This window comes from Streptomyces sp. XY006 (assembly GCF_002237655.1).
GTDB classification, from domain to species: domain Bacteria; phylum Actinomycetota; class Actinomycetes; order Streptomycetales; family Streptomycetaceae; genus Streptomyces; species Streptomyces levis.
Genome location: NZ_NOKT01000016.1, coordinates 55,407 through 167,579, shown reverse-complemented (window position 1 = coordinate 167,579; position 112,173 = coordinate 55,407). Strand labels below are relative to the sequence as shown.

Genomic DNA, 112,173 nt, shown 5'->3' with positions numbered 1-112,173 from the left:
TCGATCTTCAAAGAAACGGGTTCGGCAGTGGTCGTCGCGTCGATGCCCAGCAACGGGACGCTGGCCGTCACCGACACGGGCTTGAACTTCGCAGCATCAAGCCAGGCCCAGGTCGGCAGATTCACCTTCGTGGCTGCCTGGGGTGCGAGTTCGATCGTGGTCGAAGGCACACGGATCTCGGCATAGGCGAGCTGGGCGAGTATTTCGGGCGTGATTGCTTGCGGGATGTCCGCGGGAGGCGGGGCACCGTCGTCCACCCAGAAGATCGGCTTGGTGCAGTCGAGTGATCCGGGCGCACCGATCTGACTTTCCGGCACGTAGGCGTCCCACCAATAGCCCTCCCCCGCCTTGTCCTTGTTGAAGTCCTTGTAGGGGTGCCCGTTGACGTAACGGTCGCGCTGCTGGGCGTCCCACTGATAGCCCGTGGACTCGGACTCCCAGATGGGTTCCAGGGATTTCTGCAGTTGCTCGGGGGTGTACTTGGGGGCGTAGTAGCAGGGAGGCGGAGTCCACGAGCTGGTGGACGTCACACCCCCGGCGGACCGGCCCGACCCGTTCTTCGAACGATCGAAGACGATCACGCCACTGGCGGACGACGCGAGCGTGTCCCCGTTCACCGACCCTGACGATTCCGTCGGAGGCGTATCGCTCTCGGTGGTGCCGTCGGGAGTCACCTTGGCCCAAGCGCTCGGCGTGCCCACGGTCACCAGCGCTACCGCGAGGGCGATGCCCCCGAGCACCCGCCGTTTCACTTCAGGCACTGCTTTGCTCCTGCCGTCGACACGATGCGAGTGGTCTGCCAGACCCCGGCCTTGTTCTTCTCGAGCCGGGTGTTGTAGAGGATGAAATCCTCATCGGAGGGCGTGGTGACCTTGGGCTTGTCGGTCTTGAGGTCCTTGGCATAGCCCTTGCTCTCGTCGGCGCAGAACACGACCGACGCGGCCTTGTCTCCGTCCAGCGTCACGGTCCGGTCGTAGTACCGGATGGTGCCCGTGATGCCGAGGTTGGCCTTCTTGAACTTGTCGACCCACACGGCGGCTGCCTCCAGCGCCCTGCCGGTGTTGTAGAAGTTCATCCCCACCGCTTCGGGGTCCGTGCCCGCGATCGCCGCGTTGACGGAACGCATGCGTTCGGCGTTGTCCGCGAGCACGGCGTCCTTGACGGCGTCTCCCGTCTTGCCGCCTTCGAAAGTCATGGTCAGATCCGACGGCAGCTTGACCTTCGGCCGCCCGGCGTCCGACGAGGCGGACTCGGTGGGAGAAGCGGAAGCGGCACTGCCCGCGTCGGCTCCTGCGATCTTGTCGTTGGCCTTGGCCTTGGAGCTGTCATCGCTCCCGCACGCGGACAGCGTCAAGGCCGCAGCGGCGGTCAGCGTGAGCGCTGCGAGGAGGGTGGGGCGGCGGTTCACGGTCGGCTCCCGGTCAGAGGCGAGACTTCTCTTGAGCGAACCCAAGCTATCCAGCGGTGTGGGGCCGCACCAGCGTGAAGCTTGTGAACGTGCGGGGTGTATGGGGAGGAATCGGTGACGGGCCGACAGGTTCGAGCCGTAACGGTTACATAACACGCCACTCCGTTTTCAGGAGCACACGCGTCCCGTTCTGTCGGATGGACCACGGCGGCGTGTCTTCGGCGGTGGAGGGGGCCCGGGTGGGGCGCAAGTGGCGGGACGGGCACGGGGAGTTGGTCGTGCGGGGAACGGACAGGGATGTCCGTGTGCCGTTGGAGATCGCCGTTTCCTACCGGGCCCGGACCAAGGGGCTGTTGGGACGGGATGCCGTCGACGGGGCGATGCTGCTCTCCCCCGCCAGCAGCGTGCACACCTTCCGGATGCGCATGCCGATCGATGTCGCCTATCTCGACCGTGACCTGCGGGTCGTCGCCGTGCGCACCATGCGGCCCGGCCGGCTGGGAATGCCGCGCCTGCGGGCACGTCACGTGGTGGAGGCGGCGGCCGGGGCGATGCGCGAGTGGGGCGTGCGGGAGGGGACCCGGGTGGAGGTCGTCGTCGCAGCGGCTGCCGAGGAGTAGGCGTCCTGGCTTCCGGACGCTACGGCCCCAAGAGGTTCGAAGGTTCCGTGCCCGGCGCGTAACCGCCGTGACGCGTCGTCACCAGGGCGTCCGGCGAGGGGTCCGGTGCCACCACCAGCCTCCCGCTCCCCCGGCTCCCTCGGCTGCGGCCGGCCCGCGGTCCGTGTGCTCGGTGTAGACCTCGTCCAGCCGGGTCACGACCTGCCGCAGGGCGTCGGCGTACGTCTCCCCCACCTCCCCCACCTCCCCGACAAGACGCTCCAGCGCGTCACGGGCCTTCAGATCACGGCGGAACAGGTCCTCCCTGTACCTCCCCGACGGGGCCCAGCCCGCTTCGAGCCGGCGGATCAGGCGTTCCCACACGCGCAGGTCGTGGTGGACGTGGCCTTCGGTACTTCCTGCCGTGCCCTTGGGGAAGGTGGCGAGGAAGGCGTCCGAGAGGGGGTGTCGACCGTCTGCCGGTCGAGGACCTCCGGCAGGACCTCCACCCTGGCCCGCGGGAGGTCGGGGATCTCCTCCTCCGCCGCGTCCACCCGGTAGGCCGTGTCGTCGGCGACGTCGATCGCCTCCAGGCGGCACCTGACGGAGCGTCCGTCCGGCACGGCGACCCAGTACGCGCTCGGCAGGTCCAGGTCCGAGGGATACAGCACGGAGCCGGCCGTCCCGGCCGCCAGGCCCAGTGCCAGGTCCTTCTCCGTGACGCCCGCGGCGGTGGCGTCCTGCACGGTGATGTCCAGTTCGAGTGCGAGGTCGCCGGGCGGCAGGCGGCGCCAGGTGCACAGCACGGGGGCGTCCCAGTGCCGTCCTTCCTGGTCGCCGTCGGCGTCGGCCACATCGACGGCGCCGGGCGGGACGGCCAGCAGGTCGGCCAGGGCTTGCCTCAGGCTCGCCGGGGGCGGTTGCGCGACGGTGAAGAGGTTGGCGGTCGGAGTCGGTGGCATCCTGGGGGATCCGCCTTGTGATCAGGGGCCTGTTGCGTCGCTGTCCAGATCGAAGAGGATGCTCTGGGCCGCTTCCGCGTTCTGCCAGGTCGCCGGGCCGTTCGGTTTCGCCGAGAGGCGCTGCAAGGCCGCCCTGGCCTTGGAAGTGCGCATCGCGCCGAGGAGTTCGAGGGCGGAGTCGGCGCCGATGTCCTCCGTCACGCAGCGCTCGGCGAGCTCCACCGCCCACTCCGCGAAACGGCCGGGGTCGGGGTCGAGGGCCAGCCAGCGGAACACCGAGTCGGCGATGTCGTCGCGCAGGGTCGGGATCAGGGCCAGCATGGCCGCTTCGACGTGACGTACGACGTGCCGTTGCAGCGGGTACAGCTGCGGCCGGTCCTGCCAGGCACGGACCAGCTCGTCCACGCCGGACCAGGTCACGTCGCTCGTGCGGGGCATGCTCTCCCCCACGGCCCGGTGGAATTCCTCCCAGGCGTGCCACAGCAGGCCGGGCGCCGGCGGACGGGGAACGTGGGGCGACAGCGCCGGGTCCTCCAGCAGGACGGTCACCACCCGCCGGGCCTCCGCCAGGCGCTCCTCGGTGCGGGGCAGTTCCGCGATCCGGTTCCAGTCGCCCGCGTCCCACGGCTGCGGCAGGGTGCGCAGTGTGCGGGGCAGGACGTAGTCACCCTCCGGGTCGTGCCAACGCGCGACACGCGGGTCCCAGGTCTCCTCGCTTCCCGGCTCGCTCATCACCGAAGTCCCGCCACGATCGTGCCTCCGTCGTCGCCCGCTCAGCTGATCCCCAGATACGCCTTGGCGCTCTCCGGGTCCTTCATCTTGGACCAGTCCATCGTGCCGTTGGCGGTCCGCTCGTCGATGGCGCGCTGCATCCTGCCGAGCTGGTCCGCGGACAGGTTCTGCCCGGCCACCCGCACGTCGACGTCGTTCTTGGCCATCTCTCCGGCCGCCGTCCTGGTGTCGCTCGCCGGTTTGCCGTTCCGGGCGGGCTTGAACTCGCTGAAGATCGACGTCCAGCGGGCCGTCGTCTCGATCTCCACGGTGGCCTTGCGGCCGGGTTCCTTGCCCGCCCACTTCTTCAGCCGTTCGACCTGGTTGGCGAAGTCCGCCTTGCGCGTGGCCGAGCCGGCGTTCTTGACCTCCTTGACGTGGACGGTGCCGTTCCTGTCCTTGTAGACCACATCGGCGTCGGGGATCTCGTCGAGGTTCACCTTTTCCCCGTTGCCCAGGTCGGCCTCCTGCCGGTTCATCTTGCCGCCGACACCGGCGTCCACCCGGGTGCCGGGGGCCGCGTCGTCGGCGGCGCGGCGCACCGCGTTGACCTCCGCGCGGGCTTCCGCCAGCTTGTTGGCGTCCGGGGCGTTCACGACCTTGCCCTGCAGAGCCGCGGCGGCGTCGGGGTTGACGTTGCCGCGACGGGCCAGGTCGGTGATCTCGTCGAGCGCGGCGGCCGCGTCCTGCGTGCCGATCTCGGCCTTCGCCGGATCCGGGGCGTCCTTGGCCCGGTCGACGAGCCCGTCGATCTGGTCGTCCGGGACGGAGGAACCCTGCTCCCGCAGTGCGGCCTTCGCGGCCTCGGCCCGGGCTTCGAGCGTCTGCCGCTCCGCCTCGTCGGCCTTCTTCCGGGCTTCCTCGGCCTGCTGCCTGGCCTCCTCGTCGCAGCCTTCCTCGGCCCGTGCGACGACCTGTGCGGCGGAGCGGCCGGCCGCCAGGACCGTGGTGCCGGTGCCGGAGGAGCCGGTGAGGGGGGCCGGTGGGTGCCCGGTTCCGCCGTAGGGCGTCCTGCGGGGCGGGGCGGCGATGGTGCAGCCGGATTCGCGGGCCTTCTTCTCGGCCTCGTCCGCGGCCTCGTCGGCCTCCTTCGCGGCCTTCTCGGCGCCCTTGACGTCACCCGCTCTGGCGGCCTTCCCCGCGTCCTCCGCCGCGCCGGCCGCCTTCTCTGTGAGCTTGCCCAGGTCGCCGAGCTTCCCGAGTTTGCCCAGCTTGCCGAGCTTTCCGGCGAGCTTGGCCTCGCCGTAGCCGGGGATGAAGAGGGACCCGACGTTCCAGACGACCGTGGTGACCGCGCGAGTCTCGTTGCCCTGGTTCCACTGGTCGCGGACGTCCTCGCCGATGAACATGTCGTCGAGGACCTTGCCGCCGGAGTTCACCGTCGCGCCGCCCCAGTCGGTGAGCGCGTCCCAGTAGTCGCCCTTGGCCCACTTGTCGCCCGCGTCCTTGGCGTCCTGCGACCACTGGTCGGCGATGACACCGCCGTAGTCCTTCAGGCCGTCCAGGGTGTCGAGGGGGTTGGTGACGGTGTCCCAGATGCCCTTCAGATCACCGCCGATGCCGTCGACGACGAGGCCTTCACCGACCTGCTTCAGCTGATCGCCGGCACAGCCGAAGAAGGCCCCTACGCCGGAGAAACAGCCGTCGTCGTCTTCGCCTTTGTCGTCTTCGCCTTTGTCGTCTTCGCGTTCGTCGTCTTCGCCCTCTCGGTCTTCGGTCTTGCCGTCCTCGCCCTTGGCGTCCTGGTCGTCTTTCTCGTCCCCGGTTTCGGCCTGGCCTCCGTTGTCCTCGGGGCGCCCGCCCTCACCGGCCTCCGGCCTGGTTCCCGGGTCGCCCGCCGGGTCCGGGCGGGTGGCCGTCACGCCCGTGCCGTCGTCGGTGGCCGGGGACGGGCAGGCCGTGCCGGTGACCTTGCAGACCGCCGCCTGCAGACCGCTCTGGATCTGCGTGCCCAGGCCGCTGACCAGCAGGGCGGCGATGATGGCCACGACGATCGCGATCAGCCCCGCGTACTCCACCGCCGTCTGGCCCTCGTCGCGCCGCCAGCGGATCATCCGGGGCAGGGAGAAGGGGCGGCGCTCGGCGCGGTCCCCGGCCGGGAGGCGGTACCAGGCGCGGCTGTCCTCGCGGGTGAGGAAGTAGAGGACGAGGAGGGGGAGGAAGAGCTGGCTGAAGCCGCGGGGCGATCCGTCGGCGATGTTGGATACCGAGCCGGCGATCAGCCATGCCTGTACGGCGATGAGGCCGGCCAGGACTCTGGTGCCGCCCTGCCAGGTGCGCCGGGCCAGCCACCAGCCGAGGATGCCCGGGGCGGCGGCGTAGGCGGTGAGCGCGAGGACACCGCCGTCGACGGCGTCGTACGAGGACGCGGTGAGCAGGACGCCGAGTCCGCCGAGAACGGTGATCGCGAAGAGGACGTGGGTCAGGACCAGCGCGGTGGCGAGCGAGCCGGGCAGAGGCCGGCGCTCTCCGTACGCCGTCGGCCGACCGGGCCCGACCGACCCCGGCACTCCCCCGATCGAGGCCATGCCCCCACCTCCGCCCTCGGTCTACGACACGGCCCGAGGGTAGGGAGGGACGCGCGGGACGGGATGGGCCCGTGGCCCCAAAACGGGGCCCAACGTGCCGGAGCTGCCCGGGCGCTTGCTCCATGCGGAGAGGAGCGCCCGGCGCGTTCGTGGTGCACGCGCCGCACGCTCCTCGTCCCTTCGGTCCGGGTTCTTCGCCCCTCAGCTCTCCGAGCGGGGGAAGGAGACCTCGACCCGGCGGTTCTTCTTGCGGCCGGATTCCGTGGAGTTGTCGGCGATCGGGTACTGCTCGCCGTAGCCGCGGACCTCGTACGTGACGTTGGAGTCGGTCAGTTCCTGGTCCAGGACGTTCTGTACGGCGTCGGCCCGCTGCCGGGACAGGACGTCGCCGTGGGCGGAGGAACCGAGGTTGTCCGTGAAGCCGAAGACGCGGATCTTCGTCGCGTTCTGGGTCTTGATCTCCGCGGCGATCGCGGAGATGCGGGCCTTCGCCTGGGCGCTGAGTTTCGCGCTGTCCTTGCCGAAGAGGACCTCGGCCTGGAGGGCGAACTTGACGTCGGCGTTGGTGTCTTCGCGGCGCTCGTCACCGCTCTGGTCTTCGACGACCTGTTTGATGTCGAGGACCTTCGGCTCGGCGAGGGTGGCGCCTTCGGGGAGCTTCAGATCGGGGTCGTTGGGGTCGACCTCGACGGGGGCGGAGGCGGACGCCTCGGTGCCCGGCGGAACACCGGGGCTCTCGTCGGCGTGGGCCGACACGGCGCCGTAGATGTTCGTCGCCACCATGAGGCCTGCGGCGGTGAGGGCCAGGGCGAGCCGTGGAGCCGCCGTTCGCTGCTGCGTGCGGATCATGACCGGCCTCACCCGGAGATCTTGATGGTGCCGCTGGAGAAGGTGGGCACCTGGAGGCCGACCTCGGTCGTGCTCGCGGGAGGTGCCGGGAACTGCATGAAAACCGGGAGAGTCTGTCCCGCCTCAAGGTTCCCCAGACCAGTCGTCGTCAGCGGTCGGCCTTCGGTATCACGAAGTGTGTAGTAACGCTTCTTGCCCTTGGCGTCCACGATGGTGGCACCGCCGAGAGACGGACCGTGTTTGATCACTTCGGTCTCGTCACCGCTTGTCTGCGGTGGCACCACCACGGACTTGTCGCCGTCGTTCTTCACGGTGCCGTTCACGGTGAGGAAGCCGCCCGCGTCCCGGGTGGCAGAGGTGATCTGCAGGAGCAGCCCGTCCGTGCCCTTCAGCTCGGCCAGCGGCGTCTCCGACTGCCCCTCCTGAGCACTCGGCTTCGATCCCCTGTCCTTGGAGGCGGAGGCCGGCGGGCTCGACTTGTCATCGTTGTCTCCACCGCCGCCGCAGCCGGCCACACCGAGGGCCAGTCCGGCCGCAATGGTCAACGCGACCATCCCCCTGCGGGCCTTCGCTGTGAACCGAATGCTCATCTCTCTGCTTCCTTCATCACTCGTCGTTCGCTTGTGAGTCGGCCAGGTGGACATCGAAGAGGTCTTCAGGTTTGGGTAGGACATCGAGGTCGTCCGGCTTCAGCTCCCATTCGACCCCGCCATCGCAGACGAGCTTCGGCAGCACGTCGGGGCCGGCATCGTCGCCGAGAGGATCGAAATCGCAGCGGGGCTCGATCACGGCTGCGGCGGTCGCGTTGGCCTGCTGCTTCTCCGTGCCGGGAACGATCGACTCCCCTACAGGCTTGTTGCTCTCGACCTCGACCTTGAAGCCCAGGAGGCCGTCCGGAATGCACTCGATACCCGCCAAATGAGCATCGTTCCGGCCGGCCAGTTCCTGCGCACGCCAGCACGAAGGAGCAAGTCCGTCTGCGTTCCCTTCGAAGATCTGCCGCCACTTGGTCGGATCGAGCACGCTCTCGACCCATGCGCCTGCGAGTTGCTCCCGCCTGTCCTGCGCCGCCGCGAGAGCCGCCGCGTCCGCGGCTGTCTGCGCGCCGTTCCTGTTCGCTGCGGCCTGGCCGACCGCGAAGTAGGCGAACGCGAGAAAGAGCAGGCCCCCCACCACCGTGATGTAGATGGGGAAGGCCTGCCCTGCGTCACCGTAACGGCGGGGTCGGATCAAGGAGCGACCTTGGCGATCTGTGCCTGGATCTTGCCGAGAATGGTCTGCCCGATGTTCGTGCCGGTGATCGCCAGCACGATCGCCACCACGACCGCGATGATGCCCAGGTACTCGACCGCCGTCTGCCCCTTGTCGCCGGCGCGGCGCTGCATCGCCTGCACGGTCGTGTTCTTCCAGCCGTTCACGCGGACCTTGGTCGCGACGGCGGTCTTCAGCATCAGGTCGCTCATGGTGTTCCCCTCCGGGTTCGGCTGTGTCGCTTTCGACACGAGGACCGTACGGCGCGACGGGCCGTACGCCAGAGGGCCCGTGGGCCCAATCCCGGGCCCAATCGCACGGGCCCAACCGGTTCTCCCCCCATACCGTCACCGGACGTCACCCCAGCCCTCGGTGTGAGTCCGGTGCCGTGCCGATCCACTTCGCGGCGGCCTCGGAGCGGCTGGTGCTGTGGAGCTTGGCGAAGATGCGGTTGATGTGGTTCTTGACGGTCTTCTCGCTGATGAAGCACGTGGCGGCGATCTGCTGGTTGTTCATGCCCGACGCGATGAGGTCCATGATTTCCGCCTCCCTCGTACTCAGATGGAACCGCGACCTGTCGGGAGCGGCCGGCCGGCCACTCGTCCACTCAGACGAAGACTGTGCCATACCCGGTTGCATTCGCGAAAGGTTTTCTGAAGAAGTAGGAGGAGGTGACACCGGGCGTGACTGCAAATTTCCTGGCCATACCGGCTCTTGCGGATGAGTATGCGAGTTCACGGCCTCCGAAATTTCGTATGCAGTCGCACTCACCGACCGCCCAAGCCCTTCCGGCAGAGACACCTCCCCCGGTGCCTGGCTCTGGCGGAGTTGGGTCAGGAGGGCGCCCGCCGCCGTGGGGGTGAAGTGGGCCCGGCCCTCCTTGATGTCCCGTACGGCGTCGACCAGCTGGTCGGCCGTGAACTCGCCGTGGACCAGGTAGCCGCCCGCCCCTCGGCGCAGGGCCTCCTGGACGATCTCCGATTCCCTGCTGTACGTCAGCATCACCACCGGCGCGATGCGCACGAGGTAGGGGAGGGCCGAGATGCCGTCCACGCCGGGCATGCGGACGTCGAGCAGGACGACGTCGGGGCGGTGCTGGTGGGCGGCCTCGTAGGCCTGGCGGCCGTCGGCCGCCTCGGCCACGACCTCGATGTCCGCACGGCCCGAGAGCAGGGCGGTGAGACCGGCGCGGACCACCGGGTTGTCGTCCGCCACGACGACCCGGAGGCGCTGGGTCGGTGGTGCCGCGAAGGGGTTCTGTGGGGGCGGCGGCTGGGTCGCGCCGGGGTGTGGGGTGGTGGGGTCCGGCATCGGGGCCTCCTCTCGGGTCGTGGGGGTCAGGCGGTGGGTGTCGTCAGGGCTGCCAGAGGAAGTTCCAGGCGGACCTCCGTCCCCTGGGGATGGCTGCCGCGGCCGATACGGATGCGGGCGCCCACCGAGGCGGCGCGTTCCACCATGCCGACGAGGCCGAAGTGGCCCGCTCGGCGCAGTTGTTCGAGGGTGGTGCCGGGGGGCAGGCCGCGGCCGTCGTCGTGGACGCTGATGCGGAGCAGGCCGCCGTGGACGCCCGCGCGGACGTCCACGCGGGTCGGTTCGGCGTGGCGGTGGGCGTTCTCCATGGCTTCCGAGGCGATGGTGAGCAACTGTCGGGCCACCGCGGGCGGGACGGGCGGTACAGCGTGATCGCCGGTGGGGTGGTAGACGGCGGGCAGACCCGTGCGGGCGCTGAAGTCGCGGGTTCGGGCCGCCAGTTCGACCAGGACGTCGGTGCCCTGGTCGGGGTCCGACTCGCGGCGCAGGTCGGCCAGGAGTTCGCGTGATTCGGCGGCGGCGCGCCGGGCCGATCGGGCGACCAGGGCGGCCTGTTGCCGGATCAGGGCCGGGTCCATGCGCTCGGCGCCGGCCGTGCCGGTCAGACCGTCGGCGGCCAGGGCCACGCCGTGCAGCGTCTTGGCGACCGAGTCGTGCATCTCCCGGGCCAGGCGGGCGCGTTCGGCACTGACCGCCTCCGTGACGGCGAGGCGGGCCTGGACGGTGGTGAGGGCCTGGGTGGCCGCGCCGAAGCGGAGCATCAGGTTGCGCAGGCTGGAGCCGACGGCGCCGGCGATGACGCAGAGGCCGGGCAGGAGGGTCGACTCGGCGATGCCGGGGGCCGGGTCCTCCTGGGCCGCGTGGATGAGGAGGAGCAGCAGGGCCTGGAGGGAGGCGAAGACGGCGGCGCCCCGCCAGCCGTAGACGAGGCCGGCGAGCAGGGGGGTGCACACGCTGACGTAGGCGAGGGTGCTGTCGGGGCCCGCGGCGATGAGGAGCAGGGCGCCGAAGAGGGTGTCGGCGGCGAGGAGGACGGGGTGGCGGAGGAGGAGGCGGCCGAAGCGTTCCCAGTCCCGGAAGAGGACGTAGGAGGTCATGAAGGTGACGACCACGGCCGCGCCGACCAGGCGGGTGGGAAGGCCCTCGTTGGCGTTCACGAGCGCGGTGGGTGTCGCCAGGGCGATCATGGCCAGGCGGAAGCCGAACACCTGGCGGCACATGGCCTGGAGGGCGTTGACCTGGATGTCCAGGGCGGGATGGGTGGGCGGGGTGCCGTCGCCGGTGGGCGGGGTGCCGTCGCCGCCCTCCTTTGGGAGAGGGTGGGCGGTCGTGTCCGGCGTGCGGCTCTCGCCGTCGAAGGGGAGTGGCGGCTCCTGTGGGGGTGCGGTGCCGTCTACGGCCGGACGGCCGTTCGCCCGTGCTTCCGGTCCCTGCGCAGGCGCGGGCGCGTCTCCGTCCCGCCCCTGCGCCGGAGCCGCCACCGGCGTCACCCGGGGGGCCCGGCGCCCGCCGCCCTTGATCCGCAGCGTCGGCTCGCCCCCGAGGCCGCCGCCCTCCGGCTCCCACCCCGGAGGCAGCGCGGGGGTCACGGACGTGACCGGGACGTCCGGCGCGCCCGTGCGGACATGGACGGGGAGGACCGTGCCCGCCGGGGGCGTCGTGATCTCCGGGGTCCGGTCCGCACGGCGGCGACGGCCCAGCAGTCCGCTGCGTTCCCCTGTCATCGGCATCGTGGCGCCCCCCCTACTTCCCCGTCACCGAGCCGAAGTCCGTGCCCGAGCCGAGGATCAGGCCGGCGCCGAGGAGGAGCATCGTGGCCGGGACCATGAAGGTCGTGATCATCATGGTGGCCTTGGGGACCGCCCGGGCCGCCTTCCGCCTCGCGTTCTGGGCGTCCGTGCGCCGCATGTCCTTGGCGAGGGACACCAGCGTGTCGACGATCGGGGCGCCCAGTTCCTCGCCCTGCTGCAGCGCCGTCACGAACATGGCGACCTGCTCGGAGTCGTTGCGGCGGCGCAGTTCCGCGAAGGCGTCGCGGCGGCTCATGCCGAGGTCCATCTGGCGCAGGGTGATGCGCAGTTCGTCGGCCCAGGGGCCCTCGTACTTGGACGCCACCCGGTCCAGGGCCTGGCGGAAACCGAGGCCGGCGCTGACCACGACCGCGAGGACGTCCAGGAAGTCCGGCAGGGTCCGTTCGATGACGTCCTTGCGGATGCGGATGGCCGACCAGATGCCGACCTCCGTCCAGAACGCCCCGAAGGCCAGCAGGAGCAGGGCCACGAACAGCTGTCCGCGCATGAGGAAGACCAGGAAGCCGACTCCGCCCAGGGCGCCGTAGACCGCGCGCCGCGCGGCGTAGCGGTCGATCGTCAGACCCCCCGGATTGCCCGCGAGGTCGATCTTGCGGCGGTACTTGGCCACCTGCTTGGGGCCCATCAGCCGCAGTACGGCGGGCGCGTAGCGCATGCCCATGCGGTCGACGAGCGAGTCGACCGCGCCGGTGCGCGTGGAGCCGACCTCCAGGGCGAGGGCGAGGTCGCCGGGGAGTTTCGCCTCGGCGCGGTACATGCGGATGCCGGCGAAGACGCCCCAGACGCCGATGCCCATCAGCAGGGCGAGAAGCAGTCCCATGGTGTGCCTCCGGGCTTCTCAGATGTCGATGCGGGACAGGCGGCGGATGAGGACGAAGCCGACGGCGTAGAGCGAGAAGGCGATGATGACCGCCGCCTGGCCGAAGGGGGAGCCGGTCATGCGTTCCAGGGCGCCGTCCTTCACGCCGTCCATGAGGAAGAGCGAACCGACGCCCAGGACCGGGACCGCGTACGACGTCATGTTGACCTGGGAGAGCTGGGTGCGGACCTCACGCCGGGTCTCCTTGCGCTCCTCCAGGGTCTCGGTCAGGTTGCGCAGGGCGCTGACCACCTGGCCGCCGGCCCGGTTCGACAGCACCAGGGTGGTCACGAGGACGACGAGTTCGCGGGAGGGGAGGCGGTCCGCCAGTTCGCCGAGCGCCTCGTCCATCGACGCGCCGACGGCCAGCTGGGCGGAGACCTTGCCGAGTTCCTCGCCCGCGGGTGCCTCCATCTCCTCGGCCGCCATCCCGATCGCCGTGCGCAAGGCCAGCCCCGCCTGGGTCGCGTTGGCGAGGATGCGGGACATTTCCGGGAGCTGGTTGATGAATTTCTCGATGCGCTTCTGGCGTTGCCAGTTGAGGAACTGGATCGCCACCCACACGCCCAGCAATCCCGCCAGCGGTCCGAAGAACGGGGCCAGGGCCGCCTGGCCGATCAGCCACAGGCCCGCCACCGTCGCCAGCATGTAGACGAAGAACTCACCCGGCGTGATGTCCAGGCCCGTCGCCGCCAGGCGGAGTTCCAGTTTCCTGCCGAGCCGGGTGCGCCGCAGGCGGCGGTCGATGCCGCGGAAGTGGCGGCGGCGGCCGGCGACCGGGATCTGGCCGGTCGCGGACAGCCGGTCGACGAGCGCCTGGCGCTGGGCCTTGCCCATGGCGTAGGAGTGCAGGCCGATGACCGCGAGGACGCAGGTCAGCAGGGTGATGCCGGTGGTGAGCGTGATGAGCTGGTGCAGTTCCATCGGTCGGTCCTACCTGGCTTCTCGGGTGGCTAGCTGGTCCGCGGTCCGGGCGATGCCGAAGGCCTGCGGGATGGGCTGGCTCGCCATGTAGAGGCGGTCGGCGGTGCGGCGTGGCAGCGGGTAGTACTCGAACGTGCCGTGGATACGGCCGTCGGCGGCCATCGGCTGCGCGTGGAAACGGGCCACCGTCACCAGCCGGTACGGGTCGCTGCCGTGACTGTCCATCAGCGCGATCTCGGTGATGCGGCGCGCGCCGTCCGCGAACCGGGTCAGCTGCACGATGACGTCCACCGCGCTGTTGATCTGGTCGTGCAGGGCGACGAAGGGGATCTCCACGTCCGACATGGACGCGAGGGTCTGCAGCCGCATCAGCGCGTCCTCCGCGCTGTTGGCGTGGACGGTCGCCAGCGAGCCGTCGTGGCCCGTCGACATCGCCTGGAGCATGTCGAGGGACTCGCCGCCGCGGACCTCACCGACGACGATGCGGTCAGGGCGCATGCGCAGGGAGTTGCGCACCAGGTCGCGGATGGTGACCTGGCCCTTGCCCTCGACGTTCGGCGGGCGCGACTCCAGGCGGATCACGTGCGGCTGCTGGAGCTGGAGTTCGGCCGAGTCCTCGATGGTGATGATGCGTTCGCCCTCGGGGATGAGGCCGGACAGGGCGTTGAGGAGGGTCGTCTTGCCGGTGCCCGTCGCGCCCGAGACGATGATGTTGAACTTCGCCTGCACCAGGCCCGCCAGCAGGTACAGCATCGACTCGTCGAGGGAGCCGAGGCCGATCAGTTCCTGCAGCGTGAAGGAGCGCGGGAAGCGGCGGATGGTGAGGGTCGCGCCGGTGAGGGACAGCGGCGGGATGATGACGTTGACGCGCTCGCCGGAGGGCAGCCGGGCGTCGACCATGGGGTTCGACTCGTCGACGCGGCGGTTGACCGTGGAGACGATCCGCTCGATCGTCTGCATGAGCTGGTCGTTGGAGGCGAAGCGCAGGGGCAGTTGCTCCACGCGGCCGCCGCGCTCGACGAAGATCGCGTCCGGGCCGTTGACCATGATCTCGGTGATGGAGGCGTCCTCCAGGAGCGGTTCGAGGATGCCCAGGCCGAGGGCCTCGTCGACGACCCGGCGGATCAGCTGCGAGCGCTCCACGGTCGACAGGACCGGACCCTCGCGGCTGATGATGTGCCCGAGCACGCGCTCCAGCCGGGCCCTGCGCTCGGCGGCGGCCAGCGAACTCATCTCCGCGAGGTCGATCTCCTCCAGGAGCTTGGCCCGGTAGGAGGCGACCATGTGGCCGTCCTCACCCCGGTTGCCGTTCTCCTCGGGGGTGTTGATGCGTGCTCGCAGGCTCATGAGTCCGGTGCTCCTCGCTCGTTGCTCAGTGGTCGCGCGGCATCGTGGCGGTCTTGACGGCGGGGCCGAAGTCCCAGCCCGGCACGAGGGACGGGATCTGCACGCTGGCCGTGACCGTCACCTCGTCCCCGCCGATCGACGCCGGGCAACTGGTGCCGTCCGCCAGCCAGCTGCTCACCGCGGCCCGGCAGTCCGCCTCGTGCGGGCCGGCCAGTGACGCGCTGCGCGCCCCGGCCCGGGCCGCCGTGCCGGCCTGCTGGGCGGTGTAGGCGATCAGGCCGAGCTGCACGGCCGCCAGCGCGACGAGCAGCAGGATCGGCAGGAAACCGATGTACTCGATGGCGACCTGCCCGCGGTCCCAGACCTTGCGCATCCGGGCCGTACCGACCCGGGCCGTGCCGATCCCTGCCGTACCGACCCGTACCCTGCCCGTCCGGCCTGTCGGCCGCGCCGCCGTGGCTCCGGCCGCCCGGCCGTCGCCGCCGTCGCCCTTGCGGATGCGTGCCATGTCAGTCCGTCTCCTCCTCGACCGCTCCGGCGTGGCCCTTGACGGCGTACGGGAAGGACAGCGTGCCCGGGAAGAGGATCGGGACCTCCAGGCGTACGTCCGCCGTCACATAGCCGGAGCCCCCGCAGGTCACCGTGGCGCCGGAGCGCCACGCCTCCGACAGGTGCTTCAGGCCGGCCTCCTGGCACGCGCCCTGCCGTGCGCCCGGCCCCACCGCCGTGCCCGCCCGCACCGCCTCGTCCGCGGCGTTGCCCGCGAGGACGAAGGTGTATCCGACGAGGACGACCTGCCACAGGGCGATCAGCGTCACGAGGATCGTCGGCGTCATGCCGAGGAACTCGATGGTCACCTGGCCCCGGTCCCGCTCTCTCCCGCGCATCCTCACCCCTCCCTCCTCCGCCGCAGGCTCACCGACCCCCGGTCGCCGCCCCGGAACCGGCCCGCCTTCTGGGCGCCCTCGGGGGCCTTGACCAGGCCCAGTTCGGCCGCCAGGCCCCACAGGGCCTGCTTCACCGCGCTCTTGTTCTCCAGTTCGTGGATGCGGCCCGCGTCCACGACGCTCTGCAGTTCCTTGAAGTTGGCGGGGACGGCCGTGGCCGCGACGGCCGTGCCGGTGATCTTCTGGATCAGGGGCGGCTGGATCTCCGTGCCGCGGGAGTGCCGGTTGACGACGACGGTCGTCTCCTCGGCCTTGCGGATCTGCAGCCGGTCCCACATCCGCACCGCCCGCTTGGCCCCCCGTACGGCGACCACGTCCGGGGTGGTGACCAGCAGGGCCCGGTCGGCCATCTCCACGGCCGCCGCTCCCGCGCCGCCGATCTGGGCGCCGCAGTCGATGACGACGACCTCGTAGCGCGAGCGCAGGGCGCTGACGATCTGGCGGGCGGCGCGGTCGGTGACGTCCTCGCCGCGTTCGCCCTCCGCGGGGGCGAGCAGCAGGGCGAGGCCGGTGTCGTGGCGGAAGACGGCGTCGGCCAAGACGCGCGGGGAGATGTCGGTGATGGCGGCCAGGTCGACCACGGACCGGCGGAACTGGACGTCCAGGTACGAGGCGACGTCGCCGGTCTGGAGGTCCATGTCGACCAGGGCGGTGCTGCGGCCGGAGGCCTGGGCGGCCAGGGCCAGCTGGATCGCGGTGAGGGTGGCGCCGACCCCGCCCTTGGCGCCGCTGACCGTGACGACGGTGCCGCCGACGCCGGTGAAGACGTCGCCGCCGGCGCCCAGGTGCCGCCGTACGCCGACGGACCACTGGGCCACCGCCTGGACGCGGCTGGCGAGTTCCTCGTAGCTGAGCGGGAGGGCGACCAGGCCGCGGGCGCCGTAGTCCATGGCGGCCTGGAAGAGGCCGGGGCTCGCGTCGGAGGTGACGAGGATGACGCCGACGGCCGGGAAGCGCAGGGCCACTTCGCGGATCAGTTCCAGCGCGGGGACCGGGCCGATCCGCTCGTGGACGATCACGACCTCGGGCAGCTCGTCGACCGATTCGGCGGCCAGGCGGGCGAGGGTGTCGATGAGCTGGGTGGAGTCGACCACCGGGGCGACCGGTTCGGCGTCCGGGAGCTGGCTGAGCAGCGTCGTGACGGACCGGACCGCGTCCGCGTCACCGACGGCCGGGAGGATCCTCGTGGGCATGCGCTCTCACTTGTCCTTCGCGAGTTCGTACGTCCGCTCCCGCTCGGGGACGGTGGTGTCGCTGCCGGGCGCGACCAGGGCGAGCCGGACGCGCTTGGCGAACGACTCGGCGTAGGTGACGCGCTGGGCGTCCAGGGCGGACAGCGCGAAGGTGATCGGGACGGCGTCGGTGGGCTGCTGGGTGCGGTTGCTCTCGTCGGGGTTGAGCGCGGTCAGTTCGCCGACGTCGAGGACCTTGGCGTTGGTCACGATGATCTTCGACTGGTCGGGGTCGCCCTCGCGCGCGCCCTCGAAGGTGGCGTAGACGTTGACCGCGGCGCCCGGGGTGATCTTGCCCGCCACGCCGGTGGCCGCGTCGATCATGATGGCGACCTCCTGCTGGCCCGGCTGGAGGGCCGGCTGGCGGACGATCATGTCCGACTGGAGCAGGGAGCCCGCCTTGAGGGTCGTGACGGCGATCTTGCCCTGGATCTCGCGCAGGTCGGTGACCGCGTTGTCCGACAGCCACCGCTCGGGCATCTCGATCTTCTCGAACTGGCCCGTGCTGAGGGCGGTGTAGGGCGGTACGTCGGACTTGAGCCGGTAGGCGGTGACCTCGGGGCCGACCTTGGACTCCACGTCGCTGATGACGGACAGCACGCCGGCGAAGGCGCCGAGGGCGCAGACGACCGACAGGAGCAGGAGAATCACGCCGCGGCGCTGACGGGAATTCATGAACCGTACAACCTCGTTGGGGATATCGGTCGAGCGGGACGGGAGCGGTGCCGGAGGGCGGTACGCGGGCTCACCCGGCGGCCGTCCGGTTCTCGAGCTGCTTCGGGGGCGGACTGTCGTGGCCGGGAGGCGTCGCGGAGCAGAAGACGCAGCGGTCGCCGATGACGTCGATGCCGCACCAGTGGCAGCGGCTGCGCCGTACGGAGGTGACCAGCTGGTAGAGGACGGACAGGTCGGGCAGGTAGCTGCAGAACTCGATGAGCTTGCCGGTGCCCCACCAGGCCGGTGACTCGGCCGGAAGCCGCGTCTCGCGCAGGCCCTGCACGTTCCAGGCCGGGGCGAGGGTGGCGCTGACCCAGTCGGACTGCAGCTGCCCCTTGGCGACCAGCATCCAGGTGCCGAACTCGGGCCCGGGCAGCAGGGCTTCGGGGGTGATCTTCACCAGCCGCGGCTCGGGGTGGGCGAGCACGCCGAACTGGCTGCCGGGCACCCAGGACTTGGCGTGCGACTTCAGGCCGACGGGGACGTGGTCGAGCCGGGCGACGGAGTTGAGCAGCGCTCCGGCGTGGATGTAGTGGACGAGCAGCCGGCCGGCCGAGGCGAGCACGCCGGGGCTGATGTCGCAGGAGGCCAGCTGGCGCAACTGACGGGCCAGCACGGCCAGTCCGAGGGGCGGCAGGTCCGGCCGGAACAGGGCGACGCGGTCGGTCTCCATGAGGGAGCGCAGGGTGTGCAGGCGGCGCTGCAGTGCGGTGGGCGCGGCCGGTGAGCAGACCACGATCACGTGCCCGTGGTGTTCGACCAGGGCCTGGAGGTCGGCGAGCGCCTGTTCCAGGGGGCGCTCGGCGAGGTCCCGGAGCACGGCGGCGGGCAGGGTGCGTTCGTCCTGTGGCGGCAGCGCCATGTCGGCACTGGTCACGGCAATGGCAGTTGGCACGCGCAGCTCCCCGTTTTCCCCATGCCCGTCGGAACGCCGGGTGTCACTCCGGCGCACCGTGTCGACTTCACTGCGTGACTACCTCAGCACTGTATCCACGGCTCTGTGACCGGAGAACAGCGTTTGTGTAGCTGGTGAGCAACTGCCGTTGCACAAGATGCGTCAAAACGGGGCACGTTGAGCATCTTGCCGGTCACCGGAGCGGCTCGGGCGGGCCCGGGTGGTGGGCCCAGGGGGCCCAGAGCTGACGGTGGGCCTTCGTTTGGGCCCTGAGGCCCACGCCCCGGGCGGCGGCGCGTACCTACGCTCGCCGTCCACGCAGAGGCGGTTCGGGCAAGGAGGGGTGCCGTATGGCTGGCGGGGGCGGCATACGGGCGTTCGGGCACAGACGGGTCTTCGACGACCGCGGCGCGACCGGCACCGAGTACCTCGGCATGGTCGTCGTCAGCGCCGCGATCGTCCTCGCCCTGTCGGCGACCGGGGTCGGGCAGCTGATCTACGACAGGCTGGCCGCGCAGGTCTGCCGGGTCGCGGGCGGCGGCGACTGCGGGACGGGGACGCCGGGCCCGGGCAAGCCGCTCACCGACGCCGACTTCGAGCCGGCCCTGTGCCAGGTCTCCTCCGTCACCGACAAGGCCGGCTCCAAGGCGAAGATCTTCTTCTGGGAGATCGGCAAGGAGTACGGCTTCCAGGAGCAGCACCTGAAGGCGAAGACGGACGTCAACGGGGACGGCAAGGTCGACGACAGCGACCAGCTGGTCTATCTGACCTTCACGGACGCCGCCTCGGTGGCCGCGAAGAAGGACTTCAAGCCGGGCATGAAGGTCGGCAGGTTCGGCGCGGACAAGGTGGAGCTGGGGCTCGGCATCAAGGTCACCAACGGCGACACCTGGGTCTTCGAGAGCCCCGAGGAGGCCCAGCGCTTCCGGGACGACGTGGAGAAGCTCCAGATGTACGAGATGCGCCGCACCATGCCGGGCGGCGCGGAGGCGAGCCTCGGCGACAGCATCCTGTACCTCTTCGGCACGGGCCCCCTCAAGGACGAGGAGGACACCGAGAACCGGATCAAGGAGCACCTCGGCGACAACCGGAAGATCACCTACGGCAAGGTCGGCCTGGAGGCATCGGCGTCGGCGGGCCTGAAGATCTCCGCGGGTGACGAGAAGAAGCTGAGCGCCGCGCTCGGCGGCACCTTCAAGTACTCCCCCGAGGTCACCTGGACCGACAACGCCTACAAGAACACCAAGTCGTACACGTACTCCTCGTCCATCGAGTACGGCTCCAAGGTGGGCTACGAGGCGGGCCCGCTCAGCGGCGAGTACACGGCCAACACCGTGCAGACGGGCACCATCACGGTCACCTACGACAAGAAGACCGGCAAGCTCGTCCGCGTCGACATGACCCGCACGGTGGAGAAGGGCGGCCAGAAGGACGGCGCCAAGGCGGGCGGCGACAACGGCGGGAAGGACGACGACAAGCGGGGCGGGAACGCCGGGGTGAAGGGCACCGACTCGCAGACCGGCATCGAGATCGTCACCAACACCCTCACCTTCGACCCGGGTCCGGCCGGCGATCGGGACCGCGCGATCGCCGAGCAGTGGCTGGACAGCAGCAACGAGCAGATCGCCACGCCGTTCCAGTACATGTTCTCCGACCACGCGCCCACGTCCCGCCCGGGCGCCGACGACCCCTTCGGGCAGCTGATGTTCGACCAGGGGAAGTCGAGCCGGATGACGTACACGGGCGACGTGAACGCGGCCGAGTACGGCTTCGAGTTGAATCTCGGGCTCAGTCTGGGCATGACGATCAGCACGGAGAAGAAGTCGGAGACCCTGACCGGCGCCCAGTTCCTGGGCGCGCCCCGCGGGGACGGTCGCTCCTATCTTCCCTACAGCTACTGTGCGAACTGACGAAACGGGAGCCCGAACCGATGAAGACCCGCCGTGCCTGCCTGGCCGCCGCCCTGCTGACGACCGCCGTGGCCCTGACCGGTTGCGGGAGCTCCGGCTCCGGCGCGGCCTCGGTGCCCGACGGCTGGGGGACGCTGAAGACGAAGGGCGTCGACGTGTCGTACCCGGAGGGGTACGCGGAGCAGAGCGCCGCCGAGCGGGGCAAGCACAACGCCGCGGCCGCGGTGCGCACCGAGGACGGCCGGAAGGTCTCGGTGATCACCGTGCAGCTCGGCTTCACGGAGGCGAACTCGGCCGAGCAGGCGGCGATCGCGGCCGAGGCCGGCATCCAGCTGGGCGCGAAGGTCGAGGGCCAGAAGGACGTGGAGCTGGCCGGCACCGACGAGGCGAAGCGGATCGACTTCTCCTTCGAGGCGACCGGCGAGGACGGCGGCCCGGCCAAGGGCACCCCGGTGCGGGGAGTGATCCTGACGGGCCTCGACTCCTCGGACACGACGTTCGCGATCCGCATCGACGCCGCCCGGGGCACCCTGCCGGACGGGGACCTGGACCGGATCATCGACTCGGTCGAGGTGCGCTAGCCGTGGAGGTGCCGGGCGCCGGATACGTCGTACTCGCCCTGCTGGTGGCCCTGTTCGGGACGCTGGCCGGGCGGTACGCGCGGCGGCTGGTGACCGTCGCGCGGGTGCTGCGGCGCGGGGTCCGGGCCGGGGGCGAGTGCGTCCGGGTGGAGACCGAGCCCTACGGCCGCTCCGACGCCCGGCGGCACTTCTTCGCCTTCCGTACGGCCGACGGCACGCGGGTCGAGTTCGAGGACCTGGCCGGCGCCTCGACCACCAGGGGCACGCCGGTCACCGTCACCTACGACCCGCGCGACCCTGAGGGCACGGCGACGGTGGCGGGCCGGGGCAGCTGGTCCCCGGTGCTCCAGTCGGCGGCCCTGGTGGCGGGCTGCGGCATGGCCGCGCTGGGCTTCGCCGTGCTGTTGTACTTCGAGATCTCCGGAGGGAAGTGATGGCACTCGTCCGCTCCTGGGCCGTCGGCATCGTGGTGCTCGTCGTCGCCGAGTACCTCCAGATGACGCTGGTGTACGGCCCGCTGGCCGGCCCCGAGGGCGTCGGCTCGTTCGGGGCCGCGCTGGCGCTGGTGCACCTGCCGAACCTGGTGTGCGTGGTGCTCGCGACCTGGGCGGCGGCGCGGGTGCATCCCGAGCCGTGGCGGGAGATGCCGGCGCGGCACCTGGCGGCGGCCTGCACCGTACCGGCGGCGGCGCAGGTGCTGCTGCTGGCGCTGCGGCCGGACGTGCTGGACCTGGCGGGCCCGGCGTTCTGGATGTCGACCGGGGTGCTGCTGGCGGGATGCGCGGCGGGCCTGCTGCTGGACCGGTTGGTCTGGACCTCTTGACAGTTGCTTTGGTCTGGACCACCTTCTTGTCATGTCCAGACACAGACGATCCCTGCGGCTGTGGTCGGGCGCCCTCACGGCTGCCCTGGCCCTCTCTGTCACGACCGTCGGCCAGGCCTCCGCCGCCGACGTCAACAACGTCCGGAACGCGGGCTTCGAGTCGGGCCTGAGCGACTGGACCTGCTCGGCGGGCAGCGGCACGACGGTCTCCTCCCCGGTGCGCAGCGGCACGTCCGCGCTGCAGGCGACCCCCGCCGGCCAGGACAACGCCCGCTGTACCCAGACCGTGCGGGTGAAGCCCAACTCGACCTACAGCCTGGGCGCCTGGGTGCGCGGCGGATACGCCTACCTGGGCGTGACCGGCACCGGCACGACGGACGTGTCCACCTGGACCCCCGACTCCAGCTCCTGGAAGCAGCTGTCGACGACCTTCACCACGGGCGCGTCGACGACCTCGGTGACGGTGTACACGCACGGCTGGTACGGGCAGGCCGCCTACTACGCCGACGACGTGTCGGTGTTCGGCCCCGACGGGGGCGGCGGCACCGACCCGGGCCCCACGGTCCCGGCCGCGCCGAGCGGACTGCGCGTCTCCGGCACCACGTCCTCGTCGGTGTCGCTCGCCTGGAACACGGTCTCCGGCGCCACGGGCTACACCGTCTACCGCGACGGCACCAAGGTCACGGCGGTCTCCGGCACCTCGGCCACGGTGACCGGGCTGGCCGCCTCGACGTCGTACTCCTTCCAGGTCACGGCGACGAACGCGGCCGGTGAGTCGCCGAAGTCGGCGGCGGTCACGGGAACCACGAACAACACCTCCGGCCCCGGCCCCGCGCTGCCCAAGCACGCCGTCACCGGCTACTGGCAGAACTTCAACAACGGCGCCGCGGTCCAGCGGATCTCGGACGTGCCGGCCCACTACGACATCATCGCGGTGGCCTTCGCGGACGCCACGGGCACGCCGGGCGCGGTGTCCTTCACCCTCGACTCGGCCGGGCTCAACGGCTACACCGTCGACCAGTTCAAGGCCGACGTGAAGGCCAAGCAGGCGGCCGGCAAGAAGGTCATCATCTCGGTCGGCGGCGAGCGCGGCACGGTCTCCGTGAACGACGCGGCCTCCGCGACGAACTTCGCCAACAGCGTCTGGTCCGTGATGCAGGAGTACGGCTTCGACGGTGTCGACATCGACCTGGAGAACGGCCTCAACGCCACCTACATGACGCAGGCCCTGCGCGCCCTGTCCGCGAAGGCGGGCCCGTCGCTGATCATCGCGATGGCGCCGCAGACCATCGACATGCAGTCGACGTCGAACTCCTACTTCCAGACGGCGCTGAACATCAAGGACATCCTCACCGTCGTCAACATGCAGTACTACAACAGCGGTTCCATGCTCGGCTGCGACGGCAAGGTCTACAGCCAGGGCACGGTCGACTTCCTGACGGCCCTGGCCTGCATCCAGCTGGAGAACGGCCTCGCCCCGTCCCAGGTCGGGCTCGGCCTGCCCGCCTCCACCCGGGCGGCGGGCGGCGGCTACGTGTCGCCGACCGTGGTCAACAACGCCCTGGACTGCCTCACCAAGGCCACCAACTGCGGCAGCTTCAAGCCGCCGCGGACGTACCCGGCCCTGCGGGGTGCGATGACCTGGTCGACCAACTGGGACGCCACCTCCGGCAACGCGTGGTCCAACGTCGTCGGGCCGCACGTGGACGCCCTGCCGTAGCCGCCCGGCCCTCCGGCCCCTAGAAGAACTCCCCCCACGGCTGGTCCCAGATCTGCTTGACGCACAGGATCAGGAACAGCAGCCCCGCGACGGCGAGCATCACGTTGCTCACCGGGCCGTTGCGCCACTCGCGGGGCGTGCGGGGGGAGTTCAGGAGCCAGATCAGGGTGCCGGCGAGGAAGGGCAGGAAGGCCGCGCCGAGCACGCCGTAGATGATGATCAGCCGGAAGGGCTGGCCCTCGAAGAGCAGGATCATGGGCGGGAAGGTCAGCCAGAGCAGGTACGCGCGGAACGGCCAGGAGCGTTCCCGCTCGCCCGAGGCGACCTCCTGGCCCTTGGCCTGTCCCCGGCCCGACAGACGGGCCACGAAGTCGGCGAACATCAGGCTCACGCCGTGCCACACCCCGATCAGCGAGGTGAAGGACGTGGCGAAGAAGCCGATGAGGAAGAACTTCGCCGTCGCCGCGCCGTACTCCTTCTCCAGGATGTCGCCCAGCTGGATCAGGCCCTTGTCACCGCTGGCGATGGCGACGTTCGCCGAGTGCAGCAGCTCGGCGCCGACGAACAGCATGGCGATCACGAAGATGCCGGTGGTGGCGTAGGCGACGCGGTTGTCCAGCCGCATGACCTTCATCCAGCCGGTGTCGGTCCAGCCCTTGGCGTTGACCCAGTAGCCGTAGGCCGCGAGCGTGATCGTGCCGCCCACGCCGCCGATCAGGCCCAGCGTGTTGAGGATCGAGTCCTTCTCGTCCGGCAGCACGGGCAGGAGCCCCGCGAAGGCGTCCGCGAGGTTCGGCGTCACCCGGATCGCCAGGTACACCGTCACCACGAACATGACGCCCACCAGGACCGTCATGACCTTCTCGAAGACCGCGTACTTGTTGAACCAGACGAAGACCAGCCCGACCAGCCCGCAGGCGATGCCCCACCACTTCAGGTCCATCACGTCCGGGAAGAGCGCCTGCAGCGGCAGCGCGCTCGACGACATCGCAGCGGCGCCGTAGACGAAGCCCCACACCACGACGTAGACCGCGAAGAACCAGGTCGTCCAGCGGCCCAGACTCGCCCAGCCGTCGAACAGGGTGCGTCCCGTGGACAGATGCCAGCGCCCCGCCGCCTCGGCCAGGGAGATCTTCACCAGACAGCCGATGATCGCGGCCCACAGCAGCGTGTACCCGAAGTTGCTGCCGGCGATGAGCGTGGCGACGAGGTCCCCGGCCCCCACCCCGGTCGCCGCGACGACGATCCCCGGCCCGATGTACTTCCAACTCGCCTTGCGCATGGGGGGTTGATGGGCAGCCTGGTCCGTGGTGTTTCCCGTGGTGTCCGCCATGCAGATCAAGAAACCGCAAAGGGCCTCACCCGACAAGAGGGCGCGAGAGCAACGACCCCAGGGGCGCGGGGAACCGGGCGCCCGGCCCCCGCGCACCCGCGGACGGGAACGGCCCCCCGGCGGTTCGGGCGAACCCCGGGGACGGCCGAACCCAGCGGTGGCGTCACGGCTGTCGCCGACCGCAGCCGTCCGCCCCGCACGTGCCGAGCTCGAACCACACGGTCTTGCCCGACCCGTCCCGGTGGCAGCCCCAGCGCTGGGCGAGCGCGTCCACCAGGAACATCCCCCGGCCGTTCTCCCCGGCGCCCGCCTCCAGCACCCGGGGCACCCGCCGCTCCCCGTCGGAGACCTCGCAGCGCAGGACGCCGTGCGCGGCGAAGAGCGTGAGCCGGAAGCCGCTCGCGGCATGCACCAGCACGTTGGTGACCAGCTCGCCGACGAGCAGTTCGGCCACGTCCGCCACCTCACCGCGCTCCGCGATCCCCCAGCTCTCCAGCTGCCTGCGCACCTCCGCACGTGCCTCGCGCACGACGAAGGGCCGGGGTGCGTACTCGACACTCAGGTGGCCTGCTCCCAGGGGTGGTTGCGGGAACGGGCCGTAGTGGGCGTCGGGGTCCGGGAGGTGGCGCCCGGAGAGTTGCAGCATGCCTCCAGGGTGATCCCCGGGGAGGGTCCGGCGCAGGGGGAGGACTACCCGTTCCCCTACCTGCTCGCGCAGGTGGGGGCTACGCGTACTGCAGCCGGACCGTCGCGCCGGCGCTGTCGTCGCGGATGTCGACGTAGGCGCAGACCTGCCGCGCGTACCACAGGCCCGGGCCGGGCTCCGGGCCGTCGGGCGGCGGTGGCACGAAACCGGCGAGCGGGTCGGCGACCGGGCGGGCCGAACGCAGTTCACAGACGCAGGCGGGCGCCTCGCCCCACAGCAGGGCCGTGCCGTCGAGCGGGGCGAGGGCCGCCGCCGCCCCGGCGACGGCGGTGGCGAACAACTCGGCGTCGGCGGCGGGCAGACCCCGCTGCTCCGCCCAGCCGCGCACGGCCGCCGCGTGCGGCTCGGCGAGGGGTTCGGCGCCCCGCGGGGGCAGCGGCAGCGGTACGGCGTCGAGTTCGGCCACGAGCCGGAACGGGTCCTCGTACACCTCCATGCCGGGGTGGGCGCGGCGGGCCGCGGCGACGACGGCGGGCCCGGCGGTGCGGGTGTCGTAGGCGCACAGGGCGGTGGTGGCCAGGGGGCCGAAGAGGGGGTTGGCGAGGGCCTCGTAGCGGATCCACTCGGTCGTCTCGCGGGTGGAGCGTCCGGCGCGGCCGCTCCACACGGGCTCCATCAGCAGGTGCATCCGGCCGCCCGGCCCCGCGTGCGCGGTGAGGTGGGCGGCGGCCCGGGCCACGGCGTTGGCGGCGGAGCCGGTGTACCACTCGGTGTGCGGGACGCAGGTGATCTCCTTGGCGTCACCGCCGAGGGCGTCGCGCAGCAGGTCGAGGTGGTGCGGGGCGGCGATGGCCACTGGCGGGGGTTCGCCGGGGGCGGCGAGGCCTTCGCCGAGGAAGGGCAGGGCGGCGGCCACGAAGGTGTCGTCGGAGTCGAAGACGGCCATGCGGTGGTCGAACGGGGCGGGTTGTCCGGTGGTCACGTGATCCCCTCGGGTGGGTGTGGGTGGGGTACGGGCGGTCAGCGCTGTGCCGTCACCCAGGCGGCGATCTGGCTGCGGTTGCTGAAGCCGAGCTTGCTGAGGATGCGTTCCACATGGCCTTCGGCGGTGCGGCGGGCGATGACCAGGCGGTCGGCGATCTGCTGGTTGGCGAGCCCTTCGGCGACGAGCCGGGCGACCTCGGTCTCGCGGCGGGTGAGACGGACCGCGGTGTCCTCGTGCGGCGGCGGGGCGGCGGGCTCGGCGGTGGCCGGTTCCCGCAGCGCGTGACCGACCAGCTCCGCGAGGGCCAGTGCGGCGCCGCGCCGGTGGGCCCGCTCGAACGCCTCGCGGCCCAGGGCGCGGCCCGCCCGCTGCTCGCTGTCCCGTCGGGCGGAGGTGAGGGCCGGGGCGCCCCAGCGGCCCGCGTCGATGTCGGCCCAGACACGGTCGGCGCCGCCCAGCAGCACGGCCGCGTGCTCGTGGTCGCCGTGCCCGACCGCGATCGAGGCGAGCAGGTCGAGGGTGAGGGCGATGCCGATGACGTCGTGGACGGCGAGTTTCAGCCGCAGCGCCTCGCGGGCGTGTTCCTCCGCCCGGGCCCGGTCCCCGCGCACGGTGTGTGCGAGGGCGAGCATGCGCAGCAGGTACGACCGCACCCACTGCTCGCCGTGCCGCTCGCACAGCCGCAGTGCCCGCTCGCACACCTCGACGGCCCGGTCGGCCTCGCCCAGGAAGCCCAGCGCGCAGGCGAGTTCGACCTGGTCGAGGCCGACGAGGCTGAGGTGCTGTCCGGGCACACGGCCGCGGGCGACGGTGGCCTCGAAGTGCCGCAGGGCGCCGGGCAGGTCGCCGCCGAACAGCCGGATGACGCCGATGACGTACTCGGCGTGGGCGGCCTCGGCGGTGTCGCCCAGGGAGCGGGCCAGGGCGAGGGCGTCCGCGGCGAGCCGGCGGCCCCGGGGGAAGTCCTGGGTGGCGGCGACGAGCAGCCCGGCCACCCATAGGCCGCGGGCCCGCTCCCGGGTCGGCTCGGGGTGGGCGGCCAGGGCCCGGTCGAGCCAGTACAGGCCCTCGCGGGGGGCGCCGCAGGCGTGCCAGTGGAACCACAGGGCGCCGGCGAGGCGCAGTCCGGCGCGGGCCTCGCCGGGCGTGGTCAGGCTGAAGTCGAGGGCGGCGCGCAGGTTGTCCCGGTCGGCGCGCAGGCGGGCCACGATCTCCGGCTGCCGGGGCCCGAACCAGTCGCGTTCGCACGCCTCGGCCCGCCGCAGCATCCAGTCCCGCTGCCGCCGCCGGGCGGCGGTCTCCTCCCCCGGGGTACGCCGCAGCTGCTCCAGCCCGTACTGCCGCAGGGTGTCGAGCAACCGATACCGCACCCCGTCGGGACCCGCCTCCCGGCACAGCACGGACTTGTCGACAAGCCCGGCGACGGCTTCCAGCACGTCGTCGGCGCGCAGAACCACGGGCGGGGCCGCGGGCAACGTCACGGTCCCGGTGAAAGTTTCGGCGGGGCCGGTGAGGGCGTCGACAGGACCGGTGGCGGGGCCGGGACGGATCTCGACGGGCCCGGTGAGGGCGTCGGCAGGCCCGGGCCGGGTGGCGGGGCCGTCCGTGGGCCGCGCGGGTGCCGTGCGCGAGACGAGGTGCGGGCCCGCGGGGGCGGGGAGCCGGTGGCGGACCGCGGGGGCTGGGAGCCGGCTGTCGTCGCGCGGCCACGCGGCGGCTCCCCGCAGGGTGTCGTCGGCGCACACCGCCTCCGCCGTCTCCAGGTCGAAGGTGCCCGCCAGTACCGACAGCCGGGACCAGACCAGTTGCTCCGGGCCGGTGCACAGGTCGTGGCTCCAGGTGACCGCCGCGCGTAGGGTCTGGTGGCGGGGCAGGGCCGCGGGGCTGCCGGTGGTGAGGAAGCGGTAGCGGTCGTCGAGCCGGTCCAGGAGCTGGTCGACGTCGAGGACGCGCATGCGCACGGCGGCCAGTTCGATGGCGAGCGGCAGGCCGTCCAGGCGCCGGCACAGGCGGGCGACGGACGCCAGGTTGGCCCGGGTGAGCCGGAAGCCGGGGGCCACGGCGGCCGCGCGGTCGGCGAAGAGGGTGAGGGCGGGGCAGCCCTCGGCGGCGGACAGATCGCCGTCCGGGTCGGGCACGGGCAGCGGCCGCACCTCCAGCAGGTGCTCCTCCGTGAGACCGAGCCGGTGCCGGCTGGTGGCGAGGATCCGGACGCCCTCGGTGCCGTGCAGCAGGGCGGCGGCGAGCCGGGCACAGGCGCCCGCGAGGTGCTCGCAGTTGTCGACGACGAGCAGCAGCCGCCGGTCGCGGACCTGCTCGACGAGGGCGTCCAGCGGCGGCTGGGCGGAGTGGTCGTGCAGCCCCAGCGCGTCGGCGGCGGCCAGCGGGACGAGCGCCGGGTCGTGCAGCCCGGACAGGTGCACGAAGCGCACGCCGTCCGGGAAGGCGCGCTGGACGCGGGCCGCGAGGCGCGCGGCGAGCCGGGTCTTGCCGACGCCGCCCGGCCCGGTCAGCGTCACCAGCCGGGCGCGGGCCAGCAGCTCGCGTCCTTCGGTCAGTTCGCCACGCCGGTCGACGAAGCTGGTCGTCTCGACCGGCAGCCGGTGGTCCCGTCGTGGCGCTGATCCGCCCATGATCAGCCAGTCCTCTGGGGTGTGGTCCGGGGATCCGGACAACCCGGCTCCCCTTGCGCGAGCCCCCACCCTCTCCCGGTTCCGTACATATATGCACGTTCGGGTCACACCCCCGGGTGGACTTCGGCCGCTCCCTCTCGACCGCCGCGCCGCACGCGTACACTGCACGGCCGCTTTCAGTCTTGACCTGCTCATGCCATTAGCAGAACGATTGCGCCACCCGCACCACGTACGTCGCACGGAACAACCCCACCTCCCACAAGGAGATTTCATGCGACTTCGCATACGAGGCTCCGGTGCCCGCACCGGCAGACGCACCGCCGCCCTCGCCGCCGTCCTGGCACTCGCCCTGGCGGCGCCCTTGTCGGCGACGGCGCCGGACGCCACCGCCGACAGCGCGGCGAAGGCCGCTCCGGCGGCCGACGACATCCGGCAGTACGAGATCCATCTGCACTCGACGGCCGCGGACCGCACGGCACTTCAGCGTACGGGCGTGACCGTCGACGAGATCCACGGCCACGGGGTCGTCGTCTCCGGCCGCGCGGACCAGATCAAGCAGCTGCGGGCCCGGGGCTACGAGGTCACCCCGCTCGGCGCGGTACCCGACCGGTCCGCGGGCGAGGACGACGTCCGGCTCTTCGACTTCCCGTCGGGCGACTCGAAGTACCACAACTACGCGGAGATGACGAGCGAGATCAACACGATCGTCTCGGCCAACCCGTCGATCGCGAGCCAGCGCGTGATCGGCAGGTCGTACCAGGGGCGGAACATCGTCGCCATCAAGATCAGCGACAACGTGGCCACGGACGAGTCCGAGCCCGAGGTGCTGTTCACGCACCATCAGCACGCGCGCGAGCACCTCACCGTCGAGATGGCGCTCTACCTGCTGCGCGAGCTGACCTCCGACTACGGATCCGACACCCGGGTCACCAACATGGTGAACAACCGCGAGATCTGGATCGTGCCGGACATCAACCCGGACGGCGGCGAGTACGACATCGCCACCGGCTCGTACCGCTCGTGGCGCAAGAACCGGCAGCCCAACTCCGGTTCCTCGTACGTCGGCACGGACCTGAACCGCAACTGGAACTACCGCTGGGGCTGCTGCGGCGGCTCCTCCGGGTCGACGTCCTCCGAGACCTACCGGGGCACGGCGGCGGAGTCGGCGCCCGAGGTGAAGGTCGTCGCGGACTTCGTGCGCAGCCGGGTCGTCGGCGGCAAGCAGCAGATCCGGGCCGGGGTCGACTTCCACACGTACAGCGAACTGGTGCTGTGGCCCTTCGGCTACACGTACTCCGACACCACGACCGGGATGACCGCGGACGACCACGCGGCGTTCAAGACCGTGGGCCAGAAGATGGCCGCGAGCAACGGGTACACGGCGGAGCAGTCGAGCGACCTGTACATCACGGACGGGTCGATCGACGACTACCTCTGGGGTGCGCACAAGATCTTCGGCTACACGTTCGAGATGTATCCCCGGTCGGGCGAGGGTGGGTTCTACCCGCCCGACGAGGTGATCGAGCGGGAGACCTCCCGCAACCGGGACGCGGTGCTGCAGTTGCTGGAGAACGCGGACTGCATGTACCGGTCGATCGGCAAGGAAGCGCAGTACTGCGGCTAGTCCGCGACTTCGGCCTTCTCGCCGTTCTCTTCCTTCTCGTCCTTGTCTTCCTCGAAGTAGGCGTCCAGCACGGCGTCCAACCGGGCGTCCCACTCGGCGAAGCGGCTCCTGGCCGGCGCCTCGATCTCGATCGGGTACCAACGCCGGTCAGGGGTGTGGACGGTGACGGTGTACCGCTTGCCGAAGCGGGCCGTCTCCGTCTCCACCGCGCCGATCTCGTCCCAGCGGAACTCGCACTCCTGGTCGTCCAGGCAGAGCCGTACGCCTCTGTGGTCGGCGACGATCCGGGCGCGGCGGTCGGACGCCTCGAAGACGGGACCGTCGCCCGCGGCGTCCTCCTCCTCCGGCTCGGAGGAGGAGGACGCCGTGTCCTGCTCCTCCGGCTCGGGGGCGGCCTCCTCGGCCTCGGCGACCTCAGGCTCCTTCTCCGGCCCGTCCTCCTCCGTCCGGGCGGACGCGGGTGACGTGAGCCCGGGGATGAAGGCCGGGTCGAATCCGGCGCCCTCCAGGGGCTGGCTGCTCGAACCTATGCGCTGCTCCACAGCGGAGCAGTATGGTCGACAAACCTGTGCCGCACACAGTCGGGCCCGACTTCGTTATCAGACGCCTACAAGAACCGGCCGCCCCACGGCAACGGGCCGGCGCTCTACACGAACAGGCTGAGCACGGCGGCCATCACGAACCCCGCCACCGACAGGACGCTCTCCAGCACCGTCCACGTCTTGAGCGTGTCCCGCTCGCTGATGCCGAAGTACTTGGCCACCATCCAGAAGCCTCCGTCGTTGACGTGGGAGGCGAAGATGGAGCCCGCGGAGATGGCCATGATGACCAGGGCGACGAAGGCCTGGGAGTGGTCGCCCTCCGCGAGCAGGGGCGCCACGATGCCGGCCGTCGTGACGATCGCGACCGTCGCCGAGCCCTGGGCGACCCGCAGCACCACGGAGATCAGGTAGGACAGCACGATCACCGGCAGGCCCACGTCGTTGAACGTGTCCGAGAGGGCCTGGGCGACGCCGCTGGCCTTGAGGACCGCGCCGAAGATGCCGCCCGCGCCGACCACCAGCAGGATGTTGCCGACCGGCTTGAGGGACGCCGTCGACACCGTCTCCAGGGACTTGCGGGACCAGCCGCGGCGGATGCCCAGCAGGTAGTACGCGAGGAACAGCGCGATCGTGAGCGCCACGAACGGGTTGCCGAAGAACTCGATCACCGAGCGGAGGGTGGAGGGGTCCAGCGCGATCGAGGAGAAGGTCGCCGCGAGGATGAGGACCAGCGGCGTGCCGATGATGCCGAGGACCGTGCCGAGGGAGACCGGCTGCTCGCTGGGCGCGACCCCGGCGGCCCGCTGCTCGTCGACGACGGCCTGCTTGGCCTCCTCCGCCGCCTCGACCATGTCCTGCGGCACGGCGACGAAGATGCGGCGGCCGATCCACGCCGAGTACGCCCACGCGGCCACCACGGCCGGCAGACCGCAGACGACGCCCATGAGGATGACCCAGCCGAGGTCGACGTGGAGCAGACCGGCGGCGGCCACCGGGCCGGGGTGCGGCGGCAGGAACGCGTGGGTGACGGACAGGCCCGCGAGCAGGGGCAGGCAGTAGAGCAGGATCGACTTGCCGGTGGGGGTCCCCCCTGGACCGGAGCTTGTCGGAGGCCCTTGGGGGCGCTTGGCGGCGGCGTAGACGATGGGCGCCAGGACGAAGATGCCGACGTCGAAGAAGACGGGGATGCCGAAGATCAGGCCGGTCAGACCCATGGCCAGCGGCGCGCGCTTCTCGCCGAACAGGCCGAGCAGGCGGCGGGCCAGCACTTCCGCGCCGCCGCTGACTTCGAGGATCGCGCCGAGCATGGTGCCCAGGCCGATGATGATGGCGACATGGCCGAGGATGCCGCCCATGCCGGACTCGATGGTGGAGACGGCGTCCGACTTCTGGACCGTGCCGAAGAGTTCGGTGACCGACAGGCCGGCCGCGAGGCCGACGGCTATGGAGACCGCCAGCAGGGCGACGAACGGCTGGAGTCTGACCCTGATGATGAGGAAGAGCAGCAGCGCGATGCCGAGCGCGGCGGTGAGCAGGAGTCCGGCGGTGCCGTCGACGAGGAGGAGCAGTCCTCCCGTGTGGGGCGGTGTCTCGGCGGGGGCGGACGCGGCGAGCGGATGGGACATTCGGGGGTCCTCTGCGTAAGTGCATGCAGCTTCTGGGTAGGGGGGAGCGCGACGCGGCGCATCGGGGCGCCGCGCCTCACGGGCGTGCGGGAGTTTTTGGGGGGTGGGGTCGGTCAGCCGAGGACGGCGAGCGCGTCGATCTCGATGAGGAGGCCCGCGGGGAGACCGACGTAGACGGTCGTGCGCGCGGCGGGCGGCTGGGTCAGCCCCTGCTCCTCGAAGTACGCGTTGTAGATGTCGTTCATCTCGGCGAAGTGGGCCACGTCCGTCAGGTAGACGCGGATCATCATCACGTCGTCCCAGGAGGCGCCGCCCTCCTGGAGGATGGCCTTGACGTTGGCGAGGGTCTGCAGGGTCTGCTCGCGCAGGGTGGGGCCGGCGGGCGTGGGCGGCTTGCCCTCCTCGGCGGGCAGGAAGCCGACCTGGCCGGCGACCTGGAGGATGTTGCCCTTCCTCACCCCGTGGGAGAACTTCGCCGGCGGGGTGGTGTGGGTCTTCGGGGTGAGTGCGGTCTTGTCCGTCATGCGGTGCCCTTCACTGGTGTTCTGCCGGAGTACTCCCCGCTGATGGCGTCCGCCGTACGGCGCACCAGCGGCAGGAGGGTGAGGAGCTCGTCGGCGGTGACGACGACGTTCGGCGCGGAGACCGACATCGCGGCGACGACCCGGCCGTCGGCGCCGCGGATGGGCGCCGCGACGCAGTTGATGGACTCCTCGTGGCCGCCGAGGTCGGTGGCCCAGCCCTGCTCGCGCACCTTCTCCAGCTCGCGCAGGAACGCGCTCGCGTCGGGCGTCGAACGGGCCGTGTAACTGGGGTAGTCGAGCTTCTCGGCGACCGCGCGCCGCTCGTGCTCGGGGAGGTCGGCCAGGAGCAGCTTCGCGACCGCGGCGACGGTGATGGCGACGGGCTTGCCGATGCGGGAGTACATCCGCACCGGGTAGCGGCTCTCGACCTTGTCGATGTAGAGGACCTCGTTCTCCTCGTACACGGCGAGGTGCACGGTGTGCCCGCAGGTCTCGTTGAGGCGGATCAGGTGCGGGTGGGCGATCTCGCGGACGTCGAGGTTCTCCATGGCCTCCTGGGCGAGCGCGAAGAGGCGGGCGCCGAGACGGTAGCGCTGGTCGGACTGGCGGTAGACCAGGCCGTGCTCGTGCAGGGTGCGCAGCAGGCGCAGGGCCGTGGACTTGTGGACGCCGAGGCGGTCGGCGACCTGCCCCAGGTCGGCGGGCCCCTCGGCGAGCAGCGGCAGGATGCTCAGCGCGCGGTCGACGGTCTGGCTCATGGCGTACGTACCTCCTCGTCGGCCCGCCGGACGTCCTCGGTCCAGCCGGGGCCGAGTCGCAGTCTCCCCCATGCCGCGTCGTCCAGGGCGACGAGCCGGTCGGCGTGCTCCCGGGCGGGCGGGACGGCGAGGTCGCCGGGCACGGTGAGCGCGGCGGCGGCCATGAGGTGGCCGTGGCGCAGCCGGTCCCGGACGGGCAGTCCGCGCAGGGTGGCGGAGAGAAACCCGGCGGCGAAGGCGTCGCCCGCGCCGACGGCGGCGACGACCTCGACCCGCGGTGCGGGGACGAAGGTGACGTCCTGCTCGTGGAAGACGGTGGCTCCGGCGGCGCCCTGCTTGACGACGAGCACCTCGGGTTCGGGCAGGGCGGCGCGGACGGCTTCGGCGCTGGGCAGCCCCCAGGCCTCGTCCTGGCCCACGAACACCAGGTCCGCGCCCCGGGCGAGGTCGCGCAGCACCCGGGGTGCGTCCTGGTCGCGCCACAGGCCCGGCCGGTGGTTGACGTCGAAGGAGACCAGGGGGCGGCCGGGGCGGCGGGCGGTCAGCTCGCGCATCAGGTCCTGGCAGCTGCCGGACAGGGCGGCCGTGATCCCGGACAGGTGCAGCACGCGTCCGGCACGCACGGCCGCCGGGTCGGGGTCCGTGACGCTCATCGCGGACGCGGCGGAGCCGGCCCGGTAGTAGGCGACCTCGTGCGCGTCGGTGGCCCGGTCCCCGGCGGTACGGAAGTAGATGCCCGTGGGGCGGTCGGGGTCGCGGCGCACGTGCGCCACGTCGACGCCGTAGCCGCCGATCGCCTCCACCAGATGGTCGCCGAAGGGGTCGTCCCCGACCCGGCTGACCCACCGGACGGAGTGCCCCGCCGCGGCCAGCACGCACGCCACGTTGGACTCCGCCCCGCCGATGCCCCGCTCGAACGACGGCACGTCGGCGAGGCGGCCCGGCCGGGTGGGCAGGAACGTGACCATGGACTCGCCGAGCGCGACGACGTCCACGACGTCGGGGGCGTTGCAGGGTCCGGTGGGGGTCACGATGCTCGTAGCTCCTCGGCGGCTTCGGTGGGTGGCGGTTTCATTGACCGGCGGTGGCCGAGATGTTAGACAGCGTTGAGCGATATACGCAATGAAGGTTGCAAGTAATGCAACACCGCTGATCAGGAGGCTCCATGACAGCCGACACCGCCGCCGAGTCCCTCGCCCGGCTCGCCGCAGAGCGCGTCGACCACCGCTTCAAGGGCCTCCCGCCGGACGCCGACGGGCTGACCGTCGGCGAGCTGGCCGCCCAGCGCCGCAACCTCTTCACCGGCGGCTTCGCCACCCCCGTGCTCGCGCTGTCCGCCGAGCGCCTGGAGCACAACCTGAGGCTCATGGAGACGTACGCGGCCCGGCACGGCCTGGCCTTCGCGCCGCACGGCAAGACCTCCATGGCCCCGCAGCTGTTCCACCGGCAGATCGAGCACGGGGCGTGGGGCATCACGCTGGCGGTGCCGCACCAGGTGCGGGTGGCGCGCGCCTTCGGCACCCGGCGTGTGTTCCTGGCGAACGAACTGGTCGACGCGGCGGCCCTGCGCTGGATCGCGGGCGAGCTGGACGCCGACCCGGACTTCCGGTTCGTCTGCTACGTCGACTCGGTGCGCGGCGTCGAGCTGATGGACGCGGCCCTGCGGGGCGCCGCCCGGCCGGTGGACGTCGTGGTCGAACTCGCCGCCGGCGAGGGTGCCCGGACCGGTGTCCGCACGGAGGCGGAGTGCGCGGCGGTCGCGGACGCCGTGGCCGCGACGCGGACGCTGCGGCTCGTCGGGGTCGCGGGGTACGAGGGCGAGGTGCCGAAGGCCGACCCGGAGCGGGTGACGGCGTGGCTGCGGCGGCTGGTGGCGCTCGCCGCGGACTTCGACGCGGCGGGGCGCTTCTCCGGCCTGGACGAGATCGTGGTCAGCGCGGGCGGCAGCGCCTGGTTCGACGCGGTCGCCGACGTCTTCGCCGGGATCCCCGGACTGTCCCGGCCCGTCCTGAAGTTGCTGCGCTCGGGCGCCTACGTCTCGCACGACGACGGCCACTACCGCAAGCTGACCCCGTTCAACCGGGTGCCCGAGGAGGGCGCCCTGGAGCCCGCGTTCCGGCTGTGGACCCAGGTGGTGTCACGGCCGAGCGCGGAGCAGGCCTTCGTCAACGCGGGCAAGCGGGACGCGGCCTACGACCTCGACCTGCCGTTCGCGCAGGTGATCCGCCGGGACGGCGCCGAGCGTCCGGCCACCGGCGTGTCGGTGACGGCCCTGTCCGACCAGCACGCCTGGCTGAGCACCACACCGGAGGCGGACCTCCGGGTCGGCGACTGGGTCGGCCTGGGTCTGTCCCACCCGTGCACCTCGTTCGACAAGTGGCAGCTGATCCCGGTCGCCGAGGCGGACGGCACGGTCGTCGACTACGTCCGCACGTTCTTCTAGGAGGCGGCAAAGCGATGGAAGAGCTCGTCATCCGGGACGCCGACGTCGTCGACGGCTCCGGCGCGGACTCCTACCGGGCCGACGTCGTCGTCGACCGCGGCCGGATCACCTCGATCGTCAAGGAGGCGGCGGCGTCCGGCTGCCAGCGGCCGCGGGCCCGCCGGGAGCTGGACGCCGAAGGGCTGGTCCTCTCCCCCGGCTTCGTCGACATGCACGCCCACAGCGACCTGGCGCTGCTGCGCGACCCCGACCACAGCGCCAAGGCCGCGCAGGGCGTGACGCTGGAGGTGATCGGCCAGGACGGGCTGTCGTACGCGCCGGTCGACGACCGCACGCTCGGCGAGGTGCGCCGGGCGATCGCCGGGTGGAACGGGCCCGGCGACGACATCGACTTCGACTGGCGCACGGTCGGCGAGTACCTGGACCGGCTGGACCGCGGGATCGCCGTCAACGCGGCCTATCTGATCCCGCAGGGCACGGTCCGGGCGCTCGCCGTCGGCTGGGAGGACCGGGAGGCCACCCCCGCCGAGCTGGACCGGATGCGCCGGCTGGTCGCCGAGGGCATGGAGCAGGGCGCGGTCGGCATGTCGTCGGGGCTGACGTACACGCCCGGCATGTACGCGCCGGACGCCGAACTGACCGAGCTGTGCAAGGTCGTGGCGTCCTACGGCGGCTACTACTGCCCGCACCACCGCTCCTACGGCGCCGGCGCCCTGGAGGCGTACCGGGAGATGATCGCGCTGACCCGTGAGGCGGGCTGCTCCCTCCATCTCGCCCACGCCACGATGAACTTCGGCGTGAACAAGGGCCGGGCGCCGGAGCTGCTGGCCCTGCTGGACGAGGCCCTGGCGGCCGGGGCGGACATCAGCCTCGACACCTACCCCTACACCCCGGGCTGCACGACCCTGGCGGCGGTGCTGCCGAGCTGGGCGAGCGAGGGCGGCCCCGACGAGACCCTCAGGCGGCTGGCGGACCCGGGCACGGCGGCGCGCATCCGCCACGACCTGGAGGTCACCGGCTCGGACGGCTGTCATGGCGTGCCCGTCGAGTGGGACACCATCGAGATCTCGGGCGTGAACGATCCGGCCCTCGCGGACTACGTCGGCCGCACGATCGAGGAGTCGGCGGCGGTGCGGCGGGAGGACCCCTGGGTGACCGCGCGCGGGCTGCTGCTGGCCGACCGGCTGGCCCCGACGATCCTGCAGCACGTGGGCCACGAGGAGAACGTCCGGGAGATCATGCGCCACCGGGTGCACACGGGCGGCTCGGACGGCATCCTCCAGGGCGCCAAGCCGCACCCGCGCGCCTACGGCACGTTCCCGCACTATCTCGGGCACTACGTACGGGAGTTGGGGGTGCTGTCGCTGGAGGAGTGCGTCGCGCACCTGACGTCGCGTCCGGCCGCGCGGCTGCGCCTGCCCGACCGGGGTCTGGTCCGCGAGGGCTACGTGGCCGACCTGGTCCTGTTCGACCCGGCGACGGTGGCGGCGGGCTCCACCTTCGCGGAGCCGCGCCGCCTCCCGACGGGCATCCCGCACGTCCTGGTCGACGGCCGGTTCGTGATCGAGGACGGCCGGCGCACGGACGTGCTGGCGGGCCGGGCGGTCCGCGGAACTGCTCGCGCGTGACCGCCCGGCCGGCACCCTGCCCTAAGGCTTGGGCAGGGCGCAGCCGCTCGCGCTCAGGTCGAGCTTGTTGTCGATCCCGAAGCAGGCGGGGATCCGGTACGTCTGCTGGGCGTAGTTGATGCCCTTGCGGACGGTCACGGTGCCGTTCGCGTCGACCTCGCAGGGGTTGTTCACCGTGCAGCGTTCGCCGGACTCGTTGCCGGTGTTGTTGACGGCGACGACCTGGTTGGTGGCCTGGTCGACGACGGGCGAGCCGGAGGTGCCGCCGATGGTGTTGCAGGCGGAGGTGTAGCGGACCGAGTCCTTCCAGCTCCAGTCACCCTCCTTGAGGGTGGGCACGAACCCGTCGATGGAGCAGCTGTAGATCCGCTTCCAGTACCCCGAGGGGATGCTGATGGCGGTGCCGGCGACCGGATGACTGTCGCTCAGCGTCAGCGGGTTGATGTTGTACGAGCTCTTGATCTGCGCGTACGTGGTGGTGAGCTGGTACAGCGCGACGTCCGTGTCGGTCATCGTGCCGTAGGCGAGCTTGGCGGCGCGCAGGGTGGCCACGCGCGAGCCGGAGGCGTTCAGCAGGCTGAAGGTGCGGCTGGACGCCTTGTCGACGAGGACCTCGCCGGGCCCGGGGAAGCCGGACTCCAGGCAGTGGCCGTTGGTCATCACGAGCGCCGGGTCGTCGCTCTCGGAGTCCGGCATGCGCACGACCGAGCCGGAGCAGTTGCTCAGCGCGACCGTGCCGGCGAAGTTCACCGCCTTGGCCGACGGGTTGAGCCCGGCCAGCGCCTGCTCCACGGACGTGACCACGCCCGCGACGGCGGACGTGCCCGAGCCCGCGTCCGCGGCCTTGCCGACGCCCGTGGGGGCGGCCTCGGCAGCGGTCGCGGGAGCCGCGCCGGCCCCGGCTATCGCCAGGGCGAGGAACGCGGCGGCGAGAGGTTTTCTCATGGGGGGTCCCCTCTTGCGACGGAGGCGGCCGGAAAATCTCCGGCCGCCTGCACGATTGTCATGTGCATTGTGATCGTCGCAAGGCGAACCGCACAAGAACCCGTTCCACGATCGGAACCAGGGATTCCGGACCGACCTGGCTCAACCGGCCGGAAGGGCCCGCCACTTGGGCTGCTCGCGCCTGGGTTGCTCGGATTACTTGGGCCCCTTCGTACCCCCGGGGCCGTGCCCCGGTTTGCCGTTGCCGCGGCCCGGGGGTGTCGTGGTGGCGGGGGCGGAGGTCGTCGGCGCACCGGCCGTGGGGCTGCCCGCCGGGGACTCCGGCGTGTCCGTGCCGTCGGCCGAGGGGGTGGTGCTCGCCGGCGTGGAGGGGGCGGACGGGGCGGCGGACTCGGCACCGGAGGCCGGGCCCTGGTCCGTCGACCCGCTGTCGAGCGGTGCGCCGGGGGACGACGCGCGACCGCTGTCCGAGAGCGGCTCCGCCGGAGTCTCCCCCGCCGTCGGGGGCGTCCGGCCGCCCTTGCCGCCCCCCGTCCCGTCGGAGGACGTACCGGAGAAGGAGAAGCCGGCGATCAGCGCCACGGCGGAGACGGCACCCACGGCCCCGGCCGCCATCGCCACCCGGCGCGTGCGCCACGCCGGGGGCTTGCGCCGGGAGCGATGGCCCCCGCCGGACCGGGTCCGGGCCGGAACCGCCACCAGTTCTTGCGTGTCACCCGCGCCGTCGGCACGGCCCGCGTCCTCCGCACGGCCCTCGCCGCCCCTGGGGCCCGCGCCGTCCGGACGGCCCCGGTCGTCCGGGCGACCCTCGCCGTCCGTCGCGGGCCTGCCGTCGTAGACGTCCTGCCACCCGTGGGCCGCGGCCGGGTCGGCGTAGGCGTCGTACTCCGGGGGCGGGGCACCCTGCGGCACATAGACGTTCGGCGCCCCCTGGGGCCCGCCGCCCGTCGCTCCGTCGGAGTACTCGAATGGCTTGGACATGGCGGCGCATTCTAGGGACCAGAGGTGCTGGTGGGACAGCCGACGACGATATCCACCCAAACCTCCGCGTCTCACGTGGCGGAAAACACGGCCCGTGAGGCATTACCGGGCCGTAAGCTCCCAGGCATGCAGGTGATCCAGTCGACCAAGCTCGCCAACGTCTGTTACGAGATCCGGGGCCCGGTGCTCGAGGAGGCGATGCGGCTGGAAGCGGCCGGTCACCGGATCCTCAAGCTGAACACCGGCAACCCGGCGGCGTTCGGCTTCGAGTGCCCGCCCGAGATCCTGGAGGACATCCTCCGCAACGTCTCCTCGGCACACGGCTACGGGGACGCCAAGGGCCTGCTGGCCGCACGCCGGGCCGTCGTCATGCACAACCAGACCCTCGGCATCGAGACGGATGTCGAGCACGTCTTCATCGGCAACGGCGTCTCCGAGCTGATCGTGATGGCGATGCAGGGCCTGCTCGACGACGGCGACGAGGTCCTGGTCCCGGCGCCCGACTACCCGCTGTGGACGGCCGCCGTCTCCCTCTCCGGCGGCACCGCCGTGCACTACCGCTGCGACGAGCAGTCCGACTGGATGCCGGACCTCGCCGACGTCGAGCGCAAGGTCACCGACCGCACCAAGGCGATCGTGATCATCAACCCGAACAACCCCACGGGCGCCGTCTACGACGAGGCGATGATCAAGGGCCTGACCGACATCGCCCGCCGCCACAACCTGCTCGTCTGCTCCGACGAGATCTACGACAAGATCCTCTACGACGACGCCGTGCACACCCCGACCGCCAAGGTCGCCCCCGACCTGCTCACCCTCACCTTCAACGGCATGTCGAAGGCGTACCGGGTGGCCGGCTACCGGGTGGGCTGGATGTCCATCTCCGGGCCGCGCGCGCACGCCGACTCCTATATCGAGGGCCTGACGATCCTGGCGAACATGCGCCTGTGCGCGAACATGCCGGGACAGCACGGGGTGGTCGCCGCGCTCAGCGGCCGCCAGACGATCAACGACCTGGTGCTTCCGGGCGGGCGGCTGCGCGAGCAGCGGGACGTCGCCTACGAGCTGCTGACCCAGATCCCGGGCGTGACGTGCGTGAAGCCGAAGGGGGCGCTGTACCTCTTCCCGCGCCTGGATCCCAAGGTCTTCAAGATCAAGGACGACCGGCGGATGGTCCTGGACCTGCTCCGGCGGGAGAAGATCATGGTCGTCCAGGGCACCGGCTTCAACTGGCCGGAGCCGGACCACTTCCGCGTCGTGACCCTGCCGACGGTCGGCGACCTGCGTGACGCGGTGGGCCGGATCGGGCACTTCCTGGACGGCTACGGCCAGCACTGAACCGGACACCCACGCTCACCGTATGTGTGCGGCCAGTCCGATTTTGTGAACAACTCAACTTTAGACGAAATCTAAGCTAGGATGGTTTCCTGTTAGCACTCAGGAGGCCCTCCATGTACGAACCGATCCGCACCAAGTCGGTCCACAGCACGCCGGACGGCCCCAACCCGGACTTCCCCCACCGTTCCCGCGAGGAAGAGCTGGACATCCAGCTCGCGGGCCATCTCGCCGCCCTGCTCGCCGTCACGGACGAGCTGCGCGCGCTGGAGGGCTCGGCCGACCTGGACACGGCGGCGGAGCGGCTGGCGGAGCAGGTGGGCCGGCTGAGGGGCGGACCCGCCCCGGCCCGGGTGACCGGCACGCGGCGCGAGCGGAGCGCCGCCGCGCTGCACCGGCGGGCGCACGCCCTGGCGGGCCGGGCGCTGGTGGTCGCCGCCTCCCGCGCCGACACGGCGGCCGCGATCCTGGCCGCCGAGCGGATGGACGCGCACACCGCGGCCCTTGAGCCGCGCGAACTCGCGTCCCGCTGAGCCCCCGAGGGGCTCTCCCCATGACGGCCCCGGTCCGCGCGCACCCGCAGCGACGCGCGGACCGGGCGCCACTAACCCCTCCGTGAGGGCCATCGGGTACCCGTACCTGGTGGCCCTCACGCCTGTTGCGCGGCACCCCACGATCGCCCGGGCGTCGGCCGCCCACGGCTGCCGGCCGCCGGGCTGCCGCCTCCAGCCGTCGGCCCGCCGGGGCCGCGTACAGCCGGGACCACGCGCGCGGGGACGACAGGACCGGTCGGGATCAGCCGGAGCGCCGCGCGCCGAGGGCGGTGACGACGTGGCGGAAGACCACGCGGCCGCCCTCCTCCTCCGCCGTCGCCTCCGCCCGCACCAGGACGCCCGTCTCCTGGTCGACGGTGAAAGCGCACGTCAGGCTCTCGTCCGGAGCCCAGGCACTGAGCGGGAAAGTGCGCAGCGGACGCACACCGGCCCGGACGGAGGTCGCCGACACGGCCGTGACGCGCGCCAGATGGGACACGATCCTGGCCGGCGCGAGCAGTTCGGCCAGCCGGGCCGCCGACGGGCTCGTCACGTCCGGCGCGTAGTCCCCGGTCACCGTCAGCTCCCGCCCGCCGGCCGAAACCGTCCAGGACCGGGCCGAGGGCCCGCCCGTGAAGGCCAGATCCTCGTGCGGGTCGGCCTCGACGGCGACGTCGGCCGTCAGCCGGACGGGTTCGACCAGCGTCCGGGCCATCCGCGCCACCACCCACCCCGCTTCGGCCGAAGACAGCACGTCGCGGACGCCCAGCTCATCCACCCGGGCCGTGGCCAGCGGGTCACGGTCGTCGTGGAGCGTGGCGGACGACAGGAAACCGGTGCCCGGATCGAGCCGTACGACCAGGCCCCGGGCACCGGGCGGCAACCAGGCGTCGGCGGGGTCGGCGAACAACGGGTGCGGAACCAGGGCGAGTTCCACATACCCCTTACCGCGCTCGGCCCGCGTCACCGCCCCGATCCCCCGGATCAACCGGGCAGGGTCGAACAGCACGGCCCACGGCTCGTCGGAGTCCTCCTCCCGGAGCAGGGCGGGCGAGACCCCGTCCAGCCGGAAGGTCCGTGTCCCCCGGGGCCGCCGGGAGGCAGGCCCGCCGGTCGTCCCGGCACCGAACCGCCCTTCGAGCTCCGGCTCGAACTCCCGCTCCTCGCAGGCGATCTCGACCACCGCGTCCACCCGCGCGTCCTCGGCGACCGTCGCGGCGAGCCGGGACAACGCCCAAGCGGTCAGCGGGTCGTGCTCCGCGGGCGGGTCGCCCAGCCAGTGGGTGGTTGCCATGCTGCACCTCACGCGATTCCGGTCAACGTCCCACTCGCAAGTGAGGACGGACCCCAGCATTCCACCCTCCTCCACAGGCAGTTGGGACAGTATCGCCCTGGTTTGGCGCGGAGAAGCGGCGGGTCTCATTCCGACCCGCATGCAACGGACGTTCGGGGGCACACCGCGCCGATTTGTGCGCTTCTTGTGACAGCTTGTGTGGCCCAGGTGACCGTATGAGCCGCCTGTTCTGACTGTCTGTCTGCCTTCCGTGGGGGAAGCCGATGCATTCACGTGCGCGGAGCACGTCCCTGTGGCGTGCCCGAAGAACACACAGAACCGCTCTCCTGTCCGCGCTCACGACCGCCGCCGTGGTGCTCTCGGCGGCACCGGGCCTGGCCGCAACGCCGAAAACGGAGTTACCGGAGCCGGAGAGCCCTTGGACGAGGCCGACGAAGGTGGAGGCTCCGGCGACACCGGCCGGATCGGTCAAGGCACCGGAGTCCCAGGCGGAGGCCGAGCCGTCGCCCGAGGTCGCGGCGTGGCGGGCGGCGCAGCGGGCTCGTACGGCGGGAGGGAAGGCCGGGGCCGAGCGCGCGGGGGCAGCCGCCGATGCCACCCCGTTCGTTCCCGAGGGCCAGGGCGAGGTGCCCTGGCACCGGATCACCGACACGCGCCTGAACGACGCACTCGTGGCACGAGTGAACCTCTCCAACGGCAACCTGATGCTCGCCGCGACCGACTTCGACATCGCCGGCGTCGGTCAGAAGCTGCAACTGACGCGGACGTACAACTCCCTTGAGGCGCCCTGGGGGAAGGTGTCGCAGCGCTGGTGGCAGGCGTACGAGCGCTACCTCCAGTTCGGCGACGGGGAACTCATCGTCTACGACTCCACCAGCGACGCCCTCCGCTTCAAGCAGACGTCCACCGGCGGCTACACCACGCCCACCGGCTACTCCAAGGACCTGAAGAAGAACGCGGACGGCACCTACACCCTGACCGACCGCAAGTCGGGCTCGAAGGACACCTACGACGAGCACGGCACGCTGACCAAGGTCACGGACAGGAACGACGGCACGATCACCGTCGACCAGCACGACGAGGGCGGCGAGCACAAGGGCTTCAAGCTGACCGAGACCCGCTCGGGCCGCTGGATCGACCTGGTGAAGACGGACGCCAGCCAGTGGCAGGCCAAGGACCACACGGGCCGCACGGCCGTGTTCGACCTGGACCCGGCGGGCAACCTCGCCAAGGTCACCGACACCGACGGCAAGGCCACGGCCTACGCGTACGACTCCTCGCGCCGCCTGACCAAGGTGACCACCCCCGAGGGCACCATCACGCTGTTCACCTACGACGCCCACAACCGCGTCAGGTCGATGCAGCGGGCCACCGAGGCGACGAGCACCGGCCACACCGGCCCGACGTGGCGCTACGACTACACGGCCGCCGCCCCCTCCGAGGCGGGCACCACCACGGTCACCGACCCCGACGGCGACGCCACCAAGTACCTGCACAACGCGGACGGCGAGGTCACCAAGGTCACCGACCCCCTGGACCACTCCCGCCACGCCAAGTACACCAACCACCTGCTCCAGACCGCGATCGACGCGATGGGCACGGGCGCTGACGGCACCGGCGGCAACACCACCACCTACGGCTGGGACGGCCGCAACAACGCCCTCTCCCAGAAGCTCCCGCTCGGTGCCACGGCGTCGGTGACGGCGTACCAGACCGTCGCCGGCACCGACCTGCCCAACGACTTCACCACGGCGGACGGCCGCAAGGACACCTTCAAGTACGACACCAACGGCAACACGATGTCGGTCACCACGTCCGGCACGGCCGGCGGCACCCGCGAGTACACCTACAACCAGGACACCCCGACCTGCGGCGGCTTCGAGGGCCAGCGCTGCACGGCGAAGGACGCCAACGGCAAGGTCACCTCGTTCACGTACGACGCCAAGGGCAACCTCAAGACGGTCGACCCGCCCGCCCCGCTGGGCACGACGACCTACACCTACGACGCGCTCGGCCGGGTGGAGACCGTCACCGACGGGCGCGGCATCAAGACCGTCTACGTCTACGACAACCGCGACCGCGTGACGAAGGTGTCCTCCACCAACGCCACGGTCACGTACTCCTACGACGGCGACGGCAACGTCAGGACCCGCACGGACGCCTCCGGCACCACCGGCTGGACCTACGACAAGCTCAACCGCGAAAGTGTCCGCACCCTGCAGAACGGCGCGCAGACGGCGCTGGCCTACACCCCGGGCGGCGAGGTCGACCACTACACCGACCCCACCGGCAAGACCGACTACACCTGGGACAAGGCCGGCCGCCTGGACTACCTGACCGCCCCGGACGGCAAGAAGACCGACTTCGACTACGACGACAACGACAAGCGCACCAAGACCGTCTACCCCGGCGGCACGACGCAGTCGGTGACGATCGACGACAACGGCCGCCCCGAGGCCGTCAAAACCACCTCGGGCACGGCCACCCTGATCGACCTGACCTACGACTACAAGAACACCGCGGGCAAGGACACCACCAAGATCCGCACCCGCACCGACAACCTCACCAAGTACAGGACCACCTACGACTACGACTCCCAGGACCGCCTGCGCTACGCCCTGGAAGCCGACTCCGCCGGAGCCCGCAAGGCGTCGTGGCTGTACTGCTGGGACAAGGCCGGCAACCTCACCAGCCAGGACGGCAGCAAGAACGCCTGCCCCGGCGGCACCACCTACACCTACGACGACGCCAGCGAACTGACCGGCAAGAACGGCTCCACCACCGGCTGGTCCTACGACAAGCTCGGCAACGAGACGGCAGGCGCGAGCACCACCGCCCGCACGAACGAGACCTGGACGGACTACAGCCAGCTCTCCGCCATCACCGCAGGCGGCAAGAGCTACGACCTGGTCCACGCGGGCACGGACAACTCCGAGCGCACCAAGCTGGGTTCGACCTGGTTCCACCACACCGCACTGGGCCTGGCCTCCACGACCACGAACGGCGTGGACACCGGATTCATCCGCGAACCGGCGGGCACCTTGAACTCCATGACGACTGGGGGGAAGTCCTACTACTACCTCACCGACGCCACGGGCAACGTCCTCGGCCTAGTCGACGACACGGGCAAGCGCACGCACACCTACGCCTACGGCCCCACGGGCCTGCCCCGCGGCACCACCACCGAGGCAGTCCCCCAGCCGCACCGCTACGCGGGCACGTACCTGGATCCGACCGGCCTCTACAAGATGGGCCACCGCTACTACGACCCGTCCCTCGGCCGCTTCACCCAGCCGGACCCGTCGGGGCAGGAGGCGAATCCCTACCTGTACGCGGGTGGCGACCCCGTCAACCATGCTGATCCGTCTGGCCTGGGCTTCTGCGACAACGCCTTCGGGAAGGCTACCGGCGGCGTGGTGTGCGCATCGAAGGAAGTGAAGAAGAAAGTCAACAAGGGGGCGACAGGCGTCGCGGCGGGCGCTGGTGTCTGCACGGTGGTCGCTGGGCCGACGCCCGTCGGTGCCGGTTGCGGTGCTGTAGGGGCTGCAGCCGGTGTCGTGTCCTTCGTGACTATGGAATAGCAAGTACCTGCGGGCGTGCCTTGAAGTTGCGCCCGCAGCCGGTCTCTCGGGAGTTGCAGTGTCAGACACGAACAATAGGTCGCTACCCCTCGTGATGCTGGCGGTGGCCTGCATCATCGTGGGTGTCTTACTGGTGATTGCGGCCGGTGGAAACGTGTGGATGTACGTCGCCGCAGCAGCGCTGGGCCTGGCAGGGATTTCTCTGCTGACGAACAGGTTCGGTCTGGGAAAGAGGTAGGCGGACCGCCGGTTCTTGACCGTCAGCAATTGCTCAGCGCCGACGCTACCTCCCTCAGACCGACCGCTTACGAGACGACCCAACCCATGCGGGGCACCGCGCGGGTTGGGTCGTCCACGGCTGTGTAGCGCACGCCGCTCCGGGTGCCTCCCCGGTCCTCGCCTTCTCCAACGATGCCAACGCGTCGAACTCGCCCCAGGCACTCGCCCACCTGTTCACCGGGAACTGGTGAACAGGACGCTCCCGTGCGCAGCTCGCCGAGCACGCCAGCGAGGGCGCGTGCTGCTGCGCAGACGGGCGCTGTAACGGGGCTCATTGCGGGGCCTGTAGGCGCCGGGGCGGATGCCTCGCTGGTGCGGCCATAGGTGGGTACGGCGGACTGGCCACAGGCGCCGTCGATACACCTGGGGAGAGTTCACATCCCCCGACGGAATACACCTGGGGAGATCGCATCCCCCGACGGAATCGTTAGAGCGATGGCCGCATGACCCGTCGGAGCAATAGGCCAGCGCCTACCGCTAACGCGCTGCAATGACGCGCAGCCAGGGCCGACCAGCTGACACCAGCAAGTGTGAGCGGCGGCAGGGTCAGCGCGGCTCCGTCGGGCGGGCGCCTCGCAGGAACTGTGTCACCGCGGTGTCCACGAGGTGTTCGAGCCGTTCGGGCTCGATCATGCCGCTGTTGAGCATGGACGTGATCCCCAGGACGGTGGCGTAGATGATGAGTCCGACGTCCTCCGGATCGCCCTCCTCCAACTCGCCGCGCGCCTGGCCCTCTTCGATCAAGTCGCCGATCTGGCCGAACGCGGCTGCGGCGGCCTCGGCGACCGCGGTCGCCCCGGGGCGGTGCTTGCTGGAGTTCATCAGCCCGGTCAGCGCGGCATTCTCGGTCGCGAACCGGACGTAGGCCGACGCGAACGCGTGCAGGCGAGCGGACAGGTCGTCCTCGCCGTCGATCGCGTCCACGGCGGCCCGCAGCTCCGCGCCCAGGCGGACGAACCCCGACTCGGCGAGGGCGTCGAGCAGCGCGCGGCGGTCCGCGAAGTGCCGGCGGAACGCCGCGTGACTCACGCCAATGTCCCGCGCCAGGTCCCGCACCGAGAGCTGATCGACCCCGTGCGCCCTCAGGCTGCGCTCCGCCGCGTCGAGGAACTCCATGCGGAGATTCCCGTGGTGGTAGGGCCGCTGGTCGGTGGTGTCAGGCATGGGGATCAGCCTACTCAGCGCAATGTTTCCATTGACAACAATGTTTCCAGTGGATACTCTCGTGGCGTGTCCCCCGATCCCTCCCTGCCGCCCTGGCCCGGCGGCTGTGGGAGGCGTCGGAGGGCTGAGCCGGCACACGCTTCCCCCTCGATGTGCCCGCGCCCCCAGCCTTGTGAAAGGACCCGCCCCTGTGCTTCGTCCATGGAAAGACCCGCAGAAGGAAGCGCGGAACGACCCGCCGAAGAACCCTCGGAAGGTGAACGAACTCGTCGTCGTCTCCGGCGCCTCCACGGGCATCGGAGCCGCGACGGCCCAGGCCCTCGCCGCAAGGGGCTACCACGTCCTCGCCGGGGTACGCACCGAAAGCGAGGCGGACGCCGTCCGGGCCGACGGCATCGAACCGGTCACCTTGGACATCACGGTCCCGGAACACATCGAGGCCCTGGCCCGGCGCATCGCCGACGACCCGGAACGGCGCCTGCTGCGAGTCCTGGTCAACAATGCGGGGATCGAGATCAACGCTCCCGTCGAGGTGCTCCCTCTCGCCCTGTGGCGCGAGCAGTTCGAGGTGAACCTCTTCGGGCACATCGCCGTCGTCCAGAAGCTCCTGCCCCTCCTGCGGCGGAGCCGGGGCAGGATCGTCAACATCAGTTCCGTGGGCGGGGTGGCCGCGCTGCCCGTCTTCGGGGCGTACGCGGGAACCAAGTTCGCCCTCGAAGCGGCCAGCGACTCCCTGCGTCGCGAGGTCTCGGCGCACGGTGTGCAGGTCGTCGTCGTCCAGCCCGGCGGCGTCCGGACCGAGATGGCCGCCCGCAGCGGTGACATCTCCCTCGAACTCGCCGCTGGGATGAGCGCCGAGCACCAGCGTCTCTACGGCGGCCTGATCAACGCGACGGTGGCGTCCAACACGGCCTTCCTGAAGCGTGCCGTACCGGCGGCCAAGGCGGGGGCCAGGATCGCCAGGGTGGCGACCACGCCCCGCCCGCGCACCCGCTACACCCTCGGCACGGACGCCGCCTTCGTCATCCCCCTCGCCCGTCACCTGCCGGCCCGACTGATGGACGGCATCCTCGCGATGAGCCACCGGTCCCGGAACCCTAAGCCCGCGCCCGCACCCGAGTCCGCAGGGAGTCCTTCATGACCGCGCTCGCCGACCGCATCGAACTGATCGAGCTGATGGGCCGCTACGCCGACATCGCCGACCTCAAGGACTTCACCCGCCTCCCTTCCTTGTCCACCCGGACTCAGTGACCCTCGACTTCTCCTCGGTCATCGACCTGCCGCCCATGACCGTGCCGCTCGACGAGTACGTCCAGGTACTGGGACAAGCCTTCGCCCCCTTCTCCGCCACGCACCACACCATCACCGGCCACGTCATCGAGATCGACGGCGACCGCGCGACCCTCCATGCGCACGTCCGCGCCGAACACTGGGTGCCGACGGAGCGGGCAGGCGGCGGGCCGGACCGATGGCTGGTCATCGGCTTCTACGACAACGAGGCCATCCGGACACCGCAGGGCTGGCGCCTCAGCAGCGTCAAGCTCACCGCCACGCACCAGGAGAACGCTCACCTGCCAGGGCCTGCCCCCGTCACATGAGCCGGCCGGCCCGGCCCGCGGGGGCGCGGCCAACTCCGAACGCAACAAGCCGGGTTGGGCCTGGTGCCGCCACACCGCGCCCGGCCCGCGTCCACGGCGACGTACGGCGTGGACACCGGATTCATCCGCGAACCGGCGGGCACCTGAAACTTCATGACGACGGGGGGAAGTCCTATTACTACCTCACCGACGCCACGGGCAACGTCCTCGGCCGCTTCACTCAACCCGACCCGTCGGGGCAGGAGGCGAACCCCTACCTGTACGCCGGTGGCGCCCCTGTCAACACCGGAAAAGTGAGAGAAGGTCATGACACGCGAAGACAAGAGTGAGAACACGCTGATAGTGATCCTGCTTTCGATCACTGGGTTCTTATTCCTGGCATGGCTGGCAACGCTGACCATCTCGCACGTGAATGAGTCGGGAGACATGAACGGTATGGTGAATGGCACCGGTGCGTTGTTCGGTCTCACTCTTGCGGTGACTCTCACCGTCCTGGCTTCGGACCGGAAATCGCCCATCCGTAAGTCCGGATTTTAGACTACGGTGAGTGCAGCCAGCAGGAAGGCAGCCACGGTTCTCGCCATCGCGCTTCTGGCGGGTCTGGCCTTCACGGTTTCAGCTTGGACAAGCTGCAGCATTGCCCGCGTGCTGATCATCGAGGGTGTATTCCTTTTGATCGTCAGCAGCCTGGTCTGGTTGGTGGGGCGACGCCGAACGTGAGGGAACACGGCGTGGCCTCGACGGAGTCGCCCACGAATTCGGAAGGGGCGTTGGGATAGGAGGGAGGGACGCGTCGATGGACGATGCCATCAGGGCAGTGCGAATATTTTCGGCGATAGTGTTGATCGGCGGAATATGTGCTTGCATCACTGGAACACTTGCTGGCGATACCGTGCTGATCGTGCTCGGAGTGATCGCAGCGGCATGCGGAATGATTCTGACGGTTCTCGCCTTCCTGGCCCATCGAAAGACCCGCCCCTGACAAGGCGCTCTGAATTCGTTCGAGACAGCGGGGCGCGAGCCTTAATCTCCTTGTCCAAAGAGAGTGGGGTTCTTGCAGTGAATGAAAGGCGAAAGCTGAAAATCTTCGCCGCTGTCAGCGGGGTGGTGTCAGTCGCCGCTCTTGTTCAAGCATTTCTCACTGACGGATCCGGGGAAGTAACACTCATCACGCTGGGCGCTCTGGGGATCGTCGGCATCGGAATGCTCATGTATGCCATGCAGGACGGAACGGGATGGAGACGAAATGGTTAGGACCCTTGTCACCGCCTTGATCCTCGGAGGAGTTCTCGGTGTCATCACCGTACTGGTCAAGAGCCGTCGTAATCGTTAGAGGGGTGGCGGCACGCTGCTTGACCGACGCTTGATTGTCCTGCGCTTCGGGAAAGTGACCGGCCTTCCTGCCGGTGTCACCTGGGAAAGCCCTCGCGGGGCATGCACTGCAAGCTTCACCCGAGGGAAGGTTCGCATCACAGCTCCTGATGGCGGGTTCGCGAAGGGAAAAGAGATGCTGGTGTCGCCGCTACGCATGGATGACGCCCGCGCCTTCGTTGGTCGCGTGAACGGTCAGGTTTGAATCACAGCAGTGGGAACCGTCTGAACCACGTGGAGCGTGTCCCATGCGGAACTGGTCCCCTGGTCGCCCCCTGAGATGGCTCATGGTGGGTTACGCAGCAGTGATGACCACCCTCCTTCTCCTGGCCTTCGCATTGGGCGAGGAAAGAGCGGCCATGCTCTGCCTGGTGGGGGCGGCTCCTGGCATAGCGGCCTGCGTCTACGTTGCTCGTGGGCGCCGGAGGAGTCACTCCTGACCGCCGGATTCGTCGGCGAACCGGCGGGCACGTTGAACTCCGAGACGACTGGGGGAAAGGCCCGCCACTTCGCTGTGCCGAAAGCGAAAGGGGACGTTGCACCATGAGCGACAGAATCAGGATGAGCATCTTCCTGGCCGTGGTCGCGGTCGTCACCGTGCTCGCGCTGCTGCAAGGCCTCGCGGCGGAGGGAACACAGAGGGTCCTCCTCCTCACCCTGGCAGCTCTGGGCGTGGCGTCGCTCCTCCTGTGGACGACCGGAGTCCGCAGCAAGGCCAGGAGAAACAGCTGATGCCCATCAGCCAGGCCAAGAAGCTGACGCTGTTCGTGGTGATCGGCGCCGCATTCGGACTGTTCTGCATCATCCTGGGCGCTAGCGAACAGGACCCTGTACTCATGGGTGCCGGAGCACTTGCCGCTCTCGGCGGGCTGGCGTTGACCTTCATGGCCATGGCCCGCCGGAGAATGAGGAGGTGAAGCCACCGACTCCGCTCTCGCGGAGCCGATGGAGTCACGCGGCAGGCGCCGACTTGAGGGACGTGACGAAGGACGTCCAGGCCGGGGCCGTGATGGCGAGGACCGGACCGTGGGGGGCAGTCTTGGAGTCACGGACGGGAACGACGGCGGTGTGGGCGTCGCAGACTTCGAGGCAGTCGCCGCCCGTTCCATTGCTGTAGGTGCTCTTACGCCAGCGGGCTGCGCCGGGGAAGGCCTCAGCTACCTCGACGCAGTTGCCGCCACTGCCGTTGCTGTACGTGCTCTTGCGCCAGACGGCTGTACGCAAGTCAATCCCGTTGCTCGCCATTTCCGCCATCCTCAGCCGCTTGCTCGATCAGGGCGAGGGACGCCTCCCGAGGTAGCGCGGCGGCCCTGAGCAAATCGTACGACCTTCGGTAATCCTTAACGAGGCCCGGATCGTCGATGGTGTCTCCACTGTGCAGCGCCTCCGTGTACACCAGCGGTGGCGCGTCAGAGAACGTCATGATCATCGCAGTGCCAAGCATGAACGGGTGCGCTCCGCAGTTCCACGGAAGAATCTGGGGAACGATCCGGTGCCGTCGCGCCAAAGTGGCGATGTGCTGCCACTGTTCGGATGCCTGGCTAGGCGGGATGATCGGCTGGCGGAGCAGGGACTCGGACAGGATGGCCCAGTACACCGGCGTCTTGTGGTTCTCATCGAAGAGACGGGCCCGTGCCAGTCGGGCAGTGACCTTTTCCTCTACCTCCTCATCCGGAGCGAGTGGGTGCGTTGCCCGCACCACCGCCCGCGCATACGCCTCCGTCTGCAACAACCCCGGGACCAGCGTCGGGCACCACTCCTCGATGGTCTCCGCGTGCTGCTCCGCTTCCAGCACCCGCTCGAAGTAGCTCGCATGCCCCCGCCGTTTCGCCCGCCGCACGTCCTCGCACCGCCGCCGGAAGAAGCCGTCCGTGCCGAGCACCCGGTCCACGTGCTCGGCGAGTTCCGCCGGCATCCGGCGCGTGCCCCGCTCGATCTCGCTGAGGTGGCTCGGGCCGTAGAAGCTGCCCTCGACGAGTTGCTGGAGGGTCAGGCCCGCCTCCTCCCGCTTCCAGCGCAACTCACTGCCGTAGAAGGTCGGGACGCCCGTCGAACCGTCGATGTCCTTGCGCTGACCCATCGTTCACCGTCCTTGGTGTGCCGTTACCGCGCGCTACCAGCCCCTTCACCACGCAGCCGCAGTTCGGGAGCGGGAGGCGGAAGGACTGTCACGGTACGGCGACCGGCGTCACAGTGTGAGGAGTTCGTCACTCAGCGCACTGGAAGGTGTGAACCCCCATGCCCAGCCCCTGCCCTCGCCTCACCGCGCAGGACCTGACCCTGGAGTTGCTCGCGACCCCCGCCGAGGTGTCCGGCGTGCGGCGGGCCCTGCGCTCGTACGGGATCGACGTGCAGCTGTGCGCGAGTGAGCTCGTGACGAATGTGATCCGGCATGTCGGGGAGGGCGTCCCCGTGACGGTACGGGTGTGGGAGGAGGAGGGCGGACGCGTCCGGGTCGGGGTCACCGATCCCCATCCCCGGGCCCTGCCCGTCCTGGTCGCGGCGGCCGGGGCCGAGGCGGAATCCGGCCGCGGGCTGGCGCTGCTCGACGCGCTGGCCCTGCGGTGGGGCGTGGAGCAGGAGGCCGGCCGCAAGACGGTGTGGTGCGAGCTGCTCGTCCCTGTTCCGCAAACGCCCGAGGCCCCGGAAACGCCCGGGGTTCCGGAAACGCCCGAGCGCCCCGGTCGACACAAGGTGTCGGCCGGAGCGCTCGGTCATCCATCGGCACGTTCGTGAGCCCGCGGAGCGGGCCGCGCCGAAGCGGGCGGGAGGGGGCCGGTCGCCGCTGGGTTTCCGTCGGGGCGGACGGAGGACGCGGTGACCGGCCCCGAACCCCGCACGCCGTTGTGCGGGCCCCGCCAGTCGGTTCCGCGGCCGGCCGTGACGATGTTGCTGGTCAGGGCACTGTCGGTTCCAGCCGGCCGCGGAGTTCAGGGGGTGGGGCTCAGCCCAGGCGCTCCACCAGGGCGCGGTACTCGTCCCACAGCTCCTTCGGGGTGTGGTCACCGAAGGTGTTGAGGTGCTCGGGGACCAGGGCGGCCTCCTCGCGCCAGACCTCCTTGTCGACCGTGAGCAGGAAGTCCAGGTCGGACTCGGCCAGCTCCAGGCCGTCCGTGTCGAGGGCCTCCTTGGTCGGCAGGACACCGATGGGGGTCTCGACGCCCTCGGCCTTGCCCTCCAGGCGCTCCACGATCCACTTCAGGACGCGGGAGTTCTCGCCGAAGCCGGGCCAGACGAACTTGCCCTCGTCGTCCTTGCGGAACCAGTTGACGTAGTAGATCTTCGGCAGCTTGGACTGGTCCTTGTCCTTGGCCACGTCGATCCAGTGGGCCATGTAGTCGCCCATGTTGTAGCCGCAGAAGGGCAGCATCGCGAAGGGGTCGCGGCGCAGTTCGCCGACCTTGCCCTCGGCCGCCGCGGTCTTCTCGGAGGCCACGTTGGCGCCGAGGAAGACGCCGTGGTTCCAGTCGAAGGACTCCGTCACCAGCGGCACGGCGGTGGCGCGGCGGCCGCCGAAGAGGATCGCCGAGATCGGCACGCCCTTGGGGTCCTCCCACTCCGGCGCGATGATCGGGCACTGCGAGGCCGGGACGGTGAAGCGGGCGTTGGGGTGGGCGGCCGGGGTGCCGGACTCCGGCGTCCAGTCGTTGCCCTTCCAGTCCGTCAGGTGGGCCGGGGTCTCCTCCGTCATGCCCTCCCACCACACGTCGTTGTCGTCGGTGAGGGCGACGTTGGTGAAGACGGAGTTGCCCCACAGCGTCTTCATCGCGTTGGCGTTGGTGTGCTCGCCGGTGCCGGGGGCGACGCCGAAGAAGCCGGCCTCGGGGTTGATGGCGTAGAGGCGGCCGTCCTCGCCGAAGCGCATCCAGGCGATGTCGTCACCGATGGTCTCGACCGTCCAGCCGGGGATGGTCGGCTCCAGCATGGCGAGGTTGGTCTTGCCGCAGGCGCTCGGGAAGGCGGCGGCGACGTACTTGGCCTCGCCGCGCGGCGGGGTCAGTTTCAGGACGAGCATGTGCTCGGCCAGCCAGCCCTCGTCGCGGGCCATGACGGAGGCGATGCGCAGGGCGTAGCACTTCTTGCCGAGCAGGGCGTTGCCGCCGTAGCCCGAGCCGTAGGACCAGATCTCGCGGTCCTCGGGGAAGTGGGAGATGTACTTGGTCTGGTTGCAGGGCCAGGGGACGTCCTCCTGGCCGGGCTCCAGCGGGGCGCCCAGGGTGTGCACGGCCTTGACGAAGAACCCGTCGGAGCCGAGCTCGTCGAGCACGGCCTGGCCCATGCGCGTCATGGTGCGCATGGAGACGGCGACGTAGGCCGAGTCGGTGATCTCGACGCCGAGCGCGGACAGCGGCGAGCCGAGCGGGCCCATGCAGAAGGGCACGACGTACATGGTGCGGCCGCGCATCGAGCCGCGGAACAGGCCGCCCCGGCCCCCGGCGCCCTGGAAGATCTCCCGCATCTCGGCGGGGGCCTTCCAGTGGTTGGTCGGGCCCGCGTCCTCCTCCTTCTCGGAGCAGATGAACGTCCGGTCCTCGACGCGCGCGACGTCGGTCGGGTCGGAGGCGGCGTAGTAGGAGTGGGGGCGCTTGATCGGGTCGAGCTTACGGAAGGTGCCCTTCCGGACGAGCTCCTCGCACAGTCGCTCGTACTCGGCCTCGGATCCGTCACACCAGACCACGTTGTCCGGCTGCGTCAGTTCTGCGATCTCGTTGACCCACGAGATCAGTCCCTGATGAGTGGTGGGGACGGTGGGAGCCGCGATGTCGCGCGCCACGATTGCTCCTAAATGAGGGATTTTTTTGATGTGGAGGCCCCGTGGGGGCTGCGACCCGGATGCTTCACGGTGTGACTTGGGCGCTCATCCGGTGCCGACCGCACTCATTTGATCATCCGACGGAAGCGCCCATCTGTCCAGAGGAGCGCACAGGTGAGCAACGTGAGGATCGCCACGGTTTCTCGGCGGCGCTTTGCGTGCACGTTGCGTTCACCTGACCGTCCGTTTGCGTGACCATCGTTCGGCCAGGGTGAGAGGATGGCCACTCTTCGTCGGCCAATCAGCGCGACTGATACGTCACTTACGGTTCCGTAGCTACCATTCGGCCATGACTGCGTTCGTCCCCGACGCGCCCTCGGACTCGCCGGCCGGCGCCAGCGGTCCGCAGGCGCTCTCCCTGCCACACCCCGTGAAGCCCAAGCTCCGCGGGTGGCTGCACCTCGGCATGTTCCCGGCCGCCCTCGTCGCGGGCCTGGTCCTGACCGCCCTGGCCGACTCGACCAGAGGACGCATCGCCTGTGGCATCTACGCCCTGACGGCCTGCCTGCTGTTCGGCGTGAGCGCGCTGTACCACCGGGGCAACTGGAGCCCCCGCATGGACGGCGTGCTGCGCCGCCTGGACCACGCCAACATCTTCCTGATCATCGCGGGCACCTACACGCCGCTGGCCATGCTGCTCCTGCCCGGCGCCCAGGGCGAGTGGCTGCTGTGGGGCATCTGGGCCGCCGCGGTGGCGGGCATCCTCTTCCGCGTCTTCTGGGTCGGCGCCCCGCGCTGGCTGTACACGCCCTGCTACATCGCGATGGGCTGGGCGGCCGTGTTCTACCTGCCGGACTTCATGCGCACCGGCGGGATCGCGGTCCTCGTCCTGGTCATCGTCGGCGGCCTGCTCTACAGCGCGGGCGGCATCATCTACGGCATCAAGCGCCCGAACCCGTCACCGCGCTGGTTCGGCTTCCACGAGGTGTTCCACTCCTTCACGCTGGCGGCCTTCATCGCGCACTACGTGGGCATCTCCCTGGTGGCGTACCAGCACGGATAGGGTGAGTGATGTGACAGCGGCTCGCGTCTGAGAGCTACTGTCACATCATGGCTGCTGTCACCACCTCCGCCGACCGCCCCCAGCCGGGGCTCCGGGAGCGGAAGAAGATCAAGACCCGCCAGGCGATCCGCACCGCGACCTACGCGCTGATCGACGAGCAGGGCTACGACGCCACGACGATCGAGCAGATCGCCGAGCGCGCCGAGGTGTCGCCGTCGACGGTCTTCCGGTACTTCCCCACCAAGGAGGACATCGTCGTCACCGACGAGTGGGACCGGCTCATGACGGCGGAGCTGCGGGCCCGGCCGGAGGACGAGTCGTGGGCCGCCGTCCTGCGGCGGGTGATCCGTACGGCCCTCGACCTGAGCCTCGCCGAGGAGCCCGAGGTGCTGCGGCTGCGCGCCCGGCTCGGCGTCGAGGTCCCGGCCGTGCGCGCCCGGATGCTGGAGAGCACGGCCGTGACCGGCCGGCTGCTGCGCGAGGCCCTCGCCGAGCGCTCCGGCCTCGACCCCGACGGCCTGGAGCTCCGGGTCTTCGCCATGTCCGTCATGGGCGGCCTGATGGAGGCCTCCCGCTACTGGGCCGAGACCGGCCACCGCGACGACATCCGGGTTCTCGTCGACCGCGCCCTGGACGTCCTGGAGCACGGCCTGCCGGCCGGAAAACCCTGAGGCCCGGGCCCCCGGCCGTGGCATCCTGACCGGGTGAACGGTCCCGAGATCCACGTCGAGTTCGCCCCCGAGCTGCACGTCTTCGTCCCCCGGGCCCGGCGGGACGGCACCGTGCGGGCCGCCACCGACGGCGTCTCCAGCCTCGGCCATGTCATCGAGTCGCTGGGCGTGCCGCTGACCGAGGTGGGCGCGCTGGTGGTGGACGGCCGGGACGTGCCGGTCTCGCACGTCCCCGCGGCCGGGGAGTCGGTGACCGTACGGGCCGTCGCCCACCCGCAGCGGGTCCCGGGCGCTCCCCTGCGGTTCCTGCTCGACGTCCACCTCGGGACGCTCGCCCGCCGGCTGCGTCTGCTCGGCGTGGACACGGCGTACGAGTCGATCGACATCGGCGATCCCGCCCTGGCGGCCCGTTCGGCGGCCGAGCGGCGGGTCATGCTGAGCCGCGACCGGGGGCTGCTGCGGCGCCGGGAGCTGTGGGCCGGGGCGTTCGTCTACAGCACGCGCCCCGAGGAGCAGCTGCGGGAGGTGCTGGACCGGTTCCGGCCCGGCCTGCGGCCCTGGACGCGGTGCACCGCGTGCAACGGGCTGCTCCGCGAGGCGACCAAGGAAGAGGTCGCCGACCAGCTCAAGCACGGCACACACGCGACGTACGACGTGTTCGCGCAGTGCGGGGAGTGCGGGCGGGCGTACTGGCGGGGCGCGCATCACGAGCAGTTGGAGGCCATCGTGCGGGAGGCTGTCGCGCTGTGCTCCGAGGGCCGCTGAGGGTGTGCGCGGTGGGGAACTGCGGGACCGTCGTGGCCGGTCGCGCAGTTCCCCGCGCCCTCGCAGGGGCGTCTTCCTAGCGCCTGGTCACGTCTGACTTGCCGCAGGCGATTCCGTCCCTGTTCCTGTCCAGGCCCAGGGGGTCGTCCTTGCCGTTGACCTTCAGGCGGCCGTAGTCGTTGGTCTTGAGCCACTCGCAGCGGGCCGCCGTCGTCTTCTTCACCTCCGCCGGGAAGTCCGTCGGGACGCAGACGTTGATCGAGCCGTAGTGGCGGTCGCAGCCGGAGATCGTCGGGCTGACCTTCTGCGACGTGCGCTTCTTGCCGGGCTTGACGACCTTGCCCTCTGGCGCGTCCGCGAAGTCGTGGACGTGGGCCGAGGCGTCGGTCGCCTTGAGCGCCTGCGGGCCCTGAAGGTGCACCCACTCGGCCACCGACGGCACCCCGTTGGCGTCCACCGCGAAGAGCATGTACCAGCCGGGCGGGGCCAGGTTGGGGTTGCTGGTCACGTTGAGGTCGACGTTGTTGCCGTCGACGGACAGCGGCAGGTCCACGAACCGCTGGTTCGGGTCGGAGGAGTGCGTCACCGCGGCCGGGCGGATCAGCTCGGCCTTGGCGATGGGCCGGTCGACGGTGATCCGCTGGGTGTCGCCGTAGGTCCACTCGGTGTCGATGACCGACGTGATCTGCGGACGCGGGCCCTTGAACAGATAGGGCGGGCTGTAGACCGACACGTCGTGGTTCCAGGAGCCGTTGCCCGGGTTGTCGCCGGTGGTCATCACACGGCCGTCGGGCAGCAGGAACGCCGAGGAGTGGTAGCCGCGCGCCTCGGGGTCGACGGCCACCGGGTCGAACGTCTCCGACGCGGGGTCGAAGATCGACGTCTCGTAGACCGGGTTGGCCCGGTTGTGCAGGGCGCCGCCCGTCTCCAGCACCTTGCCGTCGGGCAGGAGCACCGCGGAGACGTACATCTTGCCCTGGTTCCCGGTCTGCGGGACGGGTCCGTTGCCCAGGTCGACCGTGCCCTGCGGGATCGGCGGCCCGGCCACGTACGAGGGGTTGGGCTGCTTGAGGTCGATGATGTCGGTCAGGCGGTTCGCCTCCGGGTTGGAGTCGATGTTGCCGCCACCGAGAGTGAGGACCTTCTGGTCCTGCGCCGGGGGCAGCAGCACGCTGGCCGACTGGTCGCGCTCGTCCTTGTTCCGCAGGCCCGGCACCTGGGTGATGGTGTTGGCGCCGTAGTCGTAGATCGCCGATCCGGTGCCGGGGATGTTGTTGCCGAAGACATGGCTGCCCGAGTAGAAGAGGCGGCCGTCCTGCATGAGGATCATCGACGGGTACAGGCCCCAGTACGACCAGGTCTGGTTCACCTTCCACAGCGGCTGCCACTGCTGCTCGGCCTCGGAGAACAGCTCGGCGGCGACGGAGCCGGTGGAGTCCTCGCGCAGACCGCCGAAGGAGATGACGTCACCGTTGCCGAGGATCGTGGCCGACGGGTACCAGTGGCCGTCGTTCATGTCGTTGGTCTTGGTGTAGGTCTCGGTCTCCGGGTCGAAGATGTACGAGTCCTTGAAGCCCTGGTAGCCGATCCGGCCGTCCGCCGTCGGATAGCCCTTGTTGCCGGACATCACCAGCACCCGGCCGTCCTGGAGCTGGACGTGCCCGGCGCAGAACATGTCCTTCGGCGTGGGGACGATCTTGTAGGAGCCGTTCGCCGGGTCGTAGACCGCCGAGGTGAAGGTGCCCGCCTCGAACATCGACTCGTCGTTGCCGGAGCCCGCGATCAGCAGCACCTTGCCGTTGTGCAGGACGACGGAGTGCATCGAGCGGACCGGGTTCTGCGTGGGCAGCACGTCCCACTTGCCGTTCGCGCACTGCTCGGCCGTGCCCGTGCACTGCGGCGGCAGGACCGGGTCGGGGACCTGGTCCATCGTGTAGTCGTCGGTGGTGGCGGAGCCGGTGCCGTAGACCGAGACGCCCCAGGAGATGCGGTCGGTGCCGGCCGGGACCTCGGGCGTGCGGACCGTCGCCTGGGTCCAGCTGCCCGCCAGATCCAGCGTCTTGAGGTCGGTCCAGTACTGCCAGCCGGCCGTGGTGTCGTGCCGGAACAGCGTGATCGCCGCGTCCGGCGTGGTCGTCTTGTACCAGAGGCCGAGGTCGTACTGCTTGCCCGGCGTCACCACCGGCGCGCAGGCGGCGGACTCGGTGATCAGCGCCTTGCGGTCGCCGTCGACGCGGCGGGTCAGCTCCACCTTCATCGCCTTGGAGCCGGTGTGCGCGTCGGAGGTGGTGGTGAAGGTGAAGTCGTTGTCGCCCCAGCCGGACTTCTCCCAGCAGTAGGGCATGTCACCGGTGCCGGCGGTCTCGAACCCGGGGTTCTTGACGAGGTTGGCGGCGGAGGCGGACTGGGGTGCGGTCAGCAGCAGGCCCGAGGTCAGGCCCGCCACGGACAGCAGTGCGGTCGTTCTGCGACGAAGGTTCACACGGCTCTCCTTGCGGTGCGGCCGCCGCGCGCGGACTCCTCACGGGCCGGGCGCGGCAGGTAGACCAGCGCTTCGGTCGCCACGAAGCGCAGGACGAACGTCGTCACCAGCGCGAGCGCGGTGGCGGACAGCACGCCCAGGTGCAGCTGATGCACGAACAGGGCGATCAGCGGGATGCGCAGCACCAGATCGGCGTTGGCGAGCAGCGCGAACCGCCCGGCCCGGTCCCACCAGCGCCGGTGCCGACGCCGCTCGCGGAACAGCAGGTGCTCGATGAGCACGAAGTTCCAGGCCACGCCGAGCTGGTTGGCGAGGATCTCCGCCGGTACGTAGTGCATGCCGAGCGCGGTCAGCGCCCACAGGCCGAGCAGGTTCGGCACGAAGCCGGTCAGCCCGATCAGTCCGAAGCCGATCATCCGCGCCACCGGCGAGGCGGCCCGCAGTCCGGCCAGGTGACGCAGGAAGCGCAGGCCCTCCTGCGCGGTGGACTTGGACTCCCCGGCGAACCGGTCCTGGAAGACGAACGGCACCTCGGTGACCGTGCGCGGGCGGCTGCGGACGGCGAGTTCGAGCAGGATCTTGTAGCCGAGCGGCTGGAGGACCTCGGCTGTGACCGCGCTGCGGCGGATCGCGAAGAAGCCGCTCATCGGGTCGCTGATGCCGTGCAGCCGGCGCGGGAAGAGCGCCTTGGTCAGCCAGGTCGCCCCGCGTGATACGGCCACCCGGTAGCTGCCCGCGAGCCCGGCCCGGCTGCCGCCCTTGGTGTAGCGGGAGGCCACGACCAGCCCCGCGTTGGCGCGTTCGCCGGTGGCGACCAGGTCGGGCACGAGGGACGGCGGGTGCTGGCAGTCGCCGTCCATGACGACGATCCAGTCGGAGGTGGCCGCCTTCAGCCCCTCGACGACCGCGCCGCCCAGCCCGCCCACCGGCTCCTCGCGGTGCAGCACGGTCACCGGGAACGGGCAGTCCTGCGCCGCCTTCTCGATCACCTCGGGCGTGTCGTCGGTGGAGTCGTCCACGAAGACGACCTCGCAGGGCAGCCGGGCCGGCACGGACTCGGTGATCTGGCGCAGCAACTGCCGCACGTTCGCCGACTCGTTGAACGTCGGTACGACGATGGTGACGGCGCCCGGTTCGGGGATCTCGGCGGTCTCGACGACCTCGCCGGGGACGGTGGACTCCTGGCTCATCGCGTGCCTCCGGCGGTGGTCTGGATCTGGCGGATCTCGATGCGGTCCTCGCCGGTGCCGAAGGTGGCGACCGGTTCGGAGTGCTCCATGGCGGCCTTGACGTTGGGCAGGTCGGCCGCGTCCCGCCGTACGGTCGGCGAGGCGACGACGTAGTCCAGGTCCTTCCAGCCGCGCGGCATCGTCTTCGTCACCGCCGGGTCCAGGTCGGCCTTGTAGAACCAGATGACGCCGAGCCCGGGCCGGTAGCCCTGGTGCACCAGGTCCAGCCAGAGCGCGTCGTCGACCAGCACCCGGGTGCGCTCCGGGTTCTCGACCTCCGTGGCGAGCCACCTGGAGGCGGCCTTGTAGGGGGCGTTGGCGTCGGTGGTGACGGCGGTGCGGGCGCCGTCGTACCAGTGCGGCAGGACGTAGGCGCCGGCGGCCAGGGCGAGGACCGTGGCGAGCGCGTACCGGCCCACGCTGAGGTAGCGTTTCTCCGCCTCGGAGCGCCAGCGGCTGAGCACCGCGTGGGCGACCGAGGCGGTTCCTCCGGCGAGGACCAGCGCCAGGAACGGCAGGGCCTGGATGACGTACATCGCGGGCAGGTAGCCGTTCGGGCGCAGGGCCAGCGCGGCGAGGATCGCCACGGCCAGGGCCGGTCCGGCCAGGGCCCGGGCGGTGACCGACCAGCGCCAGGTGACGAGCAGCAGCAGGGCGCCCGCGAGGCCGCCGAGGGGCAGGATCTTGTCGTAGTAGAGCCACGACTGGAGCACGCCCCAGGAGCCGGAGCCCTGGTCCAGGATGAAGCCCGAACCGGGTCTGGTCATCTGGTACTTGACGCCGTCCCAGAGGGACACGTGTCCGGCGCCCGGCATCAACTCGCCCTTGAGCAGGGCGAACAGCGGGTAGGAGAAGCCGATCAGGGCGCAGGCCGTGACGGCGCCGGTGAGGGCGAACTTGCGGGTGTCGCGGTGGCTGTGGCGCCACATGGTGAGGAACAGGGCGGGCAGGACGACGAGCATCGTCTCCTTGGTGAGGACGGCCGTGGCGGCCGCTATCCCCGCGCCGAAGTGGTGCCAGAGATGGCGGCTGGGGGAGGCGGCCAGGGTGAAGGCCAGCAGCGTCCACATCACCGCGAGGTTGTCGAGGAAGATCTCCCGCTGGAGCACGACCGACAGCGGCGACAGGCCGAAGAAGACCATGCCGAGCGCGGCGGCCCAGCGGGGCAGGGCGAGCCGGCGGCCCAGCACGTAGACGAGGACCGCGCTGATGCCGCTGATCACCAGCATGGCGGCGCGCATGGTGCCCACGGTCATCGACTCGGGGCTGATCAGCGCGGGGATCCAGGTCAGCAGGGCGATCTGGATCCAGCCCAGCGGCGGGTGGTCGTACCAGTAGGTGTAGTGGGCCAGGCCGTTGCCCTGCTGCACGGACCAGGCCTGGGCGAGGTAGGTGCCCTCGTCGTCGCTGAGGGCCGGGTAGTCGGCGATGTTCCAGCCCTGTACGACGAGGATCGCCAGGAGCAGGACACCGCACAGGAGCAGGTCGGGGCGCGAGGAGCGCAGCCGGCCCGGCGGCTCGGCGCGCCGCTGCGGACCGGTGCCGGACACAGGCCGGCGCTGCGCGGGGACCTTCGGAGTGGTCACCGCGGGAAGGGTGGAGGTCACGCGGGAACGTCCTCTCGGGTCACGTCCGGCCGGGACACGGCGCGCTCGTCGAGGTGCGCGCCGACGTGGGTCGTCAGCTCCCAGTCGTTGCGTCCGCGCTGCTCGCGCCAGACGGCACGCACGGCCGCCCCGGCGAGCAGCACCTGGTAGAAGGGGCCGCCCACGATCAGCTTCAGGTAGTGCACGAACCGCACGCGCAGCCCGTACTGCTTGCCGAAGTCGTGCAGCCCGACGATCTCGAAGACGAAGGTGACCAGGGCGGTGACGGCCGGCAGGAAGGTGATGAAGGCGATGCCGACGGGCACGTCCAGGAACAGCGCGATCGCCACGTTGAGCGGGATGATCAGGCCGGTGAAGGCCTGCATGAACGGCGTCATCAGGGTGTAGCGGGCGAGCAGCCGCTGCCCCAGGGTGGGCAGTTGCCGCCAGTCCTTCTTCCGGTAGACCTGGAGGAAGCCCTGGTTCCAGCGGGTGCGCTGCTTCAGCAGGGACATCAGCGAGCCCGGGGTCTCCTCGCGGGTCACCATGTCGGAGTCGTAGGCGACGACGACCTTCTTGCCGACGCTGGACAGGCGCACGCCCAGGTCGCAGTCCTCGGCGAGGCAGTTCGGGTCCCAGCCGCCGGCTTCCCGCAGGACGTCCGTGCGGACGAAGACGGTGTTGCCGCCAAGCGGAATGAAACCTTTCTGCGCGTGCAGGTGGAGCCGCGAGCGGAACCAGAAGAAGTACTCCAGGCAGTTGCGCAGGCTGTACCAGCTGGAGTGGAAGTTGATCAGCTGCACCCCGCCCTGGACGACGTCGGCGCCGGTGGTGCGGAAGGCGTGGTCGACGTGCGCGAGGAGCTCCGGGTGGACCTGGTCCTCCGCGTCGAAGACGCCGACGACGTCGCCGCGGCAGTGCGGCAGGGCCGTGTTCATGGCCTTCGGCTTGTTCTTCTTCTCGTGCGTGTCGACGACGACGCGCACCCGGGGGTCACGCGCGGCGGCCTGCTCGGCCACGGCGGTGGTCTCCGGGTCGTCGTGCCCGACGATCACGATGATCTCGAAGTCGGTGTGGCTCGACTCCAGCAGGCGCTGGATCGTGTGGTCCAGCACCGCCTGTTCGTGCCGGGCGGGCAGCAGCAGCGAGAAGGAGACGTGCTCGTCCCCGTCCGGGCTGCTGAACCGCGTGGAGGCGAACACTTCCGGCGTGCGCCAGGCGTGCATCTGCCACCACAGCGTGAACGCCGCCATCCAGAACAGCGCCAGTGAGACGGCAGCGATGAAGACAGACGTCAGCAAACAGATCCCCCCAGATCCCAGAGCCCCCGTGTCGTGACGGTGTGCCGGTGCGGCCCCTCCCGTCACGTCACTGTGCAGAGATTAGGGGGGAACTGTGAAGCCTGGGGGCTGTTCAGATAAAGAGCGTGTTTCCGTTGATTCCCGACTTCAGTCGCTCAGCACCGCACGCAACCGTTCAACTTCCGTTGTCGGCGCGTCACATGTGAAGTTACGGCAGACATAGGCCGCCGGTTCACCACCGACCAGCGGACGGTCGCTGAGCAGCGGGAACTCGTCCCCCTCCGGGGCGCCGACGGCGACGACGGCGCCCGGCGCGGTCCCCAGGAGCGCCGTGCGGTGCAGGGTCCTGGTGCCCTCGTCGTCGAGCGAGGGCCCGACGATCGCGACCTCACGCGGACCGTCCAGCGCGGCCTCCGCGACGGCCAGCCCCCAGCCGATGAAGCGGGGCACGCGCGGTCCGAGCGCCTTGACGACACCGAGGGCCCGCTCGGCGGCCGTGCGGTGCGGCGCGGAACCGGTGTGCGCGGCATAGCTCAGCAGGGCACCGGCCGCGGCGGTCCAGCCGGAGGGGGCGGCGTTGTCGGTCGGGTCCTGCGGGCGGCGGATCAGCCGCTCGGCGTCGGCCGCGGTGTCGAACAGCGCGCCCGAGTCGGGGTCGGTGAACCGGACCAGGACGTGATCGAGCAGGAACCCGGCGAACTCCAGCCAGACGCCCTCCCCGGTGACGGACGCCAGCGCGAGGAAGCCCTCCGCCACATCCGCGTAGTCCTCCAGGACACCGGCGTTGGCACCGGCGTGACCGTCCTTGCTGGTCCGGGTCAGGCGGGCCTGCTCGTCCAGATGCAGCCGGACGAGGAGATCGGCGGCGGCCCGGGCGGCCTCCACGAGGTCGGGCCGGTCGAAGTAGGCGCCCGTCTCGGCCAGGGCGGCGATCGCGAGGCCGTTCCAGGCGGCGACGACCTTGTCGTCCCGGCCCGGCTCCGGCCGCTGCGAGCGGGCCGCCAGCAGACGCTCCCGGATCGAGGTGATCTTCTCCGCGTCGAACAAACCGTCCTGCAACGGCAGTTGCAGCACCGACTGCCCGTGCTCGAACGTGCCCTCCTCTGTGACGCCGAAGTACTGGGCGGCGAGTTCGGCGTCCTGCTCCCCCAGCACGTCCCGCAGCTGCGCGGGCGTCCACACGTAGTACGCGCCCTCGACGTGCTTGCCGGTGCCGTCGTCGCTGTCGGCGTCCAGCGCGGAGGCGAACCCGCCCTCGTGCGTGCGCAGTTCGCGCACCATGAAGTCGGCCGTCTCCAGGGCCACCCGGCGGGCGAGTTCCGAGCCGGTGGCCCGCCAGAGATGGGCGTAGACCCGGCACAGCAGGGCGTTGTCGTACAGCATCTTCTCGAAGTGCGGCACGACCCAGTCACGGTCGACCGAGTAGCGGGCGAAACCGCCGCCGAGCTGGTCGTAGATGCCGCCGCGGGCCATGCGCTCGCAGGTGTCGGCCGCCATCTGCAGGGCGCCCTCGGCTCCGGTGCGGGCATGGTGGCGCAGCAGGAACTCCAGCACCATCGACGGCGGGAACTTGGGCGCCCCGCCGAATCCGCCGCGCTGCGGGTCGTACTCGCGGGTGAGCGCGAGCAGCGCCTGCGCCACCTCCTGCTCGCCGGGCAGTTGCGCGTCGCCGTAGGAGATCTCCCGGCCGGCCAGGTCGCGGACGATCTTCCCGGCGACCTCGGTGACCTCGTCGCGCCGCTCCTCCCACGCCTGCCGCACGCCCTGGAGGACCTGCCGGAAGGAGGGCATGCCCTGGCGGGGGGCGGGCGGGAAGTAGGTGCCGAAGTAGAACGGCTCGGCGTCCGGGGTGAGGAACACCGTCATCGGCCAGCCGCCGTGCCCGGTCGCCGCCTGCACTGCCTCCATGTACACGGCGTCGACGTCCGGCCGCTCCTCGCGGTCGACCTTCACGCTGACGTAGTGCGCGTTGAGGTACTCGGCGGTCTCCTGGTCCTCGAAGGACTCGTGTGCCATCACGTGACACCAGTGACAGCTGCTGTAGCCGATGCTGAGCAGCACGGGCACGTTCCGCTTGCGGGCCTCCTCGAAGGCCTCGGCCGACCAGGGCCACCAGTCGACGGGGTTGTCGGCGTGCTGAAGGAGGTAGGGGGACGTCTCGTGCGCCAGTCGGTTCGGCATGGTTCCCATCCTGCCGCAGTACCCCTCCCGGCACGCGTCAGGCGTCGCACGGGCGCCGCGCCCGCCGCACGGCCGCCGGGCGCGCCCCACGCCAACGGCCCTCTTTCTTCACATCATCGGGCCGGGCACGCCCCCTCGCCCCGATGCGCCGTCCACCGCACACTTGACCAAGGAAGCGACCGAGACAGCGAGGGGGGACCGGCCGGGCACGACCGGGACCGCCGTCGCCGCCGGAGGGGGACGTGACATGCGGGACGGTCATCGGGCGGAGGCCGAACGGCTGTTGGCGCGGGCCGTGGAGGAGGAGGTGCGCCGCTCCGGCGGGCGCAGCGACGGGAAGGTGCTTCTGGCCCGGGCACGCGGGGCGCTCGACGCGATGGCGCAGAGCGCGGCCGAGGAGTACGAGGCCTACACGCGCGCCCTGGACGAGGCGGCGGCCGGGCAGCTGACCTTCGGGCAGCGTTACGCCCGGGAGGGCGCCGGGACGCCGCTGCTGGTGGCCGGGGTCGCCGCGGTCGCGGCCGTGGTCGCCGACATGGCCCTGGGCACCGGCACGGGTACGGCCCTGGGCGCCGGTGTGACGGTGGGTGTGGCGGGCGCCGCCGCGACGGTCGTGAAGGTGGTCGGCTCGCACCTGCCGGCCGCACACCACCGCGCCGGGGCCGCCGGCCAGCCCGGCGGTCCCGAACAGCTGCGGCTGCAGTGGCTGACGGCACTGGAGGTGCGGGGCATACGCCCGTTCCTCGACCAGCAGCGGGTGCTGGCCGCCTCCACGGGGCCGAAGAAGACCGGGCCGCGGCTGCGGGGCGCCGACAAGAGCGCCGCGGCGCGCGGACGCAGCGTGCTGGAACAGTCCTTCGCGCAGCTGCCGGAACCGGCCCGCCCGTTCGCGGGGCGGCGGCAGGAGCTGGCGCGGATCCGGCAGTGGGTCCAGGCCGCCCGCGCGAGCACGGACACGCAGCCCACCGTCGTCGTCCTGCACGGCGCCCCCGGCAGCGGCCGCACGGCCCTCGCGGTGCACGCCACGCACGATCTGCGCGACCACTTCCGCGGCGCCTGCGTCGTCGACCTGCGCGCCGACAGTCCAGGCGAGTCCCCGCTGTCCACCCGGGACGCCCTGCTGCACCTGCTCAACCGGCTCGGCGCGCCCCGCGAGCAGCTGCTGTTCCGCGAGCGCTCCTCCCCCGACCAGCAGGTCAAGCGGCTGAGCGAGCTCTACCACCAGCATCTGACCGGTCTGCCGGTCACGGTCGTGCTCGACGACGCCTCGGACGCCGGGCAGATCCGCGCCCTGATACCGGAGCGCTCCGACAGCCTGGTGCTGGTGACCGCCCGCGGCCCGCTGGACCTGGACGGCCTGCCCGCGCGGGTGCACCGGCTGGCGGTGGAGCCGCTGGACGCGGCCGGGGCGGAGGAACTGCTGGACGCGACCGCGCAGGACCGCTCCGGGCCGTACGACGCCGAGTCCGCCGACCGGGTCCGCCGGCTGTGCGGCGGGCTGCCGCTGGCGCTGCGCATCGCCGGGTCCTGCCTCGGCCCGCGCTCCCCGCGCGCGCTGGCCACGGACCTCGACGCCTACGGCCCGGTCGAGCCGGTGGAGCGCGCCCTGTGGCTGCGCTACACCGACCAGCCGGAGACCGTACGGCGGCTGCTGCGCCGGCTGGCCCTGGCCGGCCGGGCCTCGCTCGGCGCCGCGGCGGCCGCCGCGCTGCTCGCCACGGACGAGGCGGAGGCCACCCGCCACCTCCAGACCCTGACCCGCGCCGGCCTGATCGACCACGTGCGCGGCGACCGCTACCGCCTGCACGACCTGGTCCGCGCCTTCGCCCAGGCCCGCCTGCTGGACGAGGAGGACCCGGCCGAGCGCACGGCGGCCCAGGAACGGCTGATCGTGAACTACGCCGAGCTGGCCGACTCGGTGCTGCGCATGGTCGACGGCAACATGTCCACCCGCACCAACCGCTTCAGCCCGTACGGCTTCACCTCCCTCGACGAGGCGCTGCGCTGGCTGGACGACGAGTCGAGCTTCATCACGGCGGCCCTGCGCCACGCCGAGGGCGTGAACCAGGCCGCGGTGCTGAACCTGCTGGGCGCCCTGTGCGACTACTGCCTGCTGCGCGGCGACCTCTACCGCCTGGGCGAGATCAGCGAACTCGCCCAGGCCGTGGACGAGGGCCTGCTGGTCCGCTCGGTGCAGTGGCGCACCGGCATCGCGGCCCGGCAGCTGGGCGAGCTGGACAAGGCCCGGACGACCCTCGCCTCGGTGGTCGACCTCTACCGGGAGGCCCATCACGACGCCGGGGCGGCCCGCGCCCTGTGCTCCCTCGGCATCACCCTGCACCACCAGGGCAACCTCACGGAGGCCTCGGCGAAGCTGCGCGAGGCCCTGGCGCTGCAGTCCTCCCCCGAGCTGGCGACCGACCGGGCGTGGACGATGCACGCCCTCGCGGCGGTGGAGCGGGACCGGGCCCGGCTCGGCGAGGCGCTGGAGCTGCTGACCGAGTCCCTGGTCCTGCACCGCGCGGGCGAGTCCGTGCACGGCCAGGCCTGGGCGCACTTCCAGCTCGGCCAGCTGGGCCTGCGCCGGGGCGACGTCCCGCGCGCCGAGGCCGAGCTGCGCGCGGCCCTGGAGCTGTACGGCCGTACCCGCGACGCCCGCGGCGAGGCCTGGGCGCTGACCCAGCTGGCCCGGGCCCTGCTGGTGGCCGGCGAGGCGTCCCCGGCCGTGGAGGAGCTGCGCGGCGCGGCCGCCCGGCACCGGGACAACGAGGACGCGCGCGGTGAGGCCTGGACGCTGTACTACCTGGGCCAGGCCCTGGAGGAGACGGGCGATCTGGACCAGGCGGTCCGCGAACTGGAACGGGCTCGCACGATGTTCTCCCGTATGCGGGACGTCTACGGCCTGGCCTGCGCCCGCCACCACTCGGCCCGTGTCACCCGCGACCAGCGTGCGGCCCGGACCGGTTCCCTGCGCAACTCCGGTTTTGCCCGCCAGCTCCTGGTCGACGCCCGCGCCGACTTCCAGCGCATCGGCGTCGCCCACGGCGAGGCGTGGACGTGCCTGGAGCTGGCGGTCGTGGACGCGGGCAACGCCCGCACCCAGCAGGCCCTGGCCCTGTGCGAGGAGGCGGTGGCCCTGTTCGCGTCCTACGGCGACCGCCGCGGCGAGGACTGGGCCCGCTTCCTGCGCTGCACCCTCCTGCCCTACGCGGCCCCCGGCGGCGTGGAGGTCGGCACGGCGGTCGCCCAGCAGGAACTGGCCGAGCTGTCCCGCGCCGCCCACCCCCTGCGCGACGAGAAGCTCGACGACTTCGCCGACGCCTGGGCGCTGCTGCTGGAGCGGGGCGTGAGCCTGGAGGCGGGCTGGCAGGCCTGGAGGCTGGGCATGACCCCCAGCCGGCACGCGCGGGAGGTGATGGGGGTGGCGGTGGAGACCAAGGCGTAGGCCCGGGCCGGCCAAAGCGCAGGCCCGGGCCCCGGTCCGGGAACGCCGGGACACCCGCCGGCGGTGTGACCTCGCCGACGGGTGTGTGCCGCCCCTCGGGGCGGGGACGTCAGTCCTGCTTCTTCGCCTGGCCGGATGGGGCGGAGGAGGCCTCGGCGTCCGCGGGGGCCGCGTCCGTGCCGGTCTGCTCGCCGTCCTCGGCCCTCGGGTCCGGGACCTGTGTGAAGTCGACCCTGCTCATGTGCCGGTTCATCGACTTCATCAGGGCCCACACCGCCGCCGCCATCACCGCGAAGACGATGAAGCCGAGGACGCCGGGGGTGACCTTGTCCTCGTCGATCTCCTTGGCGAAGGAGACGAGGTGCGTCATTGCCAGGCTTGCGCTTGCGCTCATGTCAGGCATTGTCGCGGATGCCCGCAAAGAGGTCGTCCTCGGGGAGGGAGGTATCGACGAGGGACTTCGCCAGCTCGTACTCCTCCGTCGGCCAGACCTCCTTCTGGATCTCCATCGGGACCTTGAACCAGCCGCCGTCGGGGTCGATCTGGGTGGCGTGCGCGATCAGCGCCTTGTCGCGGATCTCGAAGAACTCGGCGCACGGGATGTGCGTGGTCAGCGTGCGCTGCTTCATCCCGGACTCCTCCCAGCGCTTGAGCCATTCCCCGTAGGGGGACTCCAGGCCGCGGTCGAGCATCGCCTGGTGCAGGGCCTCGGTGCGCGGGCGGTTGAAGCCCTGGTTGTAGTAGAGCTTCTGCGGCTGGTAGGCGGGGCCGTACTCGGCCTCCGGGTACTTCTCGGTGTCCGCCGCGCCCTCGAACGCCACCATCGAGATCTTGTGGGTCATGATGTGGTCGGGGTGCGGGTAGCCGCCGTTCTCGTCGTAGGTGGTGATCACCTGCGGGCGGAAGGAGCGGATCTTGCGGACCAGCTCACCGGCCGCGTGGTCGACGTCCTCCAGGGCGAAGCAGCCCTCCGGCAGCGGCGGCAGCGGGTCGCCCTCGGGCAGGCCCGAGTCGACGAAGCCGAGCCACTCCTGCTTGATGCCGAGGATCTCCCGGGCCTCGTCCATCTCCTTCTTGCGCACCTCGTGGATGTGCTCCTCGATGTACGCGTCGCCCTGCAGCTTGGGGTTGAGGATGGAGCCGCGCTCCCCGCCCGTGCAGGTCACGACCAGCACGTCCACCCCCTCGGACACGTACTTCGCCATGGTCGCCGCGCCCTTGCTCGACTCGTCGTCGGGGTGTGCGTGAACGGCCATCAGTCGCAACTGGTCAGTCAAGACTCAATCCTCAGTAAGTCGGCGCCCTGTGTGCGTCGGCGCAATCAGCGGCTTCTATAGTGACCGAATCGGGGGGCGAATAATTCCGGGACCGGGTCCCGGGGCCCCTTTCGGGACGTTCGTCCCGGCCCTGTCTGGAGGACGATCATGACCACGGCGAGCACGCGACCGCCCGAGGGCCGCTACGGCCGCTCCTCGGACGAGCGCGCCGACCGCAAGCTCAAGGTCGTCGGTGCTTTCCTCGCGGTGGCGCTGCTGGGGCTCGTCGGCTGGTTCGGCTACCACTACGTCGCGCAGAACGAGATCAGTGCCGAGGTGATCAGCTTCGAGCCGGGCAAGGAGTCCGTGCGGGTGCATCTGGAGGTCCGCAAGGACGCCGGCACCGAGGGCTACTGCACCGTGCGCTCGCAGGCCGAGGACGGGGCCGAGGTGGGCCGGGCCGACTTCCGCTTCGACGGGGACGACACCCGCATCGACCAGGTCGTCACGCTCCGTACGACCGCCCCGGGGACGACCGCCGAGCTGCTGGGCTGCCACGCCGCCTGAGACGGCCGCGCGTCACCCGCAATACGTAGCCTCTGAGCTGCGTTGACGTGAATCTGGTGGCTTATGTCCTCCCCCTGCGGCCCCTGAATTGTTAGGCTCGTGGTTTCGCCCATCCGTGAAGGAACATTCTTCTGGGTAGGGCGATGCTTTGTATTCCCAGTACCTACGAGGAGCACCTGTGACCCAGACCAGCGAGAACGTCACCTGGCTGACCCAGGAGGCGTACAACAAGCTCAAGGCTGAGCTTGAGTACCTTACTGGTCCCGCGCGGGCGGAGATCTCCGCGAAGATCGCCGCCGCGCGCGAGGAGGGCGACCTGCGGGAGAACGGCGGGTACCACGCGGCCAAGGAGGAGCAGGGCAAGCAGGAACTGCGCGTGCGCCAGCTCACCCAGCTCCTCGAAAGCGCCAAGGTCGGAGAGGCGCCCGCGGCGGACGGCGCCGTGGCGCCCGGCATGGTCGTCACGATCGCGTTCGACGGCGACGAGGACGACACGCTGACGTTCCTGCTCGCCTCGCGCGAGTACGCGAGCTCCGACATCGAGACGTACTCGCCGCAGTCCCCGCTGGGCAGCGGCGTGATCGGCCACAAGGTCGGCGAGGACGCGCAGTACGAGCTGCCGAACGGCAAGAAGGCCTCGGTGAAGATCCTGAAGGCCGAGCCGTACGAGGGCTGAGCCGCCACCGTCCGGACCCGGACCCGCCCCCGGCAGCCCTCGGGCACCGGGGGCATCGACTTGCCGCCGCCGGTCACACCGGCTCCCGCCGACCGAGCCGGAGACCCGGCCGGATCCGGAGCCGTCAGCCGGTGGCCCGGCGGTACTTGCGGACCGCCAGCGTCCGGAAGACCGCGATGATCACGACCGACCAGATCAGCGAGGCCCACACGGGGTGCTGCATGGGCCAGGCGTCGGGCGTCTTGAAGCCCGGCGGGAGGTTGCCGAACAGCTCCCGGCAGGCCTGCACCACCGCGCTGAACGGGTTCCACTCCGCGATGTGCCGCAGGAACGAGGGCATCAGGTTCGCGTCCACGAACGCGTTCGAGATGAAGGTCAGCGGGAAGAGCCAGATCAGACCGCCCGAGGTCGCCGCTTCGGGGGTGCGCACGGACAGGCCGATGAGCGCGCCGATCCACGAGAACGCGTAGCCGAAGAGCAGCAGCAGACCGAAGCCGGCGAGCACCTTGCCGAAGTTCTCGTGCGTACGCCAGCCGACGATCACCGCCACGATGGCCAGGACCACGAGGGTGAGCGCCGTCTGCACCAGGTCGGCGATGGTCCGGCCGGTCAGCACCGCGCCACGCGCCATCGGCAGCGAGCGGAACCGGTCGATGAGGCCCTTGTGCATGTCGTCGGCGATGCCCGCACCCGCGCCCGCGGTGGCGAACGTGACGGTCTGGGCGAAGATGCCGGCCATCAGGAACTCGCGATAGGCCTGCGTCGAGTTGGACGAGCCGACCTGGATCGAGCCGCCGAACACGTAGGTGAACAGCACCACGAACATGATCGGCTGGAACAGCCCGAAGATGATCATCTCGGGGATCCGGCCCATGCGGATCAGGTTCCTGCGGGCGATGACCGCGGAATCGCTGAGGGCGCTCACCGGTCGGCCTCCTTGTCGCTCTCGTCGTCCTTGGCCTCGGCGACGTGTCCCGTCAGGGAGAGGAAGACGTCGTCGAGGGTCGGCCGGCGCAGGCCGATGTCGTCGATCTCGATGCCGCGTGTGTCCAGCTCGCGGATGACCTCGGCCAGGAGCTTGGCGCCGCCGGTCACCGGGGCCGTGAGCTTGCGCATGTGGTCCTCGACCGTGACCTCGCCCTTGGCGAAGCCGGTGAGGACCTCGGCGGCGGTGGGGATGTGCTCGCGCTCGTGGACGACGACCTCGACGCGCTCGCCGCCGGTGCGGGCCTTGAGCTGGTCGGAGGTGCCCTGGGCGATGACCTTGCCCTGGTCGACCACCGCGATGTCGTGCGCCAGGTGGTCGGCCTCCTCCAGGTACTGCGTGGTCAGCAGCAGTGTCGTGCCCCCGGAGACGAGCTGCTTGATGACCTCCCACAGCTGCTGGCGGTTGCGCGGGTCGAGGCCGGTGGTCGGCTCGTCCATGAACATCACGGGCGGCGAGACGACGAGGGCCGCGGCGAGGTCGAGGCGGCGGCGCATGCCGCCCGAGTAGGTCTTGGCGGGGCGGTCGGCGGCGTCCGTGAGGTGGAACTGCTCCAGCAGCTCGGCCGCGCGCTCCTTCGCCGCCTTGGACTTCATCTGGTAGAGCTGCCCGACCATCTGCAGGTTCTCCCGGCCGGTCAGGTATTCGTCGACCGCCGCGAACTGGCCGGACAGGCCGATGGACCGGCGGACCGCCTCGGGTTGCTTCAGCACGTCCATGCCCGCGACGACGGCCCGACCGCTGTCGGGCCGCAGCAGGGTGGTCAGGCAGCGGACGGTGGTCGTCTTGCCCGCGCCGTTCGGCCCGAGCAGGCCGAGGACCGTGCCCTCGGGCACGTCGAGGTCGACGCCGTCCAAGGCCCTGACGTCACCGAAGGTCTTGACCAGACCCTCGGCGTAAATGGCGCCTGGCATACAAATCTCCACGTCTTCGGGGATGGCCGGACAGATGCCCGGTGAGGCTTCTCACGGACACACCATAACGCGATGTATCGCGTCTCTCAATGACTTTCTCCGCATGCGGTACGGGGGACGAGGGCGATCTTGAACCGGGCCGCCGGGGAGCCGGCCGGGACGCGCGGTCAGTCGATGACCGTGTAGCCCGCCTCGCGCAGCGCCTGGCCCAGCTCGGCGCAGTGCGCCGGGCCCTTCGTCTCCAGGTGGAGCTCGACCTCCGCCTCCGTGAGCCCGAGCCGCGGGTCGGTTCGCACATGACTCACGTCGAGGACGTTAGCGTCGACCACTGACAACACGCCCAGAAGTGTGGCGAGAGCACCGGGCCGGTCCGTCAGCCGCAGCCGGACGGCCAGGTAGCGGCCCTGCGCGGCCATGCCGTGCCGCAGCACGCGCTCCATCAGCACCGGGTCGACGTTGCCGCCGGAGAGCACCGCGACGACCGGGCCCTCGAAGGCGCCCGGCTCGCTCAGCAGCGCGGCGACGGGGCTCGCCCCGGCCGGCTCCACGACCAGCTTGGCCCGCTCCAGGCACAGCAGCAGCGCGGCGGACAGCTCGTCCTCGCTGACCGTGCGCACCTCGTCGACCAGCTCGCCGATGATGTCGAACGGCACGTCCCCCGGGCGCCCGACCTTGATGCCGTCGGCCATGGTCGCCGGGTTGTCGACCGTGACCGGCCGTCCCGCCGCGAGCGAGGGCGGATAGGCGGCGGCGCCGGCCGCCTGGACGCCGACGATCCGGACGTCGGGCCGCAGGGCCTTCACCGCCACCGCGATCCCGGCGGCGAGACCGCCGCCGCCGATGCCGACCACGATCGTGCGCGCCTCGGGGCACTGCTCCAGGATCTCCAGGCCCACCGTGCCCTGGCCCGCGATGATGTCCGGGTGGTCGAAGGGGTGGATGAACACCGCGCCCGTCCCGGCCGCGTACTCCTGCGCCGCGGCCAGCGTCTCGTCGACGACCTGGCCGTGCAGCCGCACCTCGGCCCCGTACTCGCGGGTGGCGCTGACCTTGGGCAGCGGGGCGCCCTTGGGCATGAACACCGTGGAGCGCACGCCGAGCAGGGAGGAGGCGAGGGCGACGCCCTGGGCGTGGTTGCCGGCGCTCGCGGCGACGACACCGGCGGCGCGCTCCTCGGGCAGCAGACCGGCGATCCGCACGTACGCGCCGCGCAGCTTGAACGAGCCCGTGCGCTGGAGGTTCTCGCACTTGAGGTGGACGGGCGAGCCCACCGTGCGGGACAGGTGCCTGCTGGTCTCCATCGCGGTCACCCGCGCCACACCCGACAGCATCTTCCGGGCGCCGCGAACGTCGTCGAGGGTGACGGTCCGAAAGGAGTCACCGGTGCTGTAGCTCATGACTCCAGCATCGCAGTTCACGGGCGGGAACGGCCGTTGTGACCAACCTCCGAGACCCGCTTTGCGCAGCGCCGGTACGACCCACCTTCCGGCCGCGTACCCTGTCCCCCAATCTGCCAGCCCTCCACGAAGTGAGCCCCCGGCCATGCCCACAACACCTGAAATGTCGATGGACATGACGACCGTCGGTGACACCGGTCTCCTCGACACGCTGCAGCACGAGGTGGCGTTGTTCGCCCGTCGTGCGGAACAGACCCGGCTCGGCGGGGTGGGGCAGGTGCGCAACTCGATGGACCGCGCCGCGTACCTGCTGCTCAACCGGCTCGACAAGGAAGGGCCGATGGGCGTCAAGGCGCTCGCGGCGAGCATGGGGATCGACTCGTCGACGGTCACCCGGCAGGTGGCCCCGCTCGTCGACACCGGCCTGGTCAAGCGCACCTCCCACCCCGAGGACGGACGGGCGGTGGTGCTCCAGCTGTCCCCGCGCGGGCAGTCCCGGCTGGAGGAAGTGCGCTCGTCCCGGCGGCAGTTGATGGCCGAGCTCACCCAGGACTGGAAGCCGGAGGAGCGCGAGGCGTTCTGCTCCCTCCTGACGCGCTTCAACACCGCGCTGTCGTCCCGCATGTCGGCCCAGGGGGTACCCGGACCGGAGGCCCAGCCCGACTCCTGACCACACCCCCGGCCCGGCCGAGGGGACGGCGGGCACGCCCGCACAGGCCGCACGGAGGCGGACGCCGACACCGCCGCCCGACAGGCACCTCCCCTCCCCCTCCCCGGACCGCGCCCCCGCACGGCCCCCGCTGCCCTGCGGCGCGCAGCCACGGCCCCGCGCCCGGAGTCACTTCCCTGCGGCCCGGGGTCGCGGCGCCGGGGCCCGCTGTGCCGTGGGCGTGTGTGGTGGGTCGTGCGCGGCTCTTGACCGGTGGGGGGCCTCTGGCCTGATATGAGAGCGGGCCCCGCCGTGTGCGGCCGGGGTCCGGTCCTCAGGGGCGCCGTGGGGCGGGAGGCGAGGTGCGGGAGCGGCATGCGTACCGGGCAGCCCGTCGCGCCCGGGAGTTCGAGGCGTTCGTCGCGGGCGCGGCCGGGCGGCTGCTGCACGCCGCCACCCTGCTCACCGCCGAGGACCCGGACGACAACCCGCGGGCGCGACGCCTGCTGACGCTGTCACTGGCCCACACGTACGCGCGCTGGGACGGGCTGCGCGGCGAGGACCCCTACGACCGCACCCGCCAGGAACTCGCCACCCGCTTCGCGCGCGGCGCCTGGCACCAGCACGGCGGACTCGTCCGCTCCCGCCCGCACCCCGCGAGCCCCCTGGCCGCGCTCACCCCGCAGGAGCGGCTGATCGTCGTGCTCAGGCTGTACGAGGGGGTCGCCGAGGAGCAGGCCGCTGCCCTGCTCGGCCTGTCCCCCGAACGGGTGAGGGCCATCTGTCACCGGGCGACGACCACGCTGCTGCGCCGCCCGCGGGGCCCGGCCCCGGCCGTCCGGACCGCGAAGGCGGTGCCGTCATGAGGCGACCTGCCGGACGAGCGGCCGGACGGCCACCCGGACGAAGCGCCCGGGGCGGCGGCCCGCACGGTGAGTGGAGGCGGACGTGAGGGGGAGCGATCGCGAGGCGACCGTGCGGCGGCTCCTGGAGCAGGCGCAGCGGCCCCTGCCGCCCGAGATCCACCCGGAGGCGGTGCGCCGGGGCACCCGCATGCTGCGGCGCCGGGCGCTCGCCCGCCGCGCGCTGTGGCTGCTGCTGTGCGCGGCGGCCGTGGCGTTCACGGTGTGGGCGCTGACGGCCCGCCCGTGGGTGGAGCCGCCGTCGCACACGACCCCACCCCTGACCGGCTGGTGATCCGGCCGGCGTCCGGCTAGCCGAGCGCCTGCTGCAGGTCCTCCAGCAGGTCGTCGGCGTTCTCGATGCCGACGGACAGCCGCACCAGGTCGCCGGGGACCTCCAGGAGCGAGCCGGCCACGGACGCGTGGGTCATCCGCCCCGGGTGCTCGATCAGCGACTCGACACCGCCCAGGGACTCGCCCAGCGTGAAGACCTTGGCCCGGTTGCAGACCTCGACGGCCGCCTCCTCCCCGCCCTCGACGCGGAAGGAGATCATGCCGCCGAAGGACTTCATCTGCTTGGCGGCGACCTCGTGGCCGGGGTGCTCCGGCAGGCCCGGGTAGAGCACGCTCGTCACGCGCGCGTGGCGGGTGAGCATGTCGGCGACCTTGGCGGCGTTCTCGCTGTGCCGGTCCATCCGTACCGCGAGCGTCTTGGTGCCGCGCAGCACCAGCCAGGAGTCGAAGGGACCGGCGACGGCGCCCATCGCGTTCTGGTGGAAGGCCAGTTCCTCGCCGAGCCCGGGGTCGCTGACGATCAGGGCGCCGCCGACGACGTCCGAGTGGCCGCCCATGTACTTGGTCAGGGAGTGCACCACGACGTCCGCGCCGAGGGACAGCGGCTGCTGCAGGTACGGCGTGGCGAAGGTGTTGTCGACGACGAGCTTCGCACCCGCGTCCCGGGCGACCTGGGCGACGGCGGCGATGTCGGTGATGCCGAGGAGCGGGTTGGAGGGGGTCTCCACCCACACGACCTTGGTCTTCGGGGTGAGGGCGGCGCGCACGGCGGCCGGGTCGCTCGTGTCGGCCACCGACCACTCCACGCCCCAGCGGGCGACGACCTTGGCGAACAGGCGGAACGTGCCGCCGTAGGCGTCGTTGGGGATGACCACGTGGTCGCCGGGGGCGAGCAGCGTGCGCAGCAGGCAGTCCTCGGCCGCCAGCCCGGACGCGAACGCGAGACCGCGGCGGCCGCCCTCCAGGGCGGCGAGGTTCTCCTCCAGCGCGGTCCTGGTGGGATTGGCGCTGCGGCTGTACTCGTAGCCGCCGCGCAGGCCGCCGACGCCGTCCTGCTTGTAGGTGGACACCTGGTAGATCGGCGGGACGACCGCGCCCGTCAGGGGGTCGGCGGTGTTGCCCGCGTGGATCGCGAGCGTCTCGAAGTGCTGACTGATGTGCCTGTCGCTCATGGGCACCGAGGGTAGTGCGCCGAAGCCAGACGTGCCGGAGCAGGAGGCGGGCCGCGCCCGGGCCGGGGTTCTCCCCAGGGCGCGGGAGCCGCCGGGCCGGGTTTTCCACAGGTTCGCGGACCAGGTTGGCCAATTGTCGGCGCGGTCTGGTTCGCTTGTTGCATGGAGATTCTCTGGGTCCTGATCGCAGCGGTCATGCTGGGCTTCGTGCTGCTTCCCTTCCTGCGGCGCGGGCGCGGTGCGGTCGGGCTGGTCTCGCCGGACCACCCGGACGCCGCGGACCCGGCGAACTACGGCTTCGTCCGCGAGGAGGAGCTCGACATCCGCATGCCCGGCCCCGACCAGGACCTGCTGGACGTCCTGGACGTGGTGCAGCGCACGCAGGACTACCGCGCGGCCCAGCAGCTCCTCGCGGGTACGGAGACGGAGGGCGAGCGCCGCTGGCAGCGCGTGCAGGCCTTCGCGGGCGCGGCCTCGCTGGAGCTCGCGCAGCGGCCCGGCGGGGTGGGCGAGTCGCCGGGCGGGCAGTGGCTGCGGGTGTGGCGGGCGGAGGCGCCGAAGGACGCGGGCGGCGCGGCGGTGCACGCCGAGTTCCTGGTGCAGCAGGCGTGGCGGACGGCGTCGCCCGGCACGGACGAGTTCCGGATCATCATGGAGGAGGCCAAGGCGGCGTGCGGTGACGCGGCGCTGCTGGCCCCCGGGGACCCGATCCCGTACATCGTGGAGCTGTCGGTGGCCCGCGGCCTCGGCTACTCGCAGAAGGACTTCGAGCAGCTCTGGCTGAAGATCCTGGACCGCGCGCCGAACCACATGGGAGCGCACCTGGCCGCGCTGCACTACTGGTGCGAGAAGTGGCACGGCTCGCGTGATCTCGCGTACTCGTTCGCGGAGGCGGCGGCGGCCCGGGCCCCGCAGGGCTCCCTGCTGGCGGCGATGCCCCTGTTCGCGGTGTTCGAGCACCTCCCCGAGGTGACGCTGGTCAGCGGCTTCTGGCAGACCGAGGTGGTCACGAAGGCGGTGCACGGCGCGCTGCACGCGGTGCACTCGGCCCGCCCGGACGACCCGATGCTCGCGCACGTGCGGCACCTGCTGGTGTTCTTCCTGGTCCGCGGCGAGCGCTGGTCGGAGGCGATGAGCCAGCTGGTCCACATCGACGGACACGTGGGCGCCCTGCCCTGGACTCTGTCCGCCGACCCGGCCGCGGAGTTCGCGGTGTACCGGGCGCTGGCGGTGGCCGGCTACGAGGCGAACGGCGGCAGCCCGGCGAGCCTGCCGCACTGAGCCCGGCCCGGGCGGACCCGAGCCCGCCGCACCGAGCCCAGCCCTGGGCGGGCCGAAGCCCCGCTCCCGACCGAACCCCGCTCCGGCCCGATCCGCGCCGGAATTCCGGGAGGTCGGGGCGGGTTGAAGGCGACGTCGCCCACGCGCGGGCGGCGCGCCTCCCGCCGGAGTGGGCCGGGGGCGACCGGAGACCGCTGGAGACCGCATGTTCCTGTACAGCCGCACGCCCCAGCTGCCGACCCGCGAGCAGGCCCTGACCGGCCGCCCCGAGCCGGTCTTCACGGTCCCCGACCGCCACACCGTCCTCGGCAACCCGCTGCTCGGCCCCTACCCCGACGGCCTGGAGACCGCCGACTTCGGCATGGGCTGCTTCTGGGGCGCCGAGCGCGTGTTCTGGCAGCTCCCGGCCGGTGTCTGGACGACCCTGGTCGGCTACCAGGGCGGTCACACCGAGCACCCCACGTACGAGGAGGTCTGCTCGGGCCTGACCGGCCACACGGAGGTCGTGCGGGTGGTGTACGACCCGGCTGTGATCTCGTACGAGCGCCTGCTGAAGACGTTCTGGGAGTCCCACGACCCCACGCAGGGCTTCCGCCAGGGCAACGACGTGGGCACGCAGTACCGCTCGGCGGTCTACACGCACGGCCCCGGGCAGGAGGCCACCGCCAAGGCCTCCCGCGCCGCCTACCAGCGGGTCCTGACGTCCTCCGGCCACGGAACGGTCACCACGGAGATCGTCCCGGCCGAGGGCCGCCCCTTCTACCCGGCCGAGGCGTACCACCAGCAGTACCTCGACAAGAACCCGGCCGGTTACTGCGGCATCGGCGGCACCGGTGTCTCCTGCCCGATCGGCGTGGCCCCGGCCGATGGGTGAGCCGGCGGTGGCCGTGGAGAGCTTCGGCGGAGGCTGGATCTACGAGGAGAGCCTGCGGCCGTTCTGCGAGTCCGTCGCGGAGATCTGCGGCTACGACTTCGACGACTTGGACTGGCAGGCCGTCGGCAACGCCCTGCCCGGCACGGACGTGGAGGAGCCCGGCGGCTGGTACGACTACCCGCTGGCGGGCCGCGTACCGCTGACCCTGTTCGTGGCGGACGACCCCGACTCGTACGTCGTCTTCGTCCGCCTCACCGGGGCCCCGGACGACCTCACGCGGGCGCGGATCGAGACGGCGCTGCACATCTTCGGCTCCTACAGGGTCGTGTGACGCGGCGGACCGGTGTGTCCCCAGGGGCGCGCGCACCCCATAGGGTGCCCTCGTGACTGCGCCCCTGAGTTCCCCCCGATCCCGTGCCGCGCTGCGGATATCCGCGCGGGTGTCCGCCGAGTTGCTGCTGGTGCTGGCCGGACTGGCCGTGGCTCTGTGGCTGCTGGGCCGGATGTGGTCCGTGGTGTGGCCGCTGGTGTGCGGGCTGCTGATGACCACGCTGACCTGGCCCGTCGCACGGGTCCTGCGACGGCGCGGCTGGCCGCCCGCGCTCGCCGCCTCGGTGGTGACCGTGCTGTTCCTGCTGCTCCTGGCGGGTGTGGTGGCGCTGATCGCGGTGCCGGTGGCGTCCCAGTCCGGGGAGCTGTCCGACGGCGTCGTCGAGGGCATCCAGCGGCTGCGCGAGTGGGCCGCCGGGCCGCCGCTGAACATCGGGGACGCCCAGATCGACAAGGCCTTCGACTCCGCGGTCGCCCGTGCCCAGGAGGGCCTCGGCAGCATGGTCGGCGCCGTGGTCACCGGGGTGAGCACCGTGGTCAACGGTGTCGTCACGGCCGTGCTCGCGCTGTTCCTGATGTTCTTCTTCCTCAAGGACGGCCCGCGGTTCCTGCCCTGGCTCGCCCGTCAGCTGCCCGGCCGCCTCGCCACCGACGTCCCGGTCGTCTTCGCGCGCGGCTGGGACACGCTGGGCTCCTTCGTGCGGTCCCAGGCGGCCGTCGGCCTGCTCGACGCGGTGCTGATCGGCCTGGGCCTGTGGATCCTGGGCGTGCCGCTGGTGCTTCCGCTGGCGGTGCTGACCTTCGTCTCCGCGTTCGTGCCGATCATCGGCGCCCTGTTCGCCGGGTTCGTCGCGGTCCTCATCGCCCTGGTGTCCAACGGCCTGATGGACGCGCTGATCGTGCTGGCCATCATCGTCGTGGTGCAGCAACTGGAGGGCAACGTCTTCCAGCCCATCATCCAGAGCCGGGGCCTCGGTCTGCACGCGGCGGTCGTGCTGCTGGCGGTGACGCTGGGCGGCAGTCTCGCCGGCATCGTGGGCAGCCTGCTCGCCGTGCCCATCGCCGCGCTGATCGCGGTGGTGTGGAACTACGTCCGCGAGCAGCTCACCGACCCGGCACCGGGAGCGGGCGAGGACGATCCGGACCTCGCGGGGCCCCTCCCGTCGTAGCGGCGTGCCCGGGCGGCCGGGCACGCCGCGCCGGGCGGAGGCGGCCCCCGGGTTACGGTCGGCTCCATGAACGGTGATCGCCCCGGGTGGCACCGGTGCCTGCTGGGCGGCGCGCTGTTCGCCGTGGCCATGGCCGGCACCACGCTGCCCACCCCGCTCTATCCCCTCTACCAGGAGAAACTCGGCTTCTCCGAACTCACCGTCACCGTCGTCTACGCCGTCTACGCCTTCGGTGTGATCGGCGTGCTGCTGCTGGCGGGCAACGCCTCGGACGCCGTGGGCCGCAGGCCGGTGCTGCTGTGGGGCCTGGGGTTCGCGGCGGCGAGCGCCGTCTGCTTCCTGTGTGCGACGGGCCTGGGCTGGCTCTTCGCGGGGCGGCTGCTGTCGGGCCTGTCCGCCGGCCTGTTCACGGGGGCCGCGACGGCGTACGTGATGGAGCTGGCGCCCGAGGGCGGCGCCGCCCGGGCCACCTTCGTGGCGACGGCCGCCAACATGGGCGGTCTGGGCTGCGGTCCGCTGCTCGCCGGGCTGCTCGCGCAGTACGCCCCCTGGCCGCTGTACCTGCCGTTCGCCGTCCATCTCGTCCTGGTGGCCGCCGCGGCCCTCGTCCTGCTGCGGCTTCCGGAGACCGTACGGGAGCTGCGGCCGCTGCACACGGTACGGCCGCAGCGCCCCGCCCTGCCCCCGCCGGTCCGCCCGGTGTTCGGCCCGGCGGCGGCCGCGTCCTTCGTGGGGTTCGCGCTGTTCGGGGTGTTCACTGCCGTCAGTCCCGCGTTCCTCGCCGAGTCGCTGGATCTGCGCGACCACGCCGTGAGCGGGCTGGTCGTCGCGCTGGCCTTCTTCTCCTCGACCGCCGGGCAGCTCGCGGCCGGCCGGGTGGGGGTGGCGCGGTCGCTGCCGCTGGGCTGTGCCGGGCTGCTCGCCGGACTGCTGCTGCTGGCCGGGGCCCTGTACGCGGACCTGCTCGTCCTGGTGGTGCTGAGCGCGCTCGTCGGCGGGACCGGGCAGGGGCTGGCGTTCCGCGGGGCGCTGTCGGCGGTGGCCGGGGCGTCGCCCGGGGACCGGCGCGCGGCGGTGATCTCGACGCTGTTCGTGGTGGCGTACGCGGGGATCTCGGTGCCGGTGATCGGGGTGGGCCTGCTGACGGGGCCGCTGGGCCTGGAGGGCGCCGGGCTGGTCTTCATCGCGTGCATGGGCGCCCTGGTCTCGGCCGCCGCCGGCTATCTGCTCCGGTGGCCGGTGCGGGTGAAGGCCTGAGCGGACGGGGCTCCTGCCCCGCGAACGGCCGAACCGGGCTCGCGGGGCACCTCCCGGCGGTGTGAGCCTGGAGGAGCCGTGGGGGTGAGGGGGTCGCGAGAGGAGTTCCGCGGATGCACCCTGTCACCGCGTCGCCGGTGCGCCTGGAGGCGTATGTCGATCCCCGGTTGTCCCGATGGATGTGGCTGGTGAAGTGGCTGCTCGCCATCCCGCACTACATCGTGCTGTTCTTCCTCTTCATCGCGTTCGGCGTCGTGACCGTGATCGCCTTCTTCGCCATCCTGTTCACCGCCCGGTACCCCCGGTCGCTGTTCGACTTCAACGTCGGCGTGCTGCGGTGGAACTGGCGCGTCGGCTACTACGCCCACACCGCGCTCGGCACCGACCGCTACCCTCCCTTCACCCTCGCCGACGTGCCGGACTATCCGGCGCGGCTCGACATCGCCTACCCCGCGAGGCTGTCGCGCGGTCTGGTCCTGGTGAAGTGGTGGCTGCTGGTGATCCCGCAGTACATCGTCGTCGGGATCCTCGTCGGGAGCTGGGGCTGGGGCGGCGAGGAGAACGACAGCTGGCGCGGGGGCGGGCTGCTGCCCTTCCTGTCGCTCGTCGCGGTGGTCGTCCTGCTGTTCACCGGCCGCTACCCCCGGCACCTCTTCGACTTCCTGATCGGTCTCGCCCGCTGGGTCGCACGGGTCACCGCCTACGCCGCGCTCATGACCGACCAGTACCCGCCGTTCCGGCTGGACCAGGGCGGCCGGGAGACACAGGGCACCCCGCCGCCCCCTCCCGGCCGGAGCCCGTCGCTGTCCAAGGAGTGACCCGGGCTCCGTCATCCACAGCGGAAGCCTTCCCTCCGCGCCTACGCTCCCCGCATGGTTCTCAGACGAGCGTTACAGGTGATCATGGTCATGACCCTGGCCCTCGCGGGGGCGGTCCAGGGCGCCGCACACGCCGGGGACGGCGGCGGGGGCGGAGGGCAGTCGCTCTACTACAACCACGCCTACGGCGTGCTCGACCGGGAGACCGCCGACGCGATCGAGCACTCGGCGTATCTCCGCAACTTCGCGAACTTCCAGGTCCGCACCACCACCGGCGCCGGCGGACAGACCTGGACCGGCCGGTACCTCATGGGCCGTGAGACCTACCTCGAACTGTTCGGCGTCGGCGACCTGCCCGGCAAGGACGGCACCCTCGGTGCCGGCGGCTTGGGCGTCTCGACGGAGCGGGCGGGCGACCTCGCGGCGGTCACCGCCCGGCTGCGTGAGCAGGGGGACGGCGAACCGGTGGAGTTCCTGCAGACGCGCGACTTCGGCGACGGCGTCCCCGTGCCGTGGTTCGACGCGGTCTTCACCACCGACCGGTACGACCTGTTCGGGGCGTGGGGGATGGAGTACCGGCCGGAGTACTTCGCCGACCCGCGCAGCAACACCGAGCCGGCCGCGTACCCCGGTGACGTCGGCCGGGAGCGCTACCTGTCCGACGGCTACCGCGACCACCTGATGCGGGACGTGACCGCCGTGCGGATCGCGGTGACCGCCGGGGACCTCGCGAACACGGTGCCGCTGCTGCGGGCCGGCGGCTTCGCCGTGCGGTCCGTGCCGGGCGGGGGCGTCGTCGCGAAAGGCGGCGGCACCACCCTCCGCTTCGACGCCGTGCCGCTGGACCGGGTGGGTCTGCGGCAGGTGGAGATGTCGCTGAACAGGCCGGTCGCCGGCCGGCACGTGGAGCGGCTCGGCCGGTCGGACCTGGTCGTCGGCCCCGGACCCCGCGCCGTGTGGACCTTCGGCGGCACCACGGGCGACCAGGCACCTCGGGCGACCAGGGACTGACGACAGGCCCTAGGACCCGCCGCTGCCGTACGGCCTCGTGATGATCTCCAGGCGGTGGCCGTCGGGGTCGTCGAAGTACGCCCCGCGGCCGCCGTCGTTGTGGTTGATCTCGCCGGGACGGCTGTGGAACGGGTCCGCCCAGTAGGTCAGGCCGGCCCGCTGGATCCGGGCGAAGATCTCGTCGAACTCCTCCTCCGAGACCAGGAAGGCGTAGTGCTGCGGGGTGATGGCGCCGGGGCTGTCCATGTAGTCGAGCGTGACACCGTTGGAGATCTCGACCGGGAGGAACGGGCCGTAGGGCGCGCTCACCTCCAGCCCCAGGATGTCGGCGAGGAACCGGGCCGAGGCGCGCTTGTCGTGCGCGGCGACGATGGTGTGGTTCAGCTGCACGGTCATGGCGGGCCTCCCCTGACGTACCGGTGAACCCCCTCTGGTGCACTCCCCCTGTGTACCCCGGGTGCGCGCCCTCGCGCATCACGAGAACGCGCCGAGGGCCCCGGCACGGACGCGCCGGGGCCCTCGGGCACGGAAACCGCGGGGTCTCAGATGGTGGCCGTGTCGATCACGAACCGGTACCGCACATCGCTGGCGATGACCCGCTCGTAGGCCTCGTTGACCTGGTCGGCGCGGATCAGCTCGATCTCGGCGCCCAGGCCGTGCTCGGCGCAGAAGTCCAGCATCTCCTGGGTCTCGGCGATGCCGCCGATCATGGATCCGGCGAGGGACTTGCCGCCGCCGATCACCGAGAAGAGGTTCAGGGAGATGGGCTCCTCGGGGGCGCCGACGTTGGCCAGCGTGCCCTCGGTCTTCAGCAGCGACAGGTAGGCGCCGAAGTCCAGCGGGGCCGAGACCGTGGAGACGATCAGGTCGAAGGTGCCGGCCAGCTCCTCGAAGGTCCTCGGGTCGCTGGTGGCGTGGTAGTGGTCCGCGCCCAGCTTCAGGCCGTCCTCGCGCTTGCGCAGGGACTGCGACAGCACGGTCACCTCGGCGCCGAGCGCGTGCGCGATCTTCACGCCCATGTGGCCGAGGCCGCCGAGGCCCACGATGGCGACCTTCTTGCCGGGGCCGGCGCCGAACCGCTTGAGCGGCGAGTAGAGGGTGATGCCGGCGCACAGCAGCGGCGCGGCGACGTCCAGGGACAGGCCGTCGGGGATGCGGACGACGAAGTTCTCGTCGACGACGACCTTCTCGGAGTAGCCGCCGTAGGTGGGCTCGCCGTCCTTGCCGATGCCGTTGTACGTGGGGATGTTGCCCTGGACGCAGTACTGCTCGCGGCCGGCCTTGCAGTTCTCGCACTCGCGGCAGGAGTCGACCATGCAGCCGACGCCCACGCGGTCGCCGACGGCGAACCTGGTCACGCCCGCGCCGACCTCGGAGACGACACCGGCGATCTCGTGGCCGGGGACCATCGGGAAGATCGCCTCGCCCCAGCCCTCACGGGCCTGGTGGATGTCGGAGTGGCAGATGCCGGCGAACTTGATGTCGATCAGGACGTCGTGCTCGCCGACCTGGCGGCGTTCGATGGTGGTGCGCTCCAGGGGCGCCTTGGGGGCGGGAGCGGCGTACGCAGCGACAGTGGTCATGCCGTGGGTTCTCCTAGCGGGGGTCGTGCGCCCGGCTGCCTTCTGGACCTTCCGGCCGGGCACGCTCCCCACCGTGCCGGAATCCCGGAGCCTCACCCAGACCACGGTTTTGCGTACGCACAGCGTGCGTACCACTGGCGGGGTCAGGCTGCTGTGCGTACGTCCGGCCATACTGGAGAGCATGGACGAACAGCCCGAACCCGCGCAGACGGCCGGTGGCGGCCTGGACCGGCGCGCCGAGCTCAGCGAGTTCCTGCGCACCCGGCGTGCCCGGCTGAAGCCGGAGGACGTGGGGCTGCCCGACTTCGGGCGGCGGCGGGTGCCCGGGCTGCGCCGGGAGGAGCTGGCGCAGCTGGCCGGGGTGTCCGTGGCGTACTACACGCGGCTGGAGCAGGGCAACGGCCACAACGTCTCGGCGGAGGTGCTGGACGCGATCGCGCGCGCCCTGCGGCTCAGCGACGCCGAGCACGCCCACCTGACGCACCTGGCCAAGCCGAAGCAGCACAAGAAGAAGACGGCGGCGCGCAGCCAGCAGGTGCGGCCGGCGCTGCGGCACCTGCTGGACTCGGTCGACAGCGTCCCGGCCTACGTCGTCGGGCGCCGCTCACACGTCCTGGCCTGGAACCGGATGGCCGCGGCGCTGTTCGGCGACTGGGCGGAACTGCCGGCCCAGGAGCGGAACTGGGCGCGGATGGTGTTCCTGCGGCCCGCGTACCGCGAGCTGTTCGTCGAGTGGGAGCAGAAGGCGGCCGACATCGTCGGCTACCTGCGCATGGACGCGGGCTGCCACCCGGACGACCCGCAGCTGTCCGCCCTGGTGGGCGAGTTGTCGGTGAAGAGCGAGGAGTTCCGCCGTCTGTGGGCCGCCCATGACGTCAAGGAGAAGAGCTACGGCGTCAAGCGCATGCGCCACCCCCTGGTCGGTGACCTGACGCTGTCCTTCGAGACGTTCCGCCTGGTCGACGACGCCGAGCAGTCGCTGATCACGTACCACGCGGAGCCGGGCACCGCCTCGGCGGAGGCCCTGCGCCTGCTGGCGAGCTGGGGTGCGGACGCGACCCGGGCGGGCGCCGGGAGCCAGGCCCCGTAGACACGCGAGCGGCCCGCCGGAAGCCGGGGCTTCCGACGGGCCGTTCACTGACGGTCCTGCGGCCTACTTGCCGTAGTACGCGTTGTAGATCGAGATCGTCGACTTGTTGCCCTTCTTGTCGGCGATCTTGGCGTGGAAGGAGACGGCCTTCCCCTTCGCCGGGTTCTTGAAGGAGACCTTGCCCTTCTTGACCTCGAGCTTCTTCCAGGTCTTGCCGTAGTCGTACGACACGTACACCGCCAGCGACTTCAGGTTGCTGCCCTTGGCCGCGCCCTCGACGGTGACCGGAACGGTGACCTGCTTGCCGGCCGGGGCCTTGCTGTCCAGGCCGGTGGCCGCGTGGAAGCGCGCGGTGGAGGCGGGCAGCTGCTTGAGGTCGGTGACCTTCTTCGAGCGGAACGTCCAGCTGGCGTCGATGCGGGTGGAGGCCGCCGCGACCTTGACGCTGCGCTTGACCGACGTCGACAGCTTGTACTCGGCGTCACCGGCCGGCACCTTGAACGGCTTCTCGCCGAACAGCGGGTCGTCGTTGCTGCCGACCTTCTTGCCGTTGCGGTACAGGGTCGTGGCCGCCGACGTGAACTGCGAGTAGCCCACGTTGCGCTTGCCGTCGGCGAACAGCGGCAGGGAACCGAAGATCTCGTTGCCCTCGCGGAAGATGCCGAAGTCGGCGTCGAGCCGCGGTCCGAAGACGGCCGTGTTCACGGTCTTGGAGTAGCTCTTGCCGGCCGCGTACTTCTGCTGGCCCATCGCGTAGGCGGCCTCGTCGATCGGGAAGCCGTCCGGGTCCACCCCGCCGTACTGGGCGAACTCGAGCTGCCACTCCACACCGCCCTGGGCGGACAGGTGCAGCGTGCGCGTGCCGGGCAGGGACTGCTGGATGCCGATCGAGGAGGCGCCGGAGCTCCACGGCATCCAGCCCACGGCGTTGAGCGCGCCCTTCTTGCCGCTCGTCGAGGCGCCGAGGCCGACCTTCACCGTGGCCAGCTCACCGGCCTTGTAGTGCTTGGTGAAGCCGGTGGCGAGCTGCTTGACCGGGCCGCCGGCGACGGTGTTGTACTCCTCCGTGGCGCCCTTGCTCCAGTGGCCGTCCCACTGCTGGGTCACCGAACCGTCGGTGAGCTGCGGGCCGACGTGGGCGGTGCGGATGTCGGCGAAGGAGTCCAGCCACCAGCCGAAGCCGTAGCTGGAGTCACCGGCCGACACCGTGTAGTCCGCCGAGGCGAACTCCGACTTGGTGCCCGTGGCCGGGACGGTGATGTCCACCTTCTTGGCCTTGCGGGCGTCCAGCGTGACCGTGGTGTTCTTGGTCAGGTTCAGCTTGGGCTGCGCGAGCCAGTCGACACCGGCGAACTTCTCCGGGTCGTCGCCCACGTAGACGTTGCCGTTGAGGATGTAGGTGCCCTTGGGCAGCCGCGCGGTGACCGTGCCGTCCGCGTCGTACGGCATGGCCCCCTTGCCCTTGCCCAGGCCCGCGATGCCGGTCAGGTCGGTGCTGTAGTTCTTCGCCGGCTTCCCGTCGCGGTCGACGACCTTCAGCGTGACGTCGTACGACTCGACCTCGCGCTGCACCGCCGCCGCCGTGCGGACCGTCTGGCCGCCGCCCGTCGCCGTCACGTACGAGGAGTACGCGCCGTCGAGCGTGCCGCCCAGCTTGGTGTTGACGGTGAACGGCACGGAGGCCTTGCCGCCTGCCGGGACCGTCACCGAGGTGGCGCCGAGCTTGAAGAAGCCGGCCGGGGCGGCCTGGCCCTTGGGGTTGGTGGCGGTCGACGCCAGCTTCAGCGTGACGTCCTTGGTGCCGAGGTTGCGGTACGTCAGCTGCTTGGTGACCGGCTTGTCGTCGGTGTGCGGCCACTGCTGGATGCCGAAGCTCACCGACACCGGCTCGGCGACGACGGTCTGCTTGATGGCCTTGTCGACCTGGATCCGGCCCGAACCCTGCTGGAACGGCGTGTACTTGCCGCCCTTGGTGGAGCCGGTGAGGGCGCCCTTGAGCTCGGGGTACTTCCACTCGGGGTGCTGCTGCTTGAGGATCGCCGCCGCGCCCGCGACATGCGGGGTCGCCATCGACGTGCCGGAGATGGTCATGTAGCCGGCCGGCTTCTCGCCGACCTCCTGGGCTATCTGGTTGCCCGGGGCGGAGGCCGCGGTGATGTCCACGCCGGGCGCGGTCACGTCGGGCTTGAGGGCGCCGTCCATGCCGGGGCCGCGGCTGGAGAAGTCCGCCAGCACGTCCTTGTCGTCGACCGCGCCGACGGTCAGGGCCGCGGCGGCGCTGCCCGGGGAGCCGATGGTCTGCTCGCCGAAGTCGCCCTCGTTGCCCGCGGCGATGGCGAACAGGACGCCCTTCTCCTCGGAGAGCTTGTTCACCGCCGCTTCCATCGGGTCGATCGCCGGCGTGTCGCCGCCGCCCAGGCTCATGTTGATGACGTCGGCGCCCTCGGCGACGGCCCACTCCATGCCGGCGAGGATCTCGGAGTCGCTGCCGAATCCGCTGTCGTCGAGCACCTTGCCGTTGAGGATCTTCGCGCCGGGCGCGACACCCTTGTACTTGCCGCCGGACTTCGCGCCGGTGCCGGCCGCGATGGAGGCCACGTGCGTGCCGTGGCCGACCTTGTCGGTGGCGTCGGGCGAGGCGGTGAAGTTCTTGGCGCCGACGACCTGGCCCGTGAGGTCGGCGTGCGTGCCGTCGACACCGGTGTCCAGGACGGCGATCTTGACGCCCTTGCCGTCGTAGCCGGCGGACCACGCCTTGGGGGCGCCGATCTGCGGGACGGACTTGTCGAGGCTGGCCTTGCGGACGCCGTCGAGCCAGACGTGCGCGATGCCGGAGGCGGTCCTGTCGCCGTTGGTGACGGCGTCCCACAGCTCGGGCGTGTCCGCCTGCGGCGTCTGGACCGCGTCGGCGTTCAGGGTCTTCAGCGTGTGGCGCAGGGTGCCCGCGTCACGGACGTCGGCCTTGGTGGCCGTGGCGCCGCCCTGGTAGCCGACGATGACCTTCAGGCCCTTCTTCTGGGCCTTGCGGGTCGTGGACTTGTTGAGCTCGGTGACGTCGAACAGCCGCCGGTCGAGCTTGCCGGTGGCGACCAGACGGGCCGCGTCGGCCGGGATCACGAGGGTGTGGCCGTCGACCTTGCGGATCTGGACGGGTATGTCCTCACGGCCCTTGGCCCGCTGCAGGCCGACGACACGGCCCTTGGCGTCCAGGGCGACCCGATCGCCGGTGATCAGCGTGATGTGGTGCTTGGCGGTGAGCGAGGCCGGCTTGGCGGCGGCCGTGCGCTCGCCGTCGGCCGACGCGGGGCTGGTCATGCCCGCCGCGAGGGCCACGGCTGCCGCTGTGGCGACCGTGGCCGCGCACGCCCTTTTCACTTGTCTGCGCAAGTTTCCCCCTTGCAGAAGTACCGGGCGAATTCCCCGTTCACCCGGCCGGGGGTGGTCTCGTACGCATGCGCGCGCACCCCCCGGAATACGCAGTATGCCGAGGGGTGATCAGGCACTCAATAGATGAGAAGACAGTAAGAAATCCGTCGGCTGACTGTTACACGGCCGCCGGAACTCCGTTACAGGGCCGCGAACTTACGCACGCGTGTTCTCCTTGACGGTGATGCGGCCCTTGCGGATGGTCGCCAGCCGCGGGGCCTTCTTCGCGAGAGCCGAGTCGTGGGTCACCATGATGAAAGTGAGCCCGAGCTCCTTCCACATGCGTTCGAGCACGTCCATGATCTCGTCGCGCATCGACTCGTCGAGGTTGCCGGTGGGTTCGTCGGCGAGCAGCACCTTCGGCTGTTTCACCAGCGCCCGGGCGATGGCCACGCGCTGCTGCTGACCGCCGGACATCTCGCCGGGCAGATGCGCGAGACGTTCTCCGAGACCGACCGACTTCAGTGCCTCGGCGGCCTGTTCGCGGCGCTGTTTCGGCTTGACGCCGAGCGGGACGAGCGCGGTTTCGACGTTTTCCTGTGCGGTGAGCGTCGGGATCAGGTTGAAGGACTGGAAGACAAAACCGATGTTCTCGCTTCGTACCCGGGTGAGTCTGGCCTCCGGCAGTGCGGCGAGGTCGATGCCGTCGAGGACGATCCGGCCGGAAGTGGGGCGGTCCAGGCCGCCGAGCATCTGCAGCAGGGTGGATTTACCACCGCCGGTGGGGCCCTGGATGACCAGACGGTCGCCGTCGGGAATGGTGAGGTCGATGCCGTCGAGGGCCTGGACGGTTTCTCTGGAACGCGTGTAGTGCTTGGTGACCGCGGTCAGTTCGTACATGGAGGGCTCCTGGTGTGGTCTTCGGGTGCGGGCGGACGGGCGCTACTCGACGCGGCGCAGTGCGTCCGCCGGGCGGAGCCGTGAAGCCCGCCAGCCGCCGAACGCGCCGGCGATCAGGCCGCCCGTCACCGCCAGGGCCACCGCGAGGGCGATGGTCGTCGGGCTGACGGGTGCGGTGAGGGCGACGTCGAGGGTCCGCTGCGCCTGCCTCCCGGGTCCGCCGAAGCCGCCCCCGGCACCACCGCCCCCGCCCAACTGGGCCTGCAGGGTGGGGCTCACGGCGGTCACCGCGTAGGCGCCCGCCAGTCCCAGCGCGATGCCCAGCGCCCCGCCGACCAGGCCGTTGACGACCGCCTCGCCGACCACCTGCCCGGTCACCCGGCGGGACTTCCAGCCCAGCGCCTTGAGCGTGCCGAACTCGCGGACCCGGCGGGAGACCGCCGAGGACGTCAGCAGGCCCGCCACCAGGAACGCGGCCACGAGCACCACGACCGACAGCCACTTCCCCACGCTCGCGGCGAGGGAGGAGGCCGTGGACAGGGAGCCGGAGACGGTGTCGGCGAGGTCGGCCGAGGTGGTGACCGTGGTGCCGGGGACGTTCTCGACGATCTGCGACTTGACGCCGTCGATCCGCTGCGAGTCGGTGGCCTTGACGTAGATCGTGGTGACCTTGTCCTTCGCGTCGGCCAGCGTCTGCGCCTGCTTCAGCGGGATGTAGAGGTCGGCGGCTGCGTCCCCGCTGTCGGCCGTGGCGATGCCGACGACCTCGAACTTCGTGTCCTTGATGGTGACCGTGGACCCGGTCTTGAGCTTCTTCTCCTTGGCGTAGGACGCGTCGGCCACGGCGACCTCGGCGTTCGTCTCGCTCGTACGGAACGTGCGGCCACTGGTGATCCGGGAGGAGGTGAGCGGGCCGAGGGCCGGTTCGGCGACGTCGGTGCCGTAGACGGAGTAGCTGTTGACGTCGAAGTCGGCCCCGCCGCCCTCGACCCGGCCCTGCGGAGAAGGCTGCGCGCCGCCCGGGCCGCCGCCCGGGGCGCCTCCGCCGTCCTGCTGGAAGCGGCCGCGGGTGAACTCGCCGCTGACCTTGACGACCTGGAGGCTCAGTCCGCCCACCGCGTCCGCGACCCCGCTCTGCGCGTCCACCGTGCCGACGGTCGAGCTCGCCAGCGTCTGGAAGCCCTGCACCATGACGCGGTCGCTGCTCTGCTCGCCCTCGGAGCCGTCGTCCTGCGCGTCGAAGCGGAAGCGCGGCCGCTCGGAGGTGCTGCCCGCGGGCGCCGCGGCCTTGGTGACGGTCATGTCCGTGCCCAGCCCGTAGAGCGACTGGAGGACCTTGTCCTGCGCCGCGCCCATGCCGGCGGAGACGGACGTGACGACGATGACCAGCGCGATGCCCAGCGCGAGTCCGGAGGCGACGACGAGGGCCGCCTTTCTGCGGCGGCGCAACTCGCGCCTCAGATAGGTGAAGAACATGGCGGCAAGCTAGGGACGGTCTGTGATGACCGCTTGAGCCGCGCATAAGAGCCGGATGAGAAGCGACACGGAAAAGCCGGAAGCGGTCAGGAAGGACGGGAGGCGGCCGGGAAGGACCGGCGGCGGCCGGAAGACGAAGCCGCCGCCCGCCCCGGGTGGGGGCGGGCGGCGGCTTGCGTGCGGGCGGGGCCGAAGGGCCGTCAGACGGCGGAGCCGGCCTTCCAGTCGGCCCAGTTCATGTTCCAGCCGTTGAGGCCGTTGTCCGGCGCGATGGTCTTGTCGCCGGTGTTCTCGACGACGACCACGTCACCGAGGATGGAGTTGTCGAAGAACCAGGCGCCCGGGGTGTTCGGGTCGTCCGCGCCCTTGGCGTCCTGCAGACCGACGCAGCCGTGGCTGGTGTTCGCGTTGCCGAAGATGGACTTCGCGCCCCAGTAGTTGCCGTGGATGAACGTGCCGGAGCTGGAGAGGCGGATGGCGTGCGGCACGTCCTTGATGTCGTACTCGCCCTTGCCGTCGTCGTCCGTGAAGCCCACGGTCGCGCCGTTCATGCGCGTCTCCTTGAACTTCTCGGACATCACCATGACGCCCTCGTAGGTCTTGTTCTCCGGCGAGCCCGCGGAGATCGGGATCGTCCGGACGACCTTGCCGTCCTGCGTGACCTTCATCTGCTTGGTCTTCGCGTCGACGTAGGAGATCTGGTTGCGGCCGATCTTGAAGGTGACCGTCTTCTGCTGGACGCCGTAGACGCCCTCGGCACCCTCGACACCGTCGAGCGCGAGCTTCAGCGTGACGGTGGAGCCTTCCTTCCAGTAGTCCTCGGGCCGGCAGTCCATGCGGTTGGCGTTGAACCAGTGGCAGGCGACCTCCTGGCCGCTGGTCGTGCTGACCGTGATGCCCTTCTGGACCGCGGCCTTGTTGGTGATCGCCTTGTCGAAGTTGATCGAGACCGGCATGCCGACGCCGACGGTGGTGCCGTCGTCCGGGGTGAAGTTGCCGATGAAGCTGTTGGCCGGGGAGACCGTGGTGAAGGAGGCGTTCTCGTGGGCGACGCGCCCGTCGGAGTCCTTCGCCTCCGCCGCCAGCTTGTAGGTGGTGGACCGCTCCAGCTGCGTGCTGGGCTTCCAGCTCTTCTTGTCGGCGGATATCTGGCCGCTCACCTCGGTGCCGTCGGCCGTCGTCATCTTCACGGTCGTGAGCGTGCCCTTGCTCACCGTGACGGCGGCGGAGTTGTTGATCGAGGCGTTGTTCGAGCCGTCCTTGGGCGTGATCTTGATCTGGGCCTCGGAGGTCTTCTTGGCCGCGGCCTCGTCGACCTTCGACTGGGAGCTGTCGCCGCCGTCGCCGCCGGAGGCGCTGTCGTCGCCGCCGGAACAGGCCGAGAGCACCAGCACTCCGCCGAGCAGTGCGGACGCGACCGTCAGGCCCTTGCGCCGCTTACTGACCGTCATCACACGCTTCTCCATCGTTGCCGATTTCCCCAAAACCCCGGGCCCCCGTCACCAACCAAGTGCCCCCGTCGGGACTCGTGAGTCCCCGTCGAGAACCTTCAACGCTACGACCGGTTCGTCCGGTTCCCCAGGTGGCGCAGGTGTGGGGATCACCACGTCCGTGACGGACGGTGCCGGGCGGTGCGGGTGTGGCCGTGCGCCGCTTGAGACGCGAGGACCCCGGGCGGCGGTTGCCGCCCGGGGCCAGGAGGTTCCGAGCGGTCAGCCGTCGCTGTCGTCGTCGCCATCATCCTCGTCGAGGTCCCAGTCCGGCGAATCGGGGTCGTAGTCGATCCGCTCGCTGCTCCAGGAGGCCTGCTGGAGCTCGACCCCCGGCACCTCACTGACCAGGTCGAACGGGTCGACGAGGTAGGCGAGGGCCTCCGCGGTGTCTTCCGTCACAGCTTCCTCGGCGTGGGCCCGCTCCGCCTCCGGCATCCCGGCGTCGCCGGCGATCCTGCCGAGCGCGGACTTGGTGACCGCGTCGGGGTCCTCGACCTCGAGAACGAGTTCCACCCGAAGCCGTACAAATCGTGATGTCTCTGGAGTGCTCATGGCGGGAGCGTACGGCCAAGGCCTCCTGTGACTTTCCCGTGACCCGCGCCTTTCACTAACATCGCCCCACACGGCCAATTCGCCGACGTCACAAGGGGATCGATATTCCGTGTCATCCGCTCGCCGTCCGTTGCTGACCGCCACCGCAGCGGGGACCCTGCTGGGCGCCCTGTGGTTCGTCCCGTCCGCCAACGCGACGTCGGACTCCCCAGTGAGAGACGCGGTCTCGACGAGCCCGTCTCCGCAGGTCACGGAGCAGGCGCGGATCGCGGCCACCACCGCGGACGCCGCCGCTGCCGGGCCCCGTCTCGCGGACACCGGAAGCTTCGACAGCACGCCGTACGTGATCGGCGGGACGTTCTGCCTCACGCTGGGCGCCGGCTTCGTCGTGTACTCGGTCCGCCGGGAACGCCTCGGTCTCTGACCGCACTTGAGCGCCCGCGCGGCCGACCGCCTTCGAGCGCCCGCGTCGGTGACCGCCCTTGAGCGCCCGCGGGGACGGCTGAGGGGCCCCGCCGGACGGCAGGGCCCCTCCTGTCCCGCGGACCGTCCTACCGGAGCGGCCCGGTGACCTTCTCCACCGCCGCGAGCAGCCGCCCGTCGCGCACGAACGCGTCCGCCGCGGCCAGGTCGGGCGCGAGGTACCGGTCCGGGCCCGGGCCCTGGACGCCGGCCTCCCGCGCGGCGTCGATGACCGCCCGCGTCGCCGGTGCCGGGGTGAGCCCCTCACGCAGCTCGATCGCGCGGGTCGCCGCGTACAGCTCGATGGCGAGGACCCGGGTGAGGTTGTCGACGGAGGTGCGCAGCTTGCGCGCCGCCGACCAGCCCATGGAGACGTGGTCCTCCTGCATGGCGGAGGACGGGATCGAGTCGGCCGAAGCCGGTACGGCGAGCCGCTTCAGCTCGCTCACCAGTGCGGCCTGCGTGTACTGAGCGATCATCAGGCCCGAGTCCACACCGGCGTCGTCGGCCAGGAACGGCGGCAGGCCGTGGCTGCGGTTCTTGTCGAGCAGCCGGTCGGTGCGCCGCTCGGCGATGGAGCCGAGGTCGGCGGCGGCGATGGCGAGGAAGTCCAGGACGTAGGCGACGGGCGCCCCGTGGAAGTTGCCGTTGGACTCCACGCGGCCGTCGGGCAGGACGACGGGATTGTCCACGGCGGCGGCCAGCTCGCGGTCGGCGACCAGCCGGGCGTGCGCCACGGTGTCCCGCCCGGCCCCGGCGACCTGCGGGGCGCAGCGCACCGAGTAGGCGTCCTGGACGCGCGGGGCGTCGTCCTGGTGATGGCCGGTCAGGCCGGAGCCCTGCAGCACGGCCAGCATGTTGGCGGCGCTGGCGGCCTGCCCGGGGTGCGGCCGGATGGCGTGCAGCTCGGGTGCGAGGACCTTGTCGGTGCCGAGCAGGGCCTCCAGGGACAGGGCGGCCGTGACGTCGGCGGACCGGTAGAGGGTGTCCAGGTCGGCCAGGGCCATGACCAGCATGCCGAGCATGCCGTCGGTGCCGTTGAGGAGGGCGAGCCCCTCCTTCTCGCGCAGTTCGACCGGCTGGATGCCGTGCGCGGCGAGCAGTTCGGCGGCCGGGCGCACGGTGCCGTCGGGGCCCTCGGCGTCGCCTTCGCCCATGAGCGCGAGCGCGCAGTGGGACAGCGGGGCGAGGTCGCCGGAGCAGCCGAGGGAGCCGTACTCGTGCACGACCGGGGTGATCCCGGCGTTGAGCAGGTCGGCCATGGTCTGCGCGACCTCGGGGCGCACGCCGGTGCGCCCCGAGCAGACGGTCTTCAGCCGCAGGAACATCAGGGCGCGCACGACCTCGCGCTCGACCCGGGGTCCCATGCCGGCGGCGTGCGAGCGGACGATGTTGCGCTGGAGCCGGGCCCGCAGCTCGGGGCTGATGTGCCGGGTCGCCAGGGCGCCGAAGCCGGTGCTCACGCCGTACACGGGGTCCGGCTTGGCCGCCAGCGCGTCCACGATCTCGCGGGCCGCGGCGAGGGCGGCCACGGCCTCCTCGGAGAGCTCGACGCGGGCGCCGCCGCGCGCCACGGCGAGCACGTCGGACGCGGTCACGCCGGACGTCCCCACCACCACAGTGTGCATATCCATATTCAGGAGCGTACGCAGTGAATTCGATGATGTCACCACTGGGGACGGGGTTCGCCCCTTACCGAATGCGTCACACCGCCCGGGGCCCCCGGACCACGGGGCGCATGGGGCAGAACGGACCGCCGGGGCTGTCCGGTGGGTGTCAGGGCGCGTGGCGGCCGCGGAAGCGGCGCCGTTCGCCGCCCGCCTCCCGGGACGGCTCGTCCGCGAGCCGTACGACGGGATCGTCCGGCCCGGCCCGCCCGGCGACGACCGGTCGCCCGGCCCGCTCGGCCTTGGCCCGGTACTGGGCGGCGTCGGCGAGCCGGAACAGCCGGCGCGCGGAGCGCACCGTCCCGATCGGGTCCTCGGTGGAGGCGACACCGCAGGCCACACCGTCCCCGAGCTCCAACTCGGCGGCCCGGCGGCACAGTTCGCCGGCCGCTTTCACAACCTGGTCCGCGGGCGGCCCGACCGCCAGCAGACAGAACTCGTCCCCGCCGAGCCGCGCCGCGAGCGCCCCCGGCAGCATGGCCCCGCACAGCGACAGCACCGAGCCGAACCGCTCCAGGAGCCGGTCTCCGGCCGCGTGCCCATGGGTGTCGTTGACCCGCTTCAGTCCGTTCAGATCGCAGACGACGAGGCTGACGACGGCCCCGTCCCTGCGGTGCCGCTCGATGGCCTGTTCCAGGCGCACGTCGACGGCCCGGCGGTTGGCCAGCCCGGTGAGGGAGTCGGTGAAGGCGAGCCGCCGGGCCTCCTCCAGACGCTCGGTCTGGGCGATGCCCGCGGCCACGACGGAGGCCAGGACGGTGGCGAAGTCGGCGTCGGCCCGCCCGAAGACGGGCTCGCCGGCCGGCCGGGCGACGTAGAGCTCGCCCCAGGCCCTGCCGTGCAGCACGATGGGCGCGACGACGCAACAGCCGCGGCCGCGGCGCCGCAGGGCCGCGACCCGCTGGTGGCAGTACCCGGGCTCCCCGGCGGCGGGCCCCTCGGCCGTCTCCACCCACGCGTCGGGCTCGCCGCCGCCGGCCCACTGCTCGTGCAGGAACTCGGTGATCTCGGCGAACTGGTGCACCGGATAGGCCTCGTCCTCGGGGAACTCCTCCTCGCCCTCGGCCAGCTCACCGACGTTCACGAGGACCTTCAGCCGCCCGAGCTCCCGCTCCCACACCGACAGCGCGGCGAAGCTGCCACCCAGCGCCCGGCACGCCCCCGAGGCCGCCGCACGCCACGCCTCACGCAGCCCGTGCGCGGCCGCCATCCCCTGAGCCAACGCGACGACGGCCGCCAGCCGTCTGTCCTCACCCATCACCCCAGGCTAGGGAGTTTTCAGCCAATCCGTTCTGTTGACGGGGCGAACGGGGAGGCCGGGGGTTCACAGCGGGCGGGGGTCGTTCACAGCCGCCGCCCCCGCCCCCTCAGCCCCTGCTCCCCCGCCCCCTCAGCCCCTACTCCCCGGCCCCTCGGCCCTTACTCCCCCGGCCACTGCGGCTTGCGCCGCTCGTTGAACGCGGCGACGCCCTCCGCCCGGTCCCCGGAGAACGCCGTGGTCCGCCACGCCGCGTCCTCGACCTCCAGACCGGCCCGCAGATCCAGCCCCTGCCCCAGCCGCAGCGCCCGCTTGGCCGCCCGCAGCCCCACCGGCGAGTTCCCGGCGATGCGCCCGGCCAGTTCCAGCGCGGCCTCCCGGTCCCGCCCGGCGTCCACCACCTGGTCGACCAGCCCCAACTCCCCCGCCTCCGCGGCCTCGACCCGCCGGGCCGAGAAGATCAGCTCGGCCGCCCGGGCCGCCCCCACCCGCCGGGGCAGGAGCTGCGTCCCGCCGCCTCCGGGGATCACCCCGACCGACACCTCCGGCAGCCCCACGACCGCCGTCCGGTCCGCCACGATCACGTCACACGCCAGCGCCAGCTCGAACCCGCCCCCCAGCGCGAACCCGTGCACGGCCGCCACCGTCGGCACCGGCAGCTCCAGCACCCCGGTGTACGCCCCGCGGGTCACGGGCCGCTGCCGCAGCAGATCCGCGTCGCTGAACGAGTTCCGCTCCTTCAGGTCGGCCCCCACGCAGAACGCCCGTTCGTGCGTCGAGGTCAGCACGACCGCCCGCACGTCCCGGTCCTCCCCCAGCGCCGCGCACGCCCCGGAGATCGACCGCGCCATCTCGGTCGACACCGCGTTCATGGCCTTGGGGCGGTCGAGGACGAGCTCCGCGACATGTCCCTGCTCGTGCCGCCGCACCAGCACGAACTCCCCGAACCGTTCCTCACTCATGACACCCTCCGGTTAACGCAGGTTAACAAGACCGACGCCTCAGATCATCGCAGCCGCACCCGGCCCACGAAAGAGCGGACGCGACCGGTTCCCCACCTCTGCCCGCCCACCCGTTCGAGTGACATGCCCCCAACTCCGCCCCGAACGCCCAAGGGAGCGCATAACGTGCGTCCGCCACGGCGTACAGGGGGCGCGTGCGCATCGGGGAGGAACCATGAGGACGACGAAACCGCCGACGAAACCGCCGACGAAAAAGCCCGCGAAACCGACGGCGAAACCGACGCCGGAGCAGGACACCGGGCCCGTCCGGCCGCGCCGAACGGTGCCGGTCACGCCCCACGGGGGCTCGGCCGCGGAAACGGTGCCCCTCCCCCCTCGGTCCCGGGGCCGGCACCGCAAGCCCCGCCCCCGCAAGGTCCTGCTCGCCGCCGGCGGCCTCGCCCTGGCCGCCGGCGCCCTGAGCCTGGTCCGCCTGACCTCGGGAACCGGCGGGGGCGGCGTCGGCGTCGAGGCCGGGCCCCGCCCGGACCCGGTCGTCTCCGGCACGGACGAGACACCGGGCACGGCGGCGGCCCTCCCGGCCACGCCCGAGGCGGGTCCCTCGTCGCCCACGGCCCTCGGCGGTCTCACCCCGTCACCGGCCGCCGGGGACGCACGACCGGCCCCGTCCGCCCCGGCCACCGGACCCGGCCGAGCCACCGGACCCGGCGGGACCACGGACACGCCCCCGGCGCCCGGACCCGGCACCACGACCCTTCCCGACAGGCCGAACCCCCCGGCTCCGCCGCCCCGGGGCGAGAAACCCCGCCCGGCCCCGACCACGCCCCCGGCCCCGAGCCGGACACCACCCGCCCCGGCACCCGAGCAGCCCGAAGCGCCGGACGAACCGAAGAAACCGCAGGACCCCGGCCTGTGCGTGCCGATCATCGGCCTGTGCGTGGACTCACCCGCCGGCCGCCGCTGACGGCGCGCGGACAGCGCACCGACGGCACACCGACACGGCACACCGGGCAGCGGCTACGGCGCACCGTCCCGCCGGGTGAGCAGCCACGGCTCCACGACGCCCAGTCCACGCACCGGCCGCTGCCACATCGGCTGCAGCGCGAACCGGTACACCGGCGGCTCCTCGCCCTCCTTCTCCGCCGCCGCGGCCTCCTCGGCCGCCTCCGCCTCGGAGGCCGGGGCGTCCTGGGTGCGGATCAGCTCCTCGGCGAACGCGGTGTCGACGAGGACGGCGTCCTTGGGAGCTATCGAGGTGAGCCGGGAGGCCAGGTTCACGGTCGTTCCGAAGACATCACCCATCCGGGTGGTCACGGTGCCGAACGCCATGCCGACCCGCAGCTCCGGCATGGTCTCGTCGTGCGCCATGGTCTCGATCAGCCGCAGCGCGATCTCGGCGGCCGTGCCGGCGTCGTCGGCGGCGTAGAGCACCTCGTCGCCGAGGGTCTTGATCAGCCGTCCGCCGTTGGCGGCCACCAGGTCGGCGGCCGTGGTCTCGAAGGCCTCGACCAGCTCGCCGAGCTCCTCCTCCTCCATCCGGCGGGTCAGGCGCGTGAAGCCGACCAGGTCGGCGAAGCCGACGGCCAGCCGCCGGTCGACCATCTCCTCGTCGTCGGCGGCCTGCACCACGCGTCCGGCCGAGGCCGCGAGCTGGCGGCGCCAGACGTAGACCAGGAACTCCTCCAGCTCGGGCAGGAGCAGCTCGACGATCGGGTACGTCACCTCGGTGCGCGTCATGCCCGGCTCGGGCGGCTCGGTCAGGCCCTCCAGGAAGGAGTCGATCTGCCACTCGGCGAGCCGCGCGGTGGTCTGCCCGGTGGAGCGGGCCACCTGGACGGCCATGGCCTCGCTCAGCAGCCCGGCCTCGACGAGACCGGCCAGGCGCCGCAGGGCGAGGACGTCCGCCTCCGTGAGGGCCTTGGCCTGGCCGATGTCGGCGAAGCCCATGGCCCGCCAGAAGCGGGAGGCCAGTTCCATGGAGACGCCGGCGCTGCGGGCCGCCTGGAACGGGGTGTAGCGGCGCTCGGCGCCCAGGATGAGCTGTTCCAGCCGCAGGGCGAGCGGATCCTCGCCGGGGTCGGCGCCCTGCGCGTCCGTGCCGGAGCCCGAGTCGTCGACGGTCACGCGTGCTGCCCTTCCGATCTGTCACGGTCATGTATCGACCGGCCTCAACTCTACGGCAGGTGTGCGCCAGCTCACTCCGTCAGGTTCAGCCGAAGGGTGAGGTGCCCGGCGTCGCGGGAAACTCGACGTCCGCGCCGCTGTCCGGTCTCAGGTCACGCCGGCCTCAGGTGCACGATGTCCCCGGCGCCCACCGGCTCCTGCACCCCTTTCTCCGTCGCCAGCACCAGCCGCCCGTCCCCGTCCACCGCCACCGCTTCCCCGACCACGGCCCGGTCCCCCGGCAACTCCGCCCGCACCACCCTCCCGAGCGTCGCGCATCCGGCGGCATACGCCTCCTGCAAACCGCTCGCGCTCGGGTCGCCCCCGGCCGCACGCCACTTCCCGTACCACTCCTCCAGGGACCGCAGCACGCCCCGCAGCAACGGATCCCGGTCCGTGCTCACGGCACCGGCCAGCGCCAGCGACCCCGCCGTCGGCACCGGCAGCTCGTCCGCCTTCAGCGTGACGTTGATGCCGACTCCCATGACGACCCCGTCGTCACCGGCCCGCTCGGCGAGGATCCCGCCGGCCTTGCGTTCCTCTCCGCCCACGGTGACCAGCAGGTCGTTCGGCCACTTCAGCGCCGTGTCGACGCCCGCCGCCCGCGCCAGCCCCGCCGCCACGGCCACCCCCGTGAGCAGCGGCAGCCATCCCCAGCGCGCCACCGGCACCTCGCCCGGCGTGAACAGGACGGAGAAGAAGAGGCCGGAGCGCGGCGGCGCGGTCCACTGCCGGTCCAGGCGCCCGCGCCCCGCGGTCTGCTCCTCGGCGACCAGCACGGCCCCCTCCACGGCCTCGCCCCCGGCCGCCCGGGCGACCAGGTCGGAGTTGGTCGAGCCGGTGCGCTGGACGACCTCCACCCCCGACCACAGGCCCCCCTCCCGCACCAGGCCGCGGCGCAGGGCGGTGACGTTGAGGGGCGGCCGGTCCAGATCGGACCAGCGGCTTCCGTTGGGCTCTGATGCATCTCGCGGCGTCATGCAAGCCACCCTAGGTGTGGTAAACGCCGCACTGCCGATGTGGAGGGCCCCCACTACTCTACGGATGAGTAACCGTCCCCCCTTTTGAGCAGGCAGGGAGCCGCATCCCGATGTCCGAGCCGGAAGAGCAGCAGCAGCCTGACATTCACACGACCGCGGGCAAACTCGCGGATCTGAAGCGCCGCATCGATGAGGCGACGCACGCCGGCTCCGCACGCGCCGTCGAGAAGCAGCACGCCAAGGGCAAGCTGACGGCCCGTGAGCGGATCGAGCTCCTGCTCGACGAGGGCTCGTTCGTCGAACTCGACGAGTTCGCCCGGCACCGCTCCACCAACTTCGGCCTCGACAAGAACCGCCCCTACGGCGACGGCGTCGTCACCGGGTACGGCACCGTCGACGGCCGCCCGGTCGCCGTGTTCTCCCAGGACTTCACCGTCTTCGGCGGAGCGCTGGGCGAGGTCTACGGGCAGAAGATCGTCAAGGTCATGGACTTCGCGCTGAAGACCGGCTGCCCGGTCATCGGCATCAACGACTCCGGCGGCGCCCGCATCCAGGAGGGTGTGGCCTCGCTCGGCGCCTACGGCGAGATCTTCCGCCGCAACACCCACGCCTCCGGTGTCATCCCGCAGATCAGCCTGGTCGTCGGGCCGTGCGCGGGCGGCGCGGTCTACTCCCCGGCCATCACCGACTTCACGGTGATGGTCGACCAGACCTCGCACATGTTCATCACCGGCCCCGACGTCATCAAGACGGTGACCGGCGAGGACGTCGGCTTCGAGGAGCTGGGCGGCGCCCGCACCCACAACGCGACCTCCGGCGTGGCCCACCACATGGCGGGCGACGAGAAGGACGCGATCGAGTACATCAAGCAGCTGCTGTCGTACCTGCCGTCCAACAACCTCTCCGAGCCGCCGGCCTTCCCCGAGGAGGCCGAGCTGGAGGTCACGGACGAGGACCGCGAGCTGGACACGATCGTCCCGGACAGCGCGAACCAGCCGTACGACATGCACACGGTGATCGAGCACGTCCTGGACGACGCCGAGTTCTTCGAGACGCAGCCGCTGTACGCGCCGAACATCGTCACCGGCTTCGGCCGGGTCGAGGGCCGGCCGGTCGGCATCGTCGCCAACCAGCCGATGCAGTTCGCCGGCTGCCTGGACATCAAGGCCAGCGAGAAGGCGGCCCGCTTCGTGCGGACCTGCGACGCCTTCAACGTCCCGGTGCTCACCTTCGTCGACGTCCCCGGCTTCCTGCCCGGCGTCGACCAGGAGCACGACGGCATCATCCGCCGCGGCGCCAAGCTGATCTACGCCTACGCCGAGGCGACCGTCCCGCTCATCACGGTCATCACCCGCAAGGCCTTCGGCGGCGCCTACGACGTCATGGGCTCCAAGCACCTCGGCGCGGACCTCAACCTGGCCTGGCCGACCGCGCAGATCGCCGTCATGGGCGCCCAGGGCGCGGTGAACATCCTGCACCGCCGCACCCTCGCCGAGGCCGAGGCGAACGGCGAGGACCTGGAGGCGGTGCGCGCCCGGCTGATCCAGGAGTACGAGGACACCCTCCTCAACCCCTACGTCGCGGCCGAGCGCGGCTACGTCGACGCCGTGATCCTTCCGTCGGAGACCCGCCGGCACGTCGTGCGGGGCCTGCGTCAACTGCGCACCAAGCGGGAATCCCTGCCTCCGAAGAAGCACGGCAACATCCCCCTCTAGCCACCAGGAGCCCATATGACGATCAAGGTCGTACGGGGCAACCCGACCCCGGAGGAGCTGGCCGCCGCCCTGGCGGTGGTCAGGGCCCGCGCCGCGGCGGCGGCCGCCCTGCCGCCCGGCGCGCCGACGCCCCGCGACTCCTGGTCCGACCCGTCCCGCATCGCCGCCCACCGCCTGCCCCAGCCGGGGCCGACGGCGTGGGGCCGTACGTACTGGCCGGGCTAGCCCTCTCGCCCCCGCGGCACGGGAACCGCGCACGGCGGAACGCGGGGCGCCGATTTGAGTACCCCTACTCAGGCGCCCCGCCCCGCCAGGCCGCACGCTGGACTCATGCTGTGGTCCGACCCCGAGAACGAACCGCCCGAAGAACTGCGGGACATGCAGGGCATGCTGCGGCGGCTGAGCGTTCTCCTGGCCCTGGCCATGGTGCTGGTGATGCTCGTGATCGGCGTGAGGTGAGGGAGCGCGGGACCGCCGATACGCTGAACGCATGACAGACCAGCCGCGCCGCCGACTCGTCCTCGCTTCCCAGTCCCCCGCCCGGCTCGGCCTGCTCCGCCAGGCCGGCCTCGCCCCCGAGGTGATCGTGAGCGGCGTCGACGAGGACGCCGTCACCGCCCCCACCCCCGCCGAACTGGCGCTCGCCCTCGCCGAGGCGAAGGCCTCCGTCGTCGCGGCCCGGCCGGACGTCAAGGGCGCCCTGGTGATCGGCTGCGACTCCGTGCTCGACCTGGACGGCCAGGCCCTCGGCAAGCCCGCCGACGCCGAGGAGGCCACCGCCCGCTGGAAGGCGATGCGCGGGCGCGCCGGCACGCTGCAGACCGGCCACTGCGTCTACGACACGGTCACCGGCCGGTACGTCTCCGCGACCGCGTCCACCGTCGTCCACTTCGGCGAGCCGACGGACGAGGAGATCGCCGCCTACGTGGCCTCCGGCGAACCCCTGTACGTCGCCGGGGCGTTCACCCTGGACGGCCGCTCGGCCCCGTTCATCGACGGCATCGACGGCGACCACGGCAACGTCATCGGCATCAGCCTGCCCCTGGTCCGGCGGCTCCTGGCCGAACTGGGCGTCGGCATCACGGAGTTGTGGGCGCCGGCGGAGAAGTGACCGGGGACCCGTCGTCGCCCGCCCCGCACCGGGGCGCCGCGTCGGCGGGCTCGGCCGGACGGTCGTAGGTCATCAGCAGCAGCACGATCAGGGCGAGCACCAGCACCATGAACAGGAACGCCGGCCAGCCGACGAGCCCCCAGGTGAAGGCGCCCAGCAGCGCGTGCACGACCGCCGCGCTGATCAGCAGCACCCGCCCGAAGCCCGCCGGGGGCCGGTCGCGCACCGCCACGAGCAGGGCGACCAGGCCGCACAGCGCGAAGTAGAGGCCGAAGGCGACCCCGCCGATCTTCGACGACACCGACATCATGTGCGGATCGAGCCCGGCCAGCGACATGTCCTGCCGGTCGACGACGACCCCCAGGAACCAGTTGAGCGCCGCGATGCCGAACGCCTCGGCGAACAGCACCACCGCCACGACCCACGCCACCGGCCTGCGCACCACCGCGCCCACCCTCTTCCGTTCGGGACAGCGCGAACGCTACTAACGGGTAAACCCCGGGACAAGGGTCCGGCGGCGGGCAAAGAATCATTGGGCCATTCGTAGGGACTCCACAAAGAAACGGAGTGGCCCGCAGCACGTGATGACAGAGACCTTGACCACAGGGGACGGCTAGGGTTTGCCGGAGGAGTACTGCGTACCGCGGTGCGACAAGGGATTTCGCGGGTCGAGCGGGCCTCGCATCACGCTCCGTGTGGGCAAGCTCACCACTGGGGACGGGTCGAAGTGCCGTGTCGGCAGTCCCTAAACTCGGCTTGTTTCAAGGAGGGAGCCTCAATCGTGCGCAAGGTGCTCATCGCCAACCGTGGCGAAATCGCTGTCCGCGTGGCCCGGGCCTGCCGGGACGCCGGGATCGCGAGCGTGGCCGTCTACGCCGACCCGGACCGGGACGCTCTGCATGTCCGCGCCGCGGATGAGGCGTTCGCCCTGGGCGGTGACACCCCGGGAACCAGCTACCTCGACATCGAGAAGGTGCTGAAGGCCGCCCGGGAGTCCGGCGCGGACGCGATCCACCCCGGCTACGGCTTCCTTTCCGAGAACGCCGAGTTCGCCCAGGCGGTGCTGGACGCGGGGCTGATCTGGATCGGCCCGCCGCCGCAGGCCATCCGCGACCTCGGCGACAAGGTCGCCGCCCGGCACATCGCGCAGCGCGCGGGCGCCCCGCTGGTGGCGGGCACGCCCGACCCGGTGTCCGGCGCCGACGAGGTCGTCGCCTTCGCCGAGGAGCACGGCCTGCCCATCGCCATCAAGGCGGCGTTCGGCGGCGGCGGCCGCGGCCTGAAGGTCGCGCGCACGCTGGAAGAGGTGCCGGAGCTGTACGACTCGGCCGTCCGTGAGGCCGTGGCGGCCTTCGGCCGCGGCGAGTGCTTCGTCGAGCGCTACCTCGACAAGCCCCGGCACGTCGAGACCCAGTGCCTGGCCGACCAGCACGGCAACGTGGTGGTCGTCTCCACCCGTGACTGCTCGCTGCAGCGCCGCCACCAGAAGCTCGTCGAGGAGGCCCCCGCGCCGTTCCTCTCCGAGGAGCAGGTCGCCGAGCTGTACCGCGCCTCGAAGGCGATCCTGAAGGAGGCCGGCTACGTCGGCGCCGGCACGGTCGAGTTCCTCGTCGGCATGGACGGCACGATCTCCTTCCTGGAGGTCAACACCCGCCTCCAGGTGGAGCACCCGGTCACCGAGGAGGTCGCCGGCATCGACCTGGTGCGCGAGATGTTCCGCATCGCCGACGGCGAGGAGCTCGGGTACGGCGACCCGGAGCTGCGGGGTCACTCGTTCGAGTTCCGCATCAACGGCGAGGACCCGGGCCGCAACTTCCTGCCCGCGCCGGGCACCGTCACCACCTTCGCCCCGCCGTCCGGCCCCGGCGTCCGCCTGGACGCGGGCGTGGAGTCCGGCTCGGTCATCGGCCCGGCGTGGGACTCCCTGCTGGCGAAGCTGATCGTCACGGGCCGCACGCGCAAGGAGGCCCTGCAGCGGGCCGCGCGTGCGCTGGAGGAGTTCCAGGTCGAGGGCATGGCCACGGCGATCCCGTTCCACCGCGCGGTGGTGAAGGACCCGGCGTTCGCGCCCGAGCTCACCGGCTCGTCGGACCCGTTCACGGTCCACACCCGCTGGATCGAGACCGAGTTCGTCAACGAGATCAAGCCCTTCACCGCACCGGCCGACGCCGAGGCGGACGAGGAGCCGGGCCGCGAGACGGTGGTCGTCGAGGTCGGCGGCAAGCGCCTGGAGGTCTCCCTCCCGTCCTCGCTGGGCATGTCGCTGGCCCGCACGGGCCTCGCGGCGGGCGCCAAGCCCAAGCGCCGCGCGGCGAAGAAGTCGGGCCCGGTCGCCTCGGGCGACACGCTCGCCTCCCCGATGCAGGGCACGATCGTCAAGGTCGCGGTCGAGGAGGGGCAGGAGGTCAAGGAGGGCGACCTGATCGTCGTCCTTGAGGCCATGAAGATGGAGCAGCCCCTCAACGCGCACCGCTCCGGCACGATCAAGGGCCTGTCGGCGGAAATCGGCGCGTCGGTCACGTCGGGCGCCCCGATCTGCGAAATCAAGGACTGACCCACAGCCCAACGCATACGGCGCGGCCCCTCAGGGGCCGCGCCGCTCTGCTACCCCTACCAAGCTGCGGGCAGTCGTGCCTCCCCCAGTGCCTGAACGGCCTGGGAGGTACCCCCAGGGGCGGCACGGGTGGGCGCTGGGGGTACCCCCTGCTCGAAGAGCTTGGGGGAGGCACCCCGCACCGCCGGGCTGCGCAACGCCCCGACCTCGGCAGCAACGCCGAGCACCGAACCACGCACAGCCCCTCAACCCACCGCGGCACTCACCGCCGCCGCAGATCCGCCACCCGAGCCCGCTCAGCCCCCGGCCCCGGCCCCTGCTCCCCGAGCATCGACGTGGACCGCAACCCACCCCCACCCCCCGGCACCTGCCGCCGAGGCCCGGGCAACGGCACATCCCGGCGCTGCTGACGCGCCGGGACGGCATCACCCCCGGGGCCTGCCGACCCCGCGGAACCCCCCTGCCCCCCGGCCACGGTGATCTGCACGCCCTGGTCGGCCAGTGCCTGGAGCTCCGTGGCCGCACGGTCGTCGTGGGCGGGCGGCTCGTCCGTCACGAGGCGGGTGATGAGGTCCGTCGGCACGGTCTGGAACATCGTGTCCGTCCCGAGCTTGGTGTGGTCCGCGAGGACCACGACCTCCGCGGCCGCCTGCACCAGCGCCCGGTCGACGGACGCCGACAGCATGTTGGACGTGGACAGCCCCCGCTCGGCGGTCAGCCCGCTCCCGGACAGGAAGGCCCGGGACACGCGCAGCCCGTGCAGGGACTGCTCGGCTCCGCTGCCCACCAGGGCGTAGTTCGAACCGCGGAGCGTACCGCCGGTCATCACGACCTCGACCCGGTTGGCGTGGGCCAGCGCCTGCGCCACGAGCAGCGAGTTGGTGACGACGGTCAGGCCGGGCACCCGGGCGAGCCGGCGGGCCAGCTCCTGGGTCGTCGTACCCGCCCCGACCACGATCGCCTCCCCCTCTTCCACGAGATTCGCGGCGAGGTCGGCGATGGCGGTCTTCTCGGCGGTCGCGAGATGGGACTTCTGCGGAAAGCCGGACTCCCGCGTGAAACCGCCCGGCAGTACCGCACCGCCGTGCCGGCGGTCGAGGAGTCCTTCTGCCTCCAGCGCGCGCACGTCCCGCCGTACGGTCACTTCGGAGGTCTGGACGACGCGGGCGAGCTCACGGAGCGACACGGCCCCGTTCGCTCGCACCATTTCGAGGATCAATTGGCGACGTTCTGCAGCGAACACGAAACTGACAGTAACGCCAGCGACCGTCTGCTTTCAGCAGTTTGCGCTGAATAGCAGAAGATGTTCGCACCGAGCAGCCCGAAGTGGTATAGAGCCTAGTCGCCCCGGTTATGCCGTACGCATGGTCGAACACTCCACGTGACCAGCGAGGAGCCGGTTTCGGCCTCAGCCGTCGCCGTTCATCTTCCGCGTGTGCAACTGCCGTGCCACCTCGGCGATCGAGCCCGACAGCGACGGGTAGACGGTGAAGGCGTTCGCGATCTGCTCGACCGTCAGATTGTTGTCGACCGCGATCGAGATGGGGTGGATCAGTTCCGAGGCGCGGGGCGCCACGACCACACCGCCGACCACGATGCCGGTGCCCGGTCGGCAGAAGATCTTGACGAAGCCGTCGCGGATGCCCTGCATCTTGGCGCGCGGGTTGCGCAGCAGCGGCAGCTTCACCACCCGGGCGTCGATCTTCCCGGCGTCGACGTCGGCCTGGGTGTAGCCGACGGTGGCGATCTCCGGGTCGGTGAAGACGTTCGAGGAGACGGTCTTCAGGTTCAGCGGGGCCACGGCGTCGCCCAGGAAGTGGTACATGGCGATGCGTCCCTGCATGGCGGCCACGGACGCGAGGGCGAAGACCCCGGTCACGTCACCGGCCGCGTACACGCCGGGAGCGGTCGTGCGCGAGACCTTGTCGGTCCAGATGTGGCCGGACTCGCGCAGCCGGACACCGGCCTCCTCCAGCCCCATGCCCTCGCTGTTGGGCACGGCACCGACGGCCATGAGGCAGTGCGAGCCGGTGATGACCCGCCCGTCGGCCAGCGTGACCTCGACCCGGTCGCCGACCCGCTTGGCGGACTGGGCGCGGGACCGCCCCATGACGTTCATGCCGCGCCGCCGGAAGACGTCCTCCAGCACGGCGGCCGCGTCCGGGTCCTCGCCGGGCAGCACCCGGTCCCGCGACGACACGAGCGTCACCCGCGAGCCCAGCGCCTGGTAGGCACCGGCGAACTCGGCGCCGGTCACACCCGACCCGACCACGATCAGCTCCTCGGGGAGCTCGTTCAGGTCGTAGACCTGGGTCCAGTTCAGGATCCGCTCGCCGTCCGGCCGGGCGTCGGGCAGCTCCCGCGGGTGCCCGCCGGTGGCGATGAGCACCGCGTCCGCCGTCAGGGTCTCCTCGGTCCCGTCGGCGGCGCTCACCACGACCTTGCGCGACCCGTCGAGCGCCTGCATGCCCTCCAGCCGCCCGCGCCCGCGCAGGACACGCGCCCCGGCCCGCGTCACGGAGGCGGTGATGTCGTGCGACTGGGCG

General features: G+C 71.3%; 106 protein-coding genes (2 of these 106 running past the window's edge). 44 read left to right on the top strand and 62 right to left on the bottom strand.

Going from position 1 to position 112,173, the window contains the following annotated elements; translation table 11 throughout:
• Together CHR28_RS20295 and CHR28_RS20290 are read right to left on the bottom strand one after the other, a co-directional pair.
• Positions 1-761 carry the 5' portion of a hypothetical protein gene (locus tag CHR28_RS20295; protein ID WP_094055072.1) on the bottom strand. It extends 289 nt beyond the left edge of the window, so the window shows 761 of its 1,050 coding nt (coding positions 1-761); the start codon lies at positions 759-761; the stop codon falls past the left edge of the window.
• Positions 749-1,408 carry a hypothetical protein gene (locus CHR28_RS20290; RefSeq protein WP_179272497.1) on the bottom strand — a complete coding sequence of 220 codons (660 nt, stop codon included), beginning with the start codon at positions 1,406-1,408 and terminating at the stop codon, positions 749-751. The genes CHR28_RS20295 and CHR28_RS20290 overlap by 13 nt, the downstream gene beginning before the upstream one ends.
• Before the next feature lie 239 nt (positions 1,409-1,647).
• On the opposite strand from CHR28_RS20290, the gene CHR28_RS20285 reads away from it, so the two are divergent.
• Positions 1,648-2,028, top strand: coding sequence for a DUF192 domain-containing protein (locus CHR28_RS20285; protein ID WP_094055113.1), 381 nt, complete (start codon positions 1,648-1,650; stop codon positions 2,026-2,028).
• Positions 2,029-2,106: 78 nt separating this feature from the next.
• Here the strand turns inward: CHR28_RS20285 and CHR28_RS20280 are convergent, their stop codons facing one another.
• From CHR28_RS20280 to CHR28_RS20195, 18 genes are all read right to left on the bottom strand, one after another.
• Entirely contained in the window at positions 2,107-2,391 is a 285-nt protein-coding gene (locus CHR28_RS20280) for a hypothetical protein (RefSeq protein ID WP_094055071.1), read from the bottom strand.
• Positions 2,376-2,969 carry a hypothetical protein gene (locus CHR28_RS20275; protein WP_094055070.1) on the bottom strand — a complete coding sequence of 198 codons (594 nt, stop codon included), beginning with the start codon at positions 2,967-2,969 and terminating at the stop codon, positions 2,376-2,378. The genes CHR28_RS20280 and CHR28_RS20275 overlap by 16 nt, the downstream gene beginning before the upstream one ends.
• A 21-nt stretch (positions 2,970-2,990) precedes the next feature.
• Positions 2,991-3,701, bottom strand: a complete 711-nt coding sequence (locus CHR28_RS20270) for a hypothetical protein (RefSeq protein WP_094055069.1) — start codon at positions 3,699-3,701, stop codon at positions 2,991-2,993.
• Between the two features lie 41 nt (positions 3,702-3,742).
• Positions 3,743-6,268, bottom strand: a complete 2,526-nt coding sequence (locus CHR28_RS20265; RefSeq protein ID WP_094055068.1) for a hypothetical protein — start codon at positions 6,266-6,268, stop codon at positions 3,743-3,745.
• A 201-nt stretch (positions 6,269-6,469) separates the two neighbouring features.
• Positions 6,470-7,117 carry an OmpA family protein gene (locus CHR28_RS20260; RefSeq protein WP_094055067.1) on the bottom strand — a complete coding sequence of 216 codons (648 nt, stop codon included), beginning with the start codon at positions 7,115-7,117 and terminating at the stop codon, positions 6,470-6,472.
• 8 nt (positions 7,118-7,125) lie between these two features.
• Positions 7,126-7,707, bottom strand: coding sequence for a hypothetical protein (locus tag CHR28_RS20255; RefSeq protein ID WP_094055066.1), 582 nt, complete (start codon positions 7,705-7,707; stop codon positions 7,126-7,128).
• A gap of 16 nt (positions 7,708-7,723) precedes the next feature.
• Positions 7,724-8,347: a pilus assembly protein TadG-related protein gene (locus CHR28_RS20250; RefSeq protein ID WP_094055112.1), complete on the bottom strand. Its 624-nt coding sequence runs from the start codon at positions 8,345-8,347 to the stop codon at positions 7,724-7,726.
• The gene (locus tag CHR28_RS20245; protein ID WP_086840899.1) at positions 8,347-8,580 is read right to left on the bottom strand and encodes a hypothetical protein; all 234 of its coding nucleotides are present in this window, start codon (positions 8,578-8,580) and stop codon (positions 8,347-8,349) included. The genes CHR28_RS20250 and CHR28_RS20245 overlap by 1 nt, the downstream gene beginning before the upstream one ends.
• Before the next feature lie 145 nt (positions 8,581-8,725).
• Positions 8,726-9,679: a response regulator transcription factor gene (locus tag CHR28_RS20240; RefSeq protein ID WP_094055065.1), complete on the bottom strand. Its 954-nt coding sequence runs from the start codon at positions 9,677-9,679 to the stop codon at positions 8,726-8,728.
• Between the two features lie 26 nt (positions 9,680-9,705).
• A complete protein-coding gene (locus CHR28_RS20235; RefSeq protein WP_256984313.1) occupies positions 9,706-11,409 on the bottom strand; it encodes a sensor histidine kinase in 1,704 nt (567 codons plus the stop codon).
• A gap of 13 nt (positions 11,410-11,422) precedes the next feature.
• Positions 11,423-12,310, bottom strand: coding sequence for a DUF5936 domain-containing protein (locus tag CHR28_RS20230; protein WP_094055064.1), 888 nt, complete (start codon positions 12,308-12,310; stop codon positions 11,423-11,425).
• Positions 12,311-12,328: 18 nt separating this feature from the next.
• The gene (locus CHR28_RS20225) at positions 12,329-13,273 is read right to left on the bottom strand and encodes a type II secretion system F family protein (protein ID WP_094055063.1); all 945 of its coding nucleotides are present in this window, start codon (positions 13,271-13,273) and stop codon (positions 12,329-12,331) included.
• A 9-nt stretch (positions 13,274-13,282) separates the two neighbouring features.
• Positions 13,283-14,620, bottom strand: coding sequence for a CpaF family protein (locus tag CHR28_RS20220; RefSeq protein WP_094055062.1), 1,338 nt, complete (start codon positions 14,618-14,620; stop codon positions 13,283-13,285).
• A gap of 25 nt (positions 14,621-14,645) precedes the next feature.
• On the bottom strand, positions 14,646-14,993 hold the full coding sequence (locus CHR28_RS20215; RefSeq protein WP_094055110.1) for a TadE/TadG family type IV pilus assembly protein: 348 nt from the start codon (positions 14,991-14,993) through the stop codon (positions 14,646-14,648).
• Between the two features lie 136 nt (positions 14,994-15,129).
• On the bottom strand, positions 15,130-15,507 hold the full coding sequence (locus CHR28_RS20210; RefSeq protein WP_094055061.1) for a pilus assembly protein: 378 nt from the start codon (positions 15,505-15,507) through the stop codon (positions 15,130-15,132).
• Between the two features lie 2 nt (positions 15,508-15,509).
• Complete coding sequence (locus CHR28_RS20205; protein ID WP_094055060.1) at positions 15,510-16,760, bottom strand: AAA family ATPase; 1,251 nt, start codon at positions 16,758-16,760, stop codon at positions 15,510-15,512.
• A 6-nt stretch (positions 16,761-16,766) separates the two neighbouring features.
• On the bottom strand, positions 16,767-17,474 hold the full coding sequence (gene cpaB / locus CHR28_RS20200; protein WP_094055059.1) for a Flp pilus assembly protein CpaB: 708 nt from the start codon (positions 17,472-17,474) through the stop codon (positions 16,767-16,769).
• A 70-nt stretch (positions 17,475-17,544) separates the two neighbouring features.
• Positions 17,545-18,411 (bottom strand): hypothetical protein, encoded by an 867-nt coding sequence (locus tag CHR28_RS20195; RefSeq protein ID WP_179272496.1) that lies wholly within the window; start codon positions 18,409-18,411, stop codon positions 17,545-17,547.
• 350 nt (positions 18,412-18,761) lie between these two features.
• Between CHR28_RS20195 and CHR28_RS20190 the strand changes: the two genes are divergently transcribed.
• From CHR28_RS20190 to CHR28_RS20170, 5 genes are read left to right on the top strand one after another with little or no spacing between them, the layout of a single operon-like run.
• The gene (locus CHR28_RS20190) at positions 18,762-20,321 is read left to right on the top strand and encodes a hypothetical protein (RefSeq protein ID WP_094055058.1); all 1,560 of its coding nucleotides are present in this window, start codon (positions 18,762-18,764) and stop codon (positions 20,319-20,321) included.
• A 20-nt stretch (positions 20,322-20,341) separates the two neighbouring features.
• Positions 20,342-20,902 (top strand): hypothetical protein, encoded by a 561-nt coding sequence (locus CHR28_RS20185; protein ID WP_094055057.1) that lies wholly within the window; start codon positions 20,342-20,344, stop codon positions 20,900-20,902.
• Between the two features lie 2 nt (positions 20,903-20,904).
• Positions 20,905-21,336 (top strand): DUF3592 domain-containing protein, encoded by a 432-nt coding sequence (locus CHR28_RS20180; protein ID WP_094055056.1) that lies wholly within the window; start codon positions 20,905-20,907, stop codon positions 21,334-21,336.
• A complete protein-coding gene (locus CHR28_RS20175; protein WP_094055055.1) occupies positions 21,336-21,725 on the top strand; it encodes a hypothetical protein in 390 nt (129 codons plus the stop codon). The genes CHR28_RS20180 and CHR28_RS20175 overlap by 1 nt, the downstream gene beginning before the upstream one ends.
• A 31-nt stretch (positions 21,726-21,756) precedes the next feature.
• Positions 21,757-23,445 carry a chitinase gene (locus CHR28_RS20170; protein WP_094055054.1) on the top strand — a complete coding sequence of 563 codons (1,689 nt, stop codon included), beginning with the start codon at positions 21,757-21,759 and terminating at the stop codon, positions 23,443-23,445.
• Between the two features lie 19 nt (positions 23,446-23,464).
• Here the strand turns inward: CHR28_RS20170 and CHR28_RS20165 are convergent, their stop codons facing one another.
• From CHR28_RS20165 to CHR28_RS20150, 4 genes are all read right to left on the bottom strand, one after another.
• Entirely contained in the window at positions 23,465-24,778 is a 1,314-nt protein-coding gene (locus CHR28_RS20165; RefSeq protein ID WP_094055053.1) for an Nramp family divalent metal transporter, read from the bottom strand.
• A gap of 163 nt (positions 24,779-24,941) precedes the next feature.
• A complete protein-coding gene (locus CHR28_RS20160) occupies positions 24,942-25,424 on the bottom strand; it encodes an ATP-binding protein (RefSeq protein ID WP_094055052.1) in 483 nt (160 codons plus the stop codon).
• Between the two features lie 79 nt (positions 25,425-25,503).
• Positions 25,504-26,406 (bottom strand): MEDS domain-containing protein, encoded by a 903-nt coding sequence (locus tag CHR28_RS20155; protein WP_094055051.1) that lies wholly within the window; start codon positions 26,404-26,406, stop codon positions 25,504-25,506.
• Positions 26,407-26,444: 38 nt separating this feature from the next.
• On the bottom strand, positions 26,445-29,042 hold the full coding sequence (locus CHR28_RS20150; protein WP_094055050.1) for an ATP-binding protein: 2,598 nt from the start codon (positions 29,040-29,042) through the stop codon (positions 26,445-26,447).
• Between the two features lie 271 nt (positions 29,043-29,313).
• Here CHR28_RS20150 and CHR28_RS20145 point away from each other — a divergent pair, with 271 nt between their 5' ends.
• Positions 29,314-30,666: a M14 family metallopeptidase gene (locus tag CHR28_RS20145; protein ID WP_094055049.1), complete on the top strand. Its 1,353-nt coding sequence runs from the start codon at positions 29,314-29,316 to the stop codon at positions 30,664-30,666.
• Here the strand turns inward: CHR28_RS20145 and CHR28_RS20140 are convergent.
• From CHR28_RS20140 to CHR28_RS20120, 5 genes are all read right to left on the bottom strand, one after another.
• Positions 30,663-31,208, bottom strand: a complete 546-nt coding sequence (locus CHR28_RS20140; protein WP_094055048.1) for a hypothetical protein — start codon at positions 31,206-31,208, stop codon at positions 30,663-30,665. The two genes, CHR28_RS20145 and CHR28_RS20140, sit on opposite strands and share 4 nt — an antisense overlap.
• Before the next feature lie 104 nt (positions 31,209-31,312).
• Complete coding sequence (locus CHR28_RS20135; RefSeq protein ID WP_094055047.1) at positions 31,313-32,833, bottom strand: GntP family permease; 1,521 nt, start codon at positions 32,831-32,833, stop codon at positions 31,313-31,315.
• Between the two features lie 113 nt (positions 32,834-32,946).
• Positions 32,947-33,357, bottom strand: a complete 411-nt coding sequence (locus CHR28_RS20130) for a RidA family protein (RefSeq protein WP_094055046.1) — start codon at positions 33,355-33,357, stop codon at positions 32,947-32,949.
• Positions 33,354-34,115: an IclR family transcriptional regulator gene (locus tag CHR28_RS20125; protein WP_094055045.1), complete on the bottom strand. Its 762-nt coding sequence runs from the start codon at positions 34,113-34,115 to the stop codon at positions 33,354-33,356. The genes CHR28_RS20130 and CHR28_RS20125 overlap by 4 nt, the downstream gene beginning before the upstream one ends.
• Positions 34,112-35,146 (bottom strand): sugar kinase, encoded by a 1,035-nt coding sequence (locus tag CHR28_RS20120; protein WP_094055044.1) that lies wholly within the window; start codon positions 35,144-35,146, stop codon positions 34,112-34,114. Before CHR28_RS20120 ends, CHR28_RS20125 begins: the two co-directional genes overlap by 4 nt.
• A 134-nt stretch (positions 35,147-35,280) precedes the next feature.
• Between CHR28_RS20120 and CHR28_RS20115 the strand changes: the two genes are divergently transcribed.
• Entirely contained in the window at positions 35,281-36,558 is a 1,278-nt protein-coding gene (locus tag CHR28_RS20115; RefSeq protein WP_094055043.1) for an amino acid deaminase, read from the top strand.
• Positions 36,559-36,572: 14 nt separating this feature from the next.
• A complete protein-coding gene (locus CHR28_RS20110) occupies positions 36,573-38,186 on the top strand; it encodes an N-acyl-D-amino-acid deacylase family protein (protein WP_094055042.1) in 1,614 nt (537 codons plus the stop codon).
• 21 nt (positions 38,187-38,207) lie between these two features.
• Here the strand turns inward: CHR28_RS20110 and CHR28_RS20105 are convergent, their stop codons facing one another.
• Both CHR28_RS20105 and CHR28_RS20100 read right to left on the bottom strand, forming a co-directional pair.
• Entirely contained in the window at positions 38,208-39,131 is a 924-nt protein-coding gene (locus tag CHR28_RS20105; protein WP_094055041.1) for a S1 family peptidase, read from the bottom strand.
• A gap of 195 nt (positions 39,132-39,326) precedes the next feature.
• Complete coding sequence (locus CHR28_RS20100; protein WP_094055040.1) at positions 39,327-40,112, bottom strand: hypothetical protein; 786 nt, start codon at positions 40,110-40,112, stop codon at positions 39,327-39,329.
• A gap of 126 nt (positions 40,113-40,238) precedes the next feature.
• On the opposite strand from CHR28_RS20100, the gene CHR28_RS20095 reads away from it, so the two are divergent.
• Both CHR28_RS20095 and CHR28_RS20090 read left to right on the top strand, forming a co-directional pair.
• On the top strand, positions 40,239-41,450 hold the full coding sequence (locus tag CHR28_RS20095) for a pyridoxal phosphate-dependent aminotransferase (RefSeq protein ID WP_094055039.1): 1,212 nt from the start codon (positions 40,239-40,241) through the stop codon (positions 41,448-41,450).
• Between the two features lie 113 nt (positions 41,451-41,563).
• On the top strand, positions 41,564-41,980 hold the full coding sequence (locus tag CHR28_RS20090) for an SCO4983 family protein (protein WP_094055038.1): 417 nt from the start codon (positions 41,564-41,566) through the stop codon (positions 41,978-41,980).
• A gap of 262 nt (positions 41,981-42,242) precedes the next feature.
• On the opposite strand, the gene CHR28_RS20085 is transcribed toward CHR28_RS20090, so the two are convergent.
• A complete protein-coding gene (locus CHR28_RS20085; RefSeq protein WP_094055037.1) occupies positions 42,243-43,274 on the bottom strand; it encodes a hypothetical protein in 1,032 nt (343 codons plus the stop codon).
• A 263-nt stretch (positions 43,275-43,537) separates the two neighbouring features.
• On the opposite strand from CHR28_RS20085, the gene CHR28_RS20080 reads away from it, so the two are divergent.
• Positions 43,538-46,855 carry an RHS repeat-associated core domain-containing protein gene (locus CHR28_RS20080; RefSeq protein ID WP_256984312.1) on the top strand — a complete coding sequence of 1,106 codons (3,318 nt, stop codon included), beginning with the start codon at positions 43,538-43,540 and terminating at the stop codon, positions 46,853-46,855.
• An 825-nt stretch (positions 46,856-47,680) separates the two neighbouring features.
• Here CHR28_RS20080 and CHR28_RS20075 read toward each other — a convergent pair.
• A complete protein-coding gene (locus CHR28_RS20075) occupies positions 47,681-48,298 on the bottom strand; it encodes a TetR/AcrR family transcriptional regulator (protein ID WP_094055035.1) in 618 nt (205 codons plus the stop codon).
• 256 nt (positions 48,299-48,554) lie between these two features.
• On the opposite strand from CHR28_RS20075, the gene CHR28_RS20070 reads away from it, so the two are divergent.
• From CHR28_RS20070 to CHR28_RS20050, 7 genes are all read left to right on the top strand, one after another.
• Positions 48,555-49,439, top strand: a complete 885-nt coding sequence (locus CHR28_RS20070; protein WP_256984311.1) for an SDR family NAD(P)-dependent oxidoreductase — start codon at positions 48,555-48,557, stop codon at positions 49,437-49,439.
• A 106-nt stretch (positions 49,440-49,545) separates the two neighbouring features.
• On the top strand, positions 49,546-49,896 hold the full coding sequence (locus CHR28_RS20065) for a nuclear transport factor 2 family protein (protein WP_218829470.1): 351 nt from the start codon (positions 49,546-49,548) through the stop codon (positions 49,894-49,896).
• 306 nt (positions 49,897-50,202) lie between these two features.
• Entirely contained in the window at positions 50,203-50,433 is a 231-nt protein-coding gene (locus CHR28_RS20060; RefSeq protein WP_094055033.1) for a hypothetical protein, read from the top strand.
• A gap of 6 nt (positions 50,434-50,439) precedes the next feature.
• The gene (locus CHR28_RS37820) at positions 50,440-50,616 is read left to right on the top strand and encodes a hypothetical protein (RefSeq protein ID WP_179272495.1); all 177 of its coding nucleotides are present in this window, start codon (positions 50,440-50,442) and stop codon (positions 50,614-50,616) included.
• Between the two features lie 76 nt (positions 50,617-50,692).
• Positions 50,693-50,878 carry a hypothetical protein gene (locus CHR28_RS37505; RefSeq protein ID WP_143655865.1) on the top strand — a complete coding sequence of 62 codons (186 nt, stop codon included), beginning with the start codon at positions 50,693-50,695 and terminating at the stop codon, positions 50,876-50,878.
• A 932-nt stretch (positions 50,879-51,810) separates the two neighbouring features.
• Positions 51,811-51,999 carry a hypothetical protein gene (locus CHR28_RS20055; protein ID WP_094055032.1) on the top strand — a complete coding sequence of 63 codons (189 nt, stop codon included), beginning with the start codon at positions 51,811-51,813 and terminating at the stop codon, positions 51,997-51,999.
• On the top strand, positions 51,999-52,184 hold the full coding sequence (locus tag CHR28_RS20050; RefSeq protein ID WP_094055031.1) for a hypothetical protein: 186 nt from the start codon (positions 51,999-52,001) through the stop codon (positions 52,182-52,184). Before CHR28_RS20055 ends, CHR28_RS20050 begins: the two co-directional genes overlap by 1 nt.
• 34 nt (positions 52,185-52,218) lie before the next feature.
• On the opposite strand, the gene CHR28_RS20045 is transcribed toward CHR28_RS20050, so the two are convergent.
• Positions 52,219-52,512 (bottom strand): DUF397 domain-containing protein, encoded by a 294-nt coding sequence (locus tag CHR28_RS20045; protein ID WP_094055030.1) that lies wholly within the window; start codon positions 52,510-52,512, stop codon positions 52,219-52,221.
• Positions 52,493-53,347: a helix-turn-helix domain-containing protein gene (locus tag CHR28_RS20040; protein ID WP_094055029.1), complete on the bottom strand. Its 855-nt coding sequence runs from the start codon at positions 53,345-53,347 to the stop codon at positions 52,493-52,495. Before CHR28_RS20040 ends, CHR28_RS20045 begins: the two co-directional genes overlap by 20 nt.
• A 158-nt stretch (positions 53,348-53,505) precedes the next feature.
• Here CHR28_RS20040 and CHR28_RS20035 point away from each other — a divergent pair, with 158 nt between their 5' ends.
• Positions 53,506-54,003 carry an ATP-binding protein gene (locus CHR28_RS20035; protein ID WP_094055028.1) on the top strand — a complete coding sequence of 166 codons (498 nt, stop codon included), beginning with the start codon at positions 53,506-53,508 and terminating at the stop codon, positions 54,001-54,003.
• A gap of 208 nt (positions 54,004-54,211) precedes the next feature.
• On the opposite strand, the gene CHR28_RS20030 is transcribed toward CHR28_RS20035, so the two are convergent.
• On the bottom strand, positions 54,212-56,041 hold the full coding sequence (locus CHR28_RS20030) for a phosphoenolpyruvate carboxykinase (GTP) (protein WP_094055027.1): 1,830 nt from the start codon (positions 56,039-56,041) through the stop codon (positions 54,212-54,214).
• Between the two features lie 328 nt (positions 56,042-56,369).
• Between CHR28_RS20030 and trhA the strand changes: the two genes are divergently transcribed.
• The 3 genes from trhA to CHR28_RS20015 are packed head-to-tail and all read left to right on the top strand — an operon-like array spanning position 56,370 to position 58,519.
• Positions 56,370-57,083 carry a PAQR family membrane homeostasis protein TrhA gene (trhA, locus tag CHR28_RS20025; protein WP_094055026.1) on the top strand — a complete coding sequence of 238 codons (714 nt, stop codon included), beginning with the start codon at positions 56,370-56,372 and terminating at the stop codon, positions 57,081-57,083.
• A gap of 47 nt (positions 57,084-57,130) precedes the next feature.
• Positions 57,131-57,754, top strand: coding sequence for a TetR/AcrR family transcriptional regulator (locus tag CHR28_RS20020; protein ID WP_094055025.1), 624 nt, complete (start codon positions 57,131-57,133; stop codon positions 57,752-57,754).
• 33 nt (positions 57,755-57,787) lie between these two features.
• Positions 57,788-58,519, top strand: coding sequence for a Mut7-C RNAse domain-containing protein (locus tag CHR28_RS20015; RefSeq protein ID WP_094055024.1), 732 nt, complete (start codon positions 57,788-57,790; stop codon positions 58,517-58,519).
• A 76-nt stretch (positions 58,520-58,595) separates the two neighbouring features.
• On the opposite strand, the gene CHR28_RS20010 is transcribed toward CHR28_RS20015, so the two are convergent.
• From CHR28_RS20010 to CHR28_RS19990, 5 genes are all read right to left on the bottom strand, one after another.
• Complete coding sequence (locus CHR28_RS20010; RefSeq protein WP_094055023.1) at positions 58,596-61,001, bottom strand: galactose oxidase-like domain-containing protein; 2,406 nt, start codon at positions 60,999-61,001, stop codon at positions 58,596-58,598.
• Positions 60,998-62,191, bottom strand: coding sequence for a glycosyltransferase (locus CHR28_RS20005; protein ID WP_094055022.1), 1,194 nt, complete (start codon positions 62,189-62,191; stop codon positions 60,998-61,000). The genes CHR28_RS20010 and CHR28_RS20005 overlap by 4 nt, the downstream gene beginning before the upstream one ends.
• The gene (locus tag CHR28_RS20000) at positions 62,188-63,837 is read right to left on the bottom strand and encodes an ArnT family glycosyltransferase (RefSeq protein WP_094055021.1); all 1,650 of its coding nucleotides are present in this window, start codon (positions 63,835-63,837) and stop codon (positions 62,188-62,190) included. The genes CHR28_RS20005 and CHR28_RS20000 overlap by 4 nt, the downstream gene beginning before the upstream one ends.
• Positions 63,834-65,117, bottom strand: a complete 1,284-nt coding sequence (locus CHR28_RS19995) for a glycosyltransferase (protein ID WP_094055020.1) — start codon at positions 65,115-65,117, stop codon at positions 63,834-63,836. Before CHR28_RS19995 ends, CHR28_RS20000 begins: the two co-directional genes overlap by 4 nt.
• 147 nt (positions 65,118-65,264) lie before the next feature.
• On the bottom strand, positions 65,265-67,298 hold the full coding sequence (locus tag CHR28_RS19990) for a thioredoxin domain-containing protein (RefSeq protein WP_094055019.1): 2,034 nt from the start codon (positions 67,296-67,298) through the stop codon (positions 65,265-65,267).
• Positions 67,299-67,545: 247 nt separating this feature from the next.
• On the opposite strand from CHR28_RS19990, the gene CHR28_RS19985 reads away from it, so the two are divergent.
• Positions 67,546-70,743, top strand: coding sequence for a tetratricopeptide repeat protein (locus CHR28_RS19985; protein ID WP_094055018.1), 3,198 nt, complete (start codon positions 67,546-67,548; stop codon positions 70,741-70,743).
• Positions 70,744-70,852: 109 nt separating this feature from the next.
• On the opposite strand, the gene CHR28_RS19980 is transcribed toward CHR28_RS19985, so the two are convergent.
• Together CHR28_RS19980 and mca are read right to left on the bottom strand one after the other, a co-directional pair.
• Positions 70,853-71,146, bottom strand: a complete 294-nt coding sequence (locus CHR28_RS19980; RefSeq protein ID WP_094055017.1) for a hypothetical protein — start codon at positions 71,144-71,146, stop codon at positions 70,853-70,855.
• Positions 71,139-71,999, bottom strand: a complete 861-nt coding sequence (gene mca / locus CHR28_RS19975; protein WP_179272501.1) for a mycothiol conjugate amidase Mca — start codon at positions 71,997-71,999, stop codon at positions 71,139-71,141. Before mca ends, CHR28_RS19980 begins: the two co-directional genes overlap by 8 nt.
• A gap of 168 nt (positions 72,000-72,167) precedes the next feature.
• Between mca and CHR28_RS19970 the strand changes: the two genes are divergently transcribed.
• Both CHR28_RS19970 and greA read left to right on the top strand, forming a co-directional pair.
• Positions 72,168-72,566: a DUF4307 domain-containing protein gene (locus tag CHR28_RS19970; RefSeq protein ID WP_094055015.1), complete on the top strand. Its 399-nt coding sequence runs from the start codon at positions 72,168-72,170 to the stop codon at positions 72,564-72,566.
• Positions 72,567-72,744: 178 nt separating this feature from the next.
• Positions 72,745-73,242, top strand: a complete 498-nt coding sequence (greA, locus tag CHR28_RS19965; protein WP_094055014.1) for a transcription elongation factor GreA — start codon at positions 72,745-72,747, stop codon at positions 73,240-73,242.
• A 124-nt stretch (positions 73,243-73,366) separates the two neighbouring features.
• Here greA and CHR28_RS19960 read toward each other — a convergent pair whose 3' ends face one another.
• From CHR28_RS19960 to ilvA, 3 genes are all read right to left on the bottom strand, one after another.
• On the bottom strand, positions 73,367-74,167 hold the full coding sequence (locus tag CHR28_RS19960; RefSeq protein ID WP_094055013.1) for an ABC transporter permease: 801 nt from the start codon (positions 74,165-74,167) through the stop codon (positions 73,367-73,369).
• Positions 74,164-75,141: an ATP-binding cassette domain-containing protein gene (locus CHR28_RS19955; protein WP_094055012.1), complete on the bottom strand. Its 978-nt coding sequence runs from the start codon at positions 75,139-75,141 to the stop codon at positions 74,164-74,166. Before CHR28_RS19955 ends, CHR28_RS19960 begins: the two co-directional genes overlap by 4 nt.
• A gap of 167 nt (positions 75,142-75,308) precedes the next feature.
• Positions 75,309-76,538: a threonine ammonia-lyase gene (gene ilvA / locus CHR28_RS19950; RefSeq protein WP_094055011.1), complete on the bottom strand. Its 1,230-nt coding sequence runs from the start codon at positions 76,536-76,538 to the stop codon at positions 75,309-75,311.
• Positions 76,539-76,701: 163 nt separating this feature from the next.
• Between ilvA and CHR28_RS19945 the strand changes: the two genes are divergently transcribed.
• The 3 genes from CHR28_RS19945 to CHR28_RS19935 all read left to right on the top strand — a co-directional run bounded on the left by CHR28_RS19945 (position 76,702) and on the right by CHR28_RS19935 (position 78,384).
• Positions 76,702-77,208, top strand: a complete 507-nt coding sequence (locus tag CHR28_RS19945) for a MarR family winged helix-turn-helix transcriptional regulator (RefSeq protein ID WP_094055010.1) — start codon at positions 76,702-76,704, stop codon at positions 77,206-77,208.
• Positions 77,209-77,549: 341 nt separating this feature from the next.
• Complete coding sequence (locus CHR28_RS19940; RefSeq protein WP_094055009.1) at positions 77,550-78,053, top strand: sigma factor-like helix-turn-helix DNA-binding protein; 504 nt, start codon at positions 77,550-77,552, stop codon at positions 78,051-78,053.
• A gap of 82 nt (positions 78,054-78,135) precedes the next feature.
• Complete coding sequence (locus tag CHR28_RS19935; RefSeq protein WP_094055108.1) at positions 78,136-78,384, top strand: hypothetical protein; 249 nt, start codon at positions 78,136-78,138, stop codon at positions 78,382-78,384.
• Between the two features lie 16 nt (positions 78,385-78,400).
• On the opposite strand, the gene CHR28_RS19930 is transcribed toward CHR28_RS19935, so the two are convergent.
• Positions 78,401-79,555 carry a cystathionine gamma-synthase gene (locus tag CHR28_RS19930; RefSeq protein ID WP_094055008.1) on the bottom strand — a complete coding sequence of 385 codons (1,155 nt, stop codon included), beginning with the start codon at positions 79,553-79,555 and terminating at the stop codon, positions 78,401-78,403.
• Positions 79,556-79,717: 162 nt separating this feature from the next.
• On the opposite strand from CHR28_RS19930, the gene CHR28_RS19925 reads away from it, so the two are divergent.
• The 7 genes from CHR28_RS19925 to CHR28_RS19895 all read left to right on the top strand — a co-directional run bounded on the left by CHR28_RS19925 (position 79,718) and on the right by CHR28_RS19895 (position 86,295).
• Positions 79,718-80,836 (top strand): hypothetical protein, encoded by a 1,119-nt coding sequence (locus tag CHR28_RS19925; RefSeq protein WP_094055007.1) that lies wholly within the window; start codon positions 79,718-79,720, stop codon positions 80,834-80,836.
• A gap of 205 nt (positions 80,837-81,041) precedes the next feature.
• Positions 81,042-81,710, top strand: a complete 669-nt coding sequence (msrA, locus tag CHR28_RS19920) for a peptide-methionine (S)-S-oxide reductase MsrA (RefSeq protein WP_094055006.1) — start codon at positions 81,042-81,044, stop codon at positions 81,708-81,710.
• A complete protein-coding gene (locus CHR28_RS19915) occupies positions 81,703-82,041 on the top strand; it encodes a hypothetical protein (RefSeq protein ID WP_094055005.1) in 339 nt (112 codons plus the stop codon). Before msrA ends, CHR28_RS19915 begins: the two co-directional genes overlap by 8 nt.
• A gap of 52 nt (positions 82,042-82,093) precedes the next feature.
• On the top strand, positions 82,094-83,209 hold the full coding sequence (locus CHR28_RS19910; protein ID WP_094055004.1) for an AI-2E family transporter: 1,116 nt from the start codon (positions 82,094-82,096) through the stop codon (positions 83,207-83,209).
• A 66-nt stretch (positions 83,210-83,275) separates the two neighbouring features.
• Positions 83,276-84,466, top strand: a complete 1,191-nt coding sequence (locus CHR28_RS19905) for an MFS transporter (RefSeq protein WP_094055003.1) — start codon at positions 83,276-83,278, stop codon at positions 84,464-84,466.
• Positions 84,467-84,579: 113 nt separating this feature from the next.
• Positions 84,580-85,284 carry a DUF4389 domain-containing protein gene (locus tag CHR28_RS19900; RefSeq protein WP_094055002.1) on the top strand — a complete coding sequence of 235 codons (705 nt, stop codon included), beginning with the start codon at positions 84,580-84,582 and terminating at the stop codon, positions 85,282-85,284.
• A gap of 78 nt (positions 85,285-85,362) precedes the next feature.
• Entirely contained in the window at positions 85,363-86,295 is a 933-nt protein-coding gene (locus CHR28_RS19895; protein ID WP_094055001.1) for a DUF5829 family protein, read from the top strand.
• A 9-nt stretch (positions 86,296-86,304) separates the two neighbouring features.
• On the opposite strand, the gene CHR28_RS19890 is transcribed toward CHR28_RS19895, so the two are convergent.
• Both CHR28_RS19890 and CHR28_RS19885 read right to left on the bottom strand, forming a co-directional pair.
• On the bottom strand, positions 86,305-86,691 hold the full coding sequence (locus tag CHR28_RS19890; RefSeq protein WP_094055000.1) for a VOC family protein: 387 nt from the start codon (positions 86,689-86,691) through the stop codon (positions 86,305-86,307).
• A gap of 146 nt (positions 86,692-86,837) precedes the next feature.
• Positions 86,838-87,878, bottom strand: a complete 1,041-nt coding sequence (locus CHR28_RS19885; RefSeq protein WP_094054999.1) for an NAD(P)-dependent alcohol dehydrogenase — start codon at positions 87,876-87,878, stop codon at positions 86,838-86,840.
• Positions 87,879-88,059: 181 nt separating this feature from the next.
• Between CHR28_RS19885 and CHR28_RS19880 the strand changes: the two genes are divergently transcribed.
• Positions 88,060-88,968: a helix-turn-helix domain-containing protein gene (locus CHR28_RS19880; RefSeq protein ID WP_094054998.1), complete on the top strand. Its 909-nt coding sequence runs from the start codon at positions 88,060-88,062 to the stop codon at positions 88,966-88,968.
• A gap of 63 nt (positions 88,969-89,031) precedes the next feature.
• On the opposite strand, the gene CHR28_RS19875 is transcribed toward CHR28_RS19880, so the two are convergent.
• From CHR28_RS19875 to CHR28_RS19850, 5 genes are all read right to left on the bottom strand, one after another.
• Positions 89,032-92,283, bottom strand: coding sequence for a S8 family peptidase (locus tag CHR28_RS19875; RefSeq protein ID WP_094055106.1), 3,252 nt, complete (start codon positions 92,281-92,283; stop codon positions 89,032-89,034).
• Between the two features lie 267 nt (positions 92,284-92,550).
• Positions 92,551-93,234, bottom strand: coding sequence for an ABC transporter ATP-binding protein (locus CHR28_RS19865; protein ID WP_094054997.1), 684 nt, complete (start codon positions 93,232-93,234; stop codon positions 92,551-92,553).
• 42 nt (positions 93,235-93,276) lie between these two features.
• The gene (locus CHR28_RS19860; protein ID WP_094054996.1) at positions 93,277-94,710 is read right to left on the bottom strand and encodes an ABC transporter permease; all 1,434 of its coding nucleotides are present in this window, start codon (positions 94,708-94,710) and stop codon (positions 93,277-93,279) included.
• A gap of 200 nt (positions 94,711-94,910) precedes the next feature.
• On the bottom strand, positions 94,911-96,176 hold the full coding sequence (locus tag CHR28_RS19855; RefSeq protein ID WP_373453370.1) for a L,D-transpeptidase: 1,266 nt from the start codon (positions 96,174-96,176) through the stop codon (positions 94,911-94,913).
• Positions 96,177-96,422: 246 nt separating this feature from the next.
• Complete coding sequence (locus CHR28_RS19850) at positions 96,423-96,716, bottom strand: hypothetical protein (RefSeq protein WP_256984310.1); 294 nt, start codon at positions 96,714-96,716, stop codon at positions 96,423-96,425.
• 148 nt (positions 96,717-96,864) lie between these two features.
• Here CHR28_RS19850 and CHR28_RS19845 point away from each other — a divergent pair, with 148 nt between their 5' ends.
• Complete coding sequence (locus tag CHR28_RS19845; protein WP_179272494.1) at positions 96,865-97,179, top strand: hypothetical protein; 315 nt, start codon at positions 96,865-96,867, stop codon at positions 97,177-97,179.
• A gap of 127 nt (positions 97,180-97,306) precedes the next feature.
• Here the strand turns inward: CHR28_RS19845 and hutH are convergent, their stop codons facing one another.
• The 3 genes from hutH to CHR28_RS19830 all read right to left on the bottom strand — a co-directional run bounded on the left by hutH (position 97,307) and on the right by CHR28_RS19830 (position 101,104).
• Positions 97,307-98,845 carry a histidine ammonia-lyase gene (gene hutH / locus CHR28_RS19840; protein WP_094054993.1) on the bottom strand — a complete coding sequence of 513 codons (1,539 nt, stop codon included), beginning with the start codon at positions 98,843-98,845 and terminating at the stop codon, positions 97,307-97,309.
• Positions 98,846-98,993: 148 nt separating this feature from the next.
• Positions 98,994-100,142: a GGDEF domain-containing protein gene (locus tag CHR28_RS19835; protein ID WP_094054992.1), complete on the bottom strand. Its 1,149-nt coding sequence runs from the start codon at positions 100,140-100,142 to the stop codon at positions 98,994-98,996.
• A 161-nt stretch (positions 100,143-100,303) separates the two neighbouring features.
• Entirely contained in the window at positions 100,304-101,104 is an 801-nt protein-coding gene (locus tag CHR28_RS19830) for an enoyl-CoA hydratase/isomerase family protein (protein WP_094054991.1), read from the bottom strand.
• Positions 101,105-101,465: 361 nt separating this feature from the next.
• Here CHR28_RS19830 and CHR28_RS19825 point away from each other — a divergent pair, with 361 nt between their 5' ends.
• Positions 101,466-102,068 (top strand): hypothetical protein, encoded by a 603-nt coding sequence (locus CHR28_RS19825; protein WP_094055104.1) that lies wholly within the window; start codon positions 101,466-101,468, stop codon positions 102,066-102,068.
• A gap of 53 nt (positions 102,069-102,121) precedes the next feature.
• Here CHR28_RS19825 and CHR28_RS19820 read toward each other — a convergent pair whose 3' ends face one another.
• A complete protein-coding gene (locus CHR28_RS19820) occupies positions 102,122-103,228 on the bottom strand; it encodes an adenylate/guanylate cyclase domain-containing protein (protein WP_094054990.1) in 1,107 nt (368 codons plus the stop codon).
• Between the two features lie 152 nt (positions 103,229-103,380).
• The gene (locus CHR28_RS19815) at positions 103,381-104,247 is read right to left on the bottom strand and encodes a biotin--[acetyl-CoA-carboxylase] ligase (protein WP_094054989.1); all 867 of its coding nucleotides are present in this window, start codon (positions 104,245-104,247) and stop codon (positions 103,381-103,383) included.
• Between the two features lie 110 nt (positions 104,248-104,357).
• On the opposite strand from CHR28_RS19815, the gene CHR28_RS19810 reads away from it, so the two are divergent.
• From CHR28_RS19810 to CHR28_RS19795, 4 genes are all read left to right on the top strand, one after another.
• Positions 104,358-105,962 (top strand): acyl-CoA carboxylase subunit beta, encoded by a 1,605-nt coding sequence (locus tag CHR28_RS19810; protein WP_094054988.1) that lies wholly within the window; start codon positions 104,358-104,360, stop codon positions 105,960-105,962.
• A gap of 15 nt (positions 105,963-105,977) precedes the next feature.
• A complete protein-coding gene (locus tag CHR28_RS19805) occupies positions 105,978-106,187 on the top strand; it encodes an acyl-CoA carboxylase epsilon subunit (RefSeq protein WP_094054987.1) in 210 nt (69 codons plus the stop codon).
• Between the two features lie 105 nt (positions 106,188-106,292).
• Positions 106,293-106,421 carry a morphogenic membrane protein MmpB gene (gene mmpB / locus CHR28_RS38420; RefSeq protein ID WP_094054986.1) on the top strand — a complete coding sequence of 43 codons (129 nt, stop codon included), beginning with the start codon at positions 106,293-106,295 and terminating at the stop codon, positions 106,419-106,421.
• Positions 106,422-106,452: 31 nt separating this feature from the next.
• Positions 106,453-107,073: a Maf family protein gene (locus CHR28_RS19795; RefSeq protein ID WP_094054985.1), complete on the top strand. Its 621-nt coding sequence runs from the start codon at positions 106,453-106,455 to the stop codon at positions 107,071-107,073.
• On the opposite strand, the gene CHR28_RS19790 is transcribed toward CHR28_RS19795, so the two are convergent.
• Entirely contained in the window at positions 107,042-107,518 is a 477-nt protein-coding gene (locus tag CHR28_RS19790; protein WP_094055103.1) for a hypothetical protein, read from the bottom strand. The genes CHR28_RS19795 and CHR28_RS19790 overlap by 32 nt on opposite strands.
• A gap of 336 nt (positions 107,519-107,854) precedes the next feature.
• Between CHR28_RS19790 and CHR28_RS19785 the strand changes: the two genes are divergently transcribed.
• Positions 107,855-109,627 carry an acetyl/propionyl/methylcrotonyl-CoA carboxylase subunit alpha gene (locus tag CHR28_RS19785; RefSeq protein ID WP_094054984.1) on the top strand — a complete coding sequence of 591 codons (1,773 nt, stop codon included), beginning with the start codon at positions 107,855-107,857 and terminating at the stop codon, positions 109,625-109,627.
• A 262-nt stretch (positions 109,628-109,889) separates the two neighbouring features.
• Here CHR28_RS19785 and CHR28_RS19775 read toward each other — a convergent pair whose 3' ends face one another.
• Positions 109,890-110,870 (bottom strand): DeoR/GlpR family DNA-binding transcription regulator, encoded by a 981-nt coding sequence (locus tag CHR28_RS19775; RefSeq protein WP_094054982.1) that lies wholly within the window; start codon positions 110,868-110,870, stop codon positions 109,890-109,892.
• A 165-nt stretch (positions 110,871-111,035) separates the two neighbouring features.
• Positions 111,036-112,173, bottom strand: partial view of an NAD(P)H-quinone dehydrogenase gene (locus CHR28_RS19770; protein WP_094054981.1) — the 3' portion only. The gene runs 311 nt beyond the window's last position; only the last 1,138 of its 1,449 coding nucleotides appear in the window; its start codon lies beyond the right edge, outside the window; its stop codon occupies positions 111,036-111,038.

Excerpts from the sequence above, each read along its gene's own strand:
- CHR28_RS20275 (WP_094055070.1), bottom strand. The coding sequence starts at position 2,969 with ATGCCACCGACTCCGACCGCCAACCTCTTCACCGTCGCGCAACCGCCC.
- CHR28_RS20270 (WP_094055069.1), bottom strand. The coding sequence starts at position 3,701 with ATGAGCGAGCCGGGAAGCGAGGAGACCTGGGACCCGCGTGTCGCGCGT.
- CHR28_RS20265 (WP_094055068.1), bottom strand. The coding sequence starts at position 6,268 with ATGGCCTCGATCGGGGGAGTGCCGGGGTCGGTCGGGCCCGGTCGGCCG.
- CHR28_RS20260 (WP_094055067.1), bottom strand. The coding sequence starts at position 7,117 with ATGATCCGCACGCAGCAGCGAACGGCGGCTCCACGGCTCGCCCTGGCC.
- CHR28_RS20255 (WP_094055066.1), bottom strand. The coding sequence starts at position 7,707 with ATGAGCATTCGGTTCACAGCGAAGGCCCGCAGGGGGATGGTCGCGTTG.
- CHR28_RS20245 (WP_086840899.1), bottom strand. The coding sequence starts at position 8,580 with ATGAGCGACCTGATGCTGAAGACCGCCGTCGCGACCAAGGTCCGCGTG.
- CHR28_RS20240 (WP_094055065.1), bottom strand. The coding sequence starts at position 9,679 with ATGCCGGACCCCACCACCCCACACCCCGGCGCGACCCAGCCGCCGCCC.
- CHR28_RS20235 (WP_256984313.1), bottom strand. The coding sequence starts at position 11,409 with ATGCCGATGACAGGGGAACGCAGCGGACTGCTGGGCCGTCGCCGCCGT.
- CHR28_RS20230 (WP_094055064.1), bottom strand. The coding sequence starts at position 12,310 with ATGGGACTGCTTCTCGCCCTGCTGATGGGCATCGGCGTCTGGGGCGTC.
- CHR28_RS20225 (WP_094055063.1), bottom strand. The coding sequence starts at position 13,273 with ATGGAACTGCACCAGCTCATCACGCTCACCACCGGCATCACCCTGCTG.
- CHR28_RS20220 (WP_094055062.1), bottom strand. The coding sequence starts at position 14,620 with ATGAGCCTGCGAGCACGCATCAACACCCCCGAGGAGAACGGCAACCGG.
- CHR28_RS20215 (WP_094055110.1), bottom strand. The coding sequence starts at position 14,993 with ATGCGCAAGGTCTGGGACCGCGGGCAGGTCGCCATCGAGTACATCGGT.
- CHR28_RS20210 (WP_094055061.1), bottom strand. The coding sequence starts at position 15,507 with ATGCGCGGGAGAGAGCGGGACCGGGGCCAGGTGACCATCGAGTTCCTC.
- CHR28_RS20205 (WP_094055060.1), bottom strand. The coding sequence starts at position 16,760 with ATGCCCACGAGGATCCTCCCGGCCGTCGGTGACGCGGACGCGGTCCGG.
- cpaB (WP_094055059.1), bottom strand. The coding sequence starts at position 17,474 with ATGAATTCCCGTCAGCGCCGCGGCGTGATTCTCCTGCTCCTGTCGGTC.
- CHR28_RS20190 (WP_094055058.1), top strand. The coding sequence starts at position 18,762 with ATGGCTGGCGGGGGCGGCATACGGGCGTTCGGGCACAGACGGGTCTTC.
- CHR28_RS20185 (WP_094055057.1), top strand. The coding sequence starts at position 20,342 with ATGAAGACCCGCCGTGCCTGCCTGGCCGCCGCCCTGCTGACGACCGCC.
- CHR28_RS20175 (WP_094055055.1), top strand. The coding sequence starts at position 21,336 with ATGGCACTCGTCCGCTCCTGGGCCGTCGGCATCGTGGTGCTCGTCGTC.
- CHR28_RS20170 (WP_094055054.1), top strand. The coding sequence starts at position 21,757 with ATGTCCAGACACAGACGATCCCTGCGGCTGTGGTCGGGCGCCCTCACG.
- CHR28_RS20165 (WP_094055053.1), bottom strand. The coding sequence starts at position 24,778 with ATGGCGGACACCACGGGAAACACCACGGACCAGGCTGCCCATCAACCC.
- CHR28_RS20160 (WP_094055052.1), bottom strand. The coding sequence starts at position 25,424 with ATGCTGCAACTCTCCGGGCGCCACCTCCCGGACCCCGACGCCCACTAC.
- CHR28_RS20150 (WP_094055050.1), bottom strand. The coding sequence starts at position 29,042 with ATGGGCGGATCAGCGCCACGACGGGACCACCGGCTGCCGGTCGAGACG.
- CHR28_RS20145 (WP_094055049.1), top strand. The coding sequence starts at position 29,314 with ATGCGACTTCGCATACGAGGCTCCGGTGCCCGCACCGGCAGACGCACC.
- CHR28_RS20135 (WP_094055047.1), bottom strand. The coding sequence starts at position 32,833 with ATGTCCCATCCGCTCGCCGCGTCCGCCCCCGCCGAGACACCGCCCCAC.
- CHR28_RS20130 (WP_094055046.1), bottom strand. The coding sequence starts at position 33,357 with ATGACGGACAAGACCGCACTCACCCCGAAGACCCACACCACCCCGCCG.
- CHR28_RS20125 (WP_094055045.1), bottom strand. The coding sequence starts at position 34,115 with ATGAGCCAGACCGTCGACCGCGCGCTGAGCATCCTGCCGCTGCTCGCC.
- CHR28_RS20115 (WP_094055043.1), top strand. The coding sequence starts at position 35,281 with ATGACAGCCGACACCGCCGCCGAGTCCCTCGCCCGGCTCGCCGCAGAG.
- CHR28_RS20110 (WP_094055042.1), top strand. The coding sequence starts at position 36,573 with ATGGAAGAGCTCGTCATCCGGGACGCCGACGTCGTCGACGGCTCCGGC.
- CHR28_RS20105 (WP_094055041.1), bottom strand. The coding sequence starts at position 39,131 with ATGAGAAAACCTCTCGCCGCCGCGTTCCTCGCCCTGGCGATAGCCGGG.
- CHR28_RS20100 (WP_094055040.1), bottom strand. The coding sequence starts at position 40,112 with ATGTCCAAGCCATTCGAGTACTCCGACGGAGCGACGGGCGGCGGGCCC.
- CHR28_RS20095 (WP_094055039.1), top strand. The coding sequence starts at position 40,239 with ATGCAGGTGATCCAGTCGACCAAGCTCGCCAACGTCTGTTACGAGATC.
- CHR28_RS20090 (WP_094055038.1), top strand. The coding sequence starts at position 41,564 with ATGTACGAACCGATCCGCACCAAGTCGGTCCACAGCACGCCGGACGGC.
- CHR28_RS20085 (WP_094055037.1), bottom strand. The coding sequence starts at position 43,274 with ATGGCAACCACCCACTGGCTGGGCGACCCGCCCGCGGAGCACGACCCG.
- CHR28_RS20080 (WP_256984312.1), top strand. The coding sequence starts at position 43,538 with ATGCATTCACGTGCGCGGAGCACGTCCCTGTGGCGTGCCCGAAGAACA.
- CHR28_RS20075 (WP_094055035.1), bottom strand. The coding sequence starts at position 48,298 with ATGCCTGACACCACCGACCAGCGGCCCTACCACCACGGGAATCTCCGC.
- CHR28_RS20060 (WP_094055033.1), top strand. The coding sequence starts at position 50,203 with ATGACACGCGAAGACAAGAGTGAGAACACGCTGATAGTGATCCTGCTT.
- CHR28_RS37505 (WP_143655865.1), top strand. The coding sequence starts at position 50,693 with ATGGACGATGCCATCAGGGCAGTGCGAATATTTTCGGCGATAGTGTTG.
- CHR28_RS20055 (WP_094055032.1), top strand. The coding sequence starts at position 51,811 with ATGAGCGACAGAATCAGGATGAGCATCTTCCTGGCCGTGGTCGCGGTC.
- CHR28_RS20050 (WP_094055031.1), top strand. The coding sequence starts at position 51,999 with ATGCCCATCAGCCAGGCCAAGAAGCTGACGCTGTTCGTGGTGATCGGC.
- CHR28_RS20045 (WP_094055030.1), bottom strand. The coding sequence starts at position 52,512 with ATGGCGAGCAACGGGATTGACTTGCGTACAGCCGTCTGGCGCAAGAGC.
- CHR28_RS20040 (WP_094055029.1), bottom strand. The coding sequence starts at position 53,347 with ATGGGTCAGCGCAAGGACATCGACGGTTCGACGGGCGTCCCGACCTTC.
- CHR28_RS20035 (WP_094055028.1), top strand. The coding sequence starts at position 53,506 with ATGCCCAGCCCCTGCCCTCGCCTCACCGCGCAGGACCTGACCCTGGAG.
- trhA (WP_094055026.1), top strand. The coding sequence starts at position 56,370 with ATGACTGCGTTCGTCCCCGACGCGCCCTCGGACTCGCCGGCCGGCGCC.
- CHR28_RS20020 (WP_094055025.1), top strand. The coding sequence starts at position 57,131 with ATGGCTGCTGTCACCACCTCCGCCGACCGCCCCCAGCCGGGGCTCCGG.
- CHR28_RS20005 (WP_094055022.1), bottom strand. The coding sequence starts at position 62,191 with ATGAGCCAGGAGTCCACCGTCCCCGGCGAGGTCGTCGAGACCGCCGAG.
- CHR28_RS19990 (WP_094055019.1), bottom strand. The coding sequence starts at position 67,298 with ATGCCGAACCGACTGGCGCACGAGACGTCCCCCTACCTCCTTCAGCAC.
- CHR28_RS19985 (WP_094055018.1), top strand. The coding sequence starts at position 67,546 with ATGCGGGACGGTCATCGGGCGGAGGCCGAACGGCTGTTGGCGCGGGCC.
- CHR28_RS19980 (WP_094055017.1), bottom strand. The coding sequence starts at position 71,146 with ATGCCTGACATGAGCGCAAGCGCAAGCCTGGCAATGACGCACCTCGTC.
- mca (WP_179272501.1), bottom strand. The coding sequence starts at position 71,999 with ATGGCCGTTCACGCACACCCCGACGACGAGTCGAGCAAGGGCGCGGCG.
- CHR28_RS19970 (WP_094055015.1), top strand. The coding sequence starts at position 72,168 with ATGACCACGGCGAGCACGCGACCGCCCGAGGGCCGCTACGGCCGCTCC.
- CHR28_RS19955 (WP_094055012.1), bottom strand. The coding sequence starts at position 75,141 with ATGCCAGGCGCCATTTACGCCGAGGGTCTGGTCAAGACCTTCGGTGAC.
- ilvA (WP_094055011.1), bottom strand. The coding sequence starts at position 76,538 with ATGAGCTACAGCACCGGTGACTCCTTTCGGACCGTCACCCTCGACGAC.
- CHR28_RS19945 (WP_094055010.1), top strand. The coding sequence starts at position 76,702 with ATGTCGATGGACATGACGACCGTCGGTGACACCGGTCTCCTCGACACG.
- CHR28_RS19930 (WP_094055008.1), bottom strand. The coding sequence starts at position 79,555 with ATGAGCGACAGGCACATCAGTCAGCACTTCGAGACGCTCGCGATCCAC.
- CHR28_RS19925 (WP_094055007.1), top strand. The coding sequence starts at position 79,718 with ATGGAGATTCTCTGGGTCCTGATCGCAGCGGTCATGCTGGGCTTCGTG.
- msrA (WP_094055006.1), top strand. The coding sequence starts at position 81,042 with ATGTTCCTGTACAGCCGCACGCCCCAGCTGCCGACCCGCGAGCAGGCC.
- CHR28_RS19915 (WP_094055005.1), top strand. The coding sequence starts at position 81,703 with ATGGGTGAGCCGGCGGTGGCCGTGGAGAGCTTCGGCGGAGGCTGGATC.
- CHR28_RS19905 (WP_094055003.1), top strand. The coding sequence starts at position 83,276 with ATGAACGGTGATCGCCCCGGGTGGCACCGGTGCCTGCTGGGCGGCGCG.
- CHR28_RS19900 (WP_094055002.1), top strand. The coding sequence starts at position 84,580 with ATGCACCCTGTCACCGCGTCGCCGGTGCGCCTGGAGGCGTATGTCGAT.
- CHR28_RS19890 (WP_094055000.1), bottom strand. The coding sequence starts at position 86,691 with ATGACCGTGCAGCTGAACCACACCATCGTCGCCGCGCACGACAAGCGC.
- CHR28_RS19885 (WP_094054999.1), bottom strand. The coding sequence starts at position 87,878 with ATGACCACTGTCGCTGCGTACGCCGCTCCCGCCCCCAAGGCGCCCCTG.
- CHR28_RS19880 (WP_094054998.1), top strand. The coding sequence starts at position 88,060 with ATGGACGAACAGCCCGAACCCGCGCAGACGGCCGGTGGCGGCCTGGAC.
- CHR28_RS19875 (WP_094055106.1), bottom strand. The coding sequence starts at position 92,283 with ATGACCAGCCCCGCGTCGGCCGACGGCGAGCGCACGGCCGCCGCCAAG.
- CHR28_RS19865 (WP_094054997.1), bottom strand. The coding sequence starts at position 93,234 with ATGTACGAACTGACCGCGGTCACCAAGCACTACACGCGTTCCAGAGAA.
- CHR28_RS19860 (WP_094054996.1), bottom strand. The coding sequence starts at position 94,710 with ATGTTCTTCACCTATCTGAGGCGCGAGTTGCGCCGCCGCAGAAAGGCG.
- CHR28_RS19855 (WP_373453370.1), bottom strand. The coding sequence starts at position 96,176 with ATGGAGAAGCGTGTGATGACGGTCAGTAAGCGGCGCAAGGGCCTGACG.
- hutH (WP_094054993.1), bottom strand. The coding sequence starts at position 98,845 with ATGCACACTGTGGTGGTGGGGACGTCCGGCGTGACCGCGTCCGACGTG.
- CHR28_RS19835 (WP_094054992.1), bottom strand. The coding sequence starts at position 100,142 with ATGGGTGAGGACAGACGGCTGGCGGCCGTCGTCGCGTTGGCTCAGGGG.
- CHR28_RS19830 (WP_094054991.1), bottom strand. The coding sequence starts at position 101,104 with ATGAGTGAGGAACGGTTCGGGGAGTTCGTGCTGGTGCGGCGGCACGAG.
- CHR28_RS19815 (WP_094054989.1), bottom strand. The coding sequence starts at position 104,247 with ATGACGCCGCGAGATGCATCAGAGCCCAACGGAAGCCGCTGGTCCGAT.
- CHR28_RS19810 (WP_094054988.1), top strand. The coding sequence starts at position 104,358 with ATGTCCGAGCCGGAAGAGCAGCAGCAGCCTGACATTCACACGACCGCG.
- CHR28_RS19805 (WP_094054987.1), top strand. The coding sequence starts at position 105,978 with ATGACGATCAAGGTCGTACGGGGCAACCCGACCCCGGAGGAGCTGGCC.
- mmpB (WP_094054986.1), top strand. The coding sequence starts at position 106,293 with ATGCTGTGGTCCGACCCCGAGAACGAACCGCCCGAAGAACTGCGGGAC.
- CHR28_RS19795 (WP_094054985.1), top strand. The coding sequence starts at position 106,453 with ATGACAGACCAGCCGCGCCGCCGACTCGTCCTCGCTTCCCAGTCCCCC.